Annotated in this window: 87 protein-coding genes and 2 rRNA genes (1 of these 89 only partly in view); 53 read left to right on the top strand and 36 right to left on the bottom strand. The window is 69.7% G+C overall.

Annotated elements, in window-relative coordinates; translation table 11 throughout:
• The 3 genes from OV208_RS06445 to OV208_RS06435 form a co-directional block, all read left to right on the top strand.
• Window positions 1-2,738 (top strand): 23S ribosomal RNA (locus OV208_RS06445); it begins 229 nt to the left of the window's first position.
• Between the two features lie 178 nt (window positions 2,739-2,916).
• A 5S ribosomal RNA gene (gene rrf, locus OV208_RS06440) occupies window positions 2,917-3,033 on the top strand.
• A gap of 201 nt (window positions 3,034-3,234) precedes the next feature.
• Window positions 3,235-3,678, top strand: coding sequence for a hypothetical protein (locus OV208_RS06435; protein ID WP_267572945.1), 444 nt, complete (start codon window positions 3,235-3,237; stop codon window positions 3,676-3,678).
• Between the two features lie 9 nt (window positions 3,679-3,687).
• Here the strand turns inward: OV208_RS06435 and OV208_RS06430 are convergent, their stop codons facing one another.
• The gene (locus OV208_RS06430) at window positions 3,688-3,888 is read right to left on the bottom strand and encodes a SlyX family protein (RefSeq protein ID WP_267572944.1); all 201 of its coding nucleotides are present in this window, start codon (window positions 3,886-3,888) and stop codon (window positions 3,688-3,690) included.
• Between the two features lie 31 nt (window positions 3,889-3,919).
• Here OV208_RS06430 and OV208_RS06425 point away from each other — a divergent pair, with 31 nt between their 5' ends.
• On the top strand, window positions 3,920-4,219 hold the full coding sequence (locus tag OV208_RS06425; protein ID WP_267572943.1) for a tetratricopeptide repeat protein: 300 nt from the start codon (window positions 3,920-3,922) through the stop codon (window positions 4,217-4,219).
• A gap of 3 nt (window positions 4,220-4,222) precedes the next feature.
• Here OV208_RS06425 and OV208_RS06420 read toward each other — a convergent pair whose 3' ends face one another.
• From OV208_RS06420 to OV208_RS06410, 3 genes are all read right to left on the bottom strand, one after another.
• Window positions 4,223-5,191, bottom strand: coding sequence for a tetratricopeptide repeat protein (locus OV208_RS06420; RefSeq protein ID WP_267572942.1), 969 nt, complete (start codon window positions 5,189-5,191; stop codon window positions 4,223-4,225).
• A 9-nt stretch (window positions 5,192-5,200) separates the two neighbouring features.
• Window positions 5,201-5,545, bottom strand: a complete 345-nt coding sequence (locus OV208_RS06415) for a zinc ribbon domain-containing protein (protein ID WP_267572941.1) — start codon at window positions 5,543-5,545, stop codon at window positions 5,201-5,203.
• 136 nt (window positions 5,546-5,681) lie between these two features.
• Window positions 5,682-6,104, bottom strand: a complete 423-nt coding sequence (locus OV208_RS06410) for a hypothetical protein (RefSeq protein WP_267572940.1) — start codon at window positions 6,102-6,104, stop codon at window positions 5,682-5,684.
• Between the two features lie 214 nt (window positions 6,105-6,318).
• On the opposite strand from OV208_RS06410, the gene OV208_RS06405 reads away from it, so the two are divergent.
• Window positions 6,319-6,510 carry a hypothetical protein gene (locus OV208_RS06405; RefSeq protein WP_267572939.1) on the top strand — a complete coding sequence of 64 codons (192 nt, stop codon included), beginning with the start codon at window positions 6,319-6,321 and terminating at the stop codon, window positions 6,508-6,510.
• 60 nt (window positions 6,511-6,570) lie between these two features.
• Here the strand turns inward: OV208_RS06405 and OV208_RS06400 are convergent, their stop codons facing one another.
• The 4 genes from OV208_RS06400 to OV208_RS06385 form a co-directional block, all read right to left on the bottom strand.
• Window positions 6,571-7,398 carry a hypothetical protein gene (locus tag OV208_RS06400; protein ID WP_267572938.1) on the bottom strand — a complete coding sequence of 276 codons (828 nt, stop codon included), beginning with the start codon at window positions 7,396-7,398 and terminating at the stop codon, window positions 6,571-6,573.
• Complete coding sequence (locus OV208_RS06395; protein ID WP_267573175.1) at window positions 7,395-8,129, bottom strand: hypothetical protein; 735 nt, start codon at window positions 8,127-8,129, stop codon at window positions 7,395-7,397. The genes OV208_RS06400 and OV208_RS06395 overlap by 4 nt, the downstream gene beginning before the upstream one ends.
• Window positions 8,130-8,167: 38 nt before the next feature.
• On the bottom strand, window positions 8,168-10,105 hold the full coding sequence (locus OV208_RS06390) for a TonB-dependent receptor (protein WP_267572937.1): 1,938 nt from the start codon (window positions 10,103-10,105) through the stop codon (window positions 8,168-8,170).
• Window positions 10,106-10,601: 496 nt separating this feature from the next.
• A complete protein-coding gene (locus OV208_RS06385; protein ID WP_267572936.1) occupies window positions 10,602-11,042 on the bottom strand; it encodes a hypothetical protein in 441 nt (146 codons plus the stop codon).
• Between the two features lie 251 nt (window positions 11,043-11,293).
• Here OV208_RS06385 and glpD point away from each other — a divergent pair, with 251 nt between their 5' ends.
• From glpD to OV208_RS06365, 4 genes are all read left to right on the top strand, one after another.
• Window positions 11,294-12,991 carry a glycerol-3-phosphate dehydrogenase gene (glpD, locus tag OV208_RS06380; protein ID WP_267572935.1) on the top strand — a complete coding sequence of 566 codons (1,698 nt, stop codon included), beginning with the start codon at window positions 11,294-11,296 and terminating at the stop codon, window positions 12,989-12,991.
• Between the two features lie 411 nt (window positions 12,992-13,402).
• Entirely contained in the window at window positions 13,403-15,211 is a 1,809-nt protein-coding gene (locus tag OV208_RS06375) for a S8 family serine peptidase (RefSeq protein ID WP_267572934.1), read from the top strand.
• 181 nt (window positions 15,212-15,392) lie between these two features.
• Window positions 15,393-16,286: a hypothetical protein gene (locus OV208_RS06370; RefSeq protein WP_267572933.1), complete on the top strand. Its 894-nt coding sequence runs from the start codon at window positions 15,393-15,395 to the stop codon at window positions 16,284-16,286.
• Window positions 16,287-16,373: 87 nt separating this feature from the next.
• Window positions 16,374-16,589, top strand: coding sequence for a hypothetical protein (locus OV208_RS06365; protein ID WP_244238656.1), 216 nt, complete (start codon window positions 16,374-16,376; stop codon window positions 16,587-16,589).
• Window positions 16,590-16,601: 12 nt separating this feature from the next.
• Here OV208_RS06365 and OV208_RS06360 read toward each other — a convergent pair whose 3' ends face one another.
• Window positions 16,602-17,180 carry a CDP-alcohol phosphatidyltransferase family protein gene (locus tag OV208_RS06360; RefSeq protein WP_267572932.1) on the bottom strand — a complete coding sequence of 193 codons (579 nt, stop codon included), beginning with the start codon at window positions 17,178-17,180 and terminating at the stop codon, window positions 16,602-16,604.
• A gap of 260 nt (window positions 17,181-17,440) precedes the next feature.
• Between OV208_RS06360 and OV208_RS06355 the strand changes: the two genes are divergently transcribed.
• The 9 genes from OV208_RS06355 to OV208_RS06305 all read left to right on the top strand — a co-directional run bounded on the left by OV208_RS06355 (window position 17,441) and on the right by OV208_RS06305 (window position 29,476).
• Complete coding sequence (locus tag OV208_RS06355) at window positions 17,441-18,286, top strand: DUF4846 domain-containing protein (protein WP_267573174.1); 846 nt, start codon at window positions 17,441-17,443, stop codon at window positions 18,284-18,286.
• Between the two features lie 229 nt (window positions 18,287-18,515).
• Window positions 18,516-21,914, top strand: coding sequence for a PAS domain-containing protein (locus OV208_RS41210; protein ID WP_324291353.1), 3,399 nt, complete (start codon window positions 18,516-18,518; stop codon window positions 21,912-21,914).
• A gap of 2 nt (window positions 21,915-21,916) precedes the next feature.
• On the top strand, window positions 21,917-22,378 hold the full coding sequence (locus OV208_RS06335; RefSeq protein ID WP_120534193.1) for a response regulator: 462 nt from the start codon (window positions 21,917-21,919) through the stop codon (window positions 22,376-22,378).
• Window positions 22,375-23,955, top strand: a complete 1,581-nt coding sequence (locus tag OV208_RS06330; RefSeq protein WP_267572931.1) for an ATP-binding protein — start codon at window positions 22,375-22,377, stop codon at window positions 23,953-23,955. Before OV208_RS06335 ends, OV208_RS06330 begins: the two co-directional genes overlap by 4 nt.
• Before the next feature lie 110 nt (window positions 23,956-24,065).
• Window positions 24,066-25,682: an LVIVD repeat-containing protein gene (locus tag OV208_RS06325; RefSeq protein ID WP_267572930.1), complete on the top strand. Its 1,617-nt coding sequence runs from the start codon at window positions 24,066-24,068 to the stop codon at window positions 25,680-25,682.
• 131 nt (window positions 25,683-25,813) lie between these two features.
• A complete protein-coding gene (locus tag OV208_RS06320) occupies window positions 25,814-26,458 on the top strand; it encodes an EcsC family protein (RefSeq protein WP_267572929.1) in 645 nt (214 codons plus the stop codon).
• Window positions 26,459-26,514: 56 nt separating this feature from the next.
• On the top strand, window positions 26,515-27,795 hold the full coding sequence (locus OV208_RS06315; RefSeq protein WP_267572928.1) for an ABC transporter substrate-binding protein: 1,281 nt from the start codon (window positions 26,515-26,517) through the stop codon (window positions 27,793-27,795).
• Window positions 27,792-28,670: a carbohydrate ABC transporter permease gene (locus OV208_RS06310; protein WP_267572927.1), complete on the top strand. Its 879-nt coding sequence runs from the start codon at window positions 27,792-27,794 to the stop codon at window positions 28,668-28,670. Before OV208_RS06315 ends, OV208_RS06310 begins: the two co-directional genes overlap by 4 nt.
• Window positions 28,667-29,476: a carbohydrate ABC transporter permease gene (locus OV208_RS06305; protein WP_120542616.1), complete on the top strand. Its 810-nt coding sequence runs from the start codon at window positions 28,667-28,669 to the stop codon at window positions 29,474-29,476. The genes OV208_RS06310 and OV208_RS06305 overlap by 4 nt, the downstream gene beginning before the upstream one ends.
• 338 nt (window positions 29,477-29,814) lie before the next feature.
• Here OV208_RS06305 and OV208_RS06300 read toward each other — a convergent pair whose 3' ends face one another.
• From OV208_RS06300 to OV208_RS06290, 3 genes are all read right to left on the bottom strand, one after another.
• On the bottom strand, window positions 29,815-30,063 hold the full coding sequence (locus tag OV208_RS06300) for an addiction module protein (RefSeq protein ID WP_267572926.1): 249 nt from the start codon (window positions 30,061-30,063) through the stop codon (window positions 29,815-29,817).
• Window positions 30,064-30,165: 102 nt separating this feature from the next.
• Complete coding sequence (locus tag OV208_RS06295; protein WP_267572925.1) at window positions 30,166-30,822, bottom strand: NAD(P)H-binding protein; 657 nt, start codon at window positions 30,820-30,822, stop codon at window positions 30,166-30,168.
• Between the two features lie 112 nt (window positions 30,823-30,934).
• Window positions 30,935-32,152: a phospholipase D-like domain-containing protein gene (locus OV208_RS06290; RefSeq protein ID WP_267572924.1), complete on the bottom strand. Its 1,218-nt coding sequence runs from the start codon at window positions 32,150-32,152 to the stop codon at window positions 30,935-30,937.
• A 252-nt stretch (window positions 32,153-32,404) separates the two neighbouring features.
• On the opposite strand from OV208_RS06290, the gene OV208_RS06285 reads away from it, so the two are divergent.
• The 5 genes from OV208_RS06285 to OV208_RS06265 all read left to right on the top strand — a co-directional run bounded on the left by OV208_RS06285 (window position 32,405) and on the right by OV208_RS06265 (window position 36,337).
• Window positions 32,405-32,752, top strand: a complete 348-nt coding sequence (locus OV208_RS06285; protein ID WP_267572923.1) for a YciI family protein — start codon at window positions 32,405-32,407, stop codon at window positions 32,750-32,752.
• Window positions 32,745-33,998 (top strand): RNA polymerase sigma factor, encoded by a 1,254-nt coding sequence (locus tag OV208_RS06280; RefSeq protein ID WP_267572922.1) that lies wholly within the window; start codon window positions 32,745-32,747, stop codon window positions 33,996-33,998. Before OV208_RS06285 ends, OV208_RS06280 begins: the two co-directional genes overlap by 8 nt.
• Window positions 33,995-34,159, top strand: coding sequence for a hypothetical protein (locus OV208_RS06275; protein ID WP_267572921.1), 165 nt, complete (start codon window positions 33,995-33,997; stop codon window positions 34,157-34,159). Before OV208_RS06280 ends, OV208_RS06275 begins: the two co-directional genes overlap by 4 nt.
• 64 nt (window positions 34,160-34,223) lie before the next feature.
• Complete coding sequence (locus OV208_RS06270; RefSeq protein ID WP_267572920.1) at window positions 34,224-35,834, top strand: sigma 54-interacting transcriptional regulator; 1,611 nt, start codon at window positions 34,224-34,226, stop codon at window positions 35,832-35,834.
• A 77-nt stretch (window positions 35,835-35,911) separates the two neighbouring features.
• Window positions 35,912-36,337 carry a hypothetical protein gene (locus OV208_RS06265; protein WP_267572919.1) on the top strand — a complete coding sequence of 142 codons (426 nt, stop codon included), beginning with the start codon at window positions 35,912-35,914 and terminating at the stop codon, window positions 36,335-36,337.
• A 12-nt stretch (window positions 36,338-36,349) separates the two neighbouring features.
• Here the strand turns inward: OV208_RS06265 and OV208_RS06260 are convergent, their stop codons facing one another.
• Window positions 36,350-39,946, bottom strand: a complete 3,597-nt coding sequence (locus tag OV208_RS06260) for a serine/threonine-protein kinase (RefSeq protein ID WP_267572918.1) — start codon at window positions 39,944-39,946, stop codon at window positions 36,350-36,352.
• Between the two features lie 265 nt (window positions 39,947-40,211).
• On the opposite strand from OV208_RS06260, the gene OV208_RS06255 reads away from it, so the two are divergent.
• From OV208_RS06255 to OV208_RS41205, 7 genes are all read left to right on the top strand, one after another.
• Window positions 40,212-40,607 carry a hypothetical protein gene (locus OV208_RS06255; protein ID WP_267572917.1) on the top strand — a complete coding sequence of 132 codons (396 nt, stop codon included), beginning with the start codon at window positions 40,212-40,214 and terminating at the stop codon, window positions 40,605-40,607.
• A 102-nt stretch (window positions 40,608-40,709) separates the two neighbouring features.
• Window positions 40,710-42,326 carry a cell division protein FtsK gene (locus OV208_RS06250; protein ID WP_267572916.1) on the top strand — a complete coding sequence of 539 codons (1,617 nt, stop codon included), beginning with the start codon at window positions 40,710-40,712 and terminating at the stop codon, window positions 42,324-42,326.
• Window positions 42,327-42,670: 344 nt separating this feature from the next.
• A complete protein-coding gene (locus OV208_RS06245; RefSeq protein ID WP_324291352.1) occupies window positions 42,671-43,981 on the top strand; it encodes a Tox-REase-5 domain-containing protein in 1,311 nt (436 codons plus the stop codon).
• A 12-nt stretch (window positions 43,982-43,993) separates the two neighbouring features.
• Window positions 43,994-44,740 carry an immunity 52 family protein gene (locus tag OV208_RS06235; protein ID WP_267572915.1) on the top strand — a complete coding sequence of 249 codons (747 nt, stop codon included), beginning with the start codon at window positions 43,994-43,996 and terminating at the stop codon, window positions 44,738-44,740.
• A gap of 146 nt (window positions 44,741-44,886) precedes the next feature.
• A complete protein-coding gene (locus OV208_RS06230; RefSeq protein ID WP_267572914.1) occupies window positions 44,887-45,051 on the top strand; it encodes a hypothetical protein in 165 nt (54 codons plus the stop codon).
• A gap of 238 nt (window positions 45,052-45,289) precedes the next feature.
• Window positions 45,290-46,630 carry a Tox-REase-5 domain-containing protein gene (locus OV208_RS06225; protein WP_267572913.1) on the top strand — a complete coding sequence of 447 codons (1,341 nt, stop codon included), beginning with the start codon at window positions 45,290-45,292 and terminating at the stop codon, window positions 46,628-46,630.
• On the top strand, window positions 46,596-47,399 hold the full coding sequence (locus OV208_RS41205) for an immunity 52 family protein (RefSeq protein ID WP_324291351.1): 804 nt from the start codon (window positions 46,596-46,598) through the stop codon (window positions 47,397-47,399). Before OV208_RS06225 ends, OV208_RS41205 begins: the two co-directional genes overlap by 35 nt.
• A 3-nt stretch (window positions 47,400-47,402) precedes the next feature.
• On the opposite strand, the gene gor is transcribed toward OV208_RS41205, so the two are convergent.
• Window positions 47,403-48,836, bottom strand: a complete 1,434-nt coding sequence (gor, locus tag OV208_RS06215; RefSeq protein ID WP_267572911.1) for a glutathione-disulfide reductase — start codon at window positions 48,834-48,836, stop codon at window positions 47,403-47,405.
• A gap of 197 nt (window positions 48,837-49,033) precedes the next feature.
• Here gor and OV208_RS06210 point away from each other — a divergent pair, with 197 nt between their 5' ends.
• On the top strand, window positions 49,034-52,609 hold the full coding sequence (locus tag OV208_RS06210; RefSeq protein WP_267572910.1) for a serine/threonine-protein kinase: 3,576 nt from the start codon (window positions 49,034-49,036) through the stop codon (window positions 52,607-52,609).
• A 7-nt stretch (window positions 52,610-52,616) separates the two neighbouring features.
• On the top strand, window positions 52,617-53,501 hold the full coding sequence (locus OV208_RS06205) for a methyltransferase domain-containing protein (RefSeq protein WP_267572909.1): 885 nt from the start codon (window positions 52,617-52,619) through the stop codon (window positions 53,499-53,501).
• On the opposite strand, the gene OV208_RS06200 is transcribed toward OV208_RS06205, so the two are convergent.
• The gene (locus OV208_RS06200) at window positions 53,491-54,279 is read right to left on the bottom strand and encodes an SDR family NAD(P)-dependent oxidoreductase (RefSeq protein ID WP_267572908.1); all 789 of its coding nucleotides are present in this window, start codon (window positions 54,277-54,279) and stop codon (window positions 53,491-53,493) included. The genes OV208_RS06205 and OV208_RS06200 overlap by 11 nt on opposite strands.
• A 170-nt stretch (window positions 54,280-54,449) precedes the next feature.
• On the opposite strand from OV208_RS06200, the gene OV208_RS06190 reads away from it, so the two are divergent.
• On the top strand, window positions 54,450-56,570 hold the full coding sequence (locus OV208_RS06190; protein ID WP_324291350.1) for a hypothetical protein: 2,121 nt from the start codon (window positions 54,450-54,452) through the stop codon (window positions 56,568-56,570).
• 164 nt (window positions 56,571-56,734) lie between these two features.
• Here the strand turns inward: OV208_RS06190 and OV208_RS06185 are convergent, their stop codons facing one another.
• The 9 genes from OV208_RS06185 to OV208_RS06145 all read right to left on the bottom strand — a co-directional run bounded on the left by OV208_RS06185 (window position 56,735) and on the right by OV208_RS06145 (window position 69,320).
• Window positions 56,735-59,020, bottom strand: a complete 2,286-nt coding sequence (locus OV208_RS06185) for a hypothetical protein (RefSeq protein ID WP_267572907.1) — start codon at window positions 59,018-59,020, stop codon at window positions 56,735-56,737.
• A gap of 117 nt (window positions 59,021-59,137) precedes the next feature.
• The gene (locus tag OV208_RS06180; protein WP_267572906.1) at window positions 59,138-59,887 is read right to left on the bottom strand and encodes a lysophospholipid acyltransferase family protein; all 750 of its coding nucleotides are present in this window, start codon (window positions 59,885-59,887) and stop codon (window positions 59,138-59,140) included.
• Entirely contained in the window at window positions 59,884-60,852 is a 969-nt protein-coding gene (locus OV208_RS06175) for a 3-oxoacyl-ACP synthase III family protein (RefSeq protein WP_267572905.1), read from the bottom strand. Before OV208_RS06175 ends, OV208_RS06180 begins: the two co-directional genes overlap by 4 nt.
• On the bottom strand, window positions 60,849-62,702 hold the full coding sequence (locus tag OV208_RS06170) for a cyclic nucleotide-binding and patatin-like phospholipase domain-containing protein (protein ID WP_267572904.1): 1,854 nt from the start codon (window positions 62,700-62,702) through the stop codon (window positions 60,849-60,851). The genes OV208_RS06175 and OV208_RS06170 overlap by 4 nt, the downstream gene beginning before the upstream one ends.
• 85 nt (window positions 62,703-62,787) lie before the next feature.
• Window positions 62,788-65,988 (bottom strand): efflux RND transporter permease subunit, encoded by a 3,201-nt coding sequence (locus OV208_RS06165; RefSeq protein ID WP_267572903.1) that lies wholly within the window; start codon window positions 65,986-65,988, stop codon window positions 62,788-62,790.
• Between the two features lie 9 nt (window positions 65,989-65,997).
• A complete protein-coding gene (locus OV208_RS06160; RefSeq protein WP_267572902.1) occupies window positions 65,998-67,182 on the bottom strand; it encodes an efflux RND transporter periplasmic adaptor subunit in 1,185 nt (394 codons plus the stop codon).
• Complete coding sequence (locus tag OV208_RS06155) at window positions 67,170-68,702, bottom strand: TolC family protein (RefSeq protein ID WP_267572901.1); 1,533 nt, start codon at window positions 68,700-68,702, stop codon at window positions 67,170-67,172. The genes OV208_RS06160 and OV208_RS06155 overlap by 13 nt, the downstream gene beginning before the upstream one ends.
• A gap of 173 nt (window positions 68,703-68,875) precedes the next feature.
• Window positions 68,876-69,172: a hypothetical protein gene (locus OV208_RS06150; RefSeq protein WP_267572900.1), complete on the bottom strand. Its 297-nt coding sequence runs from the start codon at window positions 69,170-69,172 to the stop codon at window positions 68,876-68,878.
• Window positions 69,156-69,320: a hypothetical protein gene (locus OV208_RS06145; RefSeq protein ID WP_267572899.1), complete on the bottom strand. Its 165-nt coding sequence runs from the start codon at window positions 69,318-69,320 to the stop codon at window positions 69,156-69,158. The genes OV208_RS06150 and OV208_RS06145 overlap by 17 nt, the downstream gene beginning before the upstream one ends.
• Before the next feature lie 66 nt (window positions 69,321-69,386).
• On the opposite strand from OV208_RS06145, the gene OV208_RS06140 reads away from it, so the two are divergent.
• Together OV208_RS06140 and OV208_RS06135 are read left to right on the top strand one after the other, a co-directional pair.
• Window positions 69,387-70,076 carry a hypothetical protein gene (locus OV208_RS06140; RefSeq protein WP_267572898.1) on the top strand — a complete coding sequence of 230 codons (690 nt, stop codon included), beginning with the start codon at window positions 69,387-69,389 and terminating at the stop codon, window positions 70,074-70,076.
• Window positions 70,077-70,128: 52 nt separating this feature from the next.
• Entirely contained in the window at window positions 70,129-70,545 is a 417-nt protein-coding gene (locus OV208_RS06135) for a hypothetical protein (protein ID WP_267572897.1), read from the top strand.
• Between the two features lie 91 nt (window positions 70,546-70,636).
• Here OV208_RS06135 and OV208_RS06130 read toward each other — a convergent pair whose 3' ends face one another.
• The 3 genes from OV208_RS06130 to OV208_RS06120 all read right to left on the bottom strand — a co-directional run bounded on the left by OV208_RS06130 (window position 70,637) and on the right by OV208_RS06120 (window position 73,570).
• Entirely contained in the window at window positions 70,637-70,921 is a 285-nt protein-coding gene (locus OV208_RS06130; RefSeq protein ID WP_267572896.1) for a DUF7660 family protein, read from the bottom strand.
• 19 nt (window positions 70,922-70,940) lie between these two features.
• On the bottom strand, window positions 70,941-71,414 hold the full coding sequence (locus OV208_RS06125) for a hypothetical protein (protein ID WP_267572895.1): 474 nt from the start codon (window positions 71,412-71,414) through the stop codon (window positions 70,941-70,943).
• A 92-nt stretch (window positions 71,415-71,506) separates the two neighbouring features.
• Window positions 71,507-73,570, bottom strand: coding sequence for a HEAT repeat domain-containing protein (locus OV208_RS06120; RefSeq protein WP_267572894.1), 2,064 nt, complete (start codon window positions 73,568-73,570; stop codon window positions 71,507-71,509).
• 177 nt (window positions 73,571-73,747) lie between these two features.
• Between OV208_RS06120 and OV208_RS06115 the strand changes: the two genes are divergently transcribed.
• The 3 genes from OV208_RS06115 to OV208_RS06105 all read left to right on the top strand — a co-directional run bounded on the left by OV208_RS06115 (window position 73,748) and on the right by OV208_RS06105 (window position 76,061).
• Window positions 73,748-74,575, top strand: coding sequence for an alpha/beta fold hydrolase (locus OV208_RS06115; protein WP_267572893.1), 828 nt, complete (start codon window positions 73,748-73,750; stop codon window positions 74,573-74,575).
• A 48-nt stretch (window positions 74,576-74,623) separates the two neighbouring features.
• Window positions 74,624-74,908: a DUF427 domain-containing protein gene (locus OV208_RS06110; protein WP_267572892.1), complete on the top strand. Its 285-nt coding sequence runs from the start codon at window positions 74,624-74,626 to the stop codon at window positions 74,906-74,908.
• Between the two features lie 139 nt (window positions 74,909-75,047).
• Window positions 75,048-76,061, top strand: coding sequence for an ABC transporter ATP-binding protein (locus OV208_RS06105; RefSeq protein WP_324291355.1), 1,014 nt, complete (start codon window positions 75,048-75,050; stop codon window positions 76,059-76,061).
• 10 nt (window positions 76,062-76,071) lie between these two features.
• On the opposite strand, the gene OV208_RS06100 is transcribed toward OV208_RS06105, so the two are convergent.
• Window positions 76,072-76,269 carry a hypothetical protein gene (locus OV208_RS06100; protein ID WP_267572891.1) on the bottom strand — a complete coding sequence of 66 codons (198 nt, stop codon included), beginning with the start codon at window positions 76,267-76,269 and terminating at the stop codon, window positions 76,072-76,074.
• 174 nt (window positions 76,270-76,443) lie between these two features.
• On the opposite strand from OV208_RS06100, the gene OV208_RS06095 reads away from it, so the two are divergent.
• The 4 genes from OV208_RS06095 to OV208_RS06080 all read left to right on the top strand — a co-directional run bounded on the left by OV208_RS06095 (window position 76,444) and on the right by OV208_RS06080 (window position 80,053).
• Window positions 76,444-76,758, top strand: coding sequence for a DUF2171 domain-containing protein (locus OV208_RS06095; protein WP_267572890.1), 315 nt, complete (start codon window positions 76,444-76,446; stop codon window positions 76,756-76,758).
• Between the two features lie 150 nt (window positions 76,759-76,908).
• Window positions 76,909-78,135 carry a Kelch repeat-containing protein gene (locus OV208_RS06090; RefSeq protein WP_267572889.1) on the top strand — a complete coding sequence of 409 codons (1,227 nt, stop codon included), beginning with the start codon at window positions 76,909-76,911 and terminating at the stop codon, window positions 78,133-78,135.
• Window positions 78,136-78,192: 57 nt separating this feature from the next.
• The gene (locus OV208_RS06085) at window positions 78,193-78,510 is read left to right on the top strand and encodes a hypothetical protein (RefSeq protein WP_267572888.1); all 318 of its coding nucleotides are present in this window, start codon (window positions 78,193-78,195) and stop codon (window positions 78,508-78,510) included.
• Window positions 78,511-78,616: 106 nt separating this feature from the next.
• Window positions 78,617-80,053 (top strand): M24 family metallopeptidase, encoded by a 1,437-nt coding sequence (locus OV208_RS06080; protein WP_267572887.1) that lies wholly within the window; start codon window positions 78,617-78,619, stop codon window positions 80,051-80,053.
• 2 nt (window positions 80,054-80,055) lie between these two features.
• Here the strand turns inward: OV208_RS06080 and OV208_RS06075 are convergent, their stop codons facing one another.
• The 3 genes from OV208_RS06075 to OV208_RS06065 form a co-directional block, all read right to left on the bottom strand.
• The gene (locus OV208_RS06075) at window positions 80,056-81,219 is read right to left on the bottom strand and encodes a cytochrome-c peroxidase (protein ID WP_267572886.1); all 1,164 of its coding nucleotides are present in this window, start codon (window positions 81,217-81,219) and stop codon (window positions 80,056-80,058) included.
• Window positions 81,220-81,370: 151 nt separating this feature from the next.
• Window positions 81,371-81,778, bottom strand: a complete 408-nt coding sequence (locus OV208_RS06070; RefSeq protein ID WP_267572885.1) for a hypothetical protein — start codon at window positions 81,776-81,778, stop codon at window positions 81,371-81,373.
• 193 nt (window positions 81,779-81,971) lie between these two features.
• A complete protein-coding gene (locus OV208_RS06065) occupies window positions 81,972-83,720 on the bottom strand; it encodes a S8 family serine peptidase (protein ID WP_267572884.1) in 1,749 nt (582 codons plus the stop codon).
• Window positions 83,721-84,034: 314 nt separating this feature from the next.
• Between OV208_RS06065 and OV208_RS06060 the strand changes: the two genes are divergently transcribed.
• Window positions 84,035-86,365, top strand: a complete 2,331-nt coding sequence (locus OV208_RS06060; protein ID WP_267572883.1) for a serine/threonine protein kinase — start codon at window positions 84,035-84,037, stop codon at window positions 86,363-86,365.
• A gap of 42 nt (window positions 86,366-86,407) precedes the next feature.
• On the opposite strand, the gene OV208_RS06055 is transcribed toward OV208_RS06060, so the two are convergent.
• Complete coding sequence (locus tag OV208_RS06055; RefSeq protein WP_267572882.1) at window positions 86,408-87,085, bottom strand: RDD family protein; 678 nt, start codon at window positions 87,083-87,085, stop codon at window positions 86,408-86,410.
• 91 nt (window positions 87,086-87,176) lie between these two features.
• Window positions 87,177-88,148: a PDR/VanB family oxidoreductase gene (locus tag OV208_RS06050; RefSeq protein WP_267572881.1), complete on the bottom strand. Its 972-nt coding sequence runs from the start codon at window positions 88,146-88,148 to the stop codon at window positions 87,177-87,179.
• Window positions 88,149-88,454: 306 nt separating this feature from the next.
• Between OV208_RS06050 and OV208_RS06045 the strand changes: the two genes are divergently transcribed.
• The gene (locus OV208_RS06045) at window positions 88,455-89,099 is read left to right on the top strand and encodes a hemerythrin domain-containing protein (protein ID WP_267572880.1); all 645 of its coding nucleotides are present in this window, start codon (window positions 88,455-88,457) and stop codon (window positions 89,097-89,099) included.
• A gap of 124 nt (window positions 89,100-89,223) precedes the next feature.
• Window positions 89,224-89,970 (top strand): SIMPL domain-containing protein, encoded by a 747-nt coding sequence (locus OV208_RS06040; RefSeq protein WP_267572879.1) that lies wholly within the window; start codon window positions 89,224-89,226, stop codon window positions 89,968-89,970.
• Window positions 89,971-90,066: 96 nt separating this feature from the next.
• On the opposite strand, the gene OV208_RS06035 is transcribed toward OV208_RS06040, so the two are convergent.
• Complete coding sequence (locus OV208_RS06035) at window positions 90,067-90,222, bottom strand: tyrosine-type recombinase/integrase (RefSeq protein WP_267572878.1); 156 nt, start codon at window positions 90,220-90,222, stop codon at window positions 90,067-90,069.
• Between the two features lie 179 nt (window positions 90,223-90,401).
• On the opposite strand from OV208_RS06035, the gene OV208_RS06030 reads away from it, so the two are divergent.
• The 5 genes from OV208_RS06030 to OV208_RS06010 all read left to right on the top strand — a co-directional run bounded on the left by OV208_RS06030 (window position 90,402) and on the right by OV208_RS06010 (window position 94,740).
• Window positions 90,402-90,818, top strand: coding sequence for a protein kinase domain-containing protein (locus tag OV208_RS06030; RefSeq protein ID WP_324291349.1), 417 nt, complete (start codon window positions 90,402-90,404; stop codon window positions 90,816-90,818).
• 46 nt (window positions 90,819-90,864) lie between these two features.
• The gene (locus tag OV208_RS06025) at window positions 90,865-92,187 is read left to right on the top strand and encodes a hypothetical protein (protein WP_267572877.1); all 1,323 of its coding nucleotides are present in this window, start codon (window positions 90,865-90,867) and stop codon (window positions 92,185-92,187) included.
• A 331-nt stretch (window positions 92,188-92,518) separates the two neighbouring features.
• Window positions 92,519-93,709: a DUF2380 domain-containing protein gene (locus OV208_RS06020; RefSeq protein ID WP_267572876.1), complete on the top strand. Its 1,191-nt coding sequence runs from the start codon at window positions 92,519-92,521 to the stop codon at window positions 93,707-93,709.
• Window positions 93,706-94,176 carry an NUDIX hydrolase gene (locus tag OV208_RS06015; RefSeq protein WP_267572875.1) on the top strand — a complete coding sequence of 157 codons (471 nt, stop codon included), beginning with the start codon at window positions 93,706-93,708 and terminating at the stop codon, window positions 94,174-94,176. Before OV208_RS06020 ends, OV208_RS06015 begins: the two co-directional genes overlap by 4 nt.
• Window positions 94,177-94,269: 93 nt before the next feature.
• Window positions 94,270-94,740, top strand: coding sequence for an NUDIX hydrolase (locus OV208_RS06010; protein ID WP_267572874.1), 471 nt, complete (start codon window positions 94,270-94,272; stop codon window positions 94,738-94,740).
• Between the two features lie 41 nt (window positions 94,741-94,781).
• On the opposite strand, the gene OV208_RS06005 is transcribed toward OV208_RS06010, so the two are convergent.
• Window positions 94,782-95,558 (bottom strand): hypothetical protein, encoded by a 777-nt coding sequence (locus tag OV208_RS06005; protein WP_267572873.1) that lies wholly within the window; start codon window positions 95,556-95,558, stop codon window positions 94,782-94,784.
• A gap of 13 nt (window positions 95,559-95,571) precedes the next feature.
• Complete coding sequence (locus OV208_RS06000; protein WP_267572872.1) at window positions 95,572-95,832, bottom strand: hypothetical protein; 261 nt, start codon at window positions 95,830-95,832, stop codon at window positions 95,572-95,574.
• Window positions 95,833-95,994: 162 nt separating this feature from the next.
• On the opposite strand from OV208_RS06000, the gene OV208_RS05995 reads away from it, so the two are divergent.
• The 3 genes from OV208_RS05995 to OV208_RS05985 all read left to right on the top strand — a co-directional run bounded on the left by OV208_RS05995 (window position 95,995) and on the right by OV208_RS05985 (window position 97,583).
• Complete coding sequence (locus tag OV208_RS05995) at window positions 95,995-96,888, top strand: hypothetical protein (RefSeq protein WP_267572871.1); 894 nt, start codon at window positions 95,995-95,997, stop codon at window positions 96,886-96,888.
• A gap of 213 nt (window positions 96,889-97,101) precedes the next feature.
• Window positions 97,102-97,320, top strand: a complete 219-nt coding sequence (locus OV208_RS05990; RefSeq protein WP_267572870.1) for a hypothetical protein — start codon at window positions 97,102-97,104, stop codon at window positions 97,318-97,320.
• A gap of 44 nt (window positions 97,321-97,364) precedes the next feature.
• Window positions 97,365-97,583 (top strand): hypothetical protein, encoded by a 219-nt coding sequence (locus OV208_RS05985; RefSeq protein WP_267572869.1) that lies wholly within the window; start codon window positions 97,365-97,367, stop codon window positions 97,581-97,583.
• Window positions 97,584-97,624: the final 41 nt, after the last annotated feature.

Genomic DNA, 97,624 nt, shown 5'->3' with positions numbered 1-97,624 from the left:
ACGAGTGATTCCCAAAGTAGTGGCGAGCGAAATGGGAAGAGGCCAAACCAACGTCATGCAAATGGCGGTGGGGTAGCGGGTCCGCGGTAGGACTTTGACAGGCTAGTGGAAGCGTCCTGGAAAGACGCACCAAAGAGCGTGATAGTCGCGTACACGAAAGCCAGTTGGAGCTGAGCGGGTTACCCAAGTAAGACGGGACACGTGCAATCCTGTCTGAATCTGCCGGGACCATCCGGTAAGCCTAAATACTCCTTGGCGACCGATAGTGAACAAGTACCGCGAGGGAAAGGTGAAAAGAACCCCGGTGAGGGGAGTCAAAAGAACCTGAAACCGCATGTCTACAAGCAGTTCGAGCACTACGGCGCAAGCCAGTGCGAGAGCGTACCTTTTGCATCATGATTCGGCGACTTAATATACGTAGCGAGGCTAAGCCGATAGGTGGAGCCGGAGCGAAAGCGAGTCCGAACAGGGCGTTTAGTTGCGTGTATTATAACCCGAAGCGGGGTGATCTACACATGGCCAGGTTGAAGTGCGGGTAACACCGCATGGAGGACCGAACTCATGAAAGTTGAAAATTTCTGGGATGAGCTGTGTGTAGGGGTGAAAGGCCAATCAAACTCCGTGATAGCTGGTTCTCCCCGAAAGATATTTAGGTATCGGCTCGGGCAATTCAATGCCGGAGGTAGAGCACTGGAACGGCTAGGGGTCTCACCAGATTACCAAACCGTACCAAACTCCGAATGCCGGCAATTGTTATCCCGGGACGCAGTCAGTGGGTGATAACGTCCATTGGCAAGAGGGGAATAACCCAGACCGACAGCTAAGGCCCCCAAATCTAGTCTAAGTGAACACTAGAAAGGATGTGGCAGGTCATTGACAACCAGGAGGTTGGCTTAGAAGCAGCCATCCTTTAAAGAAAGCGTAATAGCTCACTGGTCAAGACAGGCCGCGCCGAAAATGTAACGGGGCTCAAGACTAGTGCCGAAGCTTCGGGTCATGCACGTCAAGCGTGCGTGGCGGTAGGGGAGCGTCCCAGTTGCAGCGAAGGTAGACCGAAAGGGCTGCTGGAGCGACTGGGAGTGCTGATGCCGAAATGAGTAGCGATAAAGGGGGTGAGAAACCCCCTCGCCGTAAACCCAAGGTTTCCTGGGTCAAGTTAATCTTCCCAGGGTTAGCCGGGTCCTAAGCCGAGGCCGAAAGGCGTAGGTGATGGCAAGCAGGTTAATATTCCTGCGCCATCTTGCAGACGTTGAACTGAGGGAGGACGGAGAAAGCTAGGCGAGCTGACGGGTGGTTGTGTCAGTCTAAAGACGTAGGGGTGTCGCGTACGAATAAAGGCGCGGCAGCTATCCCCGAGATCCCATGGCGCCCCGCAAGGGGTAAGTCGCTGATGCTCTGCTTCCAAGAAAAGTCCCGCAGGGAGTCTGCAGGGTGTCCGTACCGCAAACCGACACAGGTGGGTGAGGAGAAAATCCTAAGGCGCTTGAGAGAACTCTCCTCCAAGGAACTAGGCAAATTTCCACCGTAACTTCGGAAGAAGGTGGGCCTCTGGTAGGTGTAGGCGTACAGCCGAAGCCGAGAGAGGTTGCAGAGAAATGGCGGTAGCGACTGTTTACCAAAAACACAGGACTCTGCGAAGGCGACAAGCCGACGTATAGGGTCTGACTCCTGCCCGGTGCTGGAAGGTTAAGGGGATTCGTCAGCCGCAAGGCGAAGCGATGATCCGAAGCCCCAGTAAACGGCGGCCGTAACTATAACGGTCCTAAGGTAGCGAAATTCCTTGTCGGGTAAGTTCCGACCTGCACGAATGGAGTAACGACTTCCGCACTGTCTCGGAGAGGGACTCAGCGAAATTGAAATAGCTGTGCCGATGCAGTTTACCCGCAGCAAGACGGAAAGACCCCGTGAACCTTTACTACAACTTGACAGTGACACTAGGGATTGACTGTGTAGGATAGGTGGGAGCCTTTGAAGCCGGGCCGCTAGGTTCGGTGGAGGCAACGGTGAAATACCACCCTGTTGATTTCTGGTGTCTAACCATGTCTCGTCAGCCGGGACTGGGACACTGTCTGGTGGGTAGTTTGACTGGGGCGGTCGCCTCCCAAAAAGTAACGGAGGCGCGCGATGGTTCCCTCAGCCCGATTGGAAACCGGGCGTCGAGTGCAATGGCATAAGGGAGCTTGACTGCGAGACCGACAGGTCGAGCAGGTGCGAAAGCAGGTCATAGTGATCCGGTGGTCCTGAATGGAAGGGCCATCGCTCAACGGATAAAAGGTACTCCGGGGATAACAGGCTTATCTCCCCCAAGAGTTCACATCGACGGGGAGGTTTGGCACCTCGATGTCGGCTCATCGCATCCTGGGGCTGGAGCAGGTCCCAAGGGTTTGGCTGTTCGCCAATTAAAGCGGTACGCGAGCTGGGTTCAAAACGTCGTGAGACAGTTTGGTCCCTATCTGCTGTGGGCGTAGGATACTTGAGAGGCTCTGACCTTAGTACGAGAGGACCGGGTTGGAGGCACCGCTGGTGTACCAGTTGTCTCGCCAGAGGCATCGCTGGGTAGCCATGTGCCGATTGGATAACCGCTGAAAGCATCTAAGCGGGAAACCGACCTCAAGACCAGGTATCCCGGGCGCAAGCCCCTGAAGACTCGTGGAAGACTACCACGTTGATAGGCTGGGTGTGTAAGCGCGGTAACGCGTTAAGCTAACCAGTACTAATAAGTCGAGCGGCTTACTTTCCCCCTTCTCTTGCATGCCCCCAACCGGGGAGTAAGGGATTCGGGGCTAAGGCCGAGGCCAGGACGCGAAGCAAGGCGTCTGCCCGGAAGACAATAGCTATTTCACTCTTCTTCAATGAGGAGGCTTCACTCAAGCAGAAGCTTGCAACTTACCCTTCGTATGCACCGTCATTCGCTTTTCCGGTGGCAATGTCGGAGGGGTCACACCCGTTCCCATCCCGAACACGGAAGTTAAGCCCTCCAGAGCCGATGGTACTCCGCGGGAAACCGCGTGGGAGAGTAGGTCGCTGCCGGATTCTTTTTGAAGAGCCCCTGGTGCCGCAAGGCGCCAGGGGCTTTTGTCTTTGCGGGCTTGGGCCTGGCTTCGCCATGCTCGTGCGCGTGGATTGATCCGGCGTGATGCGAACATCCCGGGTCTGGCTTTGAGACTGGCTTGCCCCTGGCTGCTTTGCTTGAGTGGCGCTTCTTCCCCCTCTTGCTGGACAGGAGCCTCTCGCATGCATCTGCTTCGAATCTACGCCGCCGGTCTGCTCGCGCTGGGATTCCTTCTCGTGCCCGCCCGCTCCGAGGCTGCTGCTGGGGTTCGGCTCGGCGTGGGGGCGGACTACTGGGTGGATGCCAGCGCGGCCTTCAACTTCACGCTGGGCGTCGAAGGGCATGTCGCGGGCCCCATCTTCGTCGGTGCTCGCTTTGGCGCGGTGCTGGTGACGGACGGCAACATCATTGGCGTTCCGCTGGACATCTCCATCCGCGCGAACGTGGGTCGGACGGTCTACGTCGAGGGCCTGGCGGGGCCGTGGATCTTCTTCAAGGGGGACACCTTCAAGGCCCACGCGGCGTTCGGCTTTGGTCTCCAGGGGAAGGCCGCGAGCATCGGCGTCGAAGTGGGCTACCTCGAGCCGAATCCCATCATCGGCCTGCGGCTCGGCTACAAGTTCTGAGGCAACGCCTCAGTAGTGCGGCGGGCGGTCCTGCTGGCGGGCGTCCACCAGGCCCGGCTCGGCCTCGAGCTTGCGCTTGAGGCCGTCCACCTCGGCTCGGAGCGCGTCGATGATACGCCCCTGCTGGTAGAGGACGTCGCTCAGCTCCTGCAGCAGTTCCTGCTGCTGCGTGTAGCGGATTTCCAGCTCGATCAGGCGCTTGTCTTCCATTGCCGTCTTCTCCGCGGGGGAACGCTGCCCCATGAATACCCTCGAATACCTTCAACGTGCCCGCGAGTTGCTCGGACGTGGGCAGCCCGAACTGGCGGAGTCCGCGCTGAGTGACGCCATTGATGCAGCCGTGGCGACGGAGGACCTTGTCCTCCTGACCCAGGCTCGCTTCGCCCTGGGCGAGCTGCTCTTCCAGCAGGGCCGCGATGAAGAGGCAATCCCCTTCCTCCAGGCCGTGGTCCGGACTGAACGGGCCGACGGGTCCGTGGATGCCCCGGTCATCGCCTCCGCGCGAATGCTGCGCCAGATTCGGGGGGAGGAGCCTCGCTGAGTTTCAGGGCAGCCGGCACTGCTCCCGGATGGCGTCCATCCGTTGGGGGAAGCGCCGCTCCAGGTCCGTGCGTGTCTGGCGGGCTCCCTCGAACCGCCCGGCCTTCACCTGGAGGGTGCACAGTGTGGCCAGCGGCCGCGTGTCCGCGACGTTCAGCCGGTCCGCCCGCAGCAAGGCTTCCTCGGCGGCGTCATCGTTCCCGAGCTGAGCCCAGGCGAGCCCGAGCTGGAAGTGGCCTTCCGCGAGCTTCGGGTCCGCCTGGACCGCCTGCTGCAACAGCTTCACCGCCTCCCGGCTCCGCCCGCCCTTGCTGAGCACCAGGCCCTGTTCCACCAGGAGTCGGGCAGGGGGCATCCTGCCTTCCAGGGTGGCGAAGATCTTGAGCGCATTGTCGGGCTGCCCCATGCGACTGAGCAGCCGGCCGTAGCGCACCCCGATGAGGGCATCGCCTGGGACTCGTTGGTGGGCGCGGGCCAGGGCCTCCGTGGCGCTCGCGAGGTCGCCTTTCTTCTCGCTCAGGTCCGCCCAGAGCAGGTCTGCTCGGGGATCCGCTGGCGCGAACTCGATGGCCTTGTTCAGGGACTGCTCCACGCAGCGGCCCATCCGCTCCACGTCGCAGATGCGCGCGAGCAGGAGCTGGGTTTCCACCGCCGTCGGATCCCTCCGCTCGGCTTCCAGGGCCAGGTCGTGGGCCTGTGCTGGCGCTCCTTCCTGCAGGAGTTCCGCCGCCGTGCGCAGGTCCTGGGCCGTGGCTTTGTCGTTGGACTTCAGCGGCACCAGATAGGTCAGCCGGGTGTCGATGTTCTCCGTCGCGCGAGCGATGGCCAGTTCCTGCTCGGGCATGTTCCGGGGCAGGAACAGCGGAATGAGGTGGATGGCGAGCGCTCCCGCGGAGACCCACAGGACGCCTCGCATCCCCTGGCTCCAGCGCCGGTCGCGACGCTCCGCTGGCCCGTTCGACGGATCGCTCATGGCGGTTTCCTAAACGGCTCGCAGGTGGGGGCGCAGGCCCGAGGGAAGCTCCAGCCCACAGCTCCAGCAGAGTTCGAAATTGGCCGGGATCTCCTCACCGCACCGGGGGCAGGTCACGGACCGGTTCGCTGCTTCCTCGTTGGCATGCAACTCGGAGAGGACCTGCCGGCCGGCTTCCAGTTCCTGCGGCCATAGCCACAGCTCCACCCAGGCCTCGGTGCTGGGAATCTCTCCGCTTAGCGGTGCCAGGGACTCGCCTCGGATGTCGACCGAGAGACCGGCCGACTCCAGGGCGCCCGCCAGCATCCGCGCCTCTCCGACCGTGCGGTGCACGGAGAACTGCACGCGCTTCATGATGCTTGTCTGTCAGAAGCGGGCCGTCCCGGCAACCGCCCCTGGTCGCACCCCTGCTGTCCCACTTGTTTCACTGCTGCCCTGGACTTATCCCGCCCTTGCCCCGCGCGGCCTTGCGGGGCCGTGTGGGCGTCCGTCACTCATCGTGACGGAGTTGGTGAGGCAGGACGGCATGGGCATGGCGCGGCGCCCGGGCGTGCAGCTCCGTGGTCAGCAATGCGTCCAGCTCCGCGAGCAGGCGATCATAGCCGCCTCCGGCGCCCTTCGCGGGCAGCCGCTCGGTAGCGAGCCGCACGCGGGGCATCTCTTCGTCCTCGAAGGCCAGCGTCACCGCCAGTCCGTCCGGGCCTCCGGCCTGGGGCGCCAGCGTCGCGGGCTCGGGCTCCTGCTGGAGGGTCTCCAGCAGCGGCGTCAGCCGATGGATCTCCTCGGGTGTCAGGTCGCGCTCCATCACGGGCTCGCCCTGTTCCAGGACGCGCAGGTGTCTCAGGCCCTCCACTCGCAGCGCCTGGGCACCGGTGTTGGTCCGACCGCTGCGCTCGTAGGTCACTGTCTTCACGCGCCGTACCTCCTGAAGTCAGGAGTAGGCATCCGTCTTCGGGTCCGCATCCGGGCAGACGGGCGTCAGGCCCTGCCGGGGTGGGGAAGCGTGCCCGAGCGACCGGTGCCCGACAGTGCGGGGCGCCCTCGGGCCCCTGCGCTTCCGGAGGCCGCCTCCCTACCGTGCTCTTCGTCCGGACACGCCTGCCCGGACGCACGGAGGCCGTAGAACGATGAGCAAGAACAAGAACCCCAGCCCCAATGACCAGCGCTCCCATTCCAAGAACCCCGAGCGCCCTGAGCACAAGGCCGGCCAGGACAACCGCTCCAACCAGATGAACCCGAATCATCCCCACTCACAGCCCCAGACGCCGTCCTCTGGGAACAAGGGGGACATGCCGGGCGGGAACGGTTCGAAGCACTGAGCGTCGTGATGCGAGAGGCCGGCGGAGTCCTTCCGCCGGCCTCTCTTGCTTCCACGGTTCCTAGCGGACGCGCGGCGAGCACTCGCCTTCGCCGCGGTAGTGACCCACGGTCCGCACGAGCGCCGTCACGAAGTCGCGCAGGGTGCGCACGCTGCCCGCGCCTCCCGTGCCGTACTGGTTCGAGGGCAGGGTCGTCAGGTCCACCAGGCCCAGCTCATCCAGGGTGACTTCTCCGTCCGGACCCACCACCCCGGCGCTGTCCGCGGCCGCGATGGCGTCGAAGCGCATCTTCGCGTCGGGCGACTGGAGATCGTCGAAGAACAGGTGGTCTCCGTGCATCGTGAGCTGCACCGTCTCCGTGCTGCCCTTGGGCACCGTCACTCCGCTGCCGATGTCCTCGTTCTCGCAGCGCTCGTAGAGGGTGTTGGTGGGGAAGCCCCAGCGGAAGCGCTTCGACGCCGCCCCCTTCGTCGCGGTGCCCTCGACGTACACGGACCAGCCTTCGGTGTTCATCCGCGTCACGTCCTCGGCGTCCGCGTTGCCGGCGGTGGCGTCCGTGGAGGGGGCGATGGCGTAGCTCACCGCGTCCCATTCCTCGGAGGCCAGGTCGTTGAAGGCCGCGACGCTCACGGGGCCTGGACGGTGGACGTCGTAGACCTTCGCGGGCGTCTGCTCCGCGGCGACTTCGCCCTCCTCGTTGGCGACCTTCAGCTCCCCCAGCTTCACGAGGAACTTGGTGTAGCGCACGGTCCAGCCGTCCTCGAACGCGGAGGCGGGGATCTCCTTCTCGATGAAGTCCTCGCCGTACGTGGTGAACGCCACGTTGCCCTGACCCGACGAACAGGCCATCAGGCCCAGACACGACACTCCCATCAGCCACTGCTTCATTGCGCTGCTCCTTCCACCCACGTCACGACGTAGGCGCTGGTGTCTTCCACGCCGCGCACCAGGGCGTTCTGCGCTTGGCTGTCAGCGGGGAAGGTGGAAACGCCCGCCGCGTCCGGAAGCGACGCGGTGGCGAAGTTGATGCGGCTCAGCCACTTCCCCAGGTCCACCGCGATGCTCACGGCGCCGGGTTCCTGTTTCAGCTCGCGCTCGAAGCGCACGCCCTCGATGGCCTTGGGCAGGTCCACCGTCGCGTCGAAGTGCACGGTGGCTCCCTCCGTGTGGCTCGCCGTTCCCCGGACGTGCACCTGGTGGCCGCCCAGCACGTTCTGCGCGTCCGTGGGCGTCGCGAGCGTCAGCTCCAGTGAACCGTACGAACCCGTGACGGCGTTGGCTTCGCCCAGGAGGCTGCCTCCGGTCGCGAGCAGGTCCACTGTCTGGACCTTCAGCACCTCGCCCAGCGCGTCTCCGGGGACATAGTGGCCGGGGTGCGCGTTCGCGGTGCCTCCGATGAGCGAATACCAGTGGAAGCGTGGGGCTTGCGACAACAGCACGCGGCCCTCGAAGAAGCGCACCGTGCCCACCGAAAGATGGACGGCTTCCGGCGTGACCGTCCAGCCGTGCTCGTTGGGGGCCGTGGGCGCGATCGACGTCATCGACACGTTGAACGTGCGGCGCTCCGCCTCCGTCTTGGTGTCATCACCACAACCCAGACACATCAGGGTCGCGGCCATGGCCAGGGTGCTGCGCAGCAGGGCAGGGGGATTGGATTTCACAGGTGGACCTCCAGGGTGAGCGAGGCCGTGCGTGGCGACCCCGCGGTGAAATGCCGGGCCGGCACGAGGCTGGGCGGCGTGGATGGGTCGAAGCGAGAGCTGTAGACAAACTCACCGTCGCGCCAGCGCGTGTTCAGCAGGTTCTTCACGTCGAGCCGCAGGGCGAAGGCGCCCCTTCGCAGCGCGGCTTGCGCGTCCGCGAGGAACACCGTGCGGCTGAACTCGTCGTAAGGCAGGGGGCGGGGACCGATGAGGGTGAGCCCGGTGCCCAGGGAGAGGATGGCGCCCAGGGCCGGGAGCGGTCGGTCCCAGCCAATGTCCGCTCGCGCAACCAGCGGCGCGAAGTAGGGCAGCCGTGCGTCTGTCTTTGTCACCGTCGCGTTCGCGAGGGTGGCGCTCAGCGCCGCCGTGACGCCCGGCAGGGGACGGGCCTGCAACGCCGCGGAGAGGCCCGTGCGCAGCGTCTCTCCCGTGAACACCGTGGTGCCCACTGTGTGGTCGAAGAAGAAGTCGTCCTCCACCTGCGAGCCGAAGAGGCTGGCTTGAAAGGACAGACGCTCGCCTTCCCGCCGGGTTCCCAGCTCCGCTCCGTGCACGTCCACGAACGGGGCGCGCTCTCCCTCGGAGAGGCTTCGTGCCTGGGGGGAGCGGAAGCCGTCACCGTAGCTGGCGAACAGGGCCCAGGTGTCGGTGAGCGCGTATTCGATGCCTGCCTTCGCTCCCCAGTGCACTCCGAAGGCGCTGCGCGAGTAGCCCTGGCCGTCGTAGAAGCGCGGGTCCCGGAAGGCGAGCGCGTCGAAGACCTCCACGCCCAGCGCGTCGGCCCGGCCTCCCAGGCGGAAGGCCCAGCGGCCCAGGGGGAGCCTTGCCTCGGCGTAACCCCAGACATCCGTCTGGGTGATTTCCGCGTCCACTTCGTCCGCGAAGAAGGTGCCGTCCGTCTCGCGGTAACGGCGTTGCGTCTGATGGATGCCGTCGCGACGTCCTCCCAGGCCCAGCTCCAGCGCGACGGGCTGGCCGAAGAGGGTGACCTGCCGGCGATGCTCGGCGTGCAGGCCCAGGATGGAGCCTCCGTTCGTCTGCTCCAGGCCGTCGCCCCGATCGTCCACCCGGTATCCGGTGAAGTTGTTGCGCAGCCTCAGGTCCGAGAGGATTCCGAAGGCCTCCAGCCGCGTGCGCGCCGTGCCTTCACGCGGCAGGTCCACGCTGAACAGGAGCTGGTGCCGGGACACCGTTCCGCCCTGGCGCTCGAAAGAGCCGGAGTAGAAGGTGCGCCGACCCGCCTCCAGGTCGTCCTCGCGCACCACTCCGGGCGAATCGAAGCGCGTGACGTAGCTGCCTCCGAGGATTCGCGTCTTCAGGCCGTGGCCCAGGTCCACGTTGGCCTGGGCCAGGAGAGAGGCCCGGCCGTAGCTTCGCTGGGGGCCGAAGCCGTCTGCCTCGCCGAGTTCGGCCGCGGCGAATGTGCCGGGGTCCTCGCCAGGACGGACCGTCACGACGAGCCGGCGCTGGCCGAACTGGCCCAGCGTTCCCGCGAACTCCACGCCCTGCTCTCGCGCGCCCAGGTCCATCCGCACCGTGCCCGCGACCGCGAAGTCTGCCTGGAAAGCGCGGTAGGAGCCCTCCGTCACCTCCAGCGACTGCACGAGCTCCGGGATGATGAAGTTGGTGTCCGCGTAGCCGAGCGCGTGGATGTGGCTCACCTCGTTCACCGGCAGGCCGCCGACGTTCAGCTCCACATCCTGGCCGTGCAGCGCGTCGAAGCCTCGGAGGAAGAGCTGCTGCGCCTTGCCCTCGCCGCTGTGCTGCGAGGCCACGAGGCCCGGCACCACCCGCAGGACGTCCGTGGCGTTCGTGCGCGGTGCCGTGTCGAGGATGTCCCGGCCGATGGTGACCTCCGACGCGCTTTGCGCGGGGCGCGTGCCTCGCACCACCGTGGAGCGTTGCTTCGTCCCTTCTTCCGGGAGGGGCGCGTCAGGAGGCGGGGCCGAGTCCGATGCGAGGGTGGGCGCTTCGGGAGGGGGGCCTTGGGTCCCGCTGGGTGTCTCGAGGGCGGGCGCTTCGGGCGGGGGGCTTTGTGTGCCGTTGGGGGAAGCGAGGGCGGGTGCTGGAGGCTCGGCCAGCCGTGTCCCCGGATGCGTCGGCGTGACTCCGGTCACCGCGGATGTGCTCGTCCCCGCCTGGATGGCTTCCCGCGGCACTGCGTGCAGGCATGTCGACAGCGTGGCGATGGCGATGAGCAACATGATCACGGGAGGAAGCGGCACGAGGGAATGGCGACACGTCCCCGGGGCGCGAGTCGACGCACGCCCAGGACACAATGAAAGACAATGCGAGGCGAAACGCGCTCATGGCCCATGCCTGGCCAAGGCCAGACGGGTCCCATGCTCGCGAGATGTCCTTACGGAAGTACCGAGGGTCCTGGTTTTTCTACGGACCCTGCGGCATCGCGGTGGACCGCAGGCGCTGCACCGGTGACCACTCCGGTCCTCGCGCGGGCTCCACCGTCCACGACACCCACCGCAACGCGGGTGGCACGAACACCGTCCAGCTTGCCACTACCGCCAGCAGGTGCTCCACCGAACCCGCATGGTGCCGGTGTCCCTGCCCCTGCATCGGGTCGTGCCCGGAGCCTTCTTCCCCATCCGGGGCTCCACCGCGCCCGGTCTCCGCGACGCACTCGGACGGCTTCGTCTGGGACCCGGCCGCCTTCCGCGCCGCCGGGGTGCCGCAGGGGGCCTTGGCTTGGGCTCCCTCGTGGTGGACGTGGCCGCCCACTCCGTGCACGTGGGCCTGCCCACCCAGTCCCCCCCCGTGACCCACCACCGCGTGCAGCACGGGCGCCACCGCGAGCCCGTACACCAGGACCATCAGTCCCAGGCACGCCAGGTCACGTCGGTCTCGCGGGTCCCACACGGTGGTTCGTTCTCGGAAGGGCGGCGTCCTGGACGACGGGTGGACGATGCCTGCCTCCCTAGCCGTCCGCCTCCGGACACGCAAGCGCGCCCCCCGCTCGCTGTCCGACACTGCCCAGGGCGTCCCGTCCCCTTGCCCCGTGAACCTCTTGACGCATTGCATTGGAATCCGCTGCAGCCGCAGTCTTCCCGTCATAGACTCCTGGCGTGCGTTCTGAATCCGCCGTGCTCCGCTCGCTTCCTGCCCTGACGATTCCCTCGCCGCCGCCTTCGCGCGCCGAGCGCCTTCGCGCGTTGGGGGCCGAGTCCTTTGATCTGCTCGTCATTGGTGGCGGGGTCACCGGCGCGGGCGCGGCCCGGGATGCGGCGCTGCGCGGCTTGAAGGTCGCACTGGTGGAGCGTGAGGACTTCGCCAGCGGGACGTCCAGCCGCTCGTCGCGGTTGATCCACGGGGGCCTGCGCTACCTGGAGCACGGTCACCTGGGGCTCGTCTTCGAATCCAGCATCGAGCGGCGGCGACTGCTGACGCTGGCGCCCCATCTGGTGCGACCGCTGGCCTTCGTTTGGCCCGTGTACGCGGGGGCGCGGGTGCCCCGGTGGAAGCTCAACGCGGGCCTCATGCTGTACGACGCCCTGTCGCTGTTCCGGAACGTGAAGGCGTATCAGCGGCTGTCGCTCAAGCAGGTGCTGGCGGCGGAGCCGGGCATCCGTTCGGAGGGGCTCAAGGGCGGCGCGCGCTACTACGACGCGGCCACCGACGATGCGCGCCTGACGCTCGCCAACGCGCTGGGCGCGAGCGAGGCGGGCGCGGTGGTGCTCAACCATGCGTCCGTGAAGCGGCTGGTGCTGGAGGACGGCAAGGCGACGGGCGCGGTGGTCGTGGATCACCTCACGGGCGCGGAGCACACCGTGCGCGCCCGCGCGGTCGTCAACGCCACCGGGCCGTGGAGCGATGAGATCCGTCAGCTCGACGCGGGGACGACCCGCTCCAGTCCCGCGGTGCGCGGCAGCAAGGGCGTGCACATCGCCGTGCCCCGCTCACGCCTGAGCATCCAGGACGCGCTCACGCTGCTGTCCCCCGTGGATGGCCGCGTGATGTTCATCCTGCCCGCGGATGGTTTCACGCTCATTGGCACCACCGAGACGGCCACCCGCGCCCACCCGGCCGAGGTGCGCGCGAGCGAATCCGACGTGGCCTACCTGCTGGCCTCCGCCAACGCGTTCTTCCCCGACGCCCAGCTCACCCGCGACGACCTGGTCAGTGCCTGGGCCGGCATCCGGCCGCTGGCGGCCAGCGGCTACCACGGCAACACCGACGCGGGCAGCGCCAGCCGCGAGCACGCCATCGACGTGAGCCCGTCCGGGGTGCTCGCCATCAGTGGGGGCAAGCTCACCACCTTCCGCGTCATGGCCCGCGACGTGGTCAACGCCGTGGAGCGCCACCTCTCCCTTCCCCACCGCAAGTCCACCACCGATGCCCGCCCCCTGCCGGGCGGCGACATCGCGAAGCTGGCCACGGAGTTCGCGGCGGCGCGTGAAGAGGTGGGCGACGCGGCCACGGCCGAGCATCTGGTGCGCGCGTATGGCAGCCGCTGGCGCGCCGTGTGGGCGCTCGCGCGAGAGACGCCGGAGCTGGCCGAGCCGCTCGTGGAGGGCCTGCCGTACCGCCTCGCCGAGGCCGCGTGGGGCGTGTCCCACGAGATGGTCCAGACGCTGGCCGACCTGCTCATCCGCCGGCTCAAGGTGGCGTTCGAGACGCGGGATCAGGGCCGCTCCGCCGCGGTCCGCGCCGCCTCCGTGATGGCGCCGCTGCTGGGGTGGGATGCGGAACAGACGAAGCGCCAGTTGGCGGCCTATGACGTGGATGCCCAGCGCATCTTCGGCGTGGATCCCGCGGACGCCTGACCTTTCGATGGGGCCTGCTCGGCATGCCTCGCACGGTCGGGCCTGAAGGCCCGGTGGCCTGACGCGCCCCGGGTGGACTTCGTTGCCGATTGTCGCGCGCGGCCTGCCCCTGGATGCCCGACTCCCCGACGGGGTGGCGGGCCGGTTCTCAACGCGCCCCGTCGTGCTCTCGCGGACGTGGGTGTTGAAGGGGCGGCTGCATGGCTCCCGAGCGTTGGCCTTCTCACGTTGCGGTGCACCGCGTGCCCGTCGGGCGCATGACAGCAGCCCGAGCAGTCGTCCTTCGTCCATGCTTAAATTGTTTTTGGGAACGGGAAGCGGGGCTGCTTCGTTCTCCCCGGCCGTCATTTCGGGGGCGGCGGGTCACGGCGCGGTACCTCCCGCTGTCCGGGCACGAAGGAGATGCACTCCATGAAGCGTTGGCTTTGGCTTGGGCTCGGGTTGTCTGGTCTGGTGGCGTGCGGCACGGACCCCGACCCCATCGATGTCGTCGTTCCCCAGGCGTGTCCCGGCACCACCGACCAGTCGCTGCCCGGCACCGCGTCCTCCTCCCTGCGCGCGCAGGAGCCCGCGGACGGGGTGATCATCACCTTCAAGCCCAGGGTCTCCGCCAACGCGCTGTCCGCCACGGCGGACTTCACGGCGGTCGTGGAGCGCGAGGGTGGGACGGTGAAGCGCCGCTTCCCCCACCTCAACATGGTGTCCGCGCGGCTGTCGCCAGAGGCCCTGGCGAAGCTGAAGCAGAACCCAGACGTGCTCTCCGTGGAGCCGAACCGCCGCGTGTACGCATCCAGCCTGCCGGCGCTTCCCCCCGTGGCGTCGTGGCAGGGGGTGTTCAACCGCCAGGGCTCCGTGGGCGAGTACACCGAGGGCCTCAAGCTGGTGCAGGCGCCGCAGGTGTGGGACGCCAACAACGATGGCATCCTCGACGCCAACGCCCCCACGGGCGAGGGCGTCAAGGTGTGCGTCATCGACAGCGGCTGGGACAGCAAGCACCCGGAGTTGAAGGCGGCCTACGTGGGCGGCATCGACTACGTGGACGGTGACGACGACCCGACGGACCAGAGCGAGGCACAGGGCATCGTGACGGTGGGCGGCGGCCACGGCACGCACGTGGCGGGAACCATCCTGGCCCAGTTCGGCGCGGATTCAGGCGCACGCGTGGCCGCGGGGCAGGAGCCGAACGGCGTGGTGGGCGTGGCGCCCGGCGCGTCGCTGCTCGTCGCTCGCGTGCTGGACGTGAAGGGCGGCGGCAGCACCGACGACGTCATCGAGGCCGTGCAGTGGTGCCAGTCGCAAGGGGCGAGGATCGCCTCGCTGTCGCTGGGCGCGGACAGCTCCTCCACGAGCGAGCAGATCGCGTTCGATCGGGTGTGGAACAACGGCAATGGCCTGCTGTCCATCGCGGCGAGCGGCAACGAGGGCACGCACAGCATCTCCTATCCGGCCGCGTACCTGCCGTCGGTGATGGCGGTGGGCGCGGTGGACTTGCTGGGCGGGTACGCGGAGTTCTCGCAGTTCGGTGCGCAGCTCTCCGTGGTGGGTCCGGGGGTGAACGTGCTGAGCTCCACCCTGCTGGGTGCCGCGGCGCAGTCGACGTTGGGTGCGGGGACGGCGGCCTTCACGTCGTCGCCGCTGTCGTACACCGCGCAGAGCAGCTACACGGGCCGGCTGGTCAACTGCGGCCTGGGCACGGACCGGACCTCCTGCGGCGAGGCCGCCTCCTGCGACGGCTTCGTCGCGTACGTGGACCGTGGCGACATCTTCTTCGAGGAGAAGGCGCGCAACGTCATCGAGGCCGGGGCTCGCGCGGTCATCATCGGCAACAACGTGCCCGAGGATGGCGACGGCACCTTCACGCTGGGCTCCGCGTCCTCGCACTGGGTGCCCACGGTGTCGGTGTCGCTGGCGTCCGGCGTGAGCCTCAAGAAGATGGAGGGCCAGGATGTGACCGTGAACGTCACCGGCGTGGACTACCAGCGCGAGTCGGGGACCTCCATGGCCACCCCGCACGTGTCGGGCGTGGCCGCGCTGGTGTTCAGCGCCAGGCCGGACCTGTCCGCCGCGCACGTCCGCGCGGTGCTGGAGAAGACAGCGCTGGACGACCAGGTGACGCCGGGCTTCGACGAGAAGTACGGCCACGGCATCGTGCAGGCGGCCAAGGCCGTGGAGCTGGCGCGCACGCTGCCCCAGGGCGGCGGGCCGCTCCCGCTGCCGTAACCCCGCGCGCTTCGGTGCTCCAACGCCCCCGGGCCCCTTCAATGGGACCGGGGGCGTTTTGCGTCCTCCGCCCGCTTCGAGCCATGGCGACGGAACAGGCGGACGGGCGAGCCCAGGGTTGGCGGGACGGTGGCTTCCAGCCCCCGAGCGCGCACCTTCCCTGGTGGGAGGAGATCCGCGCATGAGGCGAGACACCTGGAAGCGGATGGGAAGCGCGGGCGTGGCCTGCCTGCTGCTGGGCGCGGGGCCGGCGGTAGCCTCTCCGGACGCAGTGCCGCCAGAAGCTTGGGAGGGCCAGGTGACGCAGCAGCCAGAGGTCCTGCTGACCGAGTCCGAGGGCGGCTACACGCTGTCGTTCCAGGACCCCGAGCAGCCGACCACCAGCGCGCCTCCTTCCACTCAAGCGCCGACGGTGAATCCGGGCACGGGAGGTTCGGGGACGCAGCAGGCGCCCAGCCCCCAGGCCCCTCCGGTCGGGAGCCCCGCGGGCTCGAACCCGAACACCGGCGCGACCGGGAATCCCTACGGGGGCGCGGGCAACACCGGCACCGGCGCGAATCCGAATGTCGGCGCCCAGGGCCCCCCCGCGCAGGGCGCCCCCGGCACGGTGCCGAATCCGAACGCGGATGACGGCAGTCCCTCCGCGGATCCGAACCCGGAGTCCCGAGGCCAGGACTCCAACGTGAATCCGGGTGGCACTGGTAACCCGGGTACGGGTGCGAACGCGGGGACGGGCGGCACGGGCAATGGTGGCGCGAGGGCTCCGGCGGCGACGCCTGCTCCTTCTCCGTCCGCGCAGCAGGGCATCGCCGTGGTGGATGCCATCTACACGGGCGTCGTGAAATCGGTGTCCTCGAAGGAGGTCGTCATCGTGGACGACGGCACGCGACTGCCGCTGGAGATTGGCACCAGCACGCGCATCCTGCGCGAAGGCCAGGCCATCGGAGTGAATCAACTCAAGGAGGGTGAGAAGGTGCGCGCGGTGGTCAACATCGTGGGCAAGAGCCACACACGGGAGATCGCCGTGCTGTCCAAGGCCGAGGCCCGTCGCGCCGCCGGCATGCGTTCGCGCTAGGGGACCCGCTCAGCTGCCCCAGGTCTCGCCGTGCTTTCGCGTCAGTCGGGCGGGGCGGTGCGCGTCTCGGGGACGGAGGTTTTCACCATGACGGTCTACGACCGATACCGCAGTCTGTTGCACAAGTTGGCCCTCGTCCGCGCTCGCGCTCCGGGCGGTGATTCACCCGAAGTGGATGCGCTGCTCGACACGATGGATGAGGTCTGGGACGCCATGTCCGAAGGCGAGCGCGCCGCGATGGAGCGTGAGCGCGAAAGGCTGATCCACGAGCTTCCTCCGGACGAACACTCCGTGCCCGCCTGAGCGTCGCCCGCGCTACTTGCGCACGGTGCTCATGGGCGCGCCCAGAGGGGGGGACGGAGGCCGCTGCTGGCGCTGCCGCTGGCCCCACACCGCGCGCGTGTAGTCCACCACCGACGCGAGCGACAGCAGGGAGACGAGCGCCACGAGCGGACGCACCAGCGGCGGATACAGCAGCACGCACAGCAGCACCGCCAGTTGCAGCGTGGTGACGAGCTTGCCCAGCATCCGCGCCTTGAGCTCGATGGCCCGCATGTCCGGCCGCAGCCTCGCGACGATGAAGCCGATGGCCGTGCCGATGTCGCGCAGCAGCAGCAGCGTCAATTCCACCGGACCGATGAGCCCGTCGAGCAGGCACACGATGAAGGCCGTCACCATGAAGGCCCGGTCCGCCACGGGGTCGATGAGCGCCCCCCAGCGCGTGGCCAGCCCCCGGTGCCGGGCAATCCAGCCGTCCAGGAAGTCCGTCGCGGCGGCCAGCACCACCAGCAAGGCCCGCATGCGCGAATCCGACACCGCGATGAACACCGCGGCGAGCGGAAGGCGCGAGAGGGACAGTGCATTGAGCAGCACGAGGCTTGCCCGACGGTGCATGGCTTCCAAAAGGTAGTGCTCGGCTCCCGGGGCGCACCTGCCCTGGACGGCGAGCGTCCGACGAAGAACGCCCCCGGCGTCCGCTGAATCCGCGCCCATCCGGGACCCGTTGGCCGGCCGGCCGGTGTCCCACCCAGAAGGTCCGGGAATCGTCCCGGCCGCTTGCTGCCTGGAGCCTCCGCCCCGTGAATGCCATCCACCCCCTGCGCCGTCGGGTGACGGGCGCCCTGCTCGCACTGGTCACCACCACGCTGCCGCTGATGAGCTGCGAGGCGAATGGCGAGGCGGCCAGACGGGCGACGGTCGCGCCCCATGTCGTCACGGTGGAGGAGCGGACCCGCTACCCGTGGTTGTCCGCCGCCGCGAAGGTGCGAGCGCTGGAGGAGACGTTCGCGCCGCCGGAGGGCTATGCACGGGTGCCCCTGGAAGCGGGCTCCTTCGGGGCATGGCTGCGCGGCCTGCCCCTGCGCCCCGAAGGCACGCCCGTGCGCGACTTCGCGGGGGGCACGGTGCTGGCCGCCACCGACGCGCGGCTCGCGGCGGTGGGGGAGCTGGACGTGGGCACCGCCAACCTCCAGCAGTGCGCGGATTCCATCCTCCGGCTGCATGCCGAGTGGCGCTGGGCCTCCGGACACCCGGACCGCATCGCCTACCGCTTCACCAGCGGACACGTGGCGTCGTGGCCCCGGTACTCGGCGGGAGACCGGGCCCGGGTCTCCGGTTCGAAGGTGACGTGGGTGCCGGACAGCGCGGCGGCGGATGCTTCGCGCAAGGCCTTCCGCAACTACCTGGACCTGCTCTTCACCTACGCGGGCACCCTGTCCCTCCAGGCGGAAGGCGCGCGTCCCAGCCGCGCGCAGTTGGGGCCTGGAGACTTCTTCGTCCTGGGGGGCAGTCCCGGCCACACGGTGCTCGTGCTGGACGTGGCCACCAACGCGAAGGGCGAACGCGTGGCGTTGATGGGCCAGGGCTTCACGCCCGCGCAGGACTTCCACGTGCTCGCGGGGCGGGACGGGCCGTGGTTCTCCCTGGAGGGCGACGCCGTGGCGACGCCCTTCTGGGTGCCGTTCCCGATGACGTCGCTGCGACGGCTGCCGTCACCGTGAGGTGACGCGCGTACACCGGGCGCCCTCCTGGTGCGTCCCCGAGCAGACGGGGAGGCGGTGTCGGAGGGGATGACGGGGTCGCGCTGGAATTGGCGGAGGTGGGGAGTCAGGGGTCGACGGCGAAGTGTTGTCGTGCCGTCAACGGGGCCCTGCTGCTCGAAGGTCGTGAGCCCCCCACGCGCCTCCAGGCAGCCTAAAGGAAAGAGGCCCCGCTCCCCGAGCCTCCACCATGTCCTCCTCCGCCACGCCCCTGTCCGCGTCCCGACCCCGGGCGAGCCTCCTCCTCGTCGACGACACGCCCGGCCACCTGCTGGCGCTGGAGGGCATCCTCGCGCCCCTGGGACAGCGGTTGGTGCGCGCCGCGTCCGGTCGCGAGGCGCTCCGGCGGGTGCTGGACGAGGACTTCGCCGCGGTCCTGATGGACATGAACCTGGGCGACATGACGGGCGTGGACGTGCTGAACCTGATGCGCGAGCGCGAGCGGAACAAGCGCACGCCCGTGCTGCTGATGACCGCGGGCGACGGGGACGAGAAGGAGTGGCTGGCCGCGTACTCGCACGGCGCGGTGGACTACCTGCGCAAGCCGCTGCGGCCTGAAATCCTCCTGGCCAAGGTGTCGATGTTCGTGGAGCTGCACCTGGCGCGTGAGGCCGTGCAGCAGCGGGAAGAAGCCCTGCGCGAGCGCGAGCGCGACGCCCTGGAGGTCGTGCACCGCGAACGGCTGCATTCGTTCTTCATGCAGGCCCCGGTGGGCATCTCCATCGTGCGCGGAAAGGACTTCGTCTTCGAACTGGCGAACCCCTTCTACGAGCGGCTGGTGGGCCGGAGGATCCAGCCGGGCCGGACGCTGGTGGAGGTGTTCCCGGAGATGGTCGCGCAGCCGGAGATCCTGGAGGTGCTGCGCGGGGTGCTGCGCACGAAGCAGCCCTTCGTGCGGCCGGAGTTCGAGGTGGTGCTGGAGCGCGACGGCAAGCCCGGCACCGTCTTCTTCAACATCATCTACCACCCGCTGGTGGAGTCGGACGGGAAGGTGTCCGGCATCATCACGCTGGCCACCGACGTGACGGAGTGGGTGCAATCGCGCCAGCGCACGGAGGCGTTGGCAGAGGACCTGCGCCGGCAGCAGGCGGCCCTGCTGGACAGTGAGCAGCGGCTGCGGATGGCGCTGACGGCCACGCAGTTGGGCACCTTCGACATGAACATGGTGACGGGCAAGCTGGACTGGGACCCGCGCTGCAAGACCCTCTTCGGCCTGCCGCTGGAGTCCGAGGTCTCCTACGCGCTGTTCCTGGAAGGGCTGCACCCGGAGGACCGCGAGCGCGTGAATGAGGCGGTGGCGCGCGGCACGGACCCCGCGGGCACCGGCGACTTCGAGGTCTCGTACCGCACCGTGGGGCTGAAGGACGGCGTGCTGCGCTGGGTGCGCGCCACCGGCCGGACGCAATTCGAGGACGGACGTGCCCTGCGCTTCGTGGGCACCGTGCAGGACATCACCGAGGCCCGGTTCGCGGAGGAGGAGCGGTCCCGGCTGCTGGCGGGAGAGCTGCGCCGCACCGAGCAGCTCCGCGGACTGTCGCGCGCGAGCCTGGCGCTCAACGCGGCCGGCAACGTGCCGGCCATCCTGGACCTCGTCACCCTCAAGGCGCGCAAGCTGATTGGCGCCAACCAGTCCGCCGTGCAGGTGGTGGAGGGACGCGACGCGGGCCAGCCGCTCACCGCGCTGTCCTCGGCGGCCGCCCATGCGACGGCGGTAGACGAGCGGGGACTCTTCGCCCAGGTGTGCCGGGAGAACCACCCGCTGCGCCTGACGCGCGAGGAGCTGCGCGCGCATCCGGCGTTCAAGGACGCGGCGCCCACGCAAGGACAGGCGGTGCCGCTGCACGGCTTCCTGGCGGTGCCGCTGGTGGGGCATGACGGCCGCAACCTGGGGCTGGTGCAGGTGTCCGACAAGCTGGACGGCGACTTCGACGCGGAGGACGAGATGGTCGCCGTGCAGTTGGCGCAGATGGCCAGCGTGGCGCTGGAGAACGCGCGCCTGTACGAGACGGCCCAGGCGGAGCGGCGCAACCTGTTCGCGGTGCTCAAGCAGCTGCCCGCCGCCATCACCGTGCTGCGCGGCCCGGAGCTGGTCTTCGAGATGGCCAACGACCTGCGCCTGAAGCTCACCGGCTCCCGGCCCCTGGTGGGCCTGCCGCTGCGAAAGGCGCTGCCGGAGCTGGAGGGCCAGGGACAGATTGAACAGCTGGAGCACGTCTACCGCAGCGGGGAGACCTATCAGGGGCGCGAGGTGCCCATGCGCCTGGGCCGCGACCAGGGGCAGGACGCGCCCGAGGGCTACTTCAACCTTACCTTCCAGCCGCTGCTCAACGCGGAGGGCAAGGTGGACGGCATCGTGTCCGTGTCGTGGGAGGTCACCGAACAGGTGCTCTCACGACAGCGCATCGAGGCGCTGGCCGCGGAGCTGAAGGAGCGGGAGCAGCAGTTCCGCACGCTCGCGGACTCCATCCCCCAACTGTCATGGATGGCGGAGCCGGACGGCCACCTCTTCTGGTTCAACCAGCGCTGGTTCGACTACACCGGCACGACGTTGGAGACGGCGCAGGGGAAGCACTGGAACGCGCTCATCGCCCCCGAGGACGCCGAACGCGTGCTCGTGCGCTTCAACGCGGCGCTGAGCGAGGGCCAGCCGTGGGAGGACCAGTTCCGCCTGCGCCGCGCGGACGGCAGCTTCCGCTGGTTCCTTTCCCGCGCGATGCCGGTGAGAGACGCGGAAGGGCGCATCGCGCGCTGGTTCGGCACCAACACGGACATCGATGACGAGCGCAGGACGCTGGAGAGCCTGAAGCAGGCGGAGGAGGAGATCCGCCGCCTCAACACCGGCCTGGAGAAGCGCGTGCGCGAGCGCACCGCCCAGCTCCAAGAGGCGAACAAGGAGCTGGAGTCCTTCAGCTATTCCGTGTCGCACGACCTGCGCGCTCCCTTGCGCCACATCACCGGCTTCGCGCAGCTCTTGGACCGCAGGGCGGGGCCAAAGCTGGACGAGGTGGCGAAGGGCTACCTGTCCACCATCGCGGGCGCGGCGAAGCAGGGCGGCACGCTGGTGGACGACCTGCTGGCGTTCAGCCGCATGGGTCGGGCGGAGATGCGGCAGGCGCGGGTGGACCTGAGGCAGTTGGTGGAGGAGGCTCGCAAGGACCTGCTGCCCGAAGCCAACGGCCGCCAGGTCGATTGGAAGGTGAGCGAGCTGCCGACGGTGGAAGGCGACCCGGCATTGCTGCGTCAGGTGATCCACAACCTGCTGGCCAATGCACTGAAGTATACGCGTCCGAAGCCGGAGGCCCTCATCGAGGTGGGGGCGCGCGAGGCGGAAGGGGAGGCGGTGGTCTGGGTGCGCGACAACGGCGTGGGCTTCGAGATGCAGTATGTGGACAAGTTGTTTGGCGTCTTCCAGCGGCTGCACACGGCCGAGGAGTTCGAGGGCACCGGCATCGGGCTCGCGAACGTGCGACGAATCGTGTCGCGCCATGGAGGACGGACCTGGGCGGAGGGCGCCGTGGGGCAGGGCGCGACCTTCACCTTCACCCTGCCCCGGACTTCTCCCCTGGAGAAGAAGGAAGACGAGACCTAAGCGTGCTTGAGCTCAAGAGGATCCTCCTGGTCGAAGACAGCGCCAACGACGTGGCGCTCACGCTGGCGGCGTTGGAGGAGGTGCACCTGGCCAATGAGGTCGTGGTGGTGCGCGATGGGCAGCAGGCGCTGGACTACCTCTTTCGCAAGGGCGAGTACGCGAACCGTCAGGACGGCCACCCGGCCGTGGTGCTGCTGGACCTGAAGCTACCGAAGGTGGACGGGCTGGAGGTGCTGGAGAAGGTGAAGGGCGCCCCGGAATTGAAGGCCGTGCCGGTGGTGATGCTCACCTCGTCGCGCGAGGAGCGGGACCTGGCGCGCAGCTACGGCCTGGGCGTGAATGCCTACGTGGTGAAGCCGGTGGCCTTCCCGGACTTCGTGTCCGCGCTGCGCGAGCTGGGGCTGTTCTGGGCCGTGGTGAACCAGCCGCCCCCGGGGGCGCCCACGCCGGGAGCCTCGAAGTGAGTTCACGCGGCAATGCCGCGCTGGACTTGAATCCGACCCCGACGTCCGGGCGCCCGCTGTCCATCCTGCTGTTGGAGGACAGTCCGCTGGACGCGCAGCTGGTGGCGGCGCAACTGGAGGAGGGCGGGCTGCCCGCGACGCTGGAGTGCGTGGCGGGCCGGACGGCCTTCTCCTCCGCGCTGGCGAAGGGGAAATACGACCTCATCCTGTCGGACTACAACGTGCCGGGCTTCGACGGGATGAGCGCGCTGGAAGCGGCGCAGGCGGTGTGCCCGGACACGCCCTTCCTCTTCGTCTCCGGGGCGCTGGGCGAGGACCGCGCCATCGAACTGCTCAAGCGCGGCGCCACCGACTACGTGCTCAAGGACCGGCTGGAGCGGCTGGGGCCCAGCGTGCGGCGCGCCCTGCGCGAGGCGGAGGGCGTGCGGCTGCGCAAGCGCACGGAAGAGGCGCTGCGCCGTTCGGAGGAGCGCTACCAGCTGGTGGCGCACGCGAGCTTCGACGCCATCTGGGACTGGGACCTCCAGACGGACGCGATGCACTGGATTGGCGACGCGACGGAGGAGGTCTTCGGCTTCCGGCTGGAAGAGGTGGGCGCGGACGCGGCCTGGTGGCGGCGGCACATCCACGCGGATGACCGCGAGCGGGTGCTGGCCGGGTTGCAGCGGGCGTTCGAGTCGGACGACGACCGGTGGCAGGACGAGTACCGGGTGCTGCGCAAGGACGCGTCATACGCGTACGTGGCGGCGCAGGGCTGCATCGTGCGCGGTGCGAGCGGCAAGGTGCGGCGCATCGTGGGTGCCATGCGCGACATCACGGAGCGGCGGCGGGCGGAGGAGGAGAAGCAGCAGTTGGTGCACGAGGCGCAGGCCCGGGTGGAGTTCGAGCAGCAGCTCATTGGCATCGTGAGCCACGACTTGCGCAACCCGCTAGGGGCCATCCTCACCGGGGCGTCGCTGATGTTGCGGCGCGAGGACATCCAGCCGTGGCATGCGAAGGCGGCGGCGCGCATCCTGTCCGCGGCGGAGCGGGCGACGCGGATGATCCGCGACCTGTTGGACTTCACGCAGGCGCGCATGGGCGGCGGCATCCCGGTGCAGGCGGCGCCGTGTGACTTCCACGCGCTGACGTTGCAGGTGGTGGAGGAGGCGCGCACGGCGCACCCGGAGCGCACCATCCTGATGGAGCAGGAGGGGGATGGGCAGGGTTCGTGGGATGCGGACCGGATGGCGCAGGTGCTCTCCAACATCCTGGGCAACGCGCTGAAATACAGCCCGGAGGCCACGCCCGTGCGGGTGGAGAGCCGGTGCGAGCCGGACGCGCTCGTGGTGCACGTGCGCAATGGGGGCGACCCCATCCAGCCGGACCTGCTGCCGCGCATCTTCGAACCGCTCCAGCGCGGCACGACGGTGGGCCGCTCCGAGCGCAGCATCGGGCTGGGATTGTACATCGTGCGGCAACTGGTGTTGGCGCACGGGGGCACGGTGGACGCCCAGTCATCGGCCGAGGAGGGGACGGTATTCACCGTGCGACTGCCTCGACTGCGTGCGAGTGAAACGCCCTCCTCCATGGAGTAGGGCGCGTCTCGGCTTACCGCCGGTCCCCTATCTCCATTTCGAGAACGGCTTTACACTGCGAGTGTGCCTGTGCACACCGGCCGGACGCCGCCCAGCAATGGAGCCTCTCGATGATGTGTCTTCCGCGCTGTCTGGGAATGCTGTTGCTCACCTGTCCCGTGCTGCTGATGGCCTGCTCCGACGACGTCAAGGGGGATCCGGATGCCGGCACGCCCCCTGTCGTGGCTTGGGATGGCACCTCCACCCCCATTGAAGAGAAGAGCGACTGGATTGACCGCGGCGTCTTCGCCCCTTGCGAGTTCACCCCTCCACTGGGAACCGAGATCGACTGCGACACCCCGGCCCTCTTCAACCTGTCGCAATGCAACCCGAGCGCGCTCCGCACGGCGTCACGGCACGGCATCTACCAGACCGAGCTGCGACCGGACACCGGCGAGTACCCTTGGAGCGGAGCTGGCCTCCTGCTCCCGGAAGGGGGCGGCACGGGAACCTCGAATTTCGATCGCTTCACCCGGCAGCAGTTCGATGACCAGGGCATGCTCCTCACGAGCGTCTTCACCACGACCCGGGGCGTGGCCATCAAGACCGCGCTGGCGGGCTGTGACGTGCCCCAGCCCCACCACATCACCGGCTGCTATGCGGTCTGCACCAACGGCGTGCTCACGGAGAAGGGGGCGTTCGACGCGGACCGCCTGGTCAAAAGCAGCGGTGAGGCCGAGTCCTCCGGGGGCATGAACCTCGTCTCCGAGTCCGTCGTCGACATTGGCTTTCCCGTGGATGTCTACGTCACGAAGAACCATGCCTACGTGGTGTCCATCCAGCTCAAGCCGGACATGCCCTCGGGAGGCCTGACGGTCTTCGACGTCAGCGACCGCAACCACCCCGTGTTGAAGAAGGTCATCTCCCTGCCGGGCGACGGGTACTGGAACGCCGCGTGGGCCAAGGACGACGTCCTCTACGTCGCCACCAAGGCCTCCGGCGTCATCCTGTATGACATTTCAAACCCGGGGGATCCGACCTACATCCGCAGCGTGCCCAGCGGCGCGCCCCCGAACGTGCATACCCTGTTCGTGGATGGCAACCGGCTCTACGCCATGGCGCTGCGGCCCGCGCAGACGATCATCTTCGACATCACGTCCCCGCGAGACCCCGTCCTGCTCAACCGCGTCGTCTTCTCGTCCGAGGAGTTCGTCACCAGCTATCCGCACGACGCCTTCGCCTACGAAGGGCGCCTCTACATCAACCACACGGACATCGGCTTCCTGGTCACCGACCCGAGCGACCCCATGGAGGTGAAGGAGCTGGGCAAGTATCACTACAACCGGCAGTACAGCCATGCCAGCGCGGTGGGGACCTTCGCGGGCCGCACCATCGCGTTCGAGGGCAGTGAGCAGGAGGGCGCGCACCTTCGCGTGCTGGATGTCACCGACCCGGCGAACATCCAGCTCATCGGCGAGCACCGGCTGCGCCCCACCACCTCCATCCACAACATGATCCTGAAGGGCACGAAGCTGTACGTCGCCTGGTACCAGGAAGGCGTGCGCGTGTTCGACGTGGCCAACCCCACGCTCCCCAAGGAGATTGCCTACTTCAACGCCTACCGTGAGAACGACCCGAAGCGGCTGGCCATCGTCTACGAGGGCACCATGGGCATGCGCGTCCCGGGCGACGGGTATGTCTACGTGGTGGACACCTCGCGCGGGCTGCTCATCTTCAACGAGCTCTGAGTGGGCGGCGAGAGGGAGGGGCCTCATCCCCTCCCTCTTCGCCGGGGTTGTACCGAGCGACCGAGCGGGCTTCCTCCGTCGCCTTTCGCGAGGTCGAGGCCCGCTTTAGGCTCAAGGCGGAAGGTGGACGCATGTCGAAGCCGCTGGAAGTCGTGAACGCCGTCCTGGATGCGGGCTTCGAAGGCCTGGGCCCGCTGTGCAGCGCCACGGGCCTGGCGGACGAGTACCTGCGGGACACGCGCTACCTGGACCACGAGGCGCGCATCGACGCGCTCATCCGCTGGGAGACGGGGAAGCTGTTCACCACGGGCTTCCTGTCCGGGCTGGGCGGCCTGCTCACGTTGCCGGTGGCGCTGCCCGCGGGCCTGGGCGTGTCGTGGGCGGTGCAGGCGCGGCTGGTGGGCGCCATCGCGCGCATCCATGGGCACGACGTGGAGGAGGACCGCGTGCGGACGCTCACGCTGCTGGCCATCGTGGGCGACATCGGCAAGGAGGTGGTGAAGCAGGCCGGCATCGAGGTGAGTCACCAGCTGGGCATGCGCGCGCTGGAGGCGGTGCCGAAGCACGCGCTCAGCGGCATCAACCGCGCGGTGGGCTTCCGGCTGGTGAGCAAGGCGGGGCAGAAGGGCATCGTGAACCTGTCCAAGGTGGTGCCCCTGGCTGGAGGGCTGGTGGGCGGCGCGGTGGATGCGCTCGCGTGTCGCGCGGTGGGCGCCACGGCGCGGCGGCTGTTCGCACCGGGACCGCTGGCGGCCCCGGGCATGTCTCCTGGATGACCCGGGCGTGTGCCTTGCGTTGACGGTGGGTCCTCGCGCTGGACTCATCCGTGCGCATGGGCCGCCTCCTCGTTCTCCTCGTCGTGATGGGCCTTGTTTCGACGGGCTGCAAACGCTCGTCGGAGGAGCAGGGGACGGCGGGCCGCACGCGCATCGTCTTCAAGTTCCAGCCGCTGTGGGGGGACCCGGCGCCGTTCCGTGAGCTGCTGGCGGGCTATTCGCGCGCGAACCCGGACGTGGAGCTGGTGACGGAGGCGCTGCCGAATTCGTCGGACCTGGCGCACCAGTTCTTCCTCACGTCGTTGCAGGGCAAGGCGACGGACTTCGACGTGCTGGTGGCGGACGTCGTGTGGGTGCCGGAGTTCGCTCGGGCGGGGTGGGTGGCGGACCTGTCCGAGGACTTTCCCCCGGCGCGGCTGCGCGAGGAGTTTCTTCCGGGGCCGGTGGACTCCGTCGTGGTGGAGGGCCGCACGTACGCGGTGCCCTGGTACGTGGACGTGGGTGTCCTCTACTACCGCACGGATCTGGTGCCGCGCGCACCGCGCACCTACGAGGAGCTGCGGCGCTTCACCCGCGACGCGATGGCGAAGACGCCGGGCATCCAGGGCTATGTGTGGCAGGGCCGGCAGTACGAGGGCCTGACGTGCAACGTGTACGAGGCGATCTGGGGCCATGGTGGGCAGTCGCTGGGCGCGGACGGGCGCGTGCTGCTGGAGACGGAAGCGGCGCGCGAGGCGCTGGCGTACCTGCATGGGTTGATCGCGGACGGGCTGTCTCCGTCGACGGTGACGGGCTTTGGCGAAGAGGAGTCCCGGCGCGTGTTCCAGGAGGGCCGCGCGGTGTTCATGCGCAACTGGCCCTATGCGTGGAGCGAGGCGCAGGCGGAGGGCTCTCCCATCCGGGGCAAGGTGGGCATCGCGCCGCTGCCGACGAAGGATGGACAGCCGGGGTGGGGGACGCTGGGCGGATGGCAGCTCGCGGTGAACGCGCACGTGTCGCCCGCGCGCAAGAAGGCCGCGGCCCGGCTCATCGCGCACCTGACGTCGCCGGAGGCCAACCGGGTGCTGGCGCTGCACTACGCTCGCAACCCGCCACGCCTGGCGCTGTATGACGATCCGGAGTTGAAGCGGGCGGAGCCGTTCATCGCCAGTTTGAAGGAGGCGCTGGTGCGGGCACGGCCCCGGCCGGTGACGCCGTACTACCTGCTCATCGCGGACGTGCTCCAGAGCGAGTTCTCCGCCGCCGTGGCGGGCATCCGCACTCCCGAGGAGTCGCTGACGCGCGCGCAGAAGCAGGTGGATCACCTGACGGGTGAGACGGTGGAGGACGCGCAGTGAGCGGCGGGGGTTCCCAGGCGCGGGAGCGGCGGCAGGCGTACCTGCTGGTGATGCCCGCGGTGCTGGTGCTGGCCGTGGTGGCGCTGTACCCGGTGCTGGCCGCCATCTGGTTGAGCCTGCACCGCTTCATCCTGGTGTTCGGCGAGCGGCGCTTCACGGGGCTCGCGAACTACGTCTACCTCTTCGGGGATGCGCGCTTCTGGTCGGCGCTGGCGAACACGGCGTACTTCACGGCGGTGGCGGTGACGGTGGAGTTGTTGCTCGCGGTGCCGCTGGCGCTGCTGCTCAACCGCGCGTTCCCGGGACGGGGACTGCTGCGCGCGTCGGTGCTGGTGCCGTGGGCGATTCCCACGGTGGTGAGTGCTCGGCTGTGGGCGTGGATGTTCAATCCGGACTACGGGTTGATCAACCGCCTCCTGGGCGGCGCGGACATCAACTGGCTGGGGGCGCCGGGGTACGCGCTGCACGCCGCCATCCTGGTGGACGTGTGGAAGACGACGCCCTTCGTGGCGCTGCTGGTGCTGGCGGGGTTGCAGGGCATTCCGGAGGACCTCTACAAGGCCGCTCGGGTGGATGGGGCGTCCACGTGGCGGCAGTTCCGTGCCATCACGGTGCCGCTGCTGAAGCCCGCGCTGCTGCTGGCGGTGCTGTTCCGTTCGCTGGATGCGTTCCGGGTGTTCGACGCCATCTATGTGCTGACGGAGGGCGGGCCCGCGAACACGACGGAGACGCTGAGCATCTACGCGTACAAGACGCTGATGCGCTCCGGTGACTTCGGCTACGGCAGCGCGTTGTCGGTGATGACGTTCCTGTGCGTGGTGCTGCTGGCGGTGGTGTGGCTCAAGTGGTTGGGGCGCGAGGAGGGGCGGCGATGAAGCGGCCGGGGCTGGGCACGGCGCTGGCCGTGGTGGCGTTCCTCACGTTCTTCCTGGGCCCGTTCCTGTGGCAGGTGCTGACGAGCCTGTGGCCGGATGGAGAGCTCACGCGGCCGTGGCCCTCGCACCTGACGGGCGCGAACTACCAGAGCGTGTTGTTCGGGCGGCCGTTCCTCTGGGCCGTGCTGAACTCGCTGGTGGTGGCGACGCTGACGACGCTGTTCTGCCTGACGGTGGGCGCGTCGGCGGCGTTCGCGTTGGCGAAGCTGGAGTTTCGGGGTCGGGGACTGTTGCTGTCCGCGGCGCTGGGCGTGTCGATGTTCCCGCCCATCGCCACGGTGAGCCCGCTGTACCTCATCCTCAACGCGGTGGGCTTGCGGGACAGTCTGGTGGGGCTGGCGCTGCCGTACACGACGTTCGCGCTGCCGTTGACGTTGTGGGTGCTGACGTCGTTCTTCCGTCAGCTTCCGGATGAGCTGTACCGGGCGGCTCGGGTGGATGGGTGCACGCCGTTTGGCGCGTTCCGGCGGGTGCTGTTGCCACTGGCGGCGCCAGGGCTGGCGACGACGGCCATCCTGGTCTTCATCTTCGCGTGGAACGAGTTCCTCTACGCGCTGACGTTCCTGTCCACGCCGGAGAAGCGCACGGTGCCGGTGGCCATCAGCCTCTTCGCCAGCGAGTACAAGGAACCGTGGGGGGAGATCGCCGCCGCGTCGGTGGTGGCGACGCTGCCGCTGGTGGTGCTGACGGTGTTGTTCCAGCGGCGCATCGTATCCGGACTCACGGCCGGGGCGGTGAAGGAGTAGCGCGGGTCAGCGGCTGCCGTGAGCGCGCGGCAGCCAGTATCCGGGCCGACGCCGTAGGTGCGCGATGGCGAGGAGCACCACCCACTCATCGCGAACGATGTACGGGATGGCGAATGGGTAGTCCTGGAGCAGGAAGCGGCGGATCGGCGGCGTGTGGTGGATGCGTGGCTATTCGGACCAGCGGTCTGGATGCTCTTCGATGGACTCGAACGCTTGGGAGACGGCTCCATTGAAGCGCTGACCGAGGCCGGGTTGCTGCTCTTCGTACCACTCGGCTGCATCTGCCCATTCAAGGTTGGCAGCCGGATGCATGTGGAGGGGCATGCGTGGGGAAGGGCCTATCGTCGCCGACGAACGCGCTCCAGACGTTCCTCCACGAGTTTTCGGGCCTCTTCCAGACTGACGAGCTTGACCGTGCCGTCCATGACCTCCTGGGCCCGGTTTGCCAGCTCCCGGGTCCAGTCCTCTTCGACATCCTGGGCTTCCGCGCTTTCGTCCAAGCTGAGCAGCAGCTCATGCGCAACCCGGGCCCGTTCCTCCCGGGAGAGTCGCAGCGCATCGGTGAGCACTTCGTCGACGGTCGCCATCAACACCAGTCTAGCTCCTTCGCAGGCCCCGTGCTCGCTCGCCATGAGGGCACGTTGCCTGCCTGAACAGCAGCGGAGCCTTCTCTACCTGGAGGGTCTGACCTACCGACCCGCGGCCTCTACCTCCGCCCAGAGGCTCTTGCCTTCGAGCACCGCGTTGACGGGCGCGCGGCGCTCCGCCACGCGCAGCAGCACGGCGGCCAGTTGGTCCAGGTGCATGGGCTTGAGGTTGCCCAGCAGCGGCAGCTTCCCCAGCGTGTGCAGGAGGCCGGGAGGGCGGTGGTACTCACCTTCCAGCGCGGGCGGTCGCACCATCGTGTACGCGATGCCGCTGTCGCGCACGATGCGCTCCGCCTCCGCCTTGGCCTTCAGGTACGCACCCACCGGACGGCCCGCACCCACCGACGTGAGCAACACGATGTGGTCCACGCCCGCGACCTTCGCCGCGTCCACCAGTTGCTGCGTGGTGCCGATGTCGCTCGACTCGTAGGTGTCTCCCGCCGCGAAGCGCTTGCGCATCGTGCCGATGAGCTGGAGCACCGTCGTGCTGCCTCGCATTGATTCCGCCAGCGCGGGCGCATCCGCCAGCTCCAGCACGGCCTTGTCGGGCCAGCCGCTCGCGGGTTCCGTGCCCGCGCTCTTGGGGCGCACGTGCGCCTTCACGGACACGTTGCTCGTGAGCGCCTGACGCATCAGCGTGCGGCCGGTCGCGCCCGTGGCGCCAGCGACGAAGAGATGACGGGGAGATGTGGTGACCATGGCGAAGCCTCCCGGGCCTTCACCTGCCGGCCCGCAGGACGCCTCTTGAGCACAACGCCCCGTTGCTTGCCCAGTGCTTCCCGCTGACTCGCGCGAAAACGGACAGCGTCTTTCAGCGCTCGGCGCGCTCGGCCTGGACCTCGCGGGCCTTCGTCAGGTCCTCCAGGAAGATGGCCTCCAGCTGACGTGCCGCCTTCACGTCCTCCAGCACCAGCGAACCCTCTTCCAGCAGGTTGAACGACAGCGCGTCGTAGTTGATGGACCCCACCAGCACCAGGCGGTCATCCACCAGCATCGTCTTGGCGTGCATCATCGACGGCTGGTACTCCCAGAGGCGCACGCCCGCCGCCAGCAGCGTGTCGTACGTCTGGCGCTGCAGGAGGGTGATGGCCCCCTGGTCGTTCTTGTCCCCCGGCGCCAGCACCCGCACGTCCACGCCGGCCTTCGCCCGCTCCACCAGCAACTGCATCAGCGCGTCGTTGGGCGTGAAGTACGCCTGCGAAATCCACAGCCGCTTCTTCGCCGCCTTCACCATCAGCTGCGTCAGCCGCTCCGCGCGCGTCACCTCCGGGTTCGCCGTGCTGCTGACGAAGCCCGCCCAGCCTTCGCCCGCGTCGTCCAGGCCGGGCTGCGCCTGGGACAGCGTGGGGAAGTCCGTGAGGGGCAACAGCTCGCCCGTGGACTCCTGCCAGTTCTCCGCGAACGCCTGCTGGAGCTGCGACACCACCGGGCCCTGCACGCGCACGTTGGTGTCCCGCCACTCCTGTTCGTTGCGCGCCTCGCCCAGCCATTCGTCCTGGATGGCGAGTCCGCCCGTGATGGCCACCTTGCCGTCCACCACGACAATCTTGCGGTGGTTGCGCGCCAGGTTCTCGTCCGCGGGCAGCGGGCGGAACATGTGCGCTTCACAGCCGGCGGCCTCCAGCTTGGGCTTCACCTCCTTTTCGAACGGACCGCTGCCCATGGGGTCCACCAGCACGCGGCAGGTGACTCCCTTCGCGGCGCGTTCGCTCAGGGCTTCGAGCATCCGGTCGGACGCGCGCCCCGGACGCCAGATGAACATCACGATGTTGACGGAGGCACGGGCCCGACCGATTTCTTCCACCATCACGTCGAACACGGCGCCGTTGTTCGCCCACCGGATGCGGTTGCGCGGTTCCATCCGCACGCCCGTCGTCTGGTACAGCGCCGCCGCGAAGTCCGCACCGTGAGAACCCACCTGTCCCGTGAGGTGGAATGGACGTGACGATTCCTCCGTGATGCAGGCGGACGGACATCCCGCGAGCACCAGCGCCCCCAACCCCGCCACCCATCGCCAGTCCTTGCCCACGTCGGTGCCCGCGCCTCCTGGTTTTTAGGGGTAGGCATGCGCGGAACCCCTGTCACCCGCGAGGCCGAGGGGAGTGTTCTCTGGCCGCCTGCGTGCGTGTGCGCATGAGGGAGGCCGGGTGGGGGCTCGTACTGAAGTGGCTTCCCTGTGCGGAGGCCATGTCGATCTTCCGCGACATGGGCCGTCTTTTCGGGTGAACGCTCCGCATGTCGCGGGGTCGGCGCACCCGCCGTTGCATGAAAGGTCCACCCCATGTCCCGCTACCTGATGCTGCTGCACGAGACCCCCGCCCACTTCGCCGCGAAGTCGCCCGCGGAGCTCCAGGCCATCGTGGAGGAGTACATCCAGTGGAGCGACCGGCTGCGGAAGGAGGGCCGCCTGCTGCTGTCGGAGAAGCTGGTCGACGAGGGCGGCAAGCGCATGAAACAGCAGGGCGGCCAGCTCCTCGTCTCGGATGGACCCTACGCGGAGGTGAAGGACGTGGTGGGCGGCCTGTTCATCCTGTCGGCGGAGTCGTACGAGGACGCGGTGGCGCTGGCCCGAACCTGCCCCCACCTGCTCCACGGTGAAGTCGAGCTGCGCGCCATCGACGATGCCTGAGACGCCGCACTCCTCCGATGCCGCGACGGTGCTGGAGCTGGCCTTCCGCCAGTGGTCCGCCGGCCTTGTCGCGGCGCTGGCTCGGCGCGTGGGCCTGGGACGCCTGGACCTGGCCGAGGACTCGGTGCAGTTCGCCATGCTCCAGGCGGCCCGCACGTGGGGCTTCCACGGCGTCCCGGAGCACCCCCGCGCGTGGCTGCTGCGCGTGGCGGTGAATCGGCTGACGGACCTCGTGCGCCTGCGCGCGCCCGAGGTCCCGGACGCTCCGGTGGAGGACACCGTGGCGTCGGGCGCGGAGACGACTCGCTACGCGGCCGAGCTTCCGGACGATGCGCTGCGGTTGCTCTTCGCGTGCTGTCACCCGACGCTTTCGCGCGAGATGCAGGTGACGCTCACGCTGAAGGTGGCGTGTGGTTTCTCCGTGCGCGAGGTCGCCGCCGCGCTGCTCGCGGACGAGCCCACCGTGGCGCAGCGGTTGGTGCGTGCGAAGCGCACGCTGCGCGCCTGTCGCGCGACGCTGGAGGTGCCGTCGCCGGAGGCCCTGCCGGAGCGGCTGGGCGCGGTGCACCCCGCGCTCTACCTGCTCTTCAACGAGGGCTATGAGGCCTCCGAGGGCCATGACCTGTCCCGCGCGGAGCTGTGCGCGGAGGCGCTGCGGCTGGCGGAGGTGCTGCTGTCACACCCGGCCACCGCGACGCCGGAGGGCCATGCCCTGGCCGCGCTGTTCTGCTTCCGGGCCGCCCGGCTTCCGGGCCGCGTGGATGCGCTGGGGGCGTTCGTGCCGCAGGCGGCGCGGGAGGGGACGGAGGCTTCGCCCCTGCTGGTCGCCAGGGGGCTGGGACATCTGCGTGCTTCCATGGGGCCGGTGCTGACGCCGCTGCACCTGGAGGCGGAGATCGCCCTGCTGCATGCGAACACATCCGTGCCGGGGCCGGAGGACAGCGCGCGGTTGCTGGCGTTGTACGACGCGCTGCTTTCGCTCAAGCCCTCGCCCATTGTCGCGCTGGGGCGCGTGGTGGCGCTGGGACGGGTGCGGGGGCCGGCCGTGGCGCTGGAGGCGCTGGGGCCATTGCGCTCGGTAGGGGTGCTCCAGCGCTACCCGTACCGCTTCGCCGTGGAGGGCATGTTGCTGGAGCAGGCGGGGGAGCGGAGCCGGGCGGCGGACTGCTTCCGACAGGCCGCCGCGCTGGCGAGGACGCCGCCGCAACGTGAGTACCTGCTGTCCCGGGCCCGGGCGTGTGGGTGAGTGCGGAGGGGCTGGGGGTCCATGGCTTCCTGCCCATCATCGAGCGCAACGATGACTGCCTCCTGCCCTTCTCCGAGAACCAGCTCCGCGACGAGCCTCATCTCACCGCGCGCAAGCACCACACCGGCACCGGCGCGTTTGCTCCAGGGGAGACGGATTGACCCCAGGCGGGGTGTCTTGGACGCAGGGGTTCCCACCGCGCGGTCATGGTAGAAGTCGTGGCCCATGTCTCACACCGGGCCTCGTGATTCCCTGTCCCCTTCGGGGGTGGCCGAGGTCTCGACGGCCGCCGGAGCGCAGCAGCGGATCCCAGCGTCCTCGGATGAGCTGGTGCCGGCGCTGACCCTCATCTCCCATCCCACCGCCACGCGCGCGGGAGCACGGCTCCTGTTGGACGCCGTCCTCGCGGGCCGCGACGTCGCGCTGTCCCGGAACGGGCCCCCCTTCACCCGGCCGGGAGAACCCTTCGGCCACCCGCTGTCGGATCCCTTCGTCAGCCGTGTTCCCCTCGTGTTCTCTCCGGCGAAGACCGGGATGATCCGCCTGCGCGTCGGCGAGGGCGGTACCCGCGTCACGGTGAACGACCAGCCCGTGACGGACCGCGAGTTCACGCGCGAAGCGCTGGCGGCGGGGGTGCCGCTCGACGTGTCCGGCCGGCTGGTGTTGCTGCTGCATCTGGCCTCGCGCCAGCCGGATGTGCCCGCGGACACGCTGGGCATGCGGGGCGACAGCCAGGGCATCCAGCGGGTGCGCGAACACATCCAGCGCATCGCGGACCTCCAGGTCCCGGTGCTGGTTCGCGGTGAGACGGGCACGGGCAAGGAGCTGGTGGCCCAGGCCATCCACCAGCACGGCCCCCGGCGGGGACGCCCCTTCATCAGCGTGAACCTGGGCGCCATCCCCAGGGAGCTGGCCGCCGCCGAACTCTTCGGCGCGCAGCGGGGCGCCTTCACCGGCGCGACCCGGGACCGGGAAGGCTTCTTCCGCGCGGCGCAGGGCGGCACGCTGTTCCTCGACGAGGTGGGCGAGGCGCCTCCCGAGGTGCAGGTGATGCTGCTGCGGGTGCTGGAGACCGGCGAGCTGTACCCCGTGGGCGGCAACACCCCCATCAAGACGGATGTGCGGCTCATCGCCGCGACCGACTCCAACCTGGAGGAGCACATCCGGGACGGGCGCTTCAAGGCGCCGCTGTTGCACCGCCTGTCGGGCTACGAGATCCGACTGCCGCCCCTGCGCGAGCGCCGCGAGGACCTGGGGGAGCTGTTCCGACACTTCGCCCGGGAGGAGCTGGATGCGATGGGCGAAGTCCACCGGCTGACCCCCGGGGATGCCTACGCCGAGCCCTGGTTGCCGACGTCGCTCGCGCTGCGCCTGCTGCGCTTCGCGTGGCCCGGCAACATCCGGCAGCTGCGCAACATCACCCGACAGTTGATCATCGGGAGTCGGGGGCAGCCCGTCCTTCGACTGGACCCGAGGCTCTCCGAGGAGCTGGAGGCCTCCGTCGTGGCGAGCCCCGTCGCGAATCCACCGGCGGCGGTCGTTCGACGCAAGTCCACCGAGGTCACCGGAGAGGAGCTGCTGGCGGCGCTCCGCCAGCACCAGTGGGACCTCAAGTTGACGGCGGACTGGCTCGGCATCCCGCGCTCCTCCATCTATGACGCCATCGACAAGCACCCGAACATCCGCAGGGCGGGGACGCTGACGGCGGAGGAGATCACCGCCTGCCATCAGGAGTGCGCCGGCGACCTGGACGCGATGGTCCGGCGCCTGGAGGTCTCCCGACGTGCGCTCAACCGGCGCATCAAGGAGCTGGGCCTGAGCGCCCGGGGCTCGTGAAGCCCTGGCAGGCCGCGTGCAAATGAAGCTCGCATCCGCTCGGGGCCCCGGGTCGTCGAGCCACAAGGAGCCGTGCCATGTCGAAGCACCAACTGATCATCTCCAAGTACGTCCACCAGGACCGACCGGTCCGTTCGCTCGGGGGGAAGCTCCTGGCCGCCACCGAACTGGTCTTCAACAGCACCCGGAGCGAGGAGGCGCTGGATGACCCGAGGCTGTGTCTCGTCGTTCCGGGAGACGTGTTGGAGATCGTGGTCGCTTCAGGACTCCCGGAGGGCGCCGGCCTCTGGCTGCTCGAAGCCAACAACGTCGAGAGCGGCGGCCTCAACCTCGACATCGATGTCGAGGTCATGCTCCTGCCGGTGGACACCGTGTTCGCTCCGGGGCCGGGAGAGCAGCGCCGCAAGCTGTGGATCAGCGAGCGGGGGCAGGAGCCGCGAATCCCACCGGATGATGGGACGGGCAACACTGGCTCCATGGTCGCGACCCCTCCTCCCCCCTGAGCGGGCCTCTCCTCACGGGCCCGGGAGGAGGCCTGCCCATTCCCTCCGGAAGCCCGGGTTCGCGGCGAGCGCCCGGGAAAGCTCCTGGGTGGCCTGTCCTCGCCAGGCCTGTCGCTGTTCGGGGGCGGCGGAGGGCAGTGATGCCCGGAGCGCGAGGAGCGCGCCTCGCAGCAGGTGGGCATCGGGCCATCCGGGCCGCGCCGCGACGAGCGGCTCCACCTGCTCCAGCGCTTGTGCCAGGACGGGGCCTGCGTCCTGCTTCGTCCGCTGGGCCCGGGCGGCCCAGCGCCGGAGGAAATGCCCGAAGCCCAGGGTGAAGTCCTGTCGTTCCGGATCCAGTGCGATGCCCTTTCGGAACGCCTGGGCCGCGACCTCGCGGTCCTGGGGGCTGGCCCCGGCGTACAGCGCTCGGGCTCCCAGCGCCTCTCCCAAGAAGTACCAGGCGTCGGCCTGGTTGGGTTTGCGTGCGAGGGCCTGACGCAAGGCCTGCTCCGCGCGCGCGATGCTCGGGCGGGGATCGCGTCCGTGGTCGAGTTCGAACGTGGCCAGCGTGGCGTGGACCATGCCCCGGTTGGCCAGCACCCCCGCGTCCTCCGGGAGCCACTGGAGCGCCTGCTGGAGGGCCTTGTCCGCCGCGTGCACGTTCGGGGTCGGGTCCTCTCCCCGGGCACGCTGGTACAGCGCACGCTGGGCGAAGACCTCTCCCAGGTTGAGGTGGCCGTAACCGCTCTTCGGGGCGACGGCGACGGACCGCTCGCAGGCCTCCTGGGCCCGGTCCAGCGCGGGGCCGGGGTCCACGCCGTGGTCCCAGTCTGTCTGGGCCTGCTGGAGCAGGGTCAGGCACAGTCCGTTGTGGAGCTGGGGGATGCCGGGGCCGAGTTCGAGGCCCTTGCGGTACAGCTCCGCCGAACGCTCCAGCGACTCCGCGGGCTCGCCACCCCGGACGCGGAGCCTCCGGGCCACGAGCGCGTGCGCCAGCCCTCCGTAGAACCAGCTCACCACGTGCCCGGGGTTGAGGGTCCGGGCCTGCTCCAGCGCCGCCACGGCCTGGGAGAGGTCCTGGTCCGCGTCCGGCGCGCGGGGATGGGTGGCGCGGGTGTAGAGCGCGAGGCCCAGGTTGAGCCAGCCCTCCGGCATCCTCCCGTCGCGCTGGACCGTGGCGCGAAAGGCCTCGATGGCCTTGCCATACCGGGGCAGCGGATCCGCGCCCACCTGCTCCTCGTGGTCGCCCCAGGTCTTGTAGACGAGGCCCAGGTTGAAGAGGAAGCCGGCGTCATGGTCCTCGGGGGGAAGGCCCTCGAAGGTCTCGACGGCCTTCTGGAGCTGCTCGCGCGGATCCTGGGCGTGGAGCTGGCGCAGGTGGCCCCAGATCCAATACGCCTGCCCCAGTTCGAGCCGGGCCTTCGACAGCGAAGGAGCGAGCTCCAGCGCGCGCCGCGCCGCGGTCACCGCCTTCCGAGGCAGCGCTTCGTCGTACTCGCCCAGGTTGCCCTGGTACTCGGCGAGCCGGCGGTGGAGGCGGGCCTCCAGCACCCAGGCGTCTGCGTGGTCGGGCCTCGCGGTGAGCGCGCGCGCGACGGCAGCGAGGCCCCGCGTGTAGGGAGGCATGACCGCGCCCTTGCCGTAGACCTCCAGGATGAGCGCGCCGAACTCCAGATCGCCCTGGGCCGTGTGGATGGCGGCCACGCTCTCACCGCTCGCGGCCGCCTCGGCGTAGGCCTTCCGGCCCGCCTCGAAGTCCGCGGTCGCGCCCTCGTGCTCGCCCTGGTTCCAGTGCCGCATGGCGCGCGCCAGGAGGATGTCGCCTCGCAGCTTGAGCGCTTCGTGGAACCAGGCGTAGCCGGGGCCGAGCGTGGCGAGCTGCCCGAGGGCGTCATCCCACCGGCCCTCGTAGAAGGCGAGCAGCGCCGCGACGTACGCGGTGGAGGGGACCTCCGCGCCCTCGCTCTGGCGCAGCCAGGCCAGCGCCGGAGCGCGATATTGATGCTCGACCTCGCGCTGGCGGGCCTCCCGCCGCTGGGGATCGCGGATGCGCTCGGCCTCCAGCAACCGGGCCTGGTATTCGTGGCCCGTCACCAACGCCAGCGCGTAGGCCACCCGGGGTTCGCGGAAGCCCTTCGCCCAGGCGGACTCCAGGGACGCGCGGGCCCGGGCCTCGTCTCCGAGCGCGAGGTGGCCGCGCCCCAGCGCGTAGTGGCCCGGTCCCACGGCCTGCTCCCCGGCCTGTTGAATCTCTCCTTCGAGCGCCGCCATGCGCGCGCGGAGGGCGCGTTGATCCGCGCGGGTGTCATGCAGTGGCGCCAGGTCCGAGTAGCGCGCCAGCGCCTCGATGCGCTCCACGGACTCGGTGAACCGCCGGGCCAGCCGCTCGCGCAGGGTGGCTTCGCGGCGGGTCAGTCCCACCTGGCCCAGGGCCAGCAGCACCAGCAGGACGGCGGCGAAGCTCACCGACGCCACGAGCCGGTGCCGACGCAGCTTCCTGCGCAGTCGATACCAGGGCCCGTGCGCGCGGGCCTGGACCGGTTCGCCCGCGAGGAAGCGTCCCAGCTCCTCCGCCACGGCCCTCGCGGAGTCGTACCGGTCGGAGCGCTCCTTCTCCAGACACTTGAGCGCGATGGCTTCCAGGTCCGCGGGGATGTTGGAGTCCACCGCGCGCGGGGGGCGTGGCTCCGTGCTGGCGATGTTGTTGAGCACCTCCAGGCCGTTGCCGCCGGGGATGGGCGGCTGGCCCGTCAAGACGCTGTAGAGGGTGGCGCCCAGGCTGTAGACGTCCGAGCGGCGGTCCAGGCGGGTGACCTCGCCGCGCGCCTGCTCCGGCGACATGTAGTGGGGCGTGCCCAGCACCGCGCCGGTGGCGGTGGCGCCCTCCTTCCAGTCGCGCGCCAGCCCGAAGTCCATCACGTAGGGGCGCAGGGTCCCGTCCTCCGCGCGCTCCACCATGATGTTGGAGGGCTTGAGGTCCCGGTGGATGAGGCCCACGCGGTGCGCCTCATGCACGCCCTCGCAGGCCGCCTGGAGCACCAGCGCCTTCTGCTCGACGGTGAGTTCGTGGGCGAGCGCGCCCAGCGGCTGTCCGTCGATGAAGCGCATGGCGATGTAGAAGCGCCCCTGGACCTCGCCCACCTCGTACACCGGGCACACGCGCTCGTGGTTCACCCGCGCTTGGGCCCGGGCCTCGGAGAGGAAGCGCTGCGTGAGCTCCGGGGCCTCCCCGCGAACGAACTTCAGGGCCACGTTCCGGTTCAGCCGGGGATCCCGAGCGAGGAAGACGCGCCCCATGCCCCCTTCGCCGAGGAAGCGCACGGCCTGATAGCGCTCCCAGTCCGGGACCGGGAAGGGCGGAGGTTCGGAGGAGGGCGGGGGCGGGGGCTCCACGGTGGCGGTCGCGTCGGGCAGCGCGTCGGAAGGCGACCCGGGTGAGGCGGCACCCCGGGCCAGCGCCAGCATCGACATGAGCGAGTCCTCCGAGAGGCGGCCCCGCTCCCGGAGCAGGGCCAGGGGCCCGCGTGCCTGGCGTCGGGCTTCCTCCCGCAGCTCCGGTGTTTCCTCCTCGGAGAGCAGGCCCTCCGCGAGGGCGACCCGCAGCTCGGCCTCGAAATCCTGACGCATCGGGCAAAGCCCCCAGGCAAGGCGCCCATCGTACCCGCAACCATCCTGGGACCGCTGTTCCCGTCCGGGAGCCCACGGCATGTCGGCGACATGTCGCCGGGGGCCGTCGCTCCCGGAACGGGGGGCGTCGCCGGGCGCACCTCCTTGGAGGACCCCTCCAGCCGAGGTGCGCCGGGCGGTGGCGCGCCCCGTGCAATGTCAGACATTCGCGCAACACAGCGCATTGAACCGCTCAATCCCTCGCATCCCGCTGGAGACACGCACCATGAAGCAGCTCCTCACCTTCGCCGCCCTCGCGCTTTCGCTCACCGCCACCCAGGCTTCGGCCCTTGAGCTGGAGAACGTGCGCACCATCCTTCCCCGGTCGGTGGCCGCCCAGTTTTGCCCCGGCGGCTCCCAGCCTGCCTATGTGCCCATGGCCTATCAGGGCATGACCGGAAACGAGATCTGCGCCGCGAACCAGAACGGCCCCAAGTCCTGCGTCGCCGCGAAGTTCATGGCCATCAAGGTGGACAACACCTACTCGATCTGGACGCCGGCCGACGTGAGCTGCTCCACGCCGGTCGTCGGTGCCTGGCCGTGGGGCCGCATGCAGTTGAAGCCGGACGTCCTCGAATCGCAGTGGGCCCACCCCGACCTGCACATCATCTGCTGCCAGTAGCCCCGGATGACGCTGGGGGGAATCTGTCGGTCTATCCTGATACATTCTGGAATCCTCGAATCGGTATCGAGTGCCATCCCCGAGCCCCGACAGGGAGACGTCATGCGCCCCTCACCGTTGCCCGCTGTCTACTCTCACGTGGTGGGCCTGATGGCCTGGGGCGTCCTCGCGTTCAATGCGAGCTGCGCGCCCCTGCCAGAGCCCGAGCCGGAGGACCTGGGCAGCTCCGTCGCCCCGGTCACCGGCGGCACCCTCCTCTTCGTGGGCAACAGCTTCACGCACGGCAACGAGGAGCCGGCGTATTCGTACAACAAGGCCGCGGTCACCGACACGAATGGCTCCGGCGTGGGCGGCATCCCGGGCATCTTCAAGAAGCTGACGACGCAGGCGGGCCTGTCGTTCAACGTCAGCCTGGAGACGGCCAGTGGGCAGGGCCTGGGTTGGCATTACGCGAACCGGCCCGCGATCATCGGGCAGGCCACCTGGAACACCGTCGTGTTGCAGGAGCAGAGCACGGCGCCGCTGCCCACGGCGCGGGGTGGTTCACCCACGACGTTCACGGATGGCGCGCGCAACCTGCGCTCGCTGGTGCTCTCCAAGAACCCCGCCGCGAACCTGTTCCTGTACGAGACCTGGGCGTCGCCTGCCTCCGTCGGTTCGCAGGGCTACCCGGCGGGTGCTCCGGGGCTGCAAGCGATGCAGACCGACCTGCGCGACTCCTACTTCAAGGCTTCGCGGGAGCTTGGCTTCACGGGTGTGGCCCGCGTGGGCGATGGCTACCTGCGTGCGGTCGACCAGAACCTGGCGGACCCGAATCCCGCCGATGGCATCTCCGCGGGCATGTTCAACTTGTGGAGCGCTTCGGACAGCCGCCATTCGAGCAAGTACGGCAGCTACCTGTCGGCGGCGGTGCTGTTCGCGAAGATCACCCAGGTGGATCCTCGAGGGCTCGCGACGGGCACGGGCAGCGCGGCGGCCGACCTGGGCATCAGCGCGACCGAGGCTGGCAACATCCACCGCATCGCCTATGAAATCGCGGCGCTGCACGACCCGGTGGTCACGGTCCGCACGCGCCTGCCGGTCACGAGCGCGACCTTCACGGGCGCGGTGACGGCGGGGACTCCGGTCCAGCTCACCGGCGGTGCGCAGCTGGCCTCGCTCACCACGGCGGAGGGTACCTTCACGAACCTGGTGGGCGCGACGGCAAGTAGCGTCACGGGCACGAATACGCCCAGTTCGTTGGGGACGGTGCCCGCCAACGCCAACGCGGCGGCTTCGGGGCTCGGTGCGCACGACGGCGCGAACAACGTGGGTACGGGCAACTTCCAGTTCGGGGCGGGCTTCAGCGCCAGGACGCGCTTCTTCATCGTGGAGAGCACGCTGGCCTCCGCTGCGGTGGGCGACCCTACGACCGTCACGCTGATCAACGCGGCCAATCAGGCGGTGGGCACATATTCGCTGTCTCTGGGGGAGAGCGACTTCACCGCCACGGCCGCGGGCAACACGTCCGCCTCGCTGGCGACGCTCAACTACACGGGCGGCGTGGCGAGTGTCACCGGGACCCCAGCGGGTTCGGTGAAGTCGAAGCTGGGCGCGGTGTCGTTCTCCCTGGCGGACCTGGGGGTGACGGACGTCACGAGTGTCAGTGCTGCGACGGGTCTGCGGATCTCCAGCTCCACGTTGGATCCGAACGTCGTCGGCCTCTACACCGTGCCTTGAGCGCGGACCTCCACAGCGCGCGGGAGCGCCATGGTGAGGGGTGACGCTCCTGTGCGTCGGTGGACCGTACGCATGGATGCCCTGCTGTTGTGCCTGGGGATGGTTCTCACCGGCTGCGCGTCGCTGCCACCTGCGCCTGGCAGGAGCCTGAGCCATGCGGCCCGTGATGCGACTGCCCTGTTCTCGCGACAGCGCCCGGGGTTGAGGCTCCGCGCGCGTCGGTCTCTCCGCCACGGTTCGTCACGGACCCCGTGGCGTCGGCACGGCTGCATCGTCGTGGGGAGATGACGAGCGGGAGTCCCGTTCGCACAGCGGTGGCTCCTCGCGGCGGCCCGAGCCCCGGCGTGCAGGCGGATGCCTGGGAGAAGTTGCTGACGGCGGCGGGGCTGGAGGAGCGGGATGAGCGGCCGCTGCCGGGAGGCGCGCTCACGCCCACGCAGGCGGCACGGCTCCTGTCGGTGTTGCTGGGCAAGCCGGTGACGCTCGGGACGTTTCCCGCGCGCATGGCGGTGGGCCACCTGTTGCGCGAAGTGCTGGAGCAGGGCGAGGTGTCCCGGGACACGCTGCTGGGCCGGGTGGAGCGCTTCCGCCGGGTGGCGGTGCTGCGGCCGGATGGCCATCTGGCCTGGGTGTGGACGGGGCGCACGCAGCAGAAGGCCGGCGCCATGAAGTGGAAGGACGGCACGTTCCGGGCGGGCCCGTTCGAGCTGGGTTGCTTCTACGTGAGCAACGGCTTCGTCATCGAGTTGGCGGACGAGCAGTTGGCGCCCGTACACGGCCCGGTGTTCGTCGAGGTGTACGACGACGCGGACGTCATCAGCCGCACGTTGGATGGAGCCGAGGCGGCGGTCGTGAAGCTGGCGCTCGCGCTGGGCCAGTTGCTCACCTCTCCGAGGGACAGCCTGTCCGCGTTGAAGGACCTGCCCGCGGGAGTGGTCGCGCTCATCGCGTCCTCGCCCGAGTACTTCGAGCGCTTCCGGTACATGACGCGCGGCGAGCAGGTGCAGGCCGTGGCGGAGCTGACGACGAGCCTGCTGGTGACGAAGGGCACCGCGAGCTCCGCGACGCGCACGGTGACAGGCGCGCTGGTGGGGATGGAAGCCATGGTGCCGGTGCTGTCGCTGTCCGCGCAGGGTGCGCTCACCATCGAGCGCGTGGCTGTGCCCGTAGGGCGGGCTGCAGCCGTGGTGGGGGGCGGGCCTGGGGCGGCCATCCTGCTTCAGCGGGCCAACGCGGCGACTCCGCCGGCTGGGCCCGGGCAGTGGGGGACAGCAGAGGAGTCGATGTCCGCGCGAGCCCGGCGATACCAGGAGCAGATTTCGGGGCACTCGGCGGATGAGGCCTACTGGGTCGGCGGTACGAGCACGAAGGCTGGGGGTGTGAAGTTCGATGGGTTCAGGGATGACGTGCTACTGGAGGCGAAGGGGCCCGGCTACGCGAAGTTCTTCGAAGGACTGAAGCCCAAGGAATGGTTCCGCCACTCAGGGGCTGTGGGCCTCGTTGAACAAGCTCGGCGGCAGACTCAGAAGGTCATGGGGACAGGGATACGGATTGAGTGGCATGTGGCTGAAGCGAATGCCGTGAATCCAATCCGCCGGCTTTTGATTGGGGCGGACGTTGGAGGCATCAAGGTTGTCCACACCCCGGCACATTGAGAGGAAGGCATCGTGGCTGAGCAGCCTGAATCAGAGGATTACTACGTGGGTGCCTACTGGGGGCCTCGTAAGGAGGCCCCCGAAGACTGCGCGCGTCGCACCGCTGAATTGCTCACGCTCTTGGCCTCATGTGATCCGCTCCTTGCCCATTGGTACAAGCCCGCCCGAACACGCGAGGAAGCCCGGAAGCACCCTTTGATGCCACCGGATCTGGCCACGCTCACCGAGTCGTTCCGGCGTGGCGTCAACCGCGAGAAAGGGGGGCCTGCCATCGAGCAACTCGGGTTCACGTTCTGGTTCGGAAACGGAGGCGCCAGGGGGGAAGACGTCGATCTGCGCATCACCTGTGGTGACCATGGGGGTGCCACCCCCAACTCTTGCGTGATGACTCTCCCGAAACGTGGAGCGAACGCGGACAGGCTCCTGACCGCGCCAGTGCTGGCGGGCGTGGTGCGAAGCATGGCATTGGCCTGGGACGCTGACTGGTGCGCCGTCACGTCATGGGACCACCGCGAACTTCTCTCGGAGGAAGGCAGAGCTGGAACGTTCGCGGGATGGGTCACTTACCTGTCGCGGCGTCGTGGCGAGGTGCCGCCACTTCCCGCCCCGATGCGGATCTCGCCGGTCGAGGACAAGGGCACGTTGATCATCCTCACCCCGGAGCGCTTCACGGTGGCCAACCCGGAGCACGTGGCGCTGGCGCAGCGCGGGCGCGAGCTGCTGGCAAGGGCCAGACTCATGCAGCCTGTCACGCCCTGATCGTCAGGCAGGCCGTGAGCTTGCCCGGGTTTCGTGGCTCTCCCTCGAAGCTGCCCGGAGACGCTCAGGCATCGGCTCCCTGGGCTCGGCAGTTCTTCGGCCCGGACTACGAAATGGTAGGCTTCCAAGCAGCGGGCCTGGAGGGGATGTCGCTGGCCAACACAGCCTTTCCGGATGGGTACTCCGTCCTGGGAGAGGAGAGGACTGGCTGCGATGCCGTGGGCTACGGCGGGCTGCTGTGCCACCTGTTGCTGACGCTGCGACCGGGAGCCTTCGCTTCGATGGGCCTGGGGGTGGACATTGCGCGTTGAGGCCCTGTGGTTGTTCATGGCGATGGCCGTCACCGGTTGCGCGGGTCTGACGCCTGCGTCCAACCAAGGGCGGAGTCTGAGCTACACGCCTCACGATTCGGCGCCGCCGAGCGATGCGTCCGCTCAGGTATCCGCCTCCTCGTCACGGTTTGTCGCAGGCTCCGAAGAACCGCGACTGTTGCATCGTCGCAAAGGTGCCCGAGAAGTGGCGACGGGCGCGAGTCCCGTCAGCACGAGGGTGGCACTTTCCGGCGTCGCGAACCCCGACACGCAGGCGGATGCCTGGGAGAAGTTGCTGACGGCGGCGGGGCTGGAGGAACGGGATGAACGGCCGCTGCCGGGAGGCGCGCTCACGCCCACGCAGGCGGCACGGCTCCTGTCGGTGTTGCTGGGCAAGCCGGTGACGCTTGGCACCTTCCCCGCGCGCATGGCCGTGGGCCACCTGTTGCGCGAAGTGCTGGAGGGTGGCGAGGTGTCCCGGGACACGCTGCTGGGCCGGGTGGAGCGCTTCCGCCGGGTGGCGGTGTTGCGGCCGGACGGCCACCTGGCCTGGGTGTGGACGGGGCGCACGCAGCAGAAGGCCGGCGCCATGAAGTGGAAGGACGGCACGTTCCGGGCGGGCCCGTTCGAGCTGGGCCGCTTCTACGTGAGCAACGGCTTCGTCATCGAGTTGGCGGACGAGCAGTTGGCGCCCGTACACGGCCCGGTGTTCGTCGAGGTGTACGACGACGCGGACCTCATCAGTCGCACGTTGGATGGAGCCGAGGCGGCGGTCGTGAAGCTGGCGCTCGCGCTGGGCCAGTTGCTCACCTCTCCGAGGGACAGCATCGCCGCGTTGAAGGACCTGCCCGCGGGAGTGGTCGCGCTCATCGCGTCCTCGCCCGAGTACTTCGAGCGCTTCCGGTACATGACGCGCGGCGAGCAGGTGCAGGCCGTGGCGGAGCTGACGACGAGCCTGCTGGTGACGAAGGGCACCGCGAGTTCCGCGACGCGCACGGTGACCGGCGCGCTGGTGGGGATGGAAGCGACAGCGCCGGTGCTGTCGCTGTCCGCGCAGGGGGCGCTCACCATCGAGCGCGTGGCTGTGCCCGTAGGGCGGGCTGCATCCGTGCTGGGGGGCGGGCCTGGGGCGGCCATCCTGCTTCAGCGGGCCAACGCGGCGACTCCGCCGGCTGGGCCCGGGCAGTGGGGGCCCGCAGAGGAGTCGATGTCCGCGCGAGCCCGGCGATACCAGGAGCAGATTTCGGGGCACTCGGCGGATGAGGCCTACTGGGTCGGCGGCGTGGGCAAGAACAGTGGCGGCGTGAAGTTCGACGGGTTCAAGGAGGAGGTGCTGCTGGAGGCCAAGGGACCGGGGTATGCCAGATTCTTCGAGGAACTGGACCCGAAGGAGTGGTTCCGTCATTCAGGAGCCAAAGCCCTGGAGGAGCAAGCCAGGAGGCAGAGCGAGAAGGTCAGGAGCATGGGCATTCCCATCCAATGGCATGTGGCGGAGCAGCAGGCTGCGGAGGCCATCCGGACGCTGTTGATGCGCAGTCGAATCAATGGAATTGAAGTCGTCTACACCCCGGCGCGTTGAGGGAGACATCGTGACTGCGAAGCCAGAGCCCAGGACCTACCCTGAGACCTACTACGCAGGCGCCTACTGGGGCCCTCGCAGGGAAACCGCCGAGGAATGCGCCAGGCGCACGGCGGACTTCCTGAATCTCCTGGCCTCATGCGATCCGTTCCTGGCCGATTGGTACAAACCTGTCCGGTCACTCAAGGATGCGCGCAAACACCCCTTGATGCCGCCCGAAGTCCACGTCCTTGCGGAGTTGTTCCGGCGGGGCGTCAACCGGGAGCGAGGGGGGCCCGTCATCGAACGACTTGGCTATAGCTTCTGGTTCGGCAATGGGGGCACGAGTGGGGACAGCGTGGATCTGCGCATCACCTGTGGGGATTACAGCGGCGCCAACCCGAACTCCTGCGTGATGCCCCTCCCCAGAAAAGGACACAACGTGGCACGGATCATCACGGTTCCTGTGTTGACCGGCGTGTTGCGCAGCATGGTTCATTCATGGGAGCCAGATTGGGCGTTTGCAACGTCGGATGCCTATGAGGCCATGCACCACGAAGCTGATGCTTCGCTCTTCTCCCTAGGCTGGCTCACCTACCTCTCCCATCAACGAGGCACCGTGCCCCCGCTTCCTGCCCCCGTGCGTATCGAGCCCGTGGAGGACAGAGGGACGTTGATCATCCTGACCCCCGAGCGCTTCACGGTGGCAAACCCCGAGCACATCGCACTGGCGCGCCGCGTGCGCGAGCTGCTGGCTGGAGCGGGCCTCCTGAAGCCCGCTTCGCCCTGACGGTCAGGCAGGCCCGCGCCCCTTGTCCGGAGGCGCCACGATTTCGCGGCCCAGCTCCAGCAACGTGGCGCTCTCCGACGGGTCGGGCCGCTTGTCCCGCATCGTGACGAACTCCTCCGCCGCCGTGGGGTGGATGCCCACCGTGGCGTCGAGCTGCTTCTTCGTCACGCCGCACTTCAGCGCCACCGCGAGCCCCTGGATGATCTCCGGTGCGTCCGCGCCCACCATGTGGAAGCCCAGCACGCGTTCGGTGCCTCGCTCCACCACGACCTTCATCATCGTGCGCTCGTCGCGGCCCGTCAGCGTGTGCTTCATGGGCCGGAAGCTGGAGACGTAGACATCCACCCGGCCGTGCCGCTCGATGGCCTCCCGCTCCGTGAGCCCCACCGTGGCCACCGGCGGCTGGCTGAACACCGCAGACGGGACGTTCTCGTGGTCCATCGTCACCGGGTTGTTCCGGTACAGCGTCTCCACCATCGCTCGCCCCTCCGCGATGGCCACCGGCGTGAGGTTGATGCGGTCCGTGACGTCGCCCACCGCGTAGATGCTCTCCACCGACGAACGTGACTGAGCGTCCACCACCACCGCTCCGCGCGCGTCCAGCTTCACGCCGGCCTCCTCCAGCCCCAGCCCCTGCGTGTTGGCCACGCGCCCGGTGGAGTACAGCACCGCGTCCACCTCCAACGTGTCCCCCATGCGCGTCATCAGGCTGAGCGTGCCGTCCTCGCGCTTCTCGATGTCCTCGACGAAGGTCTCCGGCTTGATGTCCACGCCCTTCTTGCGCATCTCCTCCGTCAGCGCCGCGCGCACGTCGTTGTCGAAGCCGCGCAACACCGTGTCGCCGCGAATCAACATCGTCACCTTCACGCCCAGCGCCGTGAAGATGCCCGCGAACTCCACGCCGATGTAGCCGCCCCCCACCACCGCCACCCGCCGGGGCAGCTCCGGCAGCTCCAACGCCTGCTCCGACGTGAGCGCGTGCTCGATGCCCGGCACCTGCGGCAGGAAGGGCCGCCCGCCCGTCGCGATGAGGATGCGCTCCGCCGTGTAGCGCCGGCCCGCGACCTCCACCGTGTGCGCGTCCACCACCCGGCCCCGGCCCTCCACCAGCGTCACGCCCGAGTCGCGCAACAGCCGCCCGTAGATGCCCGTCAGGCGATCCAACTCCTTCGCCTTCTTCTCCTGGAGCCGCTTCCACTCCAGCGCGGGCCCGTTCACCGTCCAGCCGTAGCCCGCCGCGTCCTCCATGTCGTAGCGGTAGTGCGCCGCGTACACGAGCAGCTTCTTGGGCACACACCCGCGCAGCACGCACGTGCCACCCACACGGCCTTCCTCGCAGATGGCCACCCGCGCCCCGGACGTCCCCGCGCGCCGGCTGGCCGCCACGCCGCCAGAGCCCGCGCCCACCGTGAACAAATCGAAGTCGTAGCCCGCCATCGCCGTCCTCCTTCATGTTTCAAGGCGTGTTTCAAAAGGGGTGCCCTGCGCCCGCACAGGGAAGGAGCCAGCCGGGCCCTGCCCGCCGGTCCGCCCACCAGGGTCCGAAGCGCCTCCCGCCTCGATTGCCCCTATTGCATTCAATCCCCTCCCGCACGGGAAGGGGGGATATCCTCGCGTTCAGGGCGGCCCCCCGTATGTCCCACTCCTCCTGCCAGACACCCCTCCGCACGGACGTGCCGGACCCTGACGTGCCCCCGGAAGGTGATCCGGAGGTGGTGGGGCGCCGCTACCGCATCCTCGACCTGCTGGGCCGGGGGGGCGCGGGCACCGTGTGGCGCGCCCAGGACGGGTTGTCCGGGTTGGTGGCCCTCAAGCGGCTGCACAAGACGGTGGCGGACCTGGCGCGCCGGCCCGGAAAAGGCACCCCTTCCGCCTTCGCCACCCAGGGCATGGCGCTGTCGCTGGCGCACGAGTTCCAGACGCTGGTGTCCCTGCGCCACCCGCACGTCATCCGCGTGCTGGACTACGGCTTCGACAGCGAGGGCCGGCCCTACCTGGCCATGGACCTGCTGGAGGACGCGCGCACGCTGGTGGAGGCCGGCACGGACGCGCCGCTGCCCACGCAGGTGGGGCTCTTGGTGCAGACGCTCCAGGCGCTCGCGTACCTGCACCGGCGCGGCATCATCCACCGCGACCTGAAGCCCGGGAACGTGCTGGTGGTGCGCGGGCAGGTGAAGGTGCTGGACTTCGGCCTCGCGGTGGGCCGCGACCAGGGCCGCCGCGCGCACCCGGCCGGCACCCCGGGCTACCTGGCCCCGGAGCTCTTCGAGGACCAGCCTCCGTCGGAGGGCACCGACCTCTTCGGCTTCGGCGCCATGGCGTGCCAGATGTTCTTCGGACGGCTGCCCCACGCCGGCCAGGTGTTCGCGACGCCGGGCTTCCCGTCCGCGCTCCGGGCCGTGCTGGAGCAGCTGGTGGCCCCGGAGGCCCACCGCCGGCCCCGTGACGCGGACGCCGCCATCGCCGCGCTGTGCGCCGCCACCGGCCAGCCCGTGCCCGCCGAGTCCGTCGCCACGCGCGAGAGCTTCCTCCAGTCCGCGCGCTTCGTGGGCCGCACGAGCGAGCGCGAACACCTGACGGACGTGCTCGACCGTGCGCTCACGGGCCAGGGCAGCGCGTGGCTCATCGGTGGGGAGAGCGGCGTGGGCAAGTCGCGCCTCCTGGACGAGGTGCGCTCCCTGGCCCTGGTGCGCGGCGCGGTGGTGCTGCGAGGCCAGGCGGTGGACACCGGCGGCGTGCCGTACCAGGAGTGGCGCGCGGTGCTGCGCTGGCTGCCGATGCTCGCGGAGCTGTCCGACCGGGAAGCGCGCGTCCTGAAGCCGCTGGTGCCGGACATGGACGCGCTCCTGGGGCACGCGGTGCCGGCCGCCCCGGAGCTGGACGCGGAGATGGCGCAGCTGCGCCTGCACCAGACGGTGGAGGACCTCTTCGGCCGGCTGCCCCAGCCCACCGTCGTCATCCTGGAGGATCTGCACCAGGCGCACAGCGAATCCCTCCAACTGCTCACCCAACTGGCGGCGCGCGCCCCCGGGCTGCCGCTGCTGCTGCTCGCGAGCTTCCGCGACGACGAGGCCCCGCTCTTGCCGGCGCGGCTGCCCGGCACCCGGACGCTGCGGCTGCCCCGGTTGGATTCGGAGGAGATCGCGCTCCTGGGCGAGTCCATGTTGGGCACCGTCGGCCGCCGGCCCGACGTGGTGGGCCTGCTGCGCCGCGAGTCGGAGGGCAACCCCTTCTTCCTCGTGGAGGTGGTGCGCGCGCTGGCGGAGGAGGCGGGTGGCCTGGACCGGCTGGGCGGACGCGTGCTGCCGGAGCGCGTGTGGGCCGGCGGCATGCGCGCGCTGGTGCAGCGCCGGCTGGAGAAGGTGCCCCGGGACGCGCGGGGCCTCTTGGATGTGGCGGCGCTGCTCGGCCGCGAGCTGGACCTGTTGGTGCTCCAGTGCGCGGCGCCGGGCGTGGACGTGGAGGCGTGGCTCACCGACTGCGCGGCGGCGGCGGTGCTGGACGTGGCGGACGGACGCTGGCGCTTCGCGCACGACAAGCTGCGGGAGCGGCTGTTGGAGGACCTGTCCCCCGCGTTCCGGCCCGCGCTCCACCGGCGCGCGGCGCAGGCGCTGGAGGCGGCCCACCCCACGGGCCACGCCGCGGCGCTGTCGTACCACTGGGGCCAGGCCCAGGACACGGCCCGCGAGGCGCTCCACGCGCGGCGCGCGGGCGAGGAGGCGCTGGCGGTGGGCGCGTGCCGCGAGGCCCTGCCCCTGCTGTCCCGGGCGTTGGCGGGGGCCACGGACGCGACGTCGCTGGAGCAGGGCCAGGTGGAGGCGCTGCTGGCGGAGGCGCGCTTCCAACTGGGAGACCTGGAGGCGTTCCGCGTGCACGCGGAGGCGGCGCTCGCGCACTTCGGCTGGCCCGTGCCGACGACGCGCGTGGGGTGGATGGTGGGCACGCTAACGCAGGCGCTGTCGCGGCTGGCGCAGAGCGCTCGGCCGGATGCGTACGTGGATGACTCGGTGCGCAGGCGCGAGGCCCGGCGGGTGGCGGGCCGGCTGCTCATGCGACTCACCGACGCGTTCATCTACGCGCAGGAAGCGCTGCCGGTGCTCTGGAGCGGCCTGCGCATGCTCAACCTGTGCGAGCCCGCGGGGCCCACGCCGGAGCTGGCGCGCGGCTACACGGTGATGGCGGTGGTGGCGGGCACGGTGCCGGTGCACCGCGTGGCGGACGCGTGGGTGAAGCGGGCGCAGGAGGTGGCCGAAAGCGTGGGCCGCCCGTCGGACCTGGCCTACGTGCTCAACCGCAACGCGGTGTGCGCGGTGTACCAGGCGCGCTGGCAGGACGTGGAGGCGTGGCTTTCGCGCGCGACGTCCATCGTGGACTCGGTGGGCGACCTGCGGCTGGCGGAGGAGTGCCGCGCGCTGCTCAACGTGGCGCTCTGCTACCAGGGCCAGTTCGCGCGCGGGCTGCCGCTGATGGACTGGCTGGAGGCGTCCGCGGTGCGCCGGGGCGCGGTGCAGACGCAGCACTGGGCCATGCACTACCGCGCGTACATCCTGCTGCGGCTGGGAGACCACGCGCGGGCCCGCGCCGCGCTGGAGCCGGCGCTCGCGTGGACGGAAGGACACGGCGGGGCCACCGACCGCATCATCGTGGACGGCACGCTGGCGCTCCTGTGTCTGCGCGAAGGCGACGCGGCGGGTGCTCGCGCGGCGGCGGAGAAGGCGCTGGTGCGGCTGTCGGCCGGCAAGCCGGTGGCGCACTTCGTCTACTTCGGCGCCATCACGGTGGCGGAGGTGCTGCTCACCCTGTGGGCGCGGGAGACGCCGGGCCCGGGGTTGCAGGCGCTCACGCACAGCGCTCGCGCGGCGCTGAAGTCGGTGGAGGACTTCGCGAGGGTGTTCCCCTTCGGCGAGCCCGCCGCCTGGCTGTGGCGCGGCTGCGAGGCGTGGCTCGCGGGCCGGCATGGCAAGGCCTTCCGTTCGTGGCAGCGGTGCATCGCGGAGTCCGAGAAGCGCCAGATGCCCTACGAGGCGGCGCGCGCGCGGTTGGAGTGGGCCCGGCACCTGTCTGGGGACGCCCCGGAGCGCGCGGAGCTGCTGCGGCGGGCGGTGGAGGACTTCACCCGGCTGGAGGCGCGCGAGGACCTGGCGCGCGCGGTGGCGGAGCAGGGGCGGCCCCTGCTGGTGGTGGGCATGGCGGAAGGCACGACGGGGTGACGACGGCATGATGCGAGTGGAGGATGTGGCACTCCTGGCGTGCCCGGACTGCCGGGGCCGGCTGGTGTGGCACGGGCAGAACGAGGACGACCGGCTCACCGAGGGACGCCTGCGCTGCGGCGGCTGCGGCGAGACGTGGGAGGTGGAGGAGGGGATGGCCCGGCTGTACCGCGAGGACCGCGTGCGCGGCACGGACCGGCTGATGCGCCACTTCTACGACGGGCTGCCCGCGCTGCATGATCCGCTGACGGCGGTGCTGACGCCGCTGTTCCAGTCCGTCTCCGAGTCGCGGATGCGCGACGCGTACATGCGGCGGCTGGAGTTGAGCTCGCTCAAGCCTCGCGAGGACGGGCAGCCGGTGCGGGTGCTGGAGGTGGGCGTGGGCGCGGGCGCGAACCTGCCGCGCATCCGGGGCTCGCTGCCGCCGGGGCTCGCGGTGGAGGTGTGGGGCGTGGACCTGAGCACCGGCATGCTGGCGCAGTGCGAGAAGCGCCTGGGCAGCAAGCGCCGGGGCCGGGGCCTGGAGGGCACCCGGTTGCTCCTGGCGGACGCGCACGCGCTGCCCTTCCGCGACGCGACGTTCGACCGCGTCTTCCACGTGGGCGGCATCGGCGGCTACCGCCAGCCCGCGGTGGCGCTGCTGGAGATGTCGCGCGTGGCCCGCCCCGGCACGCCGCTGGTGGTGGTGGACGAGCAGCTGGACGCGAGCCTCCAGCCGTCGCTGTTCCAGCGCGCGGCCTTCCGCGCCCTCACGTTCTACACGCGCGACGCGAAGAGCCCGCGCGCGCTGCTGCCGCTCAACGCCGAAGGCGTCATCGAGGAACAGGTGTCACCCTTCTACTACTGCCTCACGTTCCGCGTTCCGTCGCTGGAGCCGGCCGTCACGGTTTGAGCACCAGGTCCAGCAGCCGCAGCGTCATGCCGCCGGTGAAGTCGATGGTGGCGCCGTTGAACCAGCCCGCTTCGTCGCCGGTGAGCACGCAGACGAAGCGCGCCACCTCCTCCACCGTGCACATGCGCCCCGCGGGGTTCATGGCCGCGTGACGTTGCTCCAGCAGGGCCAGGGCCTCCGGCGAATAGACGTGGTGCAGCGCGGGCGTCATCACCGTGCCGAACTTGAGCAGGTTCACGCGGTGGCCCTTCGGGCCCAGCTCCACCGCCAGGTAGCGGATGTACATCTCCAGCGCGGCCTTGGCGGCGCTGATGAGGCCGGTGTTGCCCAACTGCGTTTCATCCAGCGGGTTCTGGAGGCCCAGCAGCCGCGCGTCGGGGGCCAGCAGGTCGCGCTTCACCAGCGCCTGTGTCCAGTACACGAACGAGTGCGCCATGCAGTCGAAGGTGCGCTCCACGCGTCGCGGGTGCAGCCGGTCCGGCCCGTCGGACAGGAAGTGCCCCAGGGATGCACCCGCGATGGCGTGGACGAACAGCTTCACGCTGCGGGGGCCCGCGCGCGCGAGCAGCTCGTCCGCGCCGGCCTCGGCGGACTCGGGCGTGGAGGCGTCCGCCTGCCGCAGCAAGAGGTCCCGGCCCGTCGCGCGCACGCGGGCCTCCATCTGGAGCGCGGCCTCAGGGTAGCGGCCCCGGTGCACGCCGAAGATGTCCAGGCCCGGCTTGCGCGCCACGGCCTCCGCGATGGCCGCGCCCGTCCCCGACGAAACGCCGAGGATCAATGCCCAGCGTGGGTCGGGGGGGCCCCGTGAGGGTGTGCCGCCTGGAGGAGGTTCGTCAGGGGGTCGTGGCACTTGCATGGTGCAGCAATCATAGGAAGCCGATGTGGGGAGGGCTCGGGTGACGGTGGGGGTTCTCGACCGGGCCTTCGCGCGGGTGGAAGGATGGCTTCATGTCCTCATCCCGATTCCTCTGCGCGTGGCTGGTGGTGCCGGCCTTCGCCGTGCTCGTGGCCTGTGCCCATGCCTCCTCCGAGGAGGCGACCGCGGAGGACCAGCGCTCCACGCTGTACCTGCGCACCTGCGGGGGGACCCGCGTGGAGGCGTGCTTCAACAGCGCCGAGCGTCACCTGAAGGGCGACGGCGTCGCGAAGGACGAGGCGCGGGCGGCGACGCTGTACGAGCTGGGCTGCGACGGTGGGGACACGCGAAGCTGCGCGGCGCTGGGCGTGTTGAAGGAGGAGGGGCGGGGCGTAGCGAAGGACGCTGCGGCGGCGTCGAAGCTGTACGCGCAGGCCTGTGAGCGCGACATCGGCGAGGGCTGTGGACGGCTGGCGCTGCTGTACAGCGAGGGACGCGGGGTGCCGAGGAGCGAGCCCGAGGCGGTGCGCTTCTTCCAGCAGGGGTGCGCCCACGACGACGGCCTGTCGTGCAACAACCTGGGTGCGTTGATGTTGATGGGAGGCTTCGGCCTTCCCCAGGACGTGGCCGGAGGCATGGGGCGGCTGGTGCAGGCCTGCAACCGGCAGGTGGCGACCGCGTGTGAGACGGTGGCGGAGGAGTTCGACTCGGGCACGCGCACGCGCAAGGACCCGAGGCTCGCCGCGAGCTACTTCCGTCAGGCGTGCGGCATGGGTCTGGCGCGGGCGTGCGAGCGGAGCGCTTCGGCCGTGGCCGTGACGCCGCAGCCAGCCGCCACGCCCGAGGAGGGCGCGAAGCTGGAGAAGATTCGCGCGATGTGTGACGCCGCCGGCACGGGCGTGGGCAAGGGGATGGCGTGCTACCTGATGGGCGTCGCCTACGAGAAGGGCGCCTCCGTGAAGGAGAACCCGGGCCGCGCGACGGTGTTCTACAAGCACGCGTGCGACCAGGAGGTGCAGGAGGGCTGCGCGGCGATGCGGCGCATGCTGGGGCTCACGCCCGAGGAAGCGCCTCAACCGGAGCCGAAGCAGTCGGTGCTGGAGTCGCTGCGGTTGGACCTGCCTTCCACGCCGCGCGCGGAGCCGAAGCAGTCGGTTCTGGAATCGCTGCGACTCCAGGGGAGTTCCCCGGCCCAGGGCGCGGTGGAGGCGCCGAAGCCGTCCGTGCAGGAGCCTTCCCAGTTCCAGGGTGGGGCTCCGGGGCCGGCCGCCACGTCGCTGGATCCGCTGGTGCGGCTGGACGCCGCGTGCAGGGCCGGACGGGCCGATGCCTGCACCCGCCGGGGCTGGCTCCTGATGAATGGCGAGTCAGGAGCGGTCGCCAGCGCGGTGAAGGCCCTGGAGGCGTTCAAGAAGGGCTGCGACGGAGGGCACGTGCCCGGGTGCCTGGGCATGGCGAGTGTGTACCTGTTTGGTGCGCCGGGCGTGCCGCAGGACGAGGTCCGGGGGCAGGGCCTGCTGGAGATGTCCTGCGCGCGGGCCGAGGGCGAGGACGCGTGCACCGCGCTGTCGGACCGTATCGTGTCGGTCGACGTCGGGTTCGAGAGGCCAGCCCAGGTCATGCAGGCCCTGGAGCGGGGATGCTTCGTCCATGGGAGTTCAAGCTCATGCTCCAGGCTTCTCTCCGAAGTCTCGCGGTCGAAGGTGCCGGCGGAGCGCTCGGCGGCGAACCTGGACCGCATCAAGCTCCAGGCGTGCAGGACGCGGCTGATGTCGGCATGCAAGGAATTGAACCTGATGGCTCCCACGGAGGATGCGTTCGTGCGCAGGCAGCGGATAGCGTGTGAGAGCGGCCGCAATCCAGATGCCTGCGCCGACGCGGCCTCCGCCTATGCGAATGGGGCCATGGTGGCCCGCGACCTGACGGCGGCGCTCCGGTGGGGTGAGCAGGCCTGCACGGGCGGCAGCGGCGAGGGCTGCCTGCTCCTGGCACGACTGCATGACGCGAAGGGCCTCGGTCCCCAGGATCCGGTGCGCTCGGCGGACTTCGCCTCGCGAGCCTGTGAACGAGGCTCCTGGCAGGGCTGCGAGATGCTGGCGAGGGCCCTGCGTTTCGGGCACGGGATTGCAATGGATGGACGTCGGGAGCAGGAGGCCGAGCGCAGGGCCTGCCTTCTCAAGCCCGAAAAAGCGCGTCGCACGTCCTGTCCGTGATGCCTGGGGCGCCTTCGCACGCAGGCCTCAATGCGATGAGGACTGGAACGAAGCCCCCGCGTGCGACACGAGCGCCGCGTTGTCCGGGGCGACACGGCCATCCGGAAGCACGGGCGCGGCCAGGGAAAAAGCGCCGCCCCGTCCGTGGAAGACACCGGCCCGCTTCAGAGCGACGTGAGGATGAGCTCCTCCTGCTCCCCGACCTTGAGGCCGAGCAGCGGCTGGACCTCCTCGCGGAAGCCCCAGTGCCGCGCCAGCTCCACGAACCACGCGACGGTGGCCGTGAGCCGGAACGGGTTGGACCCCGAGTCCTCCAGCGGTTCGAACGCCCGCGCGATGAGGGAGCGCTCCGGATCCTCGGGCAGGGGGCTGCGCGCATCGATGGACTGTTGCAGGTCGTGCAGCGCATGCGTCAGTCGCTGCCAGATGACGAAGATGTTCCCGTAGGGCTGGCCGCCCGTGTCGCCGCCGTACTTCGACGCGCCCTCCATCACCCCCATGAAGGTGCCGGCCGTGGGGCCTCCGCCCGAGTGCCGGGACTGCTCCCAGTTCCACGCCACCAGCCCGCCCGCGCCCAGCTGCTTCTTCAGGTGGGCCCCCACGCTGTTGGTGATGAACTCCTTCGACCAGCCCTTGCCCTGTTGCAGCAGGTACGTGTTCCACAGGGGCGCGTAGAGCTTCTGGCGGACCGAAGGGGACTCGCGCGACGCGACGGAGTCCCGGGGCAGCGCGCGCGCCAGCGCCACCGCGAACGCCTGACGTTCCAGCTCCGGGTCCGTGCCCATCTTCCGGAGCAGCTTGCGGAACGTGGCGGCGTCGAGCCTCGCCTCGAACCGCGCGGTGACGCGGGTGCCGCGCGGGACGGACTGGAAGAGCCGGCCCAGCGGCTCCACGGCGGCATCGTCGCGGAGCGCTCCCCAGACGCGGGCTTGATCCGCCAGCTCCTGGAGCGACAGGGTGCCCTCCACGCGGGACTGGGCGAAGAAGGCGTAGTCGAACGCATCCGCGCTCGGCCGGGTGGAGAACGCCGGCATCTGCGCGTTGAAGTCGATGCCCTGGAGCACCTTGTTCCCGGCGAGCCAGCCCTCATGCTGGTAGGAGCGCATGCCCTGGAAGGCATGACGGCGGGGCCCGTGCGCGTGGTCCCTCGACGCGTGCTGGGTGACGGCCTTCAGTTGCTTGCGGTCCTCCACCTTCGCGATGAACATGTCGCGCCAGCCCAGCCCGAAGCCCCGGGTGCGCTGCATGCCGGTGGTGCGCATGTGGAAGTAGCGGCGCACCCATGCGTCCTTCGTCATGCGCTGGATGCTGGCCAGGTCCCCGGAGATGAGCGCGGCGTGCACGTCCGACAGCGCGTCCACGGGCACCTCCAGCTCCATCAGCGTCGCGTCCCCGGCGGAGTGGGCGTACTCGTATTCAAAGCCGGCCTGCAACGCGGTGCTCACGCTGTTCTCGATGAGGCCCTTCAGCTCCGTGTGCACCTTCTTGACGGTGTCCAGCGTGCCGTCCAGCTCCTGCTTGAAGCCGAGCGCCCCGAACAGCGAGGCGGCGACCGGCACCAGCACGGTGCCCAGCGTGCCGCTGTCCAGGCCCTCGACAATCTTCGACACGCTCTGGGCCTGGGTGGTGTCGGCCACCGCTTTCAGCAGCGCGGTGAGCAGCGGTGAGCCGACATCCAGCGTCACCCCCACCTTCATGCCGGCGGAGACCGCGGAGGTGACGGCCTTTCGGATGGAGACGTGGAACGCACTGCCGCCCTCCATGCGGGAGAAGACGAGCCGCAGCTCGTCCTCCAGCTTCAGCGTCCCGCTGAGGCTCACGCCCACCTCGGCCTTGAGCTGGAGGCCGACCTGTCCGCCCACGCGCCGCGCGAGCGAGGCCACCACCGTGGACGTCACCGCGGGCCAGGAGAGGGCGAGCCCGGCCTTCAGTTGGATGCGCGTCTGGAACGACAGCGCGTCACCCACGGCCAGGGCCTGCACGTCCTCCAGCAGGAAGGGCAGTCTCAGGGTCTTCACGTCGTTGCGGAGCGCATCGCCCAGCGTCCGGCTGGGGGCGTGCCGGCGGTAGTCCGCCACCAGCACGTTGACGACGCCGGTGCCGCTCACGGCGACGAAGGGGAAGCTGCCTTCTCCGCTGGCCTGGGCGTTGAGCTCGGCCGCGTACTTCAACCAGCACGCGGCGCCGTCGGGCGTGAAGAGCGGTTCGGGTTCGGTGCCGTCGGTGTTCCCCGTGGGCCTGCCGATGATGCCGTGGGCGTCCGAGTCTTCCTGTCCGTTGAAGAGCTCGACGGGCACCCGGAGCGCGGCCTCCAGGGACACGATCCCCCCCGAGAGCGGGATGGCCCGTGCCACGCCTGCCTCCGCGCTGCACACCGCCTGCCCGTGCGCGGCATCACCCAGCGCGAGGTCCAGCGTGGTCGCGGCGGGTACGTTGATGCTCCAGCTCATGTCATTCCCCCCAGGGTCGACAGCCGGACCAGCGTCGCACGCGAATGTGCGCGGGACCGTCTGTCTCCGGGGAGGTGGGTGTGTTGGCTCGGAGGCACCCGGAGGGGGCGCCTGCCTCTACTGCGTCCGCGGCGCGCGGGCCGCGTCCAGCAACCCCTGCACCGCGCCCGTCACGTCGCGGTGCACCGTGAGCAGGGCGTCCCGGTCCGCCGCGTCGAAGCCGGCCCCCAGGTGGCGCGTGATGGGTTCGCCCACCCACTGCGTCATCTTCACCGGGAACGGCAGGGACAGCGGCCACAGGCCCGTGGCGCCCACGCCCAGCCACAAAGGCAGCCGTCCGGGCAGGTTCATCCGCTTGCCCCAGGCATAGCCGTCGTTCAAGCCCACGTACGCGTCGTCCATGCCGTGGCCCGCGATGGGCACGATGGGCAACCCGTAGCGCACGGCCAGCCGCAGGTAGCCCAGCCGCTCGCCCCAGTCCACGCGGTAGCGGTGCCGGAAGTCGCGGCAGCCCTCGCGCGTGCCGCCCGGCTGCACCAGCACGTGCTCGCCCTTCGCCACCGCCTCGGCCAGTCGCGGTCCGTCCCCGGTGACGAAGCCCAGGCCGTCCGCCACCTGCCGCATGCCGGGGAGGCTGTCGAACGCGCCGTGCGCGATGCCGTGCGGCAGGTAGCCCAGGCGGTCATGCACCGTCACCGTCAGCATGCACAGGTCCACCGCCAGGGGCCGCCCGTGGTAGCCCACCAGCAGCTTCGCACCCGGCCGCAAGAGCGGCTCCAGGTTCACCACCTCGTAGCGGTGGTAGCGCTGGAGCAGGCGGAACGTCGTCAGCCACGCGGCCCTCGCCGCGCTCCCCGTCGCTGTCAACCGCCCACCCGGTACAGCACCGCGCCGTGCGCCACGCCCGCGCCCACGCCCACCAGCAACACCCGGTCCCCCGGCTTCACCGGACGGGTGCGCCACAGCCGGTCCAGGCCCGTTCCCAGCGACGCGGACCCCACGCTGCCCACCGTGTCCACCACCGTCACGCTCTTCTCCAGGGGGACCTCCAGGGCCTGGAGGATGGCCGCGAACATGCTCCCGTTCGGCTGGTGCGTGAGCACCCACTCCACGTCCGCCATCCTCAGCCCCGCGCGCTGGAGCACCGCCGTCGCCGCGCGCGTCAGCGCTCCCAGTGCCACGCGCGTCATGTCCTTCGCGGGCGTGAGGAAGCGCATGCCTTCGCGCTCGCCCGTCAGGTGCGGGTTGTCCAGGACGACGTCCGGCGGCAGCGTGCCGTCGTTGCCGAACGCCACGCCCAGCACGCCCTCCCCCGGCCGCGCGTCGCCCAGCACCACCGCCGCCGCCGCGTCGCCCAGCACCAGATAGGGCCTCGGGTCCTCCGGCCGCGTCGTGCGCGACAGCAACTCCACCGACACCACGCCCACCGGCCCCAGCCCCGTGGCCACCGAGCGCGCCGCCAGGTCGAACGCGCTCAGGAACCCCATGCACGCGTTGCCCACGTCCATCGCATCGCACGTGCCCGACAGGCCCAGCGCCGCCGCCACCCGGCTGCCATTGGCCGGCGTGGTGACATCCCCGCCCATGGAGGACACGAAGAGGATGCGCCGGAGCGCCGTGGCTTCCAGGCCCGCCGCGTCCAGCGCGCCCCGCAGGGCCTGGGCCCCCAGGTCCGCCGCGCGCGTGCCCGCCGGGGCGAAGTGCCGCGCGCGGATGCCCGTCTTCTTCTCCACCTCCGCCGGGTCGCGCCCCACGCGCGCGCACACCTCCGCGGTCGTCACGGCGGGGCCGGGCAGCACGCTGGACGTGCCGAGGATGCGAACGGGAATCACGCGGCCCTCCTTCCGCCACACACATTCCGGCGCATGCGCAGCGTCTCCCACGCCTGCTTGAACTCCAGCAACTTCTGCTCCAGTGCCATGTCGCGCGCGGCTTCGTCCAGCACGTCGTCCACGTGCGTGAAGCGCATGGAGCCGAGCAGCGGATGGTCGCGCGTGCCCACGTCGTAGCGCAGGTCCCCTCGCGACGATTCCAGGTCGCCATTGCGATGCAACAGCAACACACCACTGGTCAGCAGGTCCATGGCCCGCGCCACCGGGTTGAGCGCGGAGAGGAACAGCCCCACGGGCCCGGGAAGGAGCGGTCGCGCCGCCTGATGGTGACCCGCCGGGAAGATGTTGCTGGAGAAGACCAGGTCCGCGCCCGCGTTCAAGAGCACATCCACCGGTACCATGCTGGTGAAGGCCCCATCCACGTATCGCGCGGGCGGCTGGAGCGTGGGCGCCCACACCCCCGGCGCGGAGCCGCTGGCGCGCACCGCCAGCGCGAGGGGCCCCTTCTCCAGCACCACGCAGCGGCCCGTGGTCAGGTCGGTCGTCACCGGCAGGAAGCCCGTGGGCAGCTCCTCCAGCGCCAGGCTTCCCAGGTCGCCCCGCACCAGCCACTCCATGGCCTGCGTGGTGACCACCGACGACAGCGCGGCGGCGGTCAGGTGCCCGCTCTTGGCGCGGTGGCGCAGCCTGCGCAATCCATCCAGGCCCTCGCGTCCGTCGCGCGCGGTGCCGCAGAAGTACGCGCCCACCAGCGAGCCCATGCTGGAGCTGCTCAGGAAGTCCACCGGCACGTCCAGCGCCGTCAGCCGCCGCAGGATGTGCGCGTGGTAGAAGCCCCACACGCCCCCGCCGCTGAGCGCCAGTCCCACGCGCCGGCCGGTGATGGCGCGTGCCCAGCGTGACAGCGCATCGCGAGTGCCCGCGTCCAGCCCCAGCGCGACCAGCGGGCGCGTGTCTCCGGCCCGCACCACCCACCGCTCCCAGTCCAGCCGCAGCCGGCAGAAGGGGGGCGGCGCGTCCTCGTCCCAGCCGTCCTCGTCCGGGAGGGGCCGGCCCCGCAGCGTCGGGCTCACGCGCGGACGCCACGGCGACAGGAGCACCGTGGGCAGCACCGACGCTCCGGCCATGCCCACGGCCGCGTCGCCGGAGGGAACGAGCCGCACCTCACGCGCCGTCACGCCGTCCGGGGCCGCGAGCCCGTCCAGGAGCACGCAGTCGAAGTCCGCTTCCTGGGCCAGCGCGGCCGCGAGCAGCGGCGCCGAGTGCCCCACGGTGCGGTGGAACACCCCGTCCGGACCGCGCACCGCGCCCTCTGTCCGCTTCTTGCCCGCGCGCACCAGCAGTACGCGGTCCCCGAAGTCGTGGACCATCACCTTCGCCACCAGCTCCACCAGCAGCGACAGCACGGCGGGCGGCAGCTCCAGGCCCTGCGTCTGGAAGGTGACCACGTCCGCGCGCGCTCCCGGGCCTGGAATGCCATGGCGGGGCGCGCCCGCGGCGACCTCCAGTTCAGTGCGGGGAATGAACAGCGCCTGCGACGCGGACACCGCCGTCACCGTGACGGGCCAGATGCCTCGCGCGAGCGCCTCCACGCCCAGCGACATTCCCGAGCGCAGGTGCAGGAGCACCACCCCTCCCGCCGTCACCTTCCATTCGCCCGAGCGCAGCAGGTAGATGCCTGCCACCTCCTGGCCTTCCTGGCACATGCCCTCGCCGGGAACCGGCTCCACCGGTCGAGCCCTTCCCAGCAGGCGTAGGAGGACGGACGTGCGGGTGTGGCGCAGCGCGGGCGCCTGTCTCAACGTGTACAGCCACCGACGCCGCTCTTCGACCGTGAGGGGAGAAGCCATGCGTCGTCCAATGATAACCAGACGCTCCGGTGCCGGATAGCGCAGCGGAGCGCCTGCCCGCTGTGCGGGTCGGTGTCGCTGTGTTCTACGCGGGCTGGGGCCGGGGTGGATCCCTCTCAGGAGGGATGGACGGCGGCGGTGAATCCGGCGGGCCCCCCGTGGAGTTACCGGGCTTGCGGTGTTTCAGGACCTTGGTGCGCGCGCCCTCCACCAGTGCGTAGAGCACGGGGATGAAGATGAGGTTCACGAAGGTGGAGAAGAGCATGCCGCCGAAGACGGTGGTGCCCAGCGACTTGCGCGCGGCCGAGCCCGCGCCGCTGGCCAGCATCAGCGGCACCACGCCGAAGAGGAAGGCGAAGGACGTCATCAGGATGGGCCGCAGGCGCGTCTCCGCCGCGTTGATGGCGGACTCCACCACGCCCTGTCCCTGCGCGCGCAGTTGTTCGCCGAACTCCACGATGAGGATGGCGTTCTTGGACGCGAGGCCCACGAGCATCACCAGACCCACCTGGCAGAACACGTCGTTCACCAGGCCGCGCGCGGTCTGGAGCAGCAAGGCGCCCAGCATCGCCACGGGCACCGCGAGCATGACGACGAAGGGCAGGGCGAAGCTCTCGTACTGGGCGGACAGCACCAGGAAGACGAAGATGATGCCCAGCGCGAAGATGACGAGCACGGTGTTGCCCGCGCTCTTCTGTTCCAGCGACAGGCCGGTCCACTCGTAGGTGAAGCCCGCGGGCAGCACCTGTTTGGCCACGTCCTCCATGGCCAGCAGCGCCTGCCCGGTGCTGACGCCGGGGCTTCCCTGGCCGTTGACGTTCGCGGAGCGGAAGAGGTTGTAGTGGGTGATGTTCTGCGCGGTGGAGACGGGCGTCACCTTCACCAGCGCCTCCAGGGGCACCATGCCGCCGGACTCCGAGCGCACGTAGAAGCTGCCGATGTCCTTCGGGTTGTCGCGGAAGGGCGTGGCCGCCTGCACGAACACGCGGTAGACGCGGTTGGCGAAGGTGAAGTCGTTCACGTACTGGCTGCCCAGGTACACCTGGAGCGTGGAGAACACCGCGCTCAGGGACACGCCCTGCGCCTTGGCCTTCTCCCGGTCCACCTCGATGTTGAGCTGGGGTGAGCCCGCCGAGTACGACGAGAACACGCCCCGCAGGCGCGGCTCCTGGCTGGCCTTGCCCACCAGCGCCTGGGTGGCCTGCGACAGCTCCTCCAGCGAGTGGCCTCCCTCCTGGTCCTCCAGCACGAACTCGAAGCCACCCACGCTGCCCACGCCGCGGATGGCGGGCGGTTGCAGGGGCAGCACCCGCGCGCCGGGCACCCGTCCGAGTGGACCGCGCAGCCGCTCCACCAGCCCGGCCACGCTCTCCTCCGGCTTCTTGCGCTCCTCCCAGGGTTTCAAGTTGATGAAGAGCGCGCCGTAGTTGGCGCCCGTGCCCAGCAGCGAGAAGCCGCCCACGGTGAAGATGTCGATGACCTCGGGCTGCTCGCGCAGGATGCCCTCCACCTGGAGGAGCACCTGGCGCGTGTACTCCAGCGACGTGCCCTCCGGGCCCTGCACCGCGACGATGAGGTAGCCCTGGTCCTCGTCCGGGATGAAGCCGCTGGGGACGGCGCGGTAGAGCAGCCCGGTGGCGATGAGGAACACGACGAACGCGGCGACGACGAGCCACCGCGCCTTGCCCAGCATGAAGCCCAGGAGCTTCCCGTAGCCCCGGCGCAGCGCGTCCAGCCCTTCGTCGAACTTGCGCGCCGGCAGGAACTTCTTGCCCTCGTTGGCGCGCAGGAGCCGCGCGCACAAGGCAGGGGACAGCGTGAGGGCGACCAGCGCGGACAGGCTGATGGAGAACGCGATGGTGAGCGCGAACTGGCGGTAGATGGCGCCCGTGGTGCCGGGGAAGAAGGACACCGGGATGAACACCGCGGAGAGCACCAGCGCGGTGGCGACCACGACGCCGGACACCTGCTGCATGCCCCGGGAGGTGGCCTCGCGCGCGTCCACCTTCTCGTGCTCCATCACGCGCTCGACGTTCTCGATGACGACGATGGCGTCATCCACCACGAGGCCGGTGGCCAGCGTCAGGCCGAAGAGCGTCAGCGTGTTGAGCGAGAAGCCAAACGCGTTGACGAACATGAAGGTGCCGACCAGCGACACCGGCAGCGTCGTCACCGCGACGAGCACGCTCCGCCAGCCGTGCAGGAAGATGAAGATGACGATGATGACCAGGAGGATGGCCTCGCCCAGCGACTGGAGCACCTCCCGGATGGACGCGCTCACCGCGAGCGTCGTGTCGAAGGCCACCTTGTAGGTGAGGCCGGGCGGGAAGTTGGCGGACAGCCGCTTGAGCTCCGCCTCCACGCCCTCGCGCACCTCCAAGGCATTGGAGCCGGGAAGTTGGGTGATGCCCAGACCCACGGCCTCCTGGCCGTCGAAGCGCAACAGCTGCGCGTAGTTCTCCGCGCCCAACTGCGCGCGGCCCACGTCGCGGATGCGCACCAGGGCGCCGTCCGCCCCGCGCTGCACGACGATGGCTTCGAACTCCTTGGCGGACGACAGCTGTCCGTTCACCTGGAGCGACAGCTGGTACGCCTGGTCCTTGGAGGAGGGCGCCTGACCCACCTTGCCCGCACCCACCTGGACGTTCTGCTCCTCGAGCGCGTTGAGTACGTCCTGCGCGGTGAGGTTTCTCCGGGCCAGCTCCGTGGGGTCCAACCACAGGCGCATGGCGAAGCGGCGCTCGCCGAAGATGCGCACGTCGCCCACGCCCTTCACGCGCAACAGCGCGTCGCGGATGAAGACGTCCGCGTAGTTGCTGATGAACTCCGTGTCGTAGCGCTTCTGCTTGTCGAAGACGCCGAAGGACACGAGCAACTGGGTCTGCGCCTTGCGCACGGTGACGCCCAGGGCGTTGACCTGCGCGGGCAGCTGCGGCGTGGCGGTGGCCACGCGGTTCTGCGCGTCCACCGCCGCCAGGTCCGGGTCCCGCGACGGGTCGAAGGTGGCGATGATGGTGCTCTGGCCGTCGTTGGTGCTGGTGGAGGACAGGTAGCGCATGCCCTCCATGCCGTTGAGCTGGCGCTCCAGCACCGTGGTGACGGAGCTCTCCACCGTCTCCGCGGACGCGCCCGTGTACGTGGCGGTGATCTGCACCTGGGGCAGCGCCAGCTCCGGGTACTGCTCGATGGGGAGGCCCGGGATGGAGATGGCGCCCACGAGCGTGATGAGGATGGACAGCACGCTCGCGAAGACGGGGCGCTTGATGAAGAAGTCGGAGAAGTTCATGGCATCCCCCTACTGACCCGCGTCCGCGCCGCCGCCGGTGCCCTGTTGGGAGGGCGGATGGGGCATGGCTTCGTCCCGGCCTTCGGGCACGGGTTGGGGCTGGATGGCCATGCCGTCGCGCAGTTGCTGCACGCCGCTCACGACCACCTGAGTGCCCGCGTCCAGCCCCTTCAGCACCTCGTAGTCATTGCCCTGCACCAGTCCCAGGGTCACCGGCTGGCGCTTCACCACGGTGCCCGCGTCGCCTTGCCCCACCACCATGGCGAAGGCCTGGCTGCCCTGCCGGGTCACCGCGGTGGTGGGCATCTTCAAGGCTTCGCGCACGTCATAGACGAGCTGCGCGCGCACCAGTTGCCCGGCCTTGAGGGCGCCGTTGTTCTGGAAGGCGGCCTTCACCTCCACCAGTTGCGTGATGGGGTTGGGCGTGGTGGCGACGAAGAACGCGGGCGCGCGCACGATGGGCTTTCCGTCCGCGTCCAGCACCTCCAGCGGCGTCTGGCCGACCTTGACCCGGGCGGCCTGGGCCACCGGCACCTGCACGGACAACTCCAGCAGCGCGCTCTGGTCCACGATGGTGAGGCCCGTCTGGGGCGTCACGTAGTCGCCCAGCTTGACCGGGATGTCGCCCACGATGCCGTCGAACGGGGCGCTCACCTTGAAGAAACCCAGTTGCACCTGCTGGTTTTGAATCTGCGCCTCCACCGCATGGGCCTGGGCCACGGCCTGCTCCGCCTGGGCCACGGCCTGGTCGTAGTCCTGGCGGCTGACGAGGCCTTCCCTGAGCAGCTGCGCGCTGCGCTCGCGCGTCTTGCGCGCGAACTCGCGGCTGGCGACCGCGGAGGCCTTCTGGGCCTGGGTGGCGCGCAGGCTCGCCTGTTCCTGGCGGGGGTCGACGACGAGCAGCACCTGTCCCTGCCTCACCGGGGTGCCAGGACGCACCTGGATGGACTGCACGTAGCCGGCGACCTGCGGGAAGAGGGTGATGCTGCGCCGGGAGATGAGCGTGCCCACGTACTCGCTGGTGTCGCGCACCTGTCCGGGCGCCACCTGGAGCACCTGCACGGGGATGGGCTTGCCACCGCCGGGCGTCCGCGGGCCGCCCTTGGGACCGCCTCCCTCTTTTCCTCCGCTGCAGCCGCCCGCCAGCGCGAGCACGAGTCCCCACGCGCCCCAACCACCCCTCACCACTCGCATGCTGCCTCCGACAAGAATGCGTCCACCTGGGCCTGGCGCAGCTGGAAGTCGCGAATCACGAGTCCCAGCTCCGCCTGCCGCAGGGCCCCGGCCGCGTCCACCAGTTCGAGGCTCGTTCCGGTGCCCACCTCGAAGCTGCGGCGGGTGAGCCGGTCATTCTCTTCCGCGAGCTTCCGCTCGCGGTCCGCCAGCTCGCGCGTCTCCTGGTTCACCTGCACGGCGCGCTTCGCCTGGGTGACCTCCACGACGACGTTGCGCTCGCGAGCGACGGCGTCCGCACGGGCCTGTTCCAACTGGCCGCGCGTCTGGCGCAGCCGGCCCTCGCGCGCGCCGCCGTCCCAGAAGGGCAGCACGAGGCTGGCGCCGATGTTCCAGATGGGCACCTCCGCGAAGCCTGGGTTGACGGTGAGCGCGCTGGTGTTGCTGGTGAGGTCCAGCGTGGGCGCGTACTGGCGCTTCACCTCGCCAATGGCGCGCTCGGCCACCACCAGTCGCGAGCGCGCCGCGGCGATGTCCGCGCGGCGCTCCAGTGACTCCAGGGGATGGCAGGTCTGTTTGGCGCCCTGGAGCAGCGTGTTCAGCTCCAGTCCCCGCGCGAGGCCCACGGCGGAGGGGGTTCCCAGCGCGAGCCCCAGGGACTCGCGCGCCTGGCGCAGGTCTTCGTCGCCCACCACCACGTTGCGGCGGGCGGCCTGTGCGTCCTGGTCCACGCGCACGACGTCCAGGCGGGTGCCCGCGCCCAGTTCGAAGCGGCGCTGCGCGAGGGCCAGGCGCTCCAGCGCGGTGCGCAGGTTGACGCGGTTGACCTCCGCCAGCCGCTCCGTGGAGGACACGGAGACGAGCGCCTGCGCGAGGCCGCGGGTGAGCTGCCGGCGCGTCTCCGCGAGGGACAGTGCGGCGGTGCGGCGGTTCTCCTTCGCGCTGCCCAGGGCGTAGAGGCTGGCCAGGTCCACCACCGGCACGGACGCGGTGATCGTGCCCACGCCCAGCAGCTCCGTGGGGGTGATGCCTGCGCCAGTGCCCACGCCGCCCCCCAGGCTTCCGCCTGTGCCTCCGCCGAAGGCAATCAGGCTCGGGTTGAGCACGTTGTACTGGGCGCTCAGGTTGCCGGTGACGCTGGGCAGGAGGTTCGCGAGCGCGATGCGCCACGTGCCCGCGGCCACTTCAATCTGTCCCAGGGCGGCCTGGAGGTCGGTGGAGCGCTGGCGCAGGAGCGTGAGCGCTTCGTTCCACGAGGTGAGCTGCAGCGGCGCCGGAGGCGCCGGGGCGAGCAGCGGATCCGACACGTTCGCCTCGAAGGGCGGTGGCACGTCCGGCACGTCATCCGGATTCGGGGAGGTGGTCGGCGTCGTGCGTGTCGGGGCGGGCGACCGTGGCGCGTCCGGTGGGACGGGCGTGGCGCGAGGCCCGGGCGCGGTGTTCTGGGCCAGGGCCTGGATGTGTTCAGCGCCGGGCTGGGCTGGGACCGTGCCGGGGGGGCCTGCCTGGGCCAGCAGGGCTGCGAACAGGAGGGTGTTCATAAAGGGTGCTCCCCAGGTAGGGGCGAAACCAGCCCCCCGCCACGGGGCCGCGCCCCCTCCTCCCCAATGGACAACACCGCCGGGCGCGGAATGGCCCGGGGGTGGAGGGATTGAACTCAGGCCCTGCCCTGGAGGCCGGGGTGACAATCAATCGCAGACGACCAGGAGTCTGGTCACGACGAGGCAGGGGCGGGTGTCCTGGTCGTTGAGAGGGTCCGGGTCCTCGGGGGGCCCGTCACCCGGGTGGCCTTCACGTTGTAGGTCAGGCCCAGGCTGAGCAGGCGCAGGGGAACGCGGAAGGAGCGCGTCTGCGTGGCGCCGGGAGGCAGGGGTCCGAAGGCGACAGGGTCGGCGGCCCAGGCGGGCAGGGCGATGCCCAGGGGGCCCAGGGGGCCCAGGTACAGCAGGGCACGGAGCGAGGGATGGAAGTGGGATACAGGGAGAAGGTGTGACTCACGTTGAGGGCTCATGCGGAACGTGTGTCACCGGCAGGTCCTTGGCGGCTGTCCTCGAAGGCAGCTGTGGCTTCGCGGTCGATGCTGTGAGTGCGCGGACGGAGCGCAGGAAGGAGGCTTCGTCCGAGACTTCTTCCAGCAGCTCATCCAGGTCGTTCGTCATGAACTCCTCGCGCGGGATGGCGGTGTCAGCCGCCCGCATCCTGAGGAGGGGCGTGGATGATTCGTGATGGCGAATCACGCCGACTGGATTGGGACTTCATGGTATTTCTTGTTTATGACGATTCGCTTGAAGTCGCGTCTGGGCGGAGCTGCAATGGGGTTTGGGCTCATGTCCTGCACAGGTGCCTCCCATGCCCTCTCCGAGAATCGCGATTACGGACTCATGGAGGGCGTCGTCTGGGTCAAGGGCCCCTGGGATGCCATTCAACCCTCCTCTGATATCGATAGGGTCATTGATCAGCTCTGTCCTGCCGTCATGGAGCTACCACGCGCCCAGGGCCGTGAGTACGGACAGGAGTACTGCGGCGTCCTCTATTCCGTGGGCGACGGCACCTATTCAGCGAGCATGCCGTCCCCGCTGGGACCGCTGCTGAAAGCGACGCCCGAAAGGCAGAAGAGCTGCAAGCAGCCGAACATCGTCCGGGATTCGCGCGGCGCGGTGAACATCCACGCGGACTATCACAGCCACCCATGGGCTGACTCGCGCATGTCACGGCCGGATCGCGCCGAGGCGCGTCAGCGATATTCCATCCGACTTCAATTCGACACGAAATGCAGGGTGATGAAGCTGGTGCCCCACATCGGAGAGTCCCGGCCAGGAGAGGTCTATGAACGGCGCGGGAAGAGCTGGGCGCTCATTGGTATCGTGAAGCCGGAGCACAAAGCCGTCGGGCTGATGACCTCGGTTGATGAGTAGAACCCATCCCATGCCCATTCGAGATCCAGCAGCAGGCTGGCGTGGAGCCTTGATGAAGTCCGGACTGTTCCTTCCCGTGTGCCTGGTGCTCTCAGGCTGCGCGCTCTTCCATCGGGGTTCGCGGCCCGTTCATGCCCCGCCGGAAGAGGCGGCCCGCATCCAGTTTCCGCTTGATCTGCCCGAGGACGCGCAGACGCTCGCAGGCAGCATGGTGACCGCCATGCAACTGGCACTGGACGACTTCCGTCCGCTGGACCTGAAGCCCCACAAGGGCGCCACCGAGGAGGAGCTGTGCCTCTATCAGCGCGAGTCCTACGACGTCACCGCTGCCGCTGGTCCTGAGGGCGTGACGTTCGTGCAGATCACCCTGAAACCCCAACTCTGTGAGAAGCAGGGGCCCATCATGGACATGGGCGCGACCTATGCCGTGGACGTGAAGGGACGCCGCATCCTGGCCATCCAGCACTGACCGCTCACGGCGCCGGCATCATCCCCAACTGCTGCTTCGCGGACCGGCTCTGCGGGTCGAAGACAGAGGAGCAGGAGGATGCTCCGGGAGGTCACTCGTAGAACTTGCCGGCGAACAGGATGCTCGCGCAGCGGCGCCAGGGATTCTCGTGCGGGTCCCAGTCGCTTGACGCCTCGGCCCAGGATGCGCTCGCGTCGAGAAAGCCCCCGATGGTGAAGTTCTGCCAGCCGAGGGGCCCTGCTGAGTACGGCGCGGGAGGAAGCCGTGCTGCCTCCGCGCGATCCGCTTCGTAGTCCTCTTGGAGGGCGACGACGAAACGGAGGAAGGAGGCCTCATCCGTGACTTCATCCAGAAGCTGGTCCAGTTTGTCCGTCATGGCGTCCTCGCGAGGAAATTCAGGTCCCTGCATCCTGTCTGGATTCAAGGCTGAACGGCAGGGGAACGGAGCCATCTGGCGGTTCGAAGGAGCGGCCGACTTCTGATGAAGGCACCGGAATGCCAGGCCCTGCGTCTGGTGGCTTCCAGGTTGAATCGTGCTCTCCATCCCGGAGGCGGCGCAGAAGCATGCCGTCGCTGCCCACCGCGTACTGCGCTCCTGAATGGAGTCCTGGAACGGTCAGGCCACAGGCTTGCGGATTTTCATCAATCCGGATGAAGAGGATGCCCTGTTGCTGAATGACCCTGTACCGATGCGACTCCCATCGGTCCGTGCAGGGTGTGTCGGCATTCTGTGGCCCCAGGAAATCGTCGGCGGCGACCGCGAGCGCGCGCAGGACAATGCCGCTGAGTTCGACGGGTTTTCCTTCGAGGTCTGCCTCCAGGACAGGCTGCTCGAAGAAGTTGGGGAAGTGGATGGACGTGTCATTCACCAGGGCGTCGCGAGCGGGTGGGTTCCGTGGGCATCCCGACAACAGCAGGGCTCCCGGAATCAAGCACATCCATCCCGGAAGCCACGGCCTCATCACGGCGCCGGCATCATCCCCAACCGCTGCTTCGCCGACTTGCTCTGCGGGTCGAACCGGAGCGCCTCTTCCAAGCGCTCCCGGCCCTTCGCCACGTTGCCCTGCACCATGTACAGGTCCGCCAGCCGCACCAGCACGTCCGCGTTGTAGGGCTGCAAATCCAACGCCCGCTCGAACTCGCGCGTCGCCGTGAGGACATCCCGCTTGCGCATCGCCAGTTGCCCCAGCATCACGTGCGGCTGCACCAGTCCGCTCGTCTCCGGCTGGTTCGCCAGGGCCTCCAGCGCCGGCATCGCCCGCGCATCCCCGAACGAGGCCAGCGTCAGCGCCGCGCCCTGCCGCACCCACAGCGAGCCGTCCTTCAGCAGCGGCACCAGGTCCTCCGTCGCCTCGCGCGCGTTCACGCTGCCCAGCGCGTCGATGAGGTCCGAGCGCAACGTGCTGTCCGTCGTGCCCTTCAAGCCCGCCCGCAGCGCCGGCACCGCTTCGCGCTTGAACCTCCGCGCCAGGAACTTCGCCGCCGCGCCCCGGAGCGTGCCCGCCTCCGTCGTGTCCGCCAGCACCGCCTCCAGCGGACCCCGGCTCTGCGCCGCCGTCTTCTCATCGAACGCATCCGCCAGCCGCAGCCGCCGCTGCTGGCGCTGCGCCGCCTGGGGCCACCACTTCGTCAACGCCTGACCCATCGCGTCCGGCGTCTCCTTCGTATGACAGGCATTGCACGCGTTGGGCACGTCGTGGCGCGCCGTGTTCTGCGGCACCGGCACGTCCAGCGTGTGGTCCGCGAAGTGATCCAACACGCCCGACACCACCGGCGGCATGTGACACGCGATGCAGTCCTGCGCCGCCACGGCCTTGTGGTGCGTGTGCTTGTCCCCCTGCGCCACCACCTCCGCGTGACAGCTTTGGCACGTCGCCGCGTTCGCGGACGTGCGCGCCGCCACCGCCTTCGTCAGCGGCTTCACCTCATTGGGCGCGTGCGGATCATGCGGCGCCGTGTGGCACGTCAGGCACGTGGCCCCGCCCTGGGTGTGGCACTTCGACTGGATGAGCGCCTGGTATTCGAAGCTGGAGGTGCTGGGCCGCCCGTCGCTGAAGAAGTCGCCGGAGCGCTCGTTGCCCACCAGCAGCACCATGGGCTGGTAGTTCGCCTCGTAGCGCTGGCCGGGCTGGTAGCGGTGCGCCGCGTCCAGCATCGGGAACAGCGTGCGCCGGGGCCCGTGGCACTGCGCGCACACCGCGAAGCCCTCCGCCGCGCCCAGCTTCGCCGGCTGGACGATGTCCGCCGCTTCCTGCGACTCCGCATGCCTTCCGCCCTGCCCGTGGCAGGACTCGCACGCGACGCCCGCGTCCGCGAACGTCGTTGTCCACTGGTGGTTCGCGCGGTCGTAGCGCGCGTCCAATCCCGTCACGTGGCAGTCCAGACACGCGTGCTGCGCGCTGCGACGGAAGTTCGCCCAGAAGAACGGATGGTCCGGCGCCAGGGCGCCCTGCTTCTTCTCCGAGTAGTCCACCCACTCGCCCTTGCCCGTCACGTGGAAGTACACCGGCAACACCTGCCAGCGTCCGTCCGGTAGCAGCGTGATGGGGTCCTGCATCCGCTTGCCGCCCACGACCCACTGCACCGGCCACTCGCCCAGGTTCCCGTCCGCGCCCCGGGTGCGCATCAGGTGCTTGCCTCCGTCGCGGCGCATCCACGCCTCGCTGGACTCGCCCTTGAAGTGCGTGCCCGCGCCCGTGAACGTGCCCACCACGTACTGCTTCGTCGCCGGTGACAGCGCCCGGGCATGCCAGTCGTGCTTCCAGCCCGTGTGCTGCTCCTCGTGGCAGTCCGCGCACACCTCGGAGCCCACGAAGTGGTTCGGCGGCTTCGCGGGGGCGGCCGCCGTCTTCACCGGCACGGGCGTGGCGGGGCTCCCCGCGTCCAGCACGGAGGCAGTCGTGGCGGCCCGGGTGACGGGAACCGAAGGCGCGGAGGTCGCGGCCGGGCGCAGGGCGAAGAACAGGCCCACGGCGAGGACGGCGACCACCGCGAGGGCGACGAGGACAGGGCGAGAAGTGCGCATCCGGAGGTGCCGTCCATGCTCCTCCGGACGGACGGGCGGCACAAGCGGCGCTCCGAGCGAGCCCAGGTAGCCTGTCTCTTCCAGTGGACACCGCCCTCCCAGGGAGTGCTGCGGTCCCGGCGAGCCCTGGACTAGGGTGGCGGCCGCCGTCACCTTCACCCGACAGGAGCTCGTCCCATGCCCATGCGGTCCGTGAATGGAACCCGGCTGTACTACGAGGACACCGGTGGCCCGGGGGACGTCATCGTCTTCAGCCACGGCCTCTTGTGGAGCACGCGCCTGTTCGACCCGCAGGTGGAGGCCTTGCGCGGCCGTTTCCGTTGCATCTCGTACGACCACCGGGGGCAGGGCCAGAGCGAGGTGCCGTCCGACGCGGTCATCGACATGGAGACGGTGTACGCGGACGCGGTGGCGCTCATCGAGTCGCTGGGCGTGGGGCCCGTCCACTTCGTGGGCCTGTCCATGGGCGGCTTCGTGGGCCTGCGGCTGGCCGCGCGCCGGCCGGACCTGGTGCGCTCGCTGGTGCTGCTGGAGACCTCCACCGACCCCGAGCCCACCGCGAACGTGCCCCGCTACACCGCGCTCAACCTAGTGGCCCGCTACCTGGGCCTGGGGCCCGTGACGGGGCCGGTGATGCGCATCATGTTCGGCACGTCGTTCCTCACCGACCCGGGCCGCGAGGCGGAGCGGGCGCTGTGGCGCGCGCGCCTGCGCCAGAACCGCCGCGACATCTGGCGCGCCGTCAACGGCGTCATTAAGCGAAAGGGCATCCCGGAGGAGCTGCCGCGAATCCGCACGCCCACGCTGGTCATCGTGGGCGAGGAGGACCGCGCCACGGTGCCCGCGAAGGCGGAGCGCATCCATTCCCTCATCCCGGGCTCGAAGCTGGTGCGCCTGTCGCGCGGTGGGCACTCGTCCACGGTGGAGGAGCCGGCGCTGGTGAATGCTGAACTCGCCCCCTTCCTCACCGAGCACGCCTCCACGAACGCCGCGCACACTGGCTGAAGCGCGGTTACCCGAGAACGCAACGACGACCCCAGGAGGGCTTGTTCAATGCCAGTCGCGAAATGGAATGGCGCCGTGCTCGCGAAGAGTGACCGCTTCGAGGAGGTGGAGGGCAATGTCTACTTCCCGCCCGACAGCCTGAACCGGGAACACTTCAAGCCCAGCGCGACACACACGCAGTGCCCCTGGAAGGGCGAGGCCAGCTACTACTCCGTGGAGGTGGACGGGAAGACCAACGCCGACGCCGCCTGGTTCTATCCGGCGCCGAAGCCGAAGGCCGCCAACATCCAGGGGTACGTGGCCTTCTGGAAGGGCGTGACGGTGGAGCGCTGACGGACGCTCGGATGTCCTCGGGTGTACGTGCCCGTGGAGACGGGCTTGTCGTCCGCGCGGGAGCGGCGATGCTGGCCGCCTTCTCGAACCGCGCGTGAGGGTGGCGCGGCGGTCCTTCTTCCAGGTGGAGGTGGCGCGGGTGGCGACGGTGTCCCTGCAGGACGTGCGCAAGGTGTACCGGGGCGGGGTGGCGGCGGTGAAGGGCGTGACGCTGGACATCGCGGACGGCGAGTTCGTGTCGCTCGTCGGCCCGTCCGGGTGCGGCAAGTCCACGACGTTGAACCTCATCGCGGGGCTGGAGGAGCTGTCGGCCGGCACGCTGCGCATCGACGGGCAGGTGGTGAACGACCTGTCCCCGCGCGAGCGCGACATCGCGATGGTGTTCCAGAGCTACGCGCTCTACCCGCACCTGGACGTGGCGGGGAACCTGGGGTTCCCGCTGAAGGTGGCGGGAATGGGGGCGAAGGACATCGACGCGCGGGTGCGCGAGGTGTCCGGGGTGCTGGGGCTGGAGGCGCTGCTGGCGCGCCGGCCGAAGGAGCTGTCGGGCGGGCAGCGGCAGCGGGTGGCGCTGGGGCGCGCGCTGGTGCGCAGGCCCAAGGTGTTCCTGTTCGACGAGCCCCTGTCCAACCTGGACGCGGCGCTGCGCACGCAAATGCGGGGGGAGATCAAGAAGCTGCATGAGCAGCTCCAGGCCACGTTCATCTACGTCACGCACGACCAGGGGGAGGCGATGACGCTGTCGGACCGCGTGGTGGTGATGAGCCAGGGCGAGGTGCAGCAGGTGGCCCCGCCGCGCGAGCTGTACGACGCCCCGGCGAACCTGTTCGTGGCGGGCTTCTTCGGCTCGCCGCGCATCAACCTGGTGAAGCCGGACACGCTGGGGCTGCCCCCGGAGGACGCCGTGCTGGGCCTGCGGCCGGAGCACCTCCAGGTGGGCCAGGGTGAACGTCCCGCGGATGCGCGCGAGGCGCACGTATACCTGGTGGAGCCCATGGGCGCGGAGGTCTGGGTGACGGTGGAGACGGGCGGCGAGCGGCTGGTGGCGCGGGCGCCCGGAGACTTCCGCGCCGCGAGCGGGGACACCGTGTGGCTGCGCCACGATGCGCGCTACCTGCGGAGGTTCGACGGGAAGACGGGGCGCGCGGTGTGAAGCCCTTGGGTCAGGCGTAGATCTCCTCGCTGTCCACCAGCGGTTCCAGGCGGCGCTGGAGGGACTGGAGCAGGGCATGGCGCCGGCCGAGGGCGTCCTGGCGTTCGCGGGCCTCCGTCCGCGTGCGCTCTTCCTGGAGCGCGCCCAGGACCGCATCCAGGGTTTCCTTCAGCACGCGTGACTCGTCGTTCGACAGTTCCAGCAGCATGGGGGGGCGACCTCCTTCTCGTGAATGTTGGGCACCGCGCCCGGGCGTGAGCGGGCCGTTCCCCTGCCATGGAGGAAGGTTGCCCGGGGGCTCCCCGGGCTGCCTGCCGCGACGCGCACGGCGGCGGGAGCGACCCCACTCTTGGTGAGGACCCCATGCGCGAGGAGCGACACGATGATTCACGCAGGCGACGTGCGAGAGGGCATGGCGGTGCTCGCCGCTGACGGACAGAAGCTGGGCAGGGTGGCGGGCGTGGGCGACACGCACTTCGAACTGGAGCAGGGCCTCGTCCCCATTCCCAGGCGCGACTACCTCATCGAGTTCAGCGACGTGGCCGCCGTGCGCGAGGACGAAATCCTGCTCAAGCCGGCGGACCATCCGCAGCTCACGCTGGAGGAGGACGACGACGGCGGGGCCCTGCCGCCCCGGCACAGCGAGGGGATGGACGCGGAGCCCGCGAACGACCCCGTGGGTCCCATGCGGCACTGAAGTCGAAGCGGCTTCTGGACGCCTGGACGCACGGGGTGTTTCCAACCCCGGAGGGCAGGGCAAGAGCCCGGAATCATTGGGTCGCACGGCCATGGAGTGTCAGACCGGCGCGATAGACACACCCCCTCGGTCAGACGTCCCGGTGGGGTCATGCGACGGCTTTCGACATCTTGCGTCACGGTGCTGTGGTTGGGAGTGATGTTCTCGTGCGGGCCCGCGCCGCGAGCGGATGCGGGCGCCGTGGAGTCTCCGGTGCCGGGCGTGTTGTCCACGCCGCGTCGGCTGCTGCCCTACGTGGCTTTGGAGGACGGGCGGGTGCTGGCGGCGGGGGGCCACGACGGGCACCGCACGCTGGGCTCCAGCGAGGTCTTCGACCCGGACACCGGACGGTGGCGGCCCACGGGGGCGCTGCGCACGGCGCGGCGCAACCACGCGGCGGTGCGGCTTCTGGACGGACGGGTGCTGGCGGTGGGCGGCTCCAACGGACTGGCGATGGGCGCGCTGGCGAGCGCGGAGGTGTACGCGCCGGACCTGGGGACGTGGACGGCGGTGGCGCCCATGGGGGAGGCGCGCAACGACCCGGCGGCGGTGCTGTTGCCGGACGGGCAGGTGCTTGTGGCGGGCGGCACGGACGTGGATCTGCGGCCGGTGCGCTCGGCGGAGCTGTACGACCCGGTGACGGGGACGTGGCGGCCGGCGGAAGCCCCGGGCTTCGTGCGAGGAGGCGAGGGGACGGCGGCGGTGCTGCGGTCGGGCCGGGTGCTCTTCGTGAGCGGGCTTCAGGCGGAGCTGTACGACCCGGTGACGGGCCACTGGGAGAAGGCGGGCGCGGTGGGAGGCGCGGCGGGCACGCACCGGCTGGGGCACACGGTGACGCTGCTGCCGGATGGGCGCGTGCTGGTGGTGGGCGGCACCACGTCGCGCGCGGCGCAGACGGCGGAGGTGTACGTGCCGGAGCGCAACGCGTGGGAGTTGGTGGAGTCGCCCTCGGTGCCGCGTGAGCACCACGCGGCGCTGGTGACGGGGGAGGGCGCGGTGCTGGTGGTGGGCGGCGAGCACTCCACGCGCGGCACGCTCGCGTCGGCGGAGCGGTTCGACCCGGTGCGCGGCACGTGGACGCAGGCGCCCACGCTGCATGAGCCGCGAGGCGAAGCGGGCGCGCTGTGGCTGCGACGGGGCACGGTGCTGGTGGTGGGCGGCGTGAACGAACTGGGCACGCTGGCCACGAGCGAGGAGTACGTCCCGGCCTCATGTGTCCCCATGACGTGTGAGTCCCGGGGACCGGGCTGCGGTGTGACGACGGACGGTTGTGGCGGGACGCTCGACTGCGGACCGTGCGTGGCGGGCGCTCTGCCTGGCATCGAGCAGGGCCCATGACAGATGATGCCGGTGGGCAATGGACAGCGTCGCGTTGAAGCGAGCACGCTGCCGTCCATGACTTCCGGCCCCCCGCGACACATGTCCATCGACGAACCCGTGGCCGACGACTATTGGTCCTTCGAGGACGACCACGGACGCCCGCACGTTTCGCGCGTCACGCTGGGCCGATCCGTGCCCATTCCGCAGGACTCAAATGGGGACTGGTACTGCCCTGTGCTCATCGGCCACGCGGTTCCCCTGACCGTCAGCATGGTCGGCGTCGGTCCCGTGGACGCCCTGCTCAACGCCGCGCGCTTCGTCCGCGAGCACTTCCACGAACTGCGCAAGGTCAGCCCTCGCGCCACACCCCCAGGCTCCACGGATTCAACGTGAAGCCAGCACAGCGTGTCTGGTTTTCACGGCTGACCGGCAACCCGGGTCCCGGAGGGCGTCTGTCTTTCTTCGCACCTCGTGGACGTGCGTGACAGACTGCGCGCCCATGCGCTCCTGGAAACACCTGCTCGTCGTCCCGCTCGTCTGTTCCACCGCCTGCGCCACCGCGCCCGTCCCGACCGCGAAGACCGAAGCTCCGGCCCCCGCTGTCGCCGCCGCGCCCGCTGCCGCCGCGTCCGTGCCCGCCATGCCGGAGCGCCCCTTCGGCACGCTGCGCGAACAGGCGGACCGCCAGCAGGCCTGGCTTCGTGAACGCCTGGAGACCGCGCTGCCCCTGCTCATGCGCAAGCACGGCGTGCAGATGTGGATCGTCCCCATGCGCGAGTACAACGAAGACCCCGTCTTCAAGGCGCTCGTGGCCCCCACCACCTTCGCCGCCCGCCGCCGCACCATCTACGTCTTCTTCGACCGGGGCGGCGACAAGGGCGTGGAGCGGCTGGCCCTGGGCGGCAGCACGCAGGGCGGTCTCTACGAGGCCCGGCGCGCGCCGCAGCTCGTGGACCGGGGCGGCGCCCAGCGTCCCGCTGAACTCCTGGGCCCCGAACAGTGGCCCCTGCTCAAGCAGGTGGTGGAGGAGCGCAAGCCCCAGTCCATCGCCATCGACGTGTCCCCCGCCATCGCCTTCGCCGACGGACTCACCCACGGCGAATACGAAGGCATGGCCCAGGCCCTGGGCCCCGCCTGGGTGAAGCGCTTCAAGCCCGCGGGCGGCCTGCCCCTGGACGTGCTCGGCTGGCGGAGCGCCGACGAGGTCCGCTTCTACGAGGACCTCACGAAGCACGCCTGGAACATCATCCAGACCGCCTTCTCCAACGCCGTCATCACCCCCGGCGTCACCACCACCAAGGACGTGGAGTGGTGGATGCGCCAGCGCCTGGCCGACCAGGGCCTGGACACCTGGTTCCAGCCCGACGTGGACGTGCAGCGCAAGGGCGCCACCGAGGAGCAGCTCGGCGACAGCCCCGTCATCCAGCGCGGCGACGTGCTCCACTGCGACTACGGCATCACCGCGCTGCGCCTCAACACCGACACCCAGCACATGGGCTACGTGCTGCGCGAAGGCGAGAAGGACGTCCCCGAGGGCCTGAAGGCCGCGCTCAAGGCATCCAACCGGCTCCAGGACATCGTCACCGGGGAACTCAAGCCGGGCCGCACCGGCAATGAGGTGCTGCGCGCCTCGCTCGCGCGAATGAAGGCGGAGGGCATCGACGGCACCGTGTACTCACACCCCATCGGCCTGCATGGCCATGGCGCCGGCCCGATGATTGGCATGTGGGACCGGCAGGAGGGCGTGCCCGGCAACGGCGAGCACCGCGTGATTCCGTCCACCTGGTTCTCCATCGAGTTGCAGGCCACGAGCCCCGTCCCGGAGTGGAACGGCCAGCCCGTGCGCTCCGCCCAGGAGGAGGACGTGGTGTTGGACGCGGAAGGCACCGTGCACTGGGCCTTCCAGCGTCAGACGACCTTCCACCTGGTGCGCTGAACTCAGCGCACCGCGCCCGTCATGGACTTGAGCAGCGTCACCAGCGCCTGCTTCTCCTCGTTGCTCAGGTCCAGCTTGACGATGGTCACCGTGCGCACGCCGGGGAACGTGCCGGCCGGGTCGCCGCCCTCGTTGTAGAAGTCGACGACTTCCTCCAGCGTCTTCTCCGCGCCGGTGTGCATGTATGGCGCGCTCAGCGCCACGTTGCGCAGCGTCGGCGTGCGGAAGGCGCCCACCACTTCGTCCGGCTTGCCCTGCGCCTGCGCGCGCAGCGTGGGCAGCCGCGCCGCGTCCAGGCCCGTGGGCGCGTCGCTGAAGAGGCCCGCGGCGTTGAACTTCCAGGACAGGAGCGAATCCACCACGTCCGCCTGGCCGCGCTTGCCGGCGCCCGTGTCCGTCAGGCCCAGGTTGTGGAACTTGTCGTCCGACAGCATCCGGCCCTTGTGGCACACCACGCACTGGCCCTTGCGCACGAAGGTCTTCAGGCCCAGGTACGCCGGGTCCTGCTCCTGCGTGCCCGCCTCCACCGCCTGGAGGAAGCGCCGCACGTCCGCGTCGAAGGGCGAATCCGTCCGGTTGAGCGTGCGCTGGTACGCCGCCAGCACCTTGCCCACGTTGGCCATCAGCCGGTCCCCGTCCGACTCGTCCCCGGGCGCCGTGCCGAACAGCTGCGAGTACGCCGACACGTACGTCGGGTCCGCCACCAGCCGCGCGCGCACCACGCTGGCGTCCGAGTCCATCTCCACCGGGTTCGTCAGCGGCAGCACCGCCTGCGACCAGAGCCGGTCCGCCCGCCCATCCCACATGAACCAGCGGTTGTAGCCCGTGTTCAGCAGGCTGGGCGGATTGCGCTCCGTGCGCTGGCCTCCGCAGCCCTCCGCCGTGGCCGTCTCCACCGTGTAGCTGTCCCCCTGGTGGCAGTCGCGGCAGGACACCGCCCCGCAGCGCGACAGTCCTTTGTCCTCGAACAGCCGGTGGCCCAGCGTCGCGGCGGCGGCGTTGTCCCCGAACTTGTTCGTGGGGTCCACCTCCGGCTTCACGCTCGGCGTGTGCAACGTGCTCAGTTGGTCGAGCTCGTCCTCGGTGGGAAAGGGGGCTTCGGATTCGCAACCCGTCCCCAGGAGGGCCAGGGCGAGCACGGCGGTACGCAGACGGAACAGGGACATGGGCCGCAAGAGTTTCGCGCCCTTGTGTTCGGCAATCAATGGTCCCCGGAAGAACCCACTCGCAGGCTCTCCTGCCATTCTCGCGAAATCGGGGACGCCCCTCCCTGGCGCATCCCCGTCCTTCATGCTCAGGCCTTCCGGTGCCCGGAGGCTACCCGCAGGCGAGCTTGTAGCTGATGACCTTCGCGCCGAAGCGGCCGATGTTCACCGTCGTGGGCTCCGGGCTGGCCGTGGGGGCCGCGCCGCTGGCGCACTTCAGGCCCGCGTCCACCATCAGCTCCACCTTCAGGTCCGCGCCGTCCGGCAGGTTTCCCACGGTGTAGCTGCAGGTGTTCTTGCGGCTCTGCTTCACCTCGCCCGAACCCAGCGCGGCGGAGTTTCCCTCGGTCACCTTCACGCTGACCGACGAGCACGGGGCTCCCTGCAGCCCGCTCTCCGGGTACGCGATGCTGCCGGTGACCGTGGCGTTGCCCCCGCGCCCTCCAGCCGCCACGCCGCTCGACGACGAGGCGCAACCGGTCACGGCAAGGACGAAGGCGGCAACAGCAATTCGAAACATGGAGATCCTCAATTCAAGAATGAAAGGGTTTTCGCGCTGACGGGCTGTCTTCCAGACAAGCCATTCGCGCGCGCCACGTACAATCGCGCCGCGCCTTCATTCCACGCGGAGGTGCATTCGCGATTGCATTCCTGGAGTGGATTTCCGTTGATCAACACTGTCCTCCCGAGTCCCAGGGAATGAGAAACCGGCTTCACGGGACACGCTGTAAAGCGTCACGCGCGCGCACCAGTCCGTGACCGAACACGGGGTCTTTGCCGGGCGTGCCCAGGTCGCGCGCGGAGGCCTCCAGCGTTTCGCGCACCTGCTGGGGCGTGAGCGTGGGATGGGCGCTCCAGAGAAGTGCCGCCACGCCGCTCACGAAGGGCGCGGACATGGAGGTGCCGGACAGGTAGGCGTAGTCCACCGGGACCAGGCTCAGCCGCGCGAAGGTGCCCAGGCGCTGGCGCAGCATGGTGCCGGTGGCCTGGTTGACGCTGACGGCGGGCGCCCAGCGTCCGCGGCGGGGCAGGGAGAGGATGGCCGCCGCGCCGCCCGCGGGGGCGTCCTCGTTGCCGAAGATGACCGCGCGCGCGCCCTGCATCATCACGTTGGACATGGCCTGGTCGACAGGCACCGCGCCCGGGTGCACGTAGGCCACGAAACCGTCACAGGTGGCGCCCTCGCACGAGTCCAGGGAATCCCCCAGGCCGCAGTCCACCAGCCGTCCCAGTGCGTTGCCCGTGGGTGAATACAGGAGCGAGCGCGACATGGGGATCATGTCGTTCACGGACATCTCCGCGAAGGTGCCCAGGCCTCGGGGGAAGGTGGACAGCACGTCCACGCCGGGCGCCATCAGCCCCAGGGCATTGCCCATGCTGGAGAAGCTCGCGCGTCGCTCGTCCGCGTCCACCGCGCCCACCGCGAGCACGGAAGGGTCCGACGCCGGGTACACCACCGGGCCGCCCTGGTTGCCCGCGGCCGCCACCACCAGCATCCCGTGGTCCAGCGCCGCCTTGAACACCTCCACCGAATTGCGCGTGGGCGAGCCCCCGCCCAGCGACAGCGACACGATGCGCGCGCCCTGGGATTCGCACCACTCCAGCGCGGAGAACACGTAGCTCATCTGCGTGTAGCCCTGCGGATCCAACACGCGCGCGATGAGCAGCGAGGCCCCGGGGGCCACGCCCACCATGTCGCCGGTGCCTGGCCTCGGGCCCGCGATGCCGCCCTGTCCCAGCCGGGCGCCGATGATGCCTGCCACGTGCGTGCCGTGGCCCTGGCCCCACTCGCCCTGGTTGCTCTTGTCGGTCGCGTCGTCGTCGTCCTCCAGGAAGTCGTGGCTGCCCACCACGGCGCCCTGGAACTCCGGATGGTCCAGGTCCAGTCCGCTGTCGATGACGCACACCCGCACGCCCTCGCCGGTGGGGGCGCCCGGGTCCAGCACGCCGTCCCCGTCCGCGTCCCACACCTCCGGTGCCTGCACCAGGCGCAGCCCTTCGGAGTATTCGTTGGACGGCGAGGCGCTTGGCGCGGACGCCCTCACGGGGAGTGTCAGCGCGGGCGGCAGGCCCTGCGAGGACCAGCGTTGATCCTCCTCGATGCTCTCCACCAGCTCGCTCTTTTCCAGCAGCAGCCGCTCCAGGGGCGTCACGCGCGCGGCCACCGCGGGGATGTTGCGGAAGACGGCGCTCACCTTCGCGCCCGTGCCTCGCGTCAGGTTGGCGCCGGCCGAGGTGACGTGCGAGGCCCGTGTCTGGCTGCCCCGGTGGAAGCGGATGATGACCGGCATGCGTCCGTTGCTCTGCCCCCGGGAAGGCAGTGTCGCGTCCAGGCCCTGGCGGCTGGTCGCCTCTCCTACGACGACGCCCGGGCAGGCCTGCCCCCGTGCAAGACCCTGCGTGGGCGACTCCGGCCCACATGCCATCAGCGCCAGCAACCCGACGAATCCCCATCGCTTCATGACGCGACTCCTTCCAGGACGACGACCTCGCGAGAGGCCTCCCACCGGCCGGGAGGCCAGGAGGTGCCAGCCACCCTCCCGGGGGAAGGAGGCGGTCCGCACTCCAGGGAACGCATCTGGGGAAGGAGTCGCAACGTTCCGGGGGGCACGGGGCCCCGGACGTGCTCGGGTTCACACCCCGGCTGTTGTCAGGAGGAACACGCCGTCGGGTTTTCCGTTTGCTCCGGGACTTTCTCTTTTGCTGGCGCGCGGTGTCTGGGGTTTGAGAAGAAGGGGTGAAGCGGGGCGCGCGGCTTGATTCCATGGGGGAGTCCGTGCTGCGCTCCCACATCGACGCCATGAGCACCGCACCCCCAGAGTCCCCTCGGTTTTTCGGGCGCTACGAGCTCGTCCATCTCCTGGGCCAGGGCGGCATGGGAGAGGTGTACCTGGCGAAGCTGACCGGGGCGGCGGGCTTCGAAAAGCCCTGCATCGTGAAGACCATCCTGCCGGCGCTGGTGAAGGACCGGCAGTTCCTGGACCGGTTCCACCACGAGGCCAAGGTGCTGGTGCACCTGGTGCACTCCTCCATCGCCCAGGTGTACGACATGGGCGAGGCGGACGGCACCTACTACATGGCCCTGGAGTACGTGGCGGGCGTGGACCTGGGGTACCTGCTGGAGCAGGCGCGGGTGCAGGGGCGGGCGGTGCCGGCGCCGGTGGCGCTCTACATCGGGCAGCGCATGGCGGAGGGCCTGGGGTACGCGCACCGCAAGACGGGGCCGGAGGGAGACCCCCTGGGCATCGTCCACCGGGACGTGTCCCCGCACAACGTGATGGTGTCGTACGAGGGCGAGGTGAAGGTCATCGACTTCGGCCTCGCGAAGTCCACCGCGCGCAGCAAGTACACGCTGCCGGCCACGGTGATGGGGAAGCTGGGCTACATGTCCCCGGAGCAGGTGCGCGCCGAGCCCCTGGACCACCGCAGCGACATCTACTCCTGCGCGGTGGTGGTGTGGGAGATGCTGGCGGGGCGTGGGCTGGTTCCCCACGGCACCGTGGGCGAGATGATGGCGGCCATGTCGAATCCGGTGGTGCCGTCGCTGGCGGAGCTCCGGCCGGACCTGGACCCGTCGTTGGAGGCGGTGTTGCGCCGTGCGCTCGCGCCCGTGCCGGCGGAGCGCTACCTGCGGGCGGACGACTTCGGTCGCGCGCTCAACGCGGAGCTGCTGCGCACCGGGGCGGCGATGGGGGCGGAGGAGGTGGGCGAGTTCGTGCGCGCCCTGTGCCCGGAGGCCTTCGCGGAGCAGCGCAAGCTGGCGTCCAACGTCGCGGGGGAGCGCCGCACGCCGCCGCCCGTCGCGCGTTCAGGCTCCGGCTCCGGCACCGGCATGTATGGCGAGCCTGGGGCAGGTCCGGAGTCGGGAGCGGCCTTCCAGGCCACGGCGGTGAGGACGTCCGGCGACGCGGCCGTGCGGCGGGACACCGGGCGCATCGAACCGGAGCTGACGCGAGGGCCCTCGGGGACGTTCGTCTCCGGTGGGGCGGTTCCGGCTCCGAGCACGAGGGGCTCCGGGGGCGTGGCCCGGAGTGGTGAAGCGCTGGACGAGACCGCGCTGGGCGCCACCGCGGTGCACCGCGTGTCGGATCTCCAGGCTGCTGCGGCGGTGGCGGGTGCCTCTTCCGAAAAGGCGTTGGAGAAGCCGGAGCGTCGCCGGCCGCTGGCGCAGATCGCCATGGCCGCGCTGCTGCTGGTGGGCATCACCGTGGGCATCACCACGTATGTGATTCACGCGAACACGCCGGCCACGGCCGTCGCGCCGCCGACGCCTGTCACCCCGACGGAGCCTGCTGTGGTGGCGGCGCCCGAGCCGTCGCCGGTGGTGACGCCGCCCCCGGAAGTGACGCCGCCTCCGGACGTGGCACCCGTCGTCGCGGAGAACGGGGTGCCGGACGCGGGCGTGGAGCCCTCTCCGGTGGAGGTTCCCAGCAAGCGTCCGGACGTGAAGGTGGCGTCGGCGTCGAAGACGACGCGGAAGACTCCGTCCTTGGTGACCGTGAACACGAAGGTGGCGCCCATCGATGAAACGTCGGGAGGCCAGCGCGTGGTGAAGGTGGATGCGTGGCCTGGGCTCAACAGTGGGGCGGTGTTGCAGGTGGTGGGGGCTCCGGTGGCTCGAGGCTCCAACAAGCGCCCGCTGCTGGGCTCAGCCCGTGTGGAGGTCGTCCGCCACCCCAATCGGGATCAGTTCACCGTGCGGTTGGACGAAGAAGCGGACGCGGCGAAGGGCACGCGCTACGTGGTGCTCGACAAGCGCCCGTCCACGCCCGTGATGCCCGCGCCTGTCGTGCAGCCGGTGCCCGAGGAGAAGCCCACGGCGCCGCGCAGGTTGTTGGGCTCCGCGACGGCGGACGGTCTGCTGGGCTTCAACATCATGCGGACCCTCACCATCATCAACGAGGACATCATCGGCTGGTCGGATTGCAGCATCACCCTCTACAGGCGCCAGCAGGCGGGGATGAAGTCGCTCGGTGTCTACGGGAAGCACATTGTGAAGACGGGCAAGCCCTACTTCAATGTGAATTCCAGCGCGCCCGAGGTGCCCCTGCGTGTGGTGCGGGTCATCTGCAAGGAAGGTCAGGGGGACTTCGTGCTGGACGATTAGGTCCGGACGCTCCCCTGTTGAAGAGCCTCCGGCTCGTGTCGCTCAGGGCCCTAGTCGCGCGGCCCCCACGGGGCACTCCGCGCGCAGGAAGCCCGCCACCTCCGCGTCGCCTCCCTTCGCGTTGCGCACCGCGCGGGACATGGACGTGCGGCACTGCCACGTGACATCGCGCGTGCCGTGGCAGCAGTGCCAACCCGTCAGCGTGTGGTCCAGGTACTGGAGCATCTCCTGCCGGGTGGGCGTGACGATGCTCCACACCGCGCCCGCGAGCAGCGCCACCCCGATGAGCTGTGGCGCCAGGGCCCGGAACCACCCGCGAGCCCCACCCGCGATCGCGACCGCGTGCACCCCCAGGCGCGCGTCCAGCGGCCGCTGTTGCAGCACCACCTGGAGCAGCAGCTCCACCGGCGCGGTGAGACCTCGCAAGAGCCCCGTGCCTGGCCCCGGCGCGCGCCCGCCTTCGCGCTCCAGCTTCAGGCCCAGGAAGTGGCGGCCCGGGGTGCGGCCCGTCAGCCCGCCCACGGCGGACAGGACGAACCACGCCACGGCACCCGCGAGCGCTAGTGCGCCCGCGGTGGACAGCTGCTCCGCCGCGCGCACCGCGCCCCAGCCCACGATGATCGAACCCGTGAGGTCCAGCAGATCCGCCACCCACAGCCGGCCCTGATACCGGGCCTCGGTGGGAATGGTCTCCATGGAGAACAACGCCCCGTCGCTCATCGGTCTCTTTCGTGTGCGCGCGGGGAAGACGTCAGTCCGCCCACGTGACGCAAGGCGCTCCAACGCGAGAGCGTCCCGGCCCGTGCTCCTACTACAGGTCCAGCACCAGCCGCTTGGAACGTGCGCGAGAGACGCAGACGAGCATGCGAGCCTCGCCCGCGGGCTCCGTCTGGAAGAATGTATCGCGGTGTTCGGGGGTGCCCTCGCACACGCGGGTGAGGCAGGTGCCGCAGGAGCCGGCCTCGCAGTCGCTCTCCACCTTCACCCCGTGGGTGCGCAGCACGTTGAGCACGCTCTTGCCCGCGGGGATGCGCAGGACCTGGCCGGTGCTGCGCAGGGTCACCTCGAAGTCCTCCTCCGGCGTCGCGTGGGTGGCGGAGGTGCCCTCGGCGGTGAAGGCCTCGAAGTGGACCTTCTCCCAGGGCCACCGGTTCAGGAGGGCTGCCTCGCGCACGGCCTTCATCAGGCCCGACGGACCGCAGCAGTACAGCCGCGTGCCCGGACCGCGCGTGGACAGCAGCGCGCGCACGTCCAGGCCCTTCGCCGGGTCGCCCCCGTCATGGTGCAGGTGCACGCGGCCCGCGAAGGAGGGCGAGGTCAACAGCTCCCGGAAGGCGGTCCGGCCCGCGTCGCGAGCGCAGTAGTGCAGCACCCACTCCGCGCCGGTGCGCTCCAGCAATCGGGCCATGGACAGCAGCGGGGTGATGCCGATGCCGCCCGCGATGAGCACGTAGCTGCGGGCGTAGAGGAGGGGGAAGTCGTTGACGGGCTCGCTCACGGTGAGCGTGTCGCCCATGTGGACGTGGTCGTGCATGGCCCGTGAACCCCCCCGTCCGTTCGCATCGCGCTGCACGGCGATGACGTAGCGGTGCGTTTCGCCCGGGTCGTTGCACAGGGAGTACTGCCGCATGCCGTTCAGCGTCGGCACCTGGACATCCAGGTGGGCGCCCGCCTCGAAGTCGGGCAGCGCGCGGCCGTCCCTGGAAACCAGCTCGAAGGACCGGATGCCCTCGGCCACGGGGGTGATGCGCGCCACCCGCAAGCGCAGCGTCTTCGTCGTCACGGTATGCCCCTGTTCCCCGACCCGCCGCCCACGCAAGGCCAGCCGGTCCTTCCGGCGTCGGGCACGGTGGCCATGGGCCCGGGGCCCGAGCAGTGGGCGCGGGGACGGCCTTGCTGACGCTTTGCGGACAACCGCCGCCTGTCTGCCTGCCCACCGTGCGGACGCGGGGGGCGAGGAAGCGCGGGTGGGCACGGGCGGGAATTCATCCCCACCATTCGGAACGTGCCGCGCTGCGCCAGGGAGAGGGACTCCTGCGCATTCGGGAGGGGGAGGCGCGGGCCCCCGTTGCTGGAAGGGAGACAGCCGATGGATGCCATCATGCTGCTGAAGGCGGACCACAAGACGGTGGAGCAGTTGTTCCGCAAGTTCGAGAAGGCGGGCGACCACGCGCTGGCGCACAAGCGCAAGCTGGTGGACGACATCGTGCGCGAGCTGTCGGTGCACGCGGCCATCGAGGAGCAGGTCTTCTACCCGGCGGTGCGAGCGCGGGCGGAGGACCTCTCCGCGGACGTGCTGCGCGCGCTGGAGGAGCACCACGTCGTGAAGTGGCTCCTGTCGGAGCTGGACACGATGCCGCCGGAGGCGGAGCGCTTCGACGCGAAGATGCACGTGCTGATGGAGAACGTGCGCGCCCACGTCACCGAGGAGGAGCAGTACCTGTTCCCGGAGGTGAAGAAGACCTTCAAGCCGCAGGAGCTGCGGCAGGTGGGCGAGGCGCTGGGGCTGGCGAAGCGGGCGGCGCCCACACACCCGCACCCGGCCGCGCCGGACACGCCGCCGGGCAACCTGCTGGCGGGCGCGGTGTCCGCGGTGATGGACATGGGCCGGGACGCGCTGCGCACGGCGCGGCGCAAGGCGGAGACGCAGGTGCGCAAGGCCACGCGGCGTCCGGCGCGCAAGCTGGAGCCCACCATGACGATGGACTCCGCGGGCGAGTCGCTGCCGCACTGAGTGACCGTCTGGCGCAGGACGTCGCGGGCCCGGTGAATGTCCGCCGGGCCCGGGCCGTCCTGGAGGCATGAGGGGCTTTCGCGCTAGAGGCGAAGAAGGTCCCCAGCCTTTGGAAGGAGGCGCCATGTCCATGGTTCGCAGGATGTTGTCGACGTTGGTGGTGCTCGCGGGCTTCACCGCCGCCGCGCAGTCGCAGACGCCCGGTTCGCCCCAGGCGCGTCCCCCGGTGGATCCTCAGGTGCGCACGCTGCGCGTGGAGGGCACGGGCGAGGTGAAGGCGCAACCGGACGAGGCATTCATCGACGTGGCGGTGGAGACGTCCGCGCCGAACGCGAAGGCGGCGGGCGAAGAGAACGCGAAGCGGATGGAGAAGGTGTTGGCGGCGCTGACGTCCGCGGGCATCGCGAAGCGGGATCTCCAGACGCGCAACTACAATGTCTATCCCGAATACACGCCGGCTCCGCCGCAGGGTGGGGAGCCGAAGCTCAAGGGCTACCGGGTGAGCAACCTGGTCAGCGTCCACGTGACCGACCTGACGAAGGTGGGCGGGCTGTTGGACAAGGCGCTCGCGGCGGGAGCGAACCGGGTGGACTCGGTGCGCTTCGGGCTGAGCCGCGAGGACGCGGTGCAGGCAGAGGCGCTGCGGCAGGCGGTGGCGCGAGCGCGCAAGTCAGCGGAGGTGCTGGCCACGGCGCTCAACGTGAAGCTGGGCGCGGTGTTGGACGCGAGCACGGTGACCGAAGCGCCGCGCCTGTACCCGGCCACCTTCGCCATGGACATGGCCGAGTCGCGCTCCGCGCCCACCACGCCCATCAATCCGGAAGAGCAGACGGTGCAGGCGAAGGTGACGCTCATCTTCGCGATCCAGTAGCTGCTGCTGTCCCAAGGCCAGCAATCTCAACGGCTTGCCGGGGTGCTGCGTTGGTGGGGGACTGTCATGTGCCCCCAATGTGCCCCTCTGGCGCGGTCAGGCCAGAGCGGCGCGATGCTGCGAAGCGGGCGCGTCGATTTGTTGGACGGCGCGCTCCTTCGTTTCCGGGGAGAGGTGGGCGTACCGCATCGTCATTTCGAGGGTGGCGTGGCCCATCAGCTCCTGGATGACCTTGAGCGGGACACCGCGCATGGCGAGGTGGCTGCCGGTGTTGGTGGCCCAGAGCCCTTGCGCAAGCGGAGGGCCGCCCGCGAGGGGGCTTCCTTCCGTGCCCGCGCGCCCGAGTGCTTCTTGCGCATGGCGGCCTTGAAGTCCTCGACCTTCGCGAGGCCAATGGCATCCAGCGCAATGGCTCCGAAGAACGGCAGGAGGTGATCCGCCAGAATCTGCCGTTTGCGGAGCAGGGTGGAACCCTTGTTGAGGTCGCGGCGGCACTGGACTGCGCGCACACGCGCACGGATGAAGCGGGCCTGCCGCTGGGCATCGTCAACCGCGACGTCAACCCGGGACACATCCGCCTGGGGCCACGCGGTGAGGTGCGGATGACGGACTTCGGCGTGGCCCTCTCCCGGTTGACGGGCCGCGTGGCGACGTCTTTTCCCCGGCCCCAAGGCGAAGTCCTCTATGTCGCGCCCGAAGCACTGATGGGCGACGCGGTGGATGCGCGAGCGGACCTTTTCTCCCTGGGGCTGACGCTGCTGGAGTTCGTCACGGGGCGGCACCTCTACGACGCCCTCGGGGCATGTTCCTTCCGGATCCAATCGGCTTGTCGGACTCGGCGGGTATGACGGGGTTCTGCACGCCGCACCGGAGTGCAGTCAGGAGGCGCGAGCAATGGGCAACCGCCGGTGGGCGGTGCTGTGGCTGGGGCTCCTTTCCATGCAAGGAGCGGCCACGGCGTCGCATGACTTCGAGGCTTCGGTCCCCAAGGAGCCGCCCAGTTCCTGGTCTTCACTGGCACGGCTGGAGGCGGCGCCTCTCGCGCTTCTTCCGCGCTCAAGTGGCGGTGAGGCCGAGGGCTTCGTCCAACTGGAACCCACGCTCATCCTGGATGGTGGTTCGGAGTTCGGGCTCAACCTCGGCGCTCCGGTTCGGTTGCGAGCGTGGGGTGGCGCGGGCCTCGTGCGGCGCGAGGACTGGGACAGCCTCTCGGACTGGGGGCAGGTGGTGCGCGGCCTCAAGCTGGGCTCGAACACCGCGCCCGTGGGCGTCTGGTTCGGAACGCTGGAGTCCTACAGCCTGCTGTCCGCGCACCTCGTGCGGCGCTATTCCAACCGAAGCAATCCTGACTACCACCCAGCGGGAGGCTTCCTCACCGGCACGCTGGGCCCCCTCTACACGCAGGCGTTCGCCTCGGACGTACTGGGCGCGCGCCTCATGGGGGCGGAAGTCGTGCTGGACCTGGAGCACGTCTTCTTCGGCCAGCCCCGCGAACCAGACCGCTACACGCTGGCACTTTCCGCCGTGCATGACTGGGGGAAGGCTGGAGGTCGCGCGCCCCCGGTGACGCTGGCGCACCTGGACGGCACCGCCGTGGTGGTGGTGCGGCCGGACTTCGAGGCCCACCTGCTTGCCGGTTGGGGCGGACGGCCCGGTGCGGGCGGCGCGTGGGGGGCGGTAGTGGGCGTGGGCGCGGATGCAGTGACTCCCACACTGGACCTGCGGCTGCGCTTGGAGGTGCGCAGGCAGCACGGTGGCTTCCGACAGGGCTACTTCGGCCCGGACTACGAACTGGCGCGCTTCAAGGCGGCAGGGCTGGAGGGAGTGCCACTGGCGGAGGCCCACTTCCCGGACGGGTACTCGGCCTATGGCGAAGCGGAGGTGGGCTGGGACGCGGTCCGCTACGGCGGCCTCTCCAGGCACTTGAAGCTGTCGCTGGGTGCGGAAGCCTTCTCCTGGGGCCGCTTCGACGTGGATGGGCGTGTGTCGATGCAGCTCTTCGCGCGCAACCTCGAAGTGGCGTTGAAGGGACTTGGGGTGGGCATGGGCCAGCCCGGAGCGCGCTACCTGGGGGCCGCGGAAGTCCGCTGGCGATTGCTGGGCGGGAAGCTCTACGCGATGGGGACAGGTGGCACGCTGCTGTTCCCCACGCCGGAGGGGACGCTGCTGCCGGGGACGTTCGCCTCGGTGGGCCTGGGGGTGGACGATGCGCGCTGACGCCCTGGTGCTGGCCCTGGTGCTGCTGGCCACGGGATGCGCCTCCGTGTCGCAGGTGTCTGGGCGTGGCCGAAGCTTGAGCTATGCGCCGCGAGAGGACTCCTCGCCCGCGTGGGTGGAGGCTCCGAACGATGAGCCCCCGCGCGCTTGGAGCGCTCTCCCACGTGTCCTTTCCGGGTCTGAGCAACGGCTCCTGCGCCGCCAGCAGCCGCGTGACGACGTGACATCCGTGGGAGACGTCGGCAGGGAGGCAGCCGCTGGGGGCGAGGCCCGGAGCGCAGCACTGACACGGCAGGCAGTCCTCGACGCGACGAAAGAGGTGAAGGGCTCCTTGCGCGGCGTCGAGGCCGCCTTCACCAAGCTGACGGCCCGTTCTCCAGACCTTTGGGGCTGGAGCCTCACCGGCGTCTTCACGCGCTACCTTGACCAGGGCTCCAAGCAGGTGACGTGGCTTCATGCCGTGCTTGGGAGCGCCACCGTGTTGACGGAGGTGGCCTCGGAAGTCGGCGACACGGACATGGAACTGGGCCTGCTGCGCATGACGGGGCCGAAGCTCCAGGCGGCTTGGTTCGGGGCCCTCCTGCTGGCCACCTGGGTGGACTTCCTGCACCTCGCGGACGCCGTGCTCCGTCACTGCCCCATGTGCAGCGCCGAGAAGCTCTTCGTGGATCTTCATCGCGTGCAGGGGCTGATGGAGCCCACGCTGACGGACCTCGCCTCACTGGACCCGGAGCGGGTGGAGGCGGCGACCACCGCGATGCCCGAGCTGATGGGGAAGCTGACGCGTGAATTCGACACGCTCCAGCGGGAAACCCGCGAGACCCTGAAGCTTGGCGGGCAGGTCATCGCGGCGATGCAGGCGGTGGAGATGGTCACGATGATCTCCACGATGAAGATGGCCATGCCACGCGTGCCGCCCTCGGCCCCTGTGACGCCTGGCGTGGGCCTCGTGATGAGTTCGGGCAGAGTCATGGTGGGCTCGCGGATGGTGGTCTCCGCCGAGTGGGTGGAGATGATGCGAAGGCTCGTGCAGGCGGGCGTCATCTCCGTGCCCGCCGTCGGCGCGGCCGTCCTCATTCAGGGCGGACAGGTCACGATGGCCCAGGCTCATCAGGACCTACCCAAGGGCGTGCGCGACGCGCTGGGGGACGGCCCCGAAGTGCGCGGCATGCAGGTGACGGGCAGGGCGGGGGCGGGCATGTCGGACGCCCCAAAGCACCATGTGCTACCGCAAGAGCACCGCGAGTGGTTCGAGCGGCGCGGCTTCATGGGTGACATGGACATCGACCAGTTCTGTGTCCGGTTGGAGCAGGCCCACCACGAAGCGATTCACGGTGGAGGGAACTGGAAGCTGGGGCGCATGTGGCCCGGTGAGTGGAACCGGATGATCATGGAGGCTCTGCACGAAGCTGAGATCACGGCAGGTCGGAGGTTGACGCGGAATCAGGTCCTGGACATCGTCGTGGAGCGTATGAAGGTCTACAGAGTTCCAATCACGTTCACGCAAGGGAGGAGCCGATGATCGACGGACGTTCATGGCGGGAGAACTGGAAGGCCCGCTTGTATGAGCGCGTCCGCGAACGGGGCTACGACTCACTGACGGCTTTTGCCGAGGCCCGACCCACCGCATCGTTGGTGGTGCTGGCCGAGGAGCTTGGTCCAGACGACGTTGCCGGAATTCAGGTGTACGATGGATTGGTGGCTGAAGCGGTGCGAAGCAAGCAAGTGACCCGCTTGGTACGTGGACAACTTGTGCGCGAGCTGTGGGGGAGCATCCCTGAGGGTTGGCCGGCCGTGTTGGATGACGACAACCGCTTCAAGGTTGCTAAGGCACTTGGCCCCTGGATTGCCTATACCCCAGACACTCATAAGGAGCGCGCACGCCAATGCAGGACGTCGCTCCTCGCCAATCCGCCCCCTGCTGGCTGGCGTCCGCTCGGTCCTGACGACGAACTGCTCCGGACGCTCCTTCCCGACGAGGAAGCCTGACCGGAAGCGGTGGTCCCGCCAATTGGCGAGGCGGAGCGCCACGTTGCGACGTCGCCACTTCGTCTCGCAGAACTTCAACAAAGGGGGAAGCCGATGACCGACGGGCGTTCGTGGCAGGGGAACTGGAAGGCCCGCCTGTATGAGCGCGTCCGGGAGCGCGGTTACGATTCGCTTACCGCCTTTGTCGAGGCACGCCCCACCGCGTCGCTTCTGGCGCTGGCCGAGGAGCTTGGTCCGGACGATGTCGCCGGAGTGCAGGTGTTCAGCGGACTGGTAGCCGAAGCGGAGCGCAGCCATCAGGTCACACGCCTGGTGCGCGGGCAGCTCGTGCGCGAACTGTGTTCGCATCTCCCAAACGGTTGGCCGGCCGTGATGGATGACGGGAACCGCTTCAAGGTCGCGCGCGCACTTGCAGGTTGGTATTCCTTCACCCCAGAAACCCATCAGAAGCGCGTTGATAGGGCTGGTGATGCGCTCCTCGCCAATCCCCCTCCTGCTGGCTGGCGTCCGCTCGGCCCCGACGACGAGCTTCTCCTCACGCTCCTGCCCGACGAGGAAGCCTGAGCAGCACCGCCGCCGCTCACGCGGACCCCAGGGTGGCCGTATCAGCCGAAGCTGGAGGTCGCTGAACCGGCGTTGCCGCCCGCCAGGGGCTTGTAGGGGAAGTAGAGGTTCCTCACGAAGCGGGTGAACAGGTGCTCCTCGTTCCATCGCTGACGGGCCATTCCGTACACCCCCGGCGCGCGCAGATCGTGAGCGGAGACGCCGGTGACGAACTCGCGCTCGCTGTAGATGGCGAACACCTCGTCGACCGCCGCGCGGCTGCGATACGTGCGCAGCACGGTGCGGTAGATGAGTTCGCTCTCGTCCTTCGTGAAGGCGAGCCCCTGGATGGCATGCGCCATCTCGTGGAAGACGAGGTACTGCTCCGACTCCAGCCGATCCTGTCTCAACGCAATGCGCGCCCGGGGCCAGTCCGGACGGTCCCAGAACAGGCCCGCGGCCCGCGGTGACACCGCCTTCGGATAGCCATACTTCGCCAGGGCGTGTCCGGGAGGAATCAGCTCCAGCGTGAGGGGCCGGGCGGCCTCCATCCGGGCGATGAGCGCGAGATTGCCGGAGAGCTGCCGGGCGATCTCCTCCTGCACCCGCTGCACCTGCGCGGCGGGGGCACCGTAGGTCTTGAACTCCAGCTTCGCCTGCACATAGGCACGGGCACGCGTCGGTCCCTCCACAGGAGGGCGGCCTCCGCGCGCCTCGAACACATCGCCTCCCGCCAGCAGCGTGAAGGCGCTCAGCGGCTGACGGCTTCCGACCTCCGCCGCCAGCGGCGTGACGTCCGGCGTCGAACCGTCCAGGGTTTCGGAGTGCTCCGGTTGCATGCGCCCATTCCCCTCAGGAGCAGGTCTTCGCCTGCTGGTTGCATTCGTCGACACACCCCGGCGTCTGCGTATCGGGTGTGCGGCCCACGGACTGCCCCTGCACGGAGTCCTGGGGAATCCGCAAGGCGGCCCGGGAGGACGGCTGGCAGCTGTTGAGACACGCGTTGTGCTGGCTGCGACACGACGGCGACAGGTTCGACGTATCGAGCGTCGCGCACCCGGAGAGCGCCGCGAGCCCACCTGCCAGCAGCGCAAGGCCACGAAAGAGGTTCATGGCCGGGAGTCTACGCGCGGCCCGGGGCCCGTGAAGAGCCCCCGCCATGACAGGGGGGCCAGCTATACCAGTGCCATTCTCCAACTCCGGCCCCGTGATTCCCGCAGGGTCTCCAGTCCCCTGGCCCAAGGTCCTTCCATGTTCCGTCCGCGTGGCGCCCCGATGTTCGCAGCCCTCGTGCTGCTCCCGCTCCTCGCCGGATGCCCGGCGGATCCCGAGTGCACGGACGACCGCGACTGCGCGACCCGTGGGCCGGACATCGTCTGTGTCGACGAACTCTGTGTTCAAACCCCCGTGCAGGACGCGGGGCCGACGGACGCGGGCACGGACGGTGACGCCGGCTCGGATGCCGGTCCAGGCGCCGCGGACGCGGGGCACACCGATGCGGGCACGGACGCCGGTCAGATCGACGCGGGGACGGACGGCGGCACCACCGTTCCGGAGGCCTCGCTGCGCATCACGGAGATCAACCCCACACACCCGCAGGACCTCATCGAACTGGTGGCCGTCACCGGCGGGACGCTGGGTGGCATCTCGCTCGTGGAGCTGACCAACGCTGGCTTCCGCTTCACCTTCCCCCAGGGCTACACGGTGGCGGCCGGGGCCGTGCTGGTGCTCCACCTGGGCGGCGACTGCACCGATGCACCTGGAGCACCGGCCTCCTGTGGCCAGACGGCGCCCTTCACCGCCACGGCCTGGGACTTCAGCCTGCCGGGCTCGCTCAGCTACTCCGGCAAGGTCTTCGAACTGCTCGCGGCGGATGGCTCGCCCGTGGATGGCGTGCCCTTCGTCAGGGACTCCGGCGTCATGCCCGATGAAACGGTCGCCGCGGTCCAGCGCCTGCAAGCGGATCGCGTCTGGGATGCCACCCCCTGTATCCACAACATGGACACGGGGCTCGCGAAGGACCGCTACTGCCGCAACATCGCGGTGAACTGGTCCGACCTGGGAACGGACTCCAGCGTCATGCGCATCGTCGGCACCACCCCGCTGGCGACCCCCGGCTCGGCGACGCAGTGGAGCGCCCCCCTGCCTTCGCGCTGGGGCACCTACTGACGGGATGGCGACGGGGAGGGGACCGGCGCGGCTCTCCAGCACTGCCTGCGTGTGCTGATCAAGACCCGGCGCATGGACCGGGCCTCCGGATGGGGGGAAGTGTAGCAGGGGCCATGCTCACCCACCTTCCCTGGCTTGTTCCTTCCCAGGTCCTTTCCTAGGCTTCACGTCTTTCGCGGAACCTCCCCACCTGACACCTGCTGGAGCCTCCCCATGCGGTACACGCGCAAGAACATCTCCGAGCTGCTCGACACCGTTCAGGGCAGTCCCGACGTGATGGGCTTCTGGACGTCCACGTTCGGTGGCTACACCTTCACGATGGTTGCGTCCGCGGGCGGGACAATCTGGCAGGACGTGAGCTACCCCGGCCACAAGGTCTGTGAGGACGGCGGCCAGGTCATGGTCGAGGACGCATCCACCGCCTGCCGCTAGCACCCGCTGTCTTCCACCCTTATCGCCGCACACGGAGTCTTCGGATGCGTTACACGCGCAAGAATGTCAGTGAGTTGCTCGACTCGGTGCAGGGTGATCCGGATGTGACGGGCTTCTCCACGTCGATGATCGTGGGTTCCACCTGGACGCTGGTCCCTTCGTTCGGCGGCGGCATGGTGTGGCAGAACAGCTGGGGCACCCGCTGGACCTGTGAGGACGGCGGCCGCGTCGCCCCCGAGGACTCCGCGACCTTCGGCTGCTAGCCAGCGCCGCACGCTCTCACCCACGCCACACACGGAGGTCA

The organism is Corallococcus sp. bb12-1 (assembly GCF_026626765.1).
In the GTDB taxonomy this organism is placed as follows: Bacteria; Myxococcota; Myxococcia; order Myxococcales; family Myxococcaceae; genus Corallococcus; species Corallococcus terminator.
This window is presented reverse-complemented; position numbering and strand designations above follow the sequence as displayed.

What these genes read in the sequence shown, in the direction of transcription:
- OV208_RS06150 (WP_267572900.1), bottom strand. Translation starts at nt 69,172, where the DNA reads ATGAGCCCTCAACGTGAGTCACACCTTCTCCCTGTATCCCACTTCCAT.
- OV208_RS06320 (WP_267572929.1), top strand. Translation starts at nt 25,814, where the DNA reads ATGTCGAAGCCGCTGGAAGTCGTGAACGCCGTCCTGGATGCGGGCTTC.
- OV208_RS06210 (WP_267572910.1), top strand. Translation starts at nt 49,034, where the DNA reads ATGTCCCACTCCTCCTGCCAGACACCCCTCCGCACGGACGTGCCGGAC.
- OV208_RS06080 (WP_267572887.1), top strand. Translation starts at nt 78,617, where the DNA reads ATGCGCTCCTGGAAACACCTGCTCGTCGTCCCGCTCGTCTGTTCCACC.
- OV208_RS41205 (WP_324291351.1), top strand. Translation starts at nt 46,596, where the DNA reads ATGGAATTGAAGTCGTCTACACCCCGGCGCGTTGAGGGAGACATCGTG.
- OV208_RS06265 (WP_267572919.1), top strand. Translation starts at nt 35,912, where the DNA reads ATGTCGAAGCACCAACTGATCATCTCCAAGTACGTCCACCAGGACCGA.
- OV208_RS06405 (WP_267572939.1), top strand. Translation starts at nt 6,319, where the DNA reads ATGAGCAAGAACAAGAACCCCAGCCCCAATGACCAGCGCTCCCATTCC.
- OV208_RS41210 (WP_324291353.1), top strand. Translation starts at nt 18,516, where the DNA reads ATGTCCTCCTCCGCCACGCCCCTGTCCGCGTCCCGACCCCGGGCGAGC.
- OV208_RS06110 (WP_267572892.1), top strand. Translation starts at nt 74,624, where the DNA reads ATGCCAGTCGCGAAATGGAATGGCGCCGTGCTCGCGAAGAGTGACCGC.
- OV208_RS06430 (WP_267572944.1), bottom strand. Translation starts at nt 3,888, where the DNA reads ATGGAAGACAAGCGCCTGATCGAGCTGGAAATCCGCTACACGCAGCAG.
- OV208_RS06300 (WP_267572926.1), bottom strand. Translation starts at nt 30,063, where the DNA reads ATGGCGACCGTCGACGAAGTGCTCACCGATGCGCTGCGACTCTCCCGG.
- OV208_RS06095 (WP_267572890.1), top strand. Translation starts at nt 76,444, where the DNA reads ATGATTCACGCAGGCGACGTGCGAGAGGGCATGGCGGTGCTCGCCGCT.
- OV208_RS06070 (WP_267572885.1), bottom strand. Translation starts at nt 81,778, where the DNA reads ATGTTTCGAATTGCTGTTGCCGCCTTCGTCCTTGCCGTGACCGGTTGC.
- OV208_RS06375 (WP_267572934.1), top strand. Translation starts at nt 13,403, where the DNA reads ATGAAGCGTTGGCTTTGGCTTGGGCTCGGGTTGTCTGGTCTGGTGGCG.
- OV208_RS06360 (WP_267572932.1), bottom strand. Translation starts at nt 17,180, where the DNA reads ATGCACCGTCGGGCAAGCCTCGTGCTGCTCAATGCACTGTCCCTCTCG.
- OV208_RS06185 (WP_267572907.1), bottom strand. Translation starts at nt 59,020, where the DNA reads ATGAGCTGGAGCATCAACGTACCCGCCGCGACCACGCTGGACCTCGCG.
- OV208_RS06065 (WP_267572884.1), bottom strand. Translation starts at nt 83,720, where the DNA reads ATGAAGCGATGGGGATTCGTCGGGTTGCTGGCGCTGATGGCATGTGGG.
- OV208_RS06155 (WP_267572901.1), bottom strand. Translation starts at nt 68,702, where the DNA reads ATGAACACCCTCCTGTTCGCAGCCCTGCTGGCCCAGGCAGGCCCCCCC.
- OV208_RS06045 (WP_267572880.1), top strand. Translation starts at nt 88,455, where the DNA reads ATGGATGCCATCATGCTGCTGAAGGCGGACCACAAGACGGTGGAGCAG.
- OV208_RS06190 (WP_324291350.1), top strand. Translation starts at nt 54,450, where the DNA reads ATGTCCTCATCCCGATTCCTCTGCGCGTGGCTGGTGGTGCCGGCCTTC.
- OV208_RS06205 (WP_267572909.1), top strand. Translation starts at nt 52,617, where the DNA reads ATGATGCGAGTGGAGGATGTGGCACTCCTGGCGTGCCCGGACTGCCGG.
- OV208_RS06370 (WP_267572933.1), top strand. Translation starts at nt 15,393, where the DNA reads ATGAGGCGAGACACCTGGAAGCGGATGGGAAGCGCGGGCGTGGCCTGC.
- OV208_RS06145 (WP_267572899.1), bottom strand. Translation starts at nt 69,320, where the DNA reads ATGACGAACGACCTGGATGAGCTGCTGGAAGAAGTCTCGGACGAAGCC.
- OV208_RS06170 (WP_267572904.1), bottom strand. Translation starts at nt 62,702, where the DNA reads ATGGCTTCTCCCCTCACGGTCGAAGAGCGGCGTCGGTGGCTGTACACG.
- OV208_RS06395 (WP_267573175.1), bottom strand. Translation starts at nt 8,129, where the DNA reads ATGGCCGCGACCCTGATGTGTCTGGGTTGTGGTGATGACACCAAGACG.
- OV208_RS06035 (WP_267572878.1), bottom strand. Translation starts at nt 90,222, where the DNA reads ATGCGCGGTGTCCCGCTCAAGGTCATCCAGGAGCTGATGGGCCACGCC.
- OV208_RS06090 (WP_267572889.1), top strand. Translation starts at nt 76,909, where the DNA reads ATGCGACGGCTTTCGACATCTTGCGTCACGGTGCTGTGGTTGGGAGTG.
- OV208_RS06230 (WP_267572914.1), top strand. Translation starts at nt 44,887, where the DNA reads ATGTCGCTGGCCAACACAGCCTTTCCGGATGGGTACTCCGTCCTGGGA.
- OV208_RS06075 (WP_267572886.1), bottom strand. Translation starts at nt 81,219, where the DNA reads ATGTCCCTGTTCCGTCTGCGTACCGCCGTGCTCGCCCTGGCCCTCCTG.
- OV208_RS06305 (WP_120542616.1), top strand. Translation starts at nt 28,667, where the DNA reads ATGAAGCGGCCGGGGCTGGGCACGGCGCTGGCCGTGGTGGCGTTCCTC.
- OV208_RS06015 (WP_267572875.1), top strand. Translation starts at nt 93,706, where the DNA reads ATGATCGACGGACGTTCATGGCGGGAGAACTGGAAGGCCCGCTTGTAT.
- OV208_RS06435 (WP_267572945.1), top strand. Translation starts at nt 3,235, where the DNA reads ATGCATCTGCTTCGAATCTACGCCGCCGGTCTGCTCGCGCTGGGATTC.
- OV208_RS06270 (WP_267572920.1), top strand. Translation starts at nt 34,224, where the DNA reads ATGTCTCACACCGGGCCTCGTGATTCCCTGTCCCCTTCGGGGGTGGCC.
- OV208_RS06025 (WP_267572877.1), top strand. Translation starts at nt 90,865, where the DNA reads ATGGGCAACCGCCGGTGGGCGGTGCTGTGGCTGGGGCTCCTTTCCATG.
- OV208_RS06420 (WP_267572942.1), bottom strand. Translation starts at nt 5,191, where the DNA reads ATGAGCGATCCGTCGAACGGGCCAGCGGAGCGTCGCGACCGGCGCTGG.
- OV208_RS06005 (WP_267572873.1), bottom strand. Translation starts at nt 95,558, where the DNA reads ATGCAACCGGAGCACTCCGAAACCCTGGACGGTTCGACGCCGGACGTC.
- OV208_RS06315 (WP_267572928.1), top strand. Translation starts at nt 26,515, where the DNA reads ATGGGCCGCCTCCTCGTTCTCCTCGTCGTGATGGGCCTTGTTTCGACG.
- OV208_RS06165 (WP_267572903.1), bottom strand. Translation starts at nt 65,988, where the DNA reads ATGAACTTCTCCGACTTCTTCATCAAGCGCCCCGTCTTCGCGAGCGTG.
- OV208_RS06115 (WP_267572893.1), top strand. Translation starts at nt 73,748, where the DNA reads ATGCCCATGCGGTCCGTGAATGGAACCCGGCTGTACTACGAGGACACC.
- OV208_RS06085 (WP_267572888.1), top strand. Translation starts at nt 78,193, where the DNA reads ATGACTTCCGGCCCCCCGCGACACATGTCCATCGACGAACCCGTGGCC.
- OV208_RS06135 (WP_267572897.1), top strand. Translation starts at nt 70,129, where the DNA reads ATGAAGTCCGGACTGTTCCTTCCCGTGTGCCTGGTGCTCTCAGGCTGC.
- OV208_RS06385 (WP_267572936.1), bottom strand. Translation starts at nt 11,042, where the DNA reads ATGGTCCTGGTGTACGGGCTCGCGGTGGCGCCCGTGCTGCACGCGGTG.
- OV208_RS06000 (WP_267572872.1), bottom strand. Translation starts at nt 95,832, where the DNA reads ATGAACCTCTTTCGTGGCCTTGCGCTGCTGGCAGGTGGGCTCGCGGCG.
- OV208_RS06285 (WP_267572923.1), top strand. Translation starts at nt 32,405, where the DNA reads ATGTCCCGCTACCTGATGCTGCTGCACGAGACCCCCGCCCACTTCGCC.
- OV208_RS06260 (WP_267572918.1), bottom strand. Translation starts at nt 39,946, where the DNA reads ATGCGTCAGGATTTCGAGGCCGAGCTGCGGGTCGCCCTCGCGGAGGGC.
- OV208_RS06425 (WP_267572943.1), top strand. Translation starts at nt 3,920, where the DNA reads ATGAATACCCTCGAATACCTTCAACGTGCCCGCGAGTTGCTCGGACGT.
- OV208_RS06365 (WP_244238656.1), top strand. Translation starts at nt 16,374, where the DNA reads ATGACGGTCTACGACCGATACCGCAGTCTGTTGCACAAGTTGGCCCTC.
- OV208_RS06415 (WP_267572941.1), bottom strand. Translation starts at nt 5,545, where the DNA reads ATGAAGCGCGTGCAGTTCTCCGTGCACCGCACGGTCGGAGAGGCGCGG.
- OV208_RS06160 (WP_267572902.1), bottom strand. Translation starts at nt 67,182, where the DNA reads ATGCGAGTGGTGAGGGGTGGTTGGGGCGCGTGGGGACTCGTGCTCGCG.
- OV208_RS06040 (WP_267572879.1), top strand. Translation starts at nt 89,224, where the DNA reads ATGTCCATGGTTCGCAGGATGTTGTCGACGTTGGTGGTGCTCGCGGGC.
- OV208_RS06130 (WP_267572896.1), bottom strand. Translation starts at nt 70,921, where the DNA reads ATGACGGACAAACTGGACCAGCTTCTGGATGAAGTCACGGATGAGGCC.
- OV208_RS05995 (WP_267572871.1), top strand. Translation starts at nt 95,995, where the DNA reads ATGTTCGCAGCCCTCGTGCTGCTCCCGCTCCTCGCCGGATGCCCGGCG.
- OV208_RS05990 (WP_267572870.1), top strand. Translation starts at nt 97,102, where the DNA reads ATGCGGTACACGCGCAAGAACATCTCCGAGCTGCTCGACACCGTTCAG.
- OV208_RS06355 (WP_267573174.1), top strand. Translation starts at nt 17,441, where the DNA reads ATGAGCTGCGAGGCGAATGGCGAGGCGGCCAGACGGGCGACGGTCGCG.
- OV208_RS06010 (WP_267572874.1), top strand. Translation starts at nt 94,270, where the DNA reads ATGACCGACGGGCGTTCGTGGCAGGGGAACTGGAAGGCCCGCCTGTAT.
- OV208_RS06100 (WP_267572891.1), bottom strand. Translation starts at nt 76,269, where the DNA reads ATGCTGCTGGAACTGTCGAACGACGAGTCACGCGTGCTGAAGGAAACC.
- OV208_RS06250 (WP_267572916.1), top strand. Translation starts at nt 40,710, where the DNA reads ATGCGCCCCTCACCGTTGCCCGCTGTCTACTCTCACGTGGTGGGCCTG.
- OV208_RS06055 (WP_267572882.1), bottom strand. Translation starts at nt 87,085, where the DNA reads ATGAGCGACGGGGCGTTGTTCTCCATGGAGACCATTCCCACCGAGGCC.
- OV208_RS05985 (WP_267572869.1), top strand. Translation starts at nt 97,365, where the DNA reads ATGCGTTACACGCGCAAGAATGTCAGTGAGTTGCTCGACTCGGTGCAG.
- OV208_RS06280 (WP_267572922.1), top strand. Translation starts at nt 32,745, where the DNA reads ATGCCTGAGACGCCGCACTCCTCCGATGCCGCGACGGTGCTGGAGCTG.
- OV208_RS06120 (WP_267572894.1), bottom strand. Translation starts at nt 73,570, where the DNA reads ATGCGCACTTCTCGCCCTGTCCTCGTCGCCCTCGCGGTGGTCGCCGTC.
- OV208_RS06140 (WP_267572898.1), top strand. Translation starts at nt 69,387, where the DNA reads ATGGCGAATCACGCCGACTGGATTGGGACTTCATGGTATTTCTTGTTT.
- OV208_RS06255 (WP_267572917.1), top strand. Translation starts at nt 40,212, where the DNA reads ATGAAGCAGCTCCTCACCTTCGCCGCCCTCGCGCTTTCGCTCACCGCC.
- OV208_RS06400 (WP_267572938.1), bottom strand. Translation starts at nt 7,398, where the DNA reads ATGAAGCAGTGGCTGATGGGAGTGTCGTGTCTGGGCCTGATGGCCTGT.
- OV208_RS06295 (WP_267572925.1), bottom strand. Translation starts at nt 30,822, where the DNA reads ATGGTCACCACATCTCCCCGTCATCTCTTCGTCGCTGGCGCCACGGGC.
- gor (WP_267572911.1), bottom strand. Translation starts at nt 48,836, where the DNA reads ATGGCGGGCTACGACTTCGATTTGTTCACGGTGGGCGCGGGCTCTGGC.
- OV208_RS06325 (WP_267572930.1), top strand. Translation starts at nt 24,066, where the DNA reads ATGATGTGTCTTCCGCGCTGTCTGGGAATGCTGTTGCTCACCTGTCCC.